Raw genomic sequence first — 115,343 nt, 5'->3', positions numbered from 1 at the left:
ACGACCCCATTACTAACGCTTAATTGCCCTTTCGTCGGCTGAGTTTTAATGGAGACTGACGAAGCAACCATGTTGTTTTCAGGGTCACTATCATTGGTAAGCACATTCACCGAATTAGACGCGTCTTCAAGTGTAGTAAGGGTGTCATTCACAGCCGTTGGAGCGTCTTCAACCGCATTCATATTGATTGTTACAGTGTACACAGGCGAGCTGGCATTAACGCTGTCTTCAATATGATAGGTGAAGCTATCGGTGTGGTTCTCACTCCCCCCATGAACATAGCTAAAGCTACCGTCAGTATTGAGGGTCAACGTACCGTATTGTGGATCGGTGTCTTTCACTACCGTTAGACTATCGCTGGAATCAAGATCATCGTCGCTTGCAAGCGAAAGTAAACCGTTATTTAAGTCGCGTGATAATGTCGCACCTTCATCTATGGTAAAGCTAGTATTTTGCCCAGTTGGTGCATCATTGGTATTAACGACTTCAATATTAAATGCGCTGAGCGTATCGCTGTCTGTACCATCACTTACCGAGATTTCAATATCCGTGGTCGTGCCAACATGAGAGTCATCTGGCGTACCGGAAAGCTTACCTGTTTGCGTATCAAACGTTGCCCAATTTGGCTTATTCGTAATGCTAAAGGTATGAGTATCACCAGTATCTGAGTCAGCCAGAGTCGGCGTAAAATCGTATTCACTGTCTTCATCTACAGTTGTTGCTGGTGTCCCTGACAAAACAGGTGCAACATTATACTTTTTAATCACCGTATCTGTTACTACATTTGCTTCATTCCCTGCGTCGTCAGCCACGGTAACAGATAACGTCAACGTCCCTTCATTTAATGAGGTGACATTAATGCCGGTCTCTTGCTGAGTGGTTCCCGTAATAGCGGTTGCACTTGCGCTAGATACAGAGCTGCTGCCGTCTGAGATTTCATAAGTAAAGCTACCCGTAGATTCCAAACCTGTTAAGGTGAAGCTAAACGCAGTCTCATTTCCTGCATTGATCAAGTCTTGGTCAATCGTAGCTGAAATACCGCTTGGTGCCGAATTATCCAGCGTTATGGTTTGGGTGGCTGCAGTAGAGGTGTTACCTGCGCTATCCACCTGAGTTGCCGAGACGGTCAGCGTGCCATTATTTAAACCGCTGACATCCAGCTCACTCCCACTTAGCGTCCAATTACCGGAGTTATCGGCAGTCACGGTACGACTCACCGAGCTGTTGTTGTCCGTGATGGTCACGGTCACGCTGTTGCCCGCCTCCGCGCCGGAGCCTGCAATTAAGACATCATTATCTTCTTCGGCATTCACGAGTCCATCGGTTTCAATTGGCGTGGTGATGGTCACCGCAGAAGGCGCTGCATTGTCTAGCGTAATCGTTTGCGTCGCAGCGGTAGAGGTGTTACCTGCGCTATCCGCTTGCGTCGCAGATACTGTAAGTGTGCCATTATTTAAACCGCTGACATCTAACTCACTCCCGCTTAGCGTCCAGTTACCGGAGTTATCGGCGGTCACGGTACGGCTCACCGAGCTGTTGTTATCCGTGATGGTCACCGTCACACTATTGCCCGCCTCCGCGCCGGAGCCGACAATCAGCACATCATTATCTTCAGCCGCATTCACGAGTCCATCGGTTTCAATTGGCGTGGTGATGGTTATCGCAGAAGGCGCCGCATTGTCTAGCGTAATCGTTTGCGTCGCAGCGGTGGAAGTGTTACCTGCGCTATCTGCCTGAGTTGCCGAGACAGTCAGCGTGCCATTATTTAAACCACTGACATCCAGCTCACTCCCGCTTAGCGTCCAGTTACCGGAGTTATCGGCGGTCACGGTACGGCTCACCGAGCTATTGTTATCCGTGATAGTCACCGTCACACTGTTGCCCGCCTCCGCGCCGGAGCCTGCAATTAAGACATCATTATCTTCAGCCGCATTCACGAGTCCATCGGTTTCAATTGGCGTGGTGATGGTCACCGCAGATGGCGCCGCATTGTCTAGCGTAATCGTTTGCGTCGCAGCGGTAGAGGTGTTACCTGCGCTATCCGCCTGAGTTGCCGAGACTGTGAGCGTACCATTATTTAAACCGCTGACATCCAGCTCACTCCCGCTTAGCGTCCAGTTACCGGAGTTATCGGCAGTCACGGTACGACTCACCGAGCTGTTGTTATCCGTGATAGTCACCGTCACACTGTTGCCCGCCTCCGCGCCAGAGCCTGCAATTAAGACATCATTATCTTCGGCCGCATTCACGAGTCCATCGGTTTCAATTGGCGTGGTGATGGTCACCGCAGATGGCGCCGCATTGTCTAGCGTAATCGTTTGCGTCGCAGCGGTAGAGGTGTTACCTGCGCTATCCGCCTGAGTTGCCGAGACTGTGAGCGTACCATTATTTAAACCGCTGACATCCAGCTCACTCCCGCTTAGCGTCCAGTTACCGGAGTTATCGGCAGTCACGGTACGACTCACCGAGCTGTTGTTATCCGTGATAGTCACCGTCACACTGTTGCCCGCCTCCGCGCCAGAGCCTGCAATTAAGACATCATTATCTTCGGCCGCATTCACGAGTCCATCGGTTTCAATTGGCGTGGTGATGGTCACCGCAGATGGCGCCGCATTGTCTAGCGTAATCGTTTGCGTCGCAGCGGTAGAGGTGTTACCTGCGCTATCCGCCTGAGTTGCCGAGACTGTGAGCGTACCATTATTTAAACCGCTGACATCCAGCTCACTCCCGCTTAGCGTCCAGTTACCGGAGTTATCGGCAGTCACGGTACGACTCACCGAGCTGTTGTTATCCGTGATAGTCACCGTCACACTGTTGCCCGCCTCCGCGCCAGAGCCTGCAATTAAGACATCATTATCTTCGGCCGCATTCACGAGTCCATCGGTTTCAATTGGCGTGGTGATGGTCACCGCAGATGGCGCCGCATTGTCTAGCGTAATCGTTTGCGTCGCAGCGGTAGAGGTGTTACCTGCGCTATCCGCCTGAGTTGCCGAGACTGTGAGCGTACCATTATTTAAACCGCTGACATCCAGCTCACTCCCGCTTAGCGTCCAGTTACCGGAGTTATCGGCAGTCACGGTACGACTCACCGAGCTGTTGTTATCCGTGATAGTCACCGTCACACTGTTGCCCGCCTCCGCGCCAGAGCCTGCAATTAAGACATCATTATCTTCGGCCGCATTCACGAGTCCATCGGTTTCAATTGGCGTGGTGATGGTCACCGCAGATGGCGCCGCATTGTCTAGCGTAATCGTTTGCGTCGCAGCGGTAGAGGTGTTACCTGCGCTATCCGCTTGCGTCGCTGATACTGTAAGTGTGCCATTATTTAAACCGCTGACATCCAGCTCACTACCACTTAGCGTCCAATTACCGGAATTATCGGCAGTCACGGTACGGCTCACCGAGCTGTTGTTGTCCGTGATGGTCACCGTCACACTGTTGCCCGCCTCTGCGCCGGAGCCTACAATTAAGACATCATTATCTTCGGCGGCATTCACGAGTCCATCGGTTTCAATTGGCGTGGTGATGGTCACCGCAGATGGCGCCGCATTGTCTAGGGTAATCGTTTGGGTGGCTGCGCTAGAGGTATTACCAGCAGTATCAGTTTGCGTCGCCGAGACTGTGAGCGTGCCATTATTCAGACCGCTGACATCCAGCTCACTCCCGCTTAGCGTCCAGTTACCGGAGTTATCGGCAGTCACGGTACGACTCACCGAGCTGTTATTGTCCGTGATGGTCACCGTCACACTGTTGCCCGCCTCCGCGCTGGAGCCTGCAATTAAGACATCATTATCTTCAGCCGCATTGACTAGTCCATCGACTTCAATAGGCGTAGTAATACTGACCGCACTCACACTCGTATCTACTGTGACAGATAGACCTGAGCCGTCAGCAGTATTACCTGCTGTGTCGGTCGAACGAGCTGTCATCGTATGTGTGCCTGCTGTCAAAGCAGACGTTGTGATAGTCCAAGTACCTAAAGTTGCTATGCCGGTACCCACAGTTCCATCAATGCTTGAAATTAACGTAATAGCACCGCCATTGGGGCCAGAACCGGTAAATGTTGCCGTAGTATCGTTGGTGATATTGTCCGTATTAGATGTACCAGTATCGCTGCTTGCATCCAGATCAGGTGTGCCTGGCGCTGAAGGCGCGGTTGTGTCTATCGTGACACTTAAGCTGCTGGATGCGCTACTTTCATTGCTATTTGCATCCGTTGCTTTTGCTGTGATGGCATGGGTTACACCAGCGGTCAGTGCACTGGTGGTAATTTGCCAGTTACCACCCGTCGCTGTACCTGTGCCTATGACCGTTGTACCGCCGCCTTCTTGATCGCTATAAAGCCTTACTGTTGAGCCACTTTCCGCAGTGCCACTGAAGGTTGGAGTGGTATCATTGGTATTGTTATCGGAATTTGAAGAACCGGTATCTGAACCGGCGTCAAGATCTGGAGTGGATGGCGCGTTGGGTGCCACATCATCATTCACCGTGACCGTAAATGCTTCTTGGAATGTCGTAGTAGAATCACTGGTTTGTATACAAACAATATAGCTGCCGGCATTGATCGCAGCTTGCGCTTCTAAATTAGAACCATTGATCTGGAAACTGCCGTTATCAGTATCTGCACTACAGGTGCCATTAGCGCTCGCCCCACTGCTGACGATAGAATAGGTGTGGCTATCACTGGTATCAAGATCTGTGGTACTCAAAGTCCCTATGTTAGCACCTGCACCAGTTGCAGACTGATTGATTGATGATGTGTCAAGGCTTATGTCTGTTGGAGCATCGTTTTGGCCGGTGATATTGACCACGGCCTGATTAGTACCTGTACTATTTGCAATACCATCATTAAAAGTATAATCGAGCGTCACCGAAGACGGAGGAGCATCTGAACTATTCTGATAAGTGATATTTTGCAACACCGAATCAACGAATGCAGATGTTGCATTGGTATTGAATGTCAACACTAACGTGCCGGATGAATTGGTGGTCACTGTACCGACCGTCGTCGAATTAAAAGTAAAGGTGCTGCTCTCGGTCAGGGTGCCCAGTAGACCATTGTTACCAAACACATCCTGAGCATTGGCACCACCGTTGCGGGCAATGGTCAACGTCGCGTTATTATAGTTACCTGCGCCGCTGTCGAGCGCGTCCAGTTCAGTATCGGCAATCAAAACATCTGAGTCAATCACCACAGACGAGCCATTTTCTATGAATGTACCGCCACCATTGAGGTTACTAAATACAGGCACATCATTCGGCGTAATAAAGGTGATATCGGTGTTGGCGCCATTATCTGCCACTGTGAAACCTAGTGAATTGGCTGGCGCATTTGACAAGCTAATTGCCACTTCAATGGAGCTAAAGTCAGTCGCATTGGTATCAACCTGAAGTGTGCTAGTACCATTGAAACGCACGTTGCTGGTTGTCAGGCCAGTGACACTATTGATAGTAATAATGTCACCTACACTCAAATCGGTAATGGTGTCGCCATTGAGATCCGATGCGTCGCCAACAAAATTATCATTGCCTGCGTTACCTGTCATCGAATCTGTACCACCACCCGGGCGAATGGTATCGGTTCCGCTACCACCGGTGATGGTGTCATTACCATCAAAGTCAGTGGCGGTCATGTTAATGGTATCGCCACTCAGTGCGCTGGCATTCAGTGTAATTCCACCGGCAAGCGCAAAGCCCAAAGCATTAGAGATAGTGACCGAGTTACCATTGGAATCAAAGTTATCTGTCAGCGTAATGGTAAAGATGTTATTGGTACCAATTGCCAGGTTTTCGATTTCGGATACGCTGGTATTGGTAAAGTTAAACGTGCCCCCGTCCATCAGTTTGAGCGTTTCAGAACCCGCAGCACCGGTAATCGCCGTAGTGAAGTTATTTGCTACATTCGCCGCGTCAATCGCCACCGTTGCGCCACTGGACAGTGATAGAGTGCCAATGTTGGTAAAGCCCCCACTACTGACATCAGCGCCATCTGATGCACTCACAGTATCACCGGTAGTTGGGTCACCGACTAACGAACCATTGAATGCACTGCCAGCAATATCAAACGTGATAGCGTCGTTAGACACGGTTGCGTCTATCGTGGCAGATGCATTGGTGACTGTGATAGTCCGGGTGTTGGTGCTATCGTCGTTTACTGAGTATGTCTCTATACCCGTAAGTGTAGTAAAGTCACCATCTCCGCTGATTGTAATGGTCTCGGAGCCTGCTGCTGTGACCGTGCCTGTGAATGTGGCATTTTGTTCCGGAGTCATGGTAACGGATGCACCACTGGCCAAAGTCAGATTAACAATATTGGCGAGCGTACCGCCAGAGATGTTCGCCCCTGAAGACATAGATAAAGTATCTGCTGTCGTAGCATCCCCGGTAAGTGTACCTGTGTAACTTAGCGTCCCCACATTGAATGTGACCGCATCCGTAGATGACGAAGCCGTTACCGATGTGCCAGCGGCCCCAACTGTTATCGTTCTGCTGTTGGTCAATGAATCTCCAACTGAAAAACTCTCAACATTAGCAAGCGTTGTAAAGTCACCGTCACCAGAGATATTAATCGTTTCAGTGCCTGCAGCTGTGATGGTGCCGCCAAATAGAGCAGGCTGAGAAGCCGTCATCGACACGGTGGCACCACTGGCCAATGTCAGGTTCTCAAAATTTGATACTGTTGCACCAGCAATGCTAGCCCCAGAGCTCATTGATAGTGTATCGGTGCCGCCCGCAGCGTTAAGCGTGCCCGTTGCGGTTAATGTTCCTATGTTTACAGTATCATTACCACTGCTACCTGTTACATTCTGGCCCGCAGCACTCAGTGTGATGCTGTTCGCTGCACCTAAAACATAAGTTTCAATGGCGCTTGCAGCTGTTAAACCGTCGGTTGCTGCAGAGATAGTAATGCTTTCAGTTGCGCTGCCGTTAACGGTACTGAATGCATCGTGTTGTGCCTCTGTCATGGTGACCGCAGCATTCGCATCCAGTGTCAGGGTCTCAAAGCCACTCACTGTGGCACCGGCAATACTGGCACCATTACTCAGTTGCAGCACATCAGTGCCGCCGCTACCAGCTAAAGTACCTGTAGCAGTTACAGACCCCGTTACAACAGTATCAGCCGAGCTACTGCCCGTTACATTTTGTGAAGCACCACCCAGCGTAAAGGTAAAACCTGCGCCCAATACATAGGTTTCGATATCCGCATCACCGCTAATCGTACCATCACCATCGGCACTGCTGAGCGTAAATTGGTTAGTCCCCGCGCCATTAATGGTGGTAAACGATTCATGCTGAGATTCGGTCAGCGTAATGGATGCACCGCTATCTGGTGTAAGCGTCTCAAAGCCACTCAACGACGTTAAGCTGGCTAGGTTAGTGCTAGTAGGTACCGAGAGCACATCGGTGCCCGTCCCACCACTTGCTGTAGAGCCTGTCGTGTGGCTGGCATTAGCGATTGTCAGGGTTTCGTCACCGCCTGCAAAGGTAATGGCGGGCGACAGGTTTGTGCCATTAGTTGTGTCAAAACCAGCGGCGCTTGAGCTGGCAGCCGTAACATCTGTCACACTGATGGAGGCTGTGCGACTGTCACTGTCGATAGTGCCATCGTTGATCTGCACGGTCACCGTGCGCGCAGTTTCATTTGGTGTGCTGGACGTATTGTTGTATGTGACGGCCTGCAAGAAGGTTTGCACTTGTGCAGCAGAAGCTGAAAGGCTAGAAATGTCAATCGTACTCACCCCCTCAAAAGCTGAAGAGCCTGATGTACCTTTTAACGTATCTACGGCAGAAGCGGAAACATATAGTCCTTCCCCAGTATCTCCCTTTGGGTTTGTTAACGTAATCTCAATCGAGCTTATTGTATCACCATCGGCGTCTGTTACTGACGCGCTACTAGCAATATTAACCGCGCCACTGCCCTCTGAAAAACTGGCTGTATTGTCATTGCCACCGGTGCCACTATTTAGGTCTACGACTGGAGCTGTATTTACAGTCGTGAAGTTAAACGTCGTGTCGTCACTGATCCCAGTGAACGGGTTGCTGGATGTATCTGTTACCGCCCCCGAGTCAATTTGTATTGCATAAGTTCGATTACCTACCAGGTTACCGGGTGGGTTTAAATAGACTTTATCATTGGTAATACTGACACGACCTGCGCCTGGTGATGTTGTTGTGCCATCACTTTCATTGGCAACATCAAACTCTTCAAAAACACTATTATCTGTGACATTACGGATGGTGATATTGCCGCTACCCAGTGTAATGTCTTCATCGAAGGCGATGACTATATCATTACTGACAGAGACATTGGTTGCATCGTCAGTGGGGGTTGAGCTTGCGCTGACAAAAACAGGTGGCGTTGAATCAGACGCTGGAGCATCGTCCAGTGTGATGTTTCGGATTGCGAAGCGTGAGTCGTAAGCACTGGCGGGATCTGTATCCGGGAATGAAATGATTAAGGTGTCAATGTCTTGCCAGAGCGCGTTATTAAAATCACTACTACGCGTAAAGCTAAAGGTCGTACCCACTCCGGGCCCAACCGGTGGCGTTAAGTCAACCGTGACCGTTTGACCACCGTCTTTAAAGCCGGTAAATCGAACCCTGTGCTCTGCATCAGTGGCAGTTGCGCGGACAAAGGTAATGCCATCAAAACTAAAATGTGTGCCTGCATTCTCCAGGAGTTTATAGGCCTTGTCAGTCGCGCTGGCTCCGGAATTACCAATAAAATTTGCAGCATAAAACGAGCTAAAGGCCACAGCAAAGCTCTCTGCTGTATAACTGTCTCCACTTTCGCCACCATCCAGGATAAAAGTAACGTCGCCGGCTGTATCGAGAGAAATATCCGGTACGCCACTGGCGCCATCTCTCACATCCGTTGGCGTACCTGTGCCGGAGGAATAATCCAATATCTTTTGGCCTGCCCAGATATTGCCGGAAAACAACGCTGCTGATATACCAGCCGACGTTACGGCGGTGGCAACTTTACTTAATTTCATATAACTACTCCGTTAATTTACCTGGTCCAGTGACATTTTATCGTTTTAATATTTACTTCAACGCAATTTGATGACAATCCATTGCTAAAGCGGGCCAACCCTGTGCATGGTCAGCCCATATCCAGTACCGATTAGTTACGAGGAGGAAACACCCCGTCCGTTGCAATCAGCCAGTTAACCGGTAATACCGGGTTTAATATATTCAAAGGTGCAGAGCCACCTGTGTTAGTGACAGTGACAGTTCCGCCCGCAGAGCCACCACCAGATACCGTTAGCCCCTCAATAGTCGTCAGATTCGCTGACTCAAAACCTGGTTTGAAGAAAGCATCACTATTGTTTGCTGCAATATAAGAGCTAGTATCTGGGGTTTTGGCATTTGCCGTATTGGTTGCGACCTGTAGCGTGCCACTTACTGGATTTGTACCTCCAAGCGGCGTGAAAATAGCAGTATGAGAATGTGCAGGCATATGAATGATCTCAATACCTACCAGTTCTGTACCTTGCCTTTCACCTTGACGGTAATCCATACCACCTGGGCGCACACCTTGTCCTACCGGGCTGCGACCGCGCAGATCTGGTAACGCGTACGTAGTGCGCGCATCACCACCATAAATAGTTCCTATCAAAGCAAACAACGCCTGATTTTGTGAAATAGCCATCGTCTGGCCTAAACACATTGCAAAGTTTCTAATTGTAAAAGCACCGCCGAAGGTACCCATTGAGCCAATATACGGATCAGGAGACATATGAATTCCTCTTTAATTTGTAAACATGCCCTTTAACGATAAACGCTCAGTACCACTCAACCCCACTCTTTGGTTTATCGACTTGTTGCGAATAGTTCGCACTTACTACTTCAAATACTACTTAACCTAAAAACTCATACTTAATTGTTTCTCTATCACTGCGCTTAGTTAGTCCGGATCCCCCGCTGGCAAATGTGCAGTGAAAACGGGCGGAATAAAAAGTTCAGGTAGCTGCACTCTACGTGCCTCCCCGCTTAGTACTTTGTCGAGGCAAATTGTACCAATATCATTAATGCTAATATTCAGTTCAGCCGGAGCGTCGTTTGTAGGCGCAGGAAAGCGCCAGTAGAGCTCATTAGTTTTGTAGCGTAGCAATGCCATTTGGTCATATTGATCAAACTCACTCGGACTGTCACAAAAACGTTCATGACAATCCTCCAACTTTTGCTTTCCTAGGTATTGAACCAACAAGCTTCCCATCCCAGGTATATCTAAAATTCCACTTTCTCCAAGTGCAACTTCCATCTCACCTTTTCCTTCGAGCTTGCAAATCTTTTGTCCCTCTCCCTTGGGCGCTGCACCACCGCTGTAGGAATACAACGTAAGGTCGTAGCCATAGCAATTTGTTAGGTTAATCTTTATGTTCATGTCTACCTCGCTTCTGAGTTTACATTCAGAGCATAGTTAGAAATGCAGGATACAAAGTGAATAGGCACAGTTACCAATCAATCCTTCTCAACTAAGCTACCGTTTAAATTTAGTTTAAAACTACTGCATTACCATTGATTTAAATCAGTTAGATAATTTTTCTTTCCAATCCAAGTTTACTTTTTGCTAACTAAAATTAGACATCTCCATTCCAGCTTCTAATCCAAATAACATCGCAAAGCGATATCCATCAAATATGCCCTGCTCTGTTAAAACAATGTCTAACCGCACCGCCCCATCTACAACTTTGACCAATAAACCATTAGTTCGGTCAAGTTCAATGACCGTTCCAGGTCGTACACCCATCAAATCACAATCAATCTTGGTTGCCTGCATAAGCTGTATTAGACCATTTCGAAATTTGAATCGCGCCCCTCCCAGTTCAGTGTTTGCGGCTCGAGTAAGGTTAACGATTTGTGTACAGGTATCTCGCTGAAAGTCGATAACCAGATCTTCAATTTTAACGTGCCTAGCGTAATGTATTTTGTTTAACGCTTCGGCTTGAGGCTGCTCATGCCAATTGAGTGTACCCGTTGCTTCTTGTTGAATAAGCTTATCCAACAGAGCAGGAACCATTTGCGCAACTTTTTGATGTAAACACTGTGAAGTATCAAATGGGTGAATAGGTAAGTCGATATACGCACCTATTGCTCCGCAATCTAACTCCTCAATGACCTTATGCAAAGTTAGCCGGACGGTTTCAGCTCCTTCTTTAAGCTGCCAAAAAAGTGGCATGGGACCTCGGAATTCAGGCAAAGCACTTGGATGGATATTGACGATGTCATTGTTAAAATAGCGGATAACTTCTGACCGAATTCTGTGCCGAAATAGATAAACCAAGCCACGATTAGCTCCGAGCCTGTCCAATTCTGAAATCAAGTGTTTATCAGAATCTTCTCGATATTGCAGCATAGGTATTTGATGATGATTTAAAAACTGCTTTAACTGCTCAAGATCAGGATTTGCCTCCGCCTCGACTAAAACAACGCAGGCCAGCGCTTCTCTCTGTAGTAGATATTGAACAGCTAATAAACATAGGCAGCTACCGCTGAATAGAGCATATTTAGATTTCATCAATGAATTCCTATACTTTCACAGGTACAAAACCTGGCAAACCACTAAGTTGGTAGTAAAACTGCACCTTATCACCGCCACATGCAACAAAGTGTGTGTGCTCTACTTCTTTAGGTTTAGCATCGACGTAAAATGTCATATCAGGCCGAGGGTGTGTGATCCCAGAATCGTATTGCCCCACACCTTCTGCTGCAAAGGTCTCTACATTTGCATAAATCGCTAATACTCTTTCACCCATATCCGCGACGCCTTTTGGAATGGTGATCAAATTACCTGCCACTACTTTAATACCATTAGCTAACTCCACCTCCTGCATTTTTAGGAGGGATGATTTGTCGATTCGAAGTAACTCTCCAAGCTCAATACGGTCATTTAATGCAGCCTCATTTACATATTCTGAGTGGCTATAATCCACCTCTTTCCACTGCTGATTGAACTCTGTTTCCCCGATAACCATCATGCCCCTAATGGAAATGCGCTTTGGCACCATCCAGCCATCAATTGAAAGGTACTTAACCAGGTGCTTCGCAATGCTTAGCTGGCCTTCTTTTGTAAAGCCATGCTGCATAGCTTCAAGCACCAGTAAGTCAACTGAAGATTCAGGAATAAACTCGGTAGCATCAACCTGTTCTATGTGCTCTACATAATCTTCTAGAGCAAGATCCTCGACTAATTGTTGTAGAGACAACACTGCTCCTGGGTGCGCATCGATCAGGCTGACTTTTATTTGGTCACTGGAAAAAACGCCGTGTTCTTTGTAGTAACTGAGTAGCGGTAATAATAAAGGTGCGAAAGGCCCACAAGCAGGATAGAGCACTGTGATCTGTGCCTTGTTTTTCAGCATTCCACGAATAGCTTGATCAATCCCTCGCGCGTACCCTTTAATGCGATAAATATCTTTAATTGTATGCTTACAGTTATGGGGCGACATGATTAGGCCTGTGGGCGAAACATACTGTTTGGTCAGCAGCTCTTGACTTAACTTTGCTTGTGCCATGGACTGAACTGCACAGTCATACATAGTTTCGAAGGCAGCCATCAACTGCTGATGTTCCACTTTGGTGTCTATCAACACCAACCTAATTGCGTCAATAAAACTTTTCTGTAACACGGCTTGTCGCTCACTCGCTGTGAGCTGAGTCTTCAACATTGACTCAAGTTGCGTTCTTATTGAGTACTTTAATAAATCATCGATTTGTGGATCGGCGAAATCTAGCTTGGTCACATCAGAAAACAGCTGCTTTTCCATAAAATGATAAGCTCCTAAGTCCTTAGTGTTAGTTCTCATTTAAAAAGGTGGTATAAATCACTAACTCACCTTCTAATGAATGAGTTTAGTTCAGTTTTAGTTCAGCGCTATCAATTTATTGACTTTTTTATCCAACACCCAACACCTATCTCCAAGCTTCCTATCTATTAGTAATATCTCTTGATGACCATCGACATTATTAAGTTTTCTTTTTATCACACGACTACCACCATACGAGTATGCAAAGACACCGCTATTCTCGAAGACCTTAACGCGATTGCCGCTTGCAGCAACTTTTTCTCCTGTCGGACTCACCATACTCATTGTTGGTGACTTGCGTACTTTGGACTGCCAAATCAAGCGGCTGCTCAGACGAAAAACAGCTAAATGGCATAAAAGAAGTTGCAGTGATCGCTGTTCCGACAGATAGGAAAGTTCTACGTTTCAAGAAGTTAGCCTTTTTATTATTTTATTCTGCAGGATTATGCCAGAAATATGGAGAATATAAAATTACATTATATTACAGCACCTTGTAATAGAGATTTAACCTGTAGCACTGTAGCGCGTGCTCTTGCAATACAACCCAATTAACATACCTGCTAAGTGTGCAAAATAGCGACGGCTAAATTTTGATTTTTTGAACAATCAAAATCTTGATGCTAGACAAGTATTTACATTCCAATTACCCTATATCATTAACAAAAAATAAGAATCAGTAATCATATGTCTCTGACACAGTTTTCGGATAGCCATATTGTCGATGTTTTCCAGTCTGACAAATACCAACTACTTGAAAAGGTTGGAGAAGGTGGGTTCGGTAAAGTTTTCAAAGCACGCCAAATAAATACAGGGCAAATCGTTGCACTAAAGTTTTTGGCGTTAGAACCACAACTGGAAGCGACGAAAAAACACAGATATGCAGAACGTTTTAATCGTGAAACCTTACTTTGCAGTCAATTAAATCACCCAAATATCGTACGATTATTAGATAAAGGACAATTAAATGAAAATTTAATGTTCGGGGTATTTGAGTATGTGGAAGGGCAAACGCTACGAGACTATCTAAGTCAAAATGGCGCAATTGATTCTGTGTATGCAACTGACATCATGTTGCAAGTTTTAGATGCGCTAATTCACGCCCACCAACAAGGTATTATCCACAGAGACATAAAACCAACCAATATTATGTTAAGCCAGTCTGGCGCAAAGACTTATGCCAAAATACTTGATTTTGGTATTGGTACACTGGCACAAGAAACACGCCAACATGACTTTGAAACAATCACGCTTACGCAAGAAACACTGGGCACCCCCTCTTACAGCGCCCCAGAACAATTACGCGGTGAGCCTGCTTCAGCTAAATCTGATCTATATGTCTGGGGGTTAGTATTTTTGGAATGTTTGACTGGTGTTCCTGCGGTAACAGGCAACAGTGTCGCATCGATTTATCACAAACAATTAAGCGATGTGCATATTCCGATTCCAAGCGCCCTACTTGGCCACCCTCTTGCTGGGCTTCTCAGACGCGTGCTCAATAAAAGTGCATTGGAGCGGGTGATCACCGCAACCGAGGCATTTTCTGAACTTGCAAGAATGAATGTATCTAACCTTGTTGGTGTGCTAAATGATGTTAAAGCCCAACATGGTTATGATGAAACCACAGTGATGCTCCGTGATGACGACCCTAATCATCGTGCCATTCAAGAATATACCGCGCTTACTGAGCGCAAGCAGCTCACAGCTCTTGCTGTGAGACTAAGCGTTAAGGCACTCGACAATCATGGCAAAGATTACGATGTCATCGACACCGTTTATAAATCTCAGCGCAATCACTTTATTGATATCGCGACTCGTTATGGTGCATACCACGTAGGCAACCTTGCTGATACCAGCTTGTTTTATTTTGGCTATCCAGTGAGCAGCGATAACGACGCACGATTATCTGCAAGGACCGCACTTGAAATGATAAGCGAACTTGCCAAACGTAACGCACTGATGCAAGAGGCACACGGAGTCTCTCTCAACGCTCATATCGGCATTCACACTGGTGTATTTATTACCTACGCCAATGCTGTTCCTGAAGGTCACCACGCTAATATTGCAGCAGCACTATCCCGTGAAGCTGGCGAACGCCAAATCTTATGTAGTGCAGAGTCACGCTCACTCTTGGATGCTTTCTCCGAGTTTAACCTCTACGGACAGTTGCAAATTGGCCCGCTATTCGAACTAACTCCGGTATACAACTTACAGGGTGAGCGTCGCATAGAAGCATTTGGCTTTATGCGTGGTACAAGAAATCATCATGAACTTGTTGGTCGTCACCTTGAGCTGGAACAGACACTTTCACTCATAAATAATAAAGCTGAAAGCGCAACCCGCATCGCTTACATTCATGGTGAAGCTGGGATTGGAAAATCTAGGCTACTGCAAGAAATCCGTGTCAATGCACCACAATATCAACATTTAGTCGCCCAATGCTTACCAGAGCATCAAAATAACGCTCTATATCCAATTTTAACGTTGGTCAAGTACCTATTTAACACCGAACAGCTTGACGCTCATTCAGCTAATACTGTTTTTAGTTATGTGTTATCAAACATGGACAGTGAGCTCGATTTAGAGCAAGCGATCCCTGTGTTGCTAGTTTGGCTCAATATCTCACTTGGTGATGAAATTACGCCTTCTACACTTTCTCCCGATGAGCAGAAGCAAGTGTTGTTTAAAGGGCTTTGCGCGCTATTACTGTCAAATCGTCATGGGCTCAGCAAGTTCAAGCTCTACATTATTGAAGACATTCATTGGGCAGATAGCACCACCTTAGAGTTTTTACATCACTTTGTCGGTGCGCTCGCTTCAGGTGATGTTTTACTAAGCACTTCGAGACAAGCGGTGCCAACTCAGTTAAAAGACCTCACCTTAGTGGATGTCTGCCTGAAAAAGCTAACCGAGAAGGCCACCGAAGACTTTATCATTAACTTGTTTGATGGCCGCAGAGTGTCAGAGCAAGTTCTCAAGTTGCTAACCGGTCGTACCGACGGGATCCCGCTATTTATTGAAGAACTCGTCAATATGCTTAAGCAAAAAGCATTAGTTGGGGATAAAGGAGGAGAGATTGACTTCCTCGCACCAGACAAACTTGACCAAGTACCCACGAGTTTAAGAGAATCACTGCAACAAAAGCTAGACAACCTTCATCATGCCAAAGAGACAGCGCAACTGGCGGCAACCATCGGCCGAGAGTTTGAATACAATTTACTTATTGCTACATCATCCTTAAGTGAAAGCCAAATTCAAAACGACTTAAATGAGTTAATGGCTAACGATCTTATCGTGCATCAACGTCGTGTTGATAACGATAGCTACATTTTTAAACATGCTTTGGTAAGGGATGCTGCCTATGAAAGTATGGGTAAGCATGAATCATATACACATCACATGAGCATAATTGAAGTACTCAACAACACAGGAATGAGTCAAAAGCAGCCCCTACTTACAACCCATCATTTAGCAAAAGTGGGAGATCATAATGCAGCTGTTGAATTATTACTAACATCAGCAAAAAGTGCAGCTGCCATTTACTCTGTCGCAGAGGCCAGTATTTACTATGCAGAAGCATTGAACTTCTTTCAAAATGGGTTAATTGATAACCAGCCCTTACTCCATAAAATTAAAAATGCACTTGCTTCATCACGGGTTGCATACAATGGTTGGCTAGACACGTTGGCTAAAAAGCACGTGCTTCAAAATATCAGTGAACTCGCCACAATTTTAGACCCTAAAGAGCGCTTCATTACGATGAGAGGTGAATGGCTACACGCCTACGCTACTGGTGATATATTAAAAGCTCATAATATTGGATTACAGCTGCACGAAAACAAAAACGAATATCCACCTCACCAACACCCAGTGATCTTCGAGCTCTTATCGCAATCCTACTTTTCGCTAGGAGAGTTTGACAAAGTAATTACGCTTGTCGATACGTTACCAAAAGAGGGCTTCTTCGATAATAGCTCTCAAGCCATAACTGATAATTACGGCTTTTGCTCTGAACTCACTTGTATTGCTTTTAAAGCGCTATCACAGTTGCTCACTGGTAAGGTTGATTTGGCACAAAGCGCCATGAACGATTTAGCTGAGCTTTCCAAAAATATTAATATAAATGACATTAGCTCAGCAACAAATGGGATATGGGCGTGGTTTAAACTAATACATGCTTCAATACAAAAAGATTCAGCTAATTTTAAAAAATATCAAGATGAAGCAAAAAATTACTCATCAACAGGGGTAAGCCTTGCAAAAAATTCTAATAATGTTGGCTGGTTGGGTTATAATAATATGCTCAACTACTTGGCTAATTTAGGTAATATAGATAGCTTACAAGAATTCGAAGAAAAAATATCAAGCTTTGCTGGATATCGTTCACATCGTGCTTTTTATTATTACTTTTTATATAAAGTATTACTATTTAATAAAAACACAATGAAAGATGACGCTTATAACGAATACTTAAATGATAAGGCTAGTACTAAAACCTTATATCTCCAAAACTATGAAAATTAGGAAATGAAAAATGAGTGATAATACAACACTACCAACTGGTTTAATCTCTTACATCTATAATGTAACTAACGATGAAGCTTTGAAGCAACGAGCGACCGATAACTTGGCCGAAGTGATGGCAGAGTTTGATTTAACAGAAGTTCAAAAACGCATTATTACTGAAATTTCTTTAGAAACTGGATTAACAGATGATCTGTGGGATCAACTATCAGCAGAACTAAGACCTGAAATTCAACACACTATCAAAACAATTTGGTAATACATAGGAGCAGCGGGTGATTTTTTTATCTTAATCAAGCGTGTATTTTTTGTAGTGAGTCCCTGTCAGTAATAAAAGTTGAGTTATTTATTTTTTAAATAGTCAATCTCTAATATTGTTGACATCATGCACAAAAAACAAACCAAAATTAAGTTAAATTGGCATTTCACCCGCATTCATCATGAAATATAGTAAAAGTGAGCTTTACAGCATTGCACTTGATAGTGAGGTTCAACATCTCAATAATACCGTATTAGAAAAGCTTCAGACAATTGTCAGTGAAATCCCTGAAAATATACACGCTATATGCTTTGAAAACAGAATTGATCAGTTTGAAGATCCTGTTGACTTTTTAGTATGTTATTATTGCTCTTCTCATAATTTAGATAGCGTTTCATCCTATATAAATCAAAAAATCCCAAATAAATACGCCCTAAGAATAAATGACTTTATAAATAATAGGAAGCAATCCCCTGCTTATAAACTAGTAAATTTAATATGGTTTAGTTTTGACTATGAAGAGGGTCGATATAGCACAGTTCCAACATTTTGTGTAAGTACACAACATTGTCATTTTTCTGACTTTAGCCTATTAAGCTCATTTATAATTAACACATCTGAGTTTTTAGCTCCTGAGTTTTTAAATAAAACAAAAGAGTTACTTCCTAGTTTAGAATGCACTAGGATAAACCACTTCAGTTTTACATTTGGCAGAAAGGCATTTAGAGCTAAATTCGTTTTTAAATTAGAAACCTTAAGACTTCCCAGTCTACTCAAAGATCTAGACTGGAAAGGAAACTTATATCTGCTGGAACAGTTATTAAATACTATCGTTCAAGTATCAGATGAAATACAAGTTGGGCTTTCCTATTCAACGGAGTTGTCAGAAAAGATTGAAATTGAATTACCTTGGATAACAAGCCTTGACGAAAATTATCTACAAGATAGCTTTTTGAGCTCGCTAAGAAAAATAACAGAAAAAGAATTAAGCACTAATTTAACTCCTTGGCTCAACCTGAAAGTACAAACTGGTTACTATATAAAAATAACCCTTACATCAGCATCTGAATTTAATATCAAGTCATATTTATATTCTTCACCTTATAAAAAAAGGAAATAATCATGAAAAGTGTAATAGCGAAGCTCTCTTTACTATTCGTAAGTACTGGTACTTTTGCTACTGAATACAGCATTTTTCCAGATTGGCTAGTCAAAGATGAATGCACATTAACAGAGCCATTTCCTTTTCCAAACGACTTGACTCAGCTAAAACCCTACCCACTTGACGCATACAATAAATTAGTGAAGTCGTGTGAAGAGTTAAAGCCCGTAAAGCCTAATGAATCGCAGAAGCTTGATTATTTGGATCACCGATACGCACTATTTTCATGGCTGAGCTTTACCGCACTAAACAGGCAATTGGACGAAAACTATAAGCTCACGCAAAATAATATAAAAGTGTGTGAAGCCGATTCAGGCGCCAACTGCCCGCTTCCACTTTGGATAAACTGGCGTGAAACCGAGACTATTTTCACAGCAGATGCAGCGCCTCCAAAAAACTGGGAAATATCCAAAAACTTCGCCATGATGCAGCCTTTATCTGCAGTGGAGCAAGTTGCGCCCAAAAATACACCGAAAAAACAGGCAATTTTAACTGACCAAAAAAACAACCCTGTATATTATCAGAAGTTTGTTAGTCCCTATGTATTCAATTTTATTACCAAAAATAAACTATATAGCATAGATGGCCAAATTGAATTCGCGAATAACCCAACTTATAGTTGGGCATGCAAAAGCCAGAGCGCGAGTAGCATGTGCATCAACATGAATACGATTGGCTTTTTAGCGTGTTCCAGTGGTTCCTCATTACCCACTTGTAACTTGTCACAAGACCTGACCAATTTTGACCCTAAGCCACCAGGCCTTGCTATCGAGATAAAAGTAGCGTGGAAAATACTCAATGAGTCTGATGATCCGAGTAAGTACATTCGCGCAACACTGCCCGTAAAACGCTACCACCAAATACAAAGTGGTGAAACAGGCTCATTTAAAGTCGAAGAACAAGAAGTTGGCGTAGTTGGATTTCACATAATGCAGAAAACCGGCACATCTAGTAATTGGATTTACGCAACCTTTTCACATCAGGATAATGTTTGGGGCAACTCTCCAACCTTTTTCGATAAGCAATGTCCAACATGCGCAATCAATCACCCAGTAGGAGGCACTAAGCCTACTCAAGTGGTTCGATTGGAACAAATATCACCGGTTGTTGAAAAAGTGAATCAGCATATTTCTAAGCTATTCAAACAAGAAAACGCTGTTCTGCAATATTACAAACTAATTGGTACGCAGTATTCAACTAATAACAGCAGTAAGCCAATGACTGATATTAATGGCCAACCAAGTGATACAATTGAAACCAAGCTCACCAATTATTCAGGTGGATTGCCCCACCCTGTTTATCTAACTAATGAGGTGATTGAGACATTTTTACAACTAGGAAATCAGCCATTAGGTAAACAAGAAGCGCTTTATTATAAAAGCTCCTCTTGTATGAATTGTCATGCAGCAGGCGGGATCGCAACCGACTGTGATAAGAGTACTGGCAAACCAATATTTACACCACGTACAGCAGACTTCTCTTTTATATATCATGATGCTAAGGCACAGTTTAAGGCGCAAAACTGTATCAAAGAGGAGCAGTCTAATTAACCTGAGGTTAGCTGCCTAAGCTGATGTGTATTTCTGTGAGCTGCAATGAACACTTGCAGCCTCAACCGCATAATACCAGTTGCATTAAGTAAATGATCTATCTTGAAGCGGGGAAATAGCTTTAGTAGCACCGCTCTCGCGTCCTGCTACCGCTAAGGTACCTATATCCATATAGGCAAGGCAAAAGTTTTGCTATTTAGTTGTTCTAAATGAGAAATTTTTAACGAAGCTAATATGCTATTTCCCCCTTCAAATTGATTAGAGAATTAATTCAATTGGTATAATGCTCACCAGCCCGTCAAACTATAAAGCAAGATAGCAGTCATGCTATCTTGCTTTTACTTCAAAAAGTAAAGATTAGCGCTGTGCTAACTTTCCTCTTGCTGTATGAAGCTTCTTGTAACTCTCAATAAGACGCAGGTGCTTGTCTAAACCTTCTAACTTCATGTTCGTAGGCGTTAAACCATAGAATTTCACATCGCCATTAATTGAACCGATAACCGCATCCATCACCTCTTTACCAAACATGCGAGTAAAGTTATGAATGTAATCTTCCATTTCTAACTCGTCATCCAATGCAATTTCGAGTGTGGCATGCATTGCTTGGTAGAATAAGCCACGCTCAACGGTGTTGTCGTTAAACTGCAAGAAGGTTTCTACTAGCTCAATGGCTGCTTCGATATCGCCAAGCGCTAGATAAATTAAAATTTTAAGCTCTAGAATAGTGAGCTGACCCCACACCGTATTTTCGTCAAATTCAACGCCGATAAGGGTGATAATGTCGATATAATTATCAAGCTGGCTGTCTTCTAAGCGCTCAACCAAGTTAGCTAATGCTTCGTCATCTAGTGAATGGATGTTAAGAATATCTTCGCGGTACTGCAGTGCTTTATTAGTATTATCCCAGATGAGATCTTCGGCTGGATATACTTCAGAAAATCCTGGGACTAAAATTCGGCAAGCGATCCCTAAATCTGTGAACTCCGCAATGTAGGCTTCTTTACCTAACGTCTCCAGAATGCCAAACAACTTATCGCACTCCTCTTCATTAGTGCCTGTAAAATCCCACTCAACAAAGTCGTAGTCGTGCTTCGCACTAAAGAAGCGCCATGAGATCACGCCCGTTGAATCGATAAAGTGCTCAACAAAGTTCTCCGGCTCAGATACTGCCATGCTGTTAAACGTAGGTTTTGGTACATCGTTTAAGCCTTCAAAGCTACGCCCTTGTAACAGCTCGGTTAAGCTTCGCTCAAGCGCCACTTCAAAACTTGGATGCGCTCCAAAAGAGGCAAACACACCGCCTGTTTTAGGATTCATCAGGGTCACACACATTACAGGAAATTGACCGCCAAGAGACGCATCTTTAACCACGACTGGGAACCCTTGCTCCTCAAGTCCTTTGATCCCTTCAACAATACCTGGATATTTAGCAAGTACAGACTCTGGCACGTCAGGCAACACGATTTCTTGTTCGATAATTTGCTTTTTCACCGCACGTTCGAAGATCTCAGATAAACACTGCACTTTGGCTTCAAACAGGTTATTACCAGCACTCATACCGTTACTTAGGAATAAGTTTTCTATTAGATTTGATGGGAAATACACAGTTTCACCATCAGAATGACGAGTGTAAGGAATAGAGCAAATGCCGCGCGCCACATTTCCAGAATTTGTATCAACAAGGTGTGAACCACGTAATTCACCTTCTGGATCGTAAATTTCACGGGTGTAATCGTCTAAGATTTCGTTAGGCAGCGCATCATCAGCACCCGGTTTAAACCATTTCTCGTTCGGATAATGAACAAATTCAGCATTGGCAATTTCTTCACCAAAGAATTGGTCGTTATAAAAGAAGTTACAGTTTAAACGCTCAATAAACTCGCCGAGTGCTGAGCAAAGTGCACTCTCTTTGGTCGCCCCTTTACCATTAGTGAAACACATTGGCGAAGCAGCATCTCGAATATGTAGTGACCAGACGTGTGGCACAATATTACGCCATGACGCGACTTCAATCTTCATGCCTAAATCCGACAGGATCTTGGTCATATTTGCGATAGTCTGTTCCAGCGGCAAATCTTTACCCAGAATAAAAGTGCTGTCGCTTTCACTGGTATCAACCATCAGCATCGCCTGAGCGTCATCTTCAAGGCTCTCAACCGCCTCTACTTGAAATTCAGGTCCTGTTTGGATCACTTTTTTAACGGTACAGCGGTCAATTGAGCGCAGGATACCTTGGCGGTCTTTTTCAGAAATGCTTTCTGGTAACTCAACCTGAATTTTAAAAATTTGGTTATAGCGGTTTTCTGGATCAACAATGTTGTTTTGCGCTACGCGAATTCCATCAGTTGGAATATCACGCGCATTACAATACACCTTCACAAAGTAAGCTGCACAAAGCGCTGAAGACGCTAAAAAATAGTCGAATGGGCTTGGTGCTGAGCCATCGCCTTTGTAGCGAATTGGCTGATCCGCAATGACAGAAAAGTCGTCAAATCTGGCATCAATTCTGAGATTGTCGAGGTAATTTACTTTGATTTCCATTGGAAGGTTCCGGTGTGTTGCAAACGAAAACGCTAATTGTACTTGAGGATGGGTGACCACGCCAATGGAAGTTTCTCTTTCAACTTTTTGACATAGAATAAATAAACTGGGTTCAATGTGATGTAACTTCCTGTAATTGCCCTACACTTTATTTTGCGACATGATGAATTACTTTGCATCGACTCCATTTTTGACTAGTACTTGATCGGCTTGAAAAGTACACACTGCAAACCAAAGTTCTGAATTAAGGCAAGCAATGCATTGACTAGGACGTGCGCTCATGAAGATAGTAAACAAAAGTAAACTCGATTTTTACGCTAATAACGGCTTTGTGTTATTTGAACAAACTTTACCCAACGTTCTACTAGAGAAGCTTAAACGTCTATCTAATACTCTAGAGAATAAAGCAATACAAGCGCAGCAAGAAGGAAAAATCGCGACTCAATATCATCTATCAAACGAATCTGGTGAGCCGAAGCTATTTCGTTATAATGATTTGCTTTTTGAAGCGCCCGAGTTAATTGTCGAATTGCTCGCCACGCCTGCAATAATTGAGATCAGCGAGGGTATTTGCGGTCTCGGCTGTGTGCCAATGCAGTGCGATTTAGTCTACAAATATCCACATCCTCACCCGCACATAGCTTGGCATCAAGGAGCACCTCATCCACGTAATTATGCTTATTTAAACGTAGGAATTTATCTAGATGATGCCGATATCGACGATGGTTGCTTACGCTACCTACCTGATTCACAACACGAGCTTGTAGACATTTATTCACTTTCTAGCGAATATGGCTGGAATATTCCGGGAGTCTTGCAGCAACCTGCTAAAGCTGGAGATATTCTCGTTCAGGATATGATGATTTTGCATAGCTCTGAACCTAAACGCAGTGATGGTCCGAGAAGAACAATCTACTTAGAACTTAGACCACTTGCCGGTATTGAAGAGAGCCAAAAACAAAGCCCTGAGTGGGCTGAGTTAAGGAAACAATGGATGGCTCACATCATTCAAGCAGCAAACCCAGAAGATGTGCCACAGAAATGGGCTGAGTTTTACGGTGAGCCCAACTGTGATTTAAAAACTCTTGTTTCACAAATCGAGCAAAAATGGGAACCACCTATCCCTGCGGTTTGGTCCAACCAAAATGTTGAGCACCCAGATTATCCTACACCAGCTGATCTTCGCTGATCTCACACCAGTCATTCGCTAGCTACTGCAGCGAATGACTGGGTAATTATAACAACCTTGACCTCTAGTCCTTGAAACACGCTATAAACCCAAAAGCCACGATTTACTTCATGTCATAAAACACTTCTTAGAACATTAAGCGGTTCATTGTTGTCCATTGAGCTTATTTTAAATTTACCGCAAAATCACGGGCCCTTATTGTTCGGCATACAAGTCAACTAAAAAACCGAAAGCAGATCTCGCTGACTAACCTTGCCAAGCTTAAGCTGTTCATACGAATCATAAATCGCCCTTTTACTATCTTGTAGTCGCTCAGTAATATCTTCACCTTCAAGCAACGCCGCTTGAGCGGCTTTTAGCCTATCTTGTGTATCAGCTATGATTGCTGTTAATTTGGCTTTGTCTGATCTGATCAACATACTGTCCTGCTCGACTTTTTGCTCAAGCATAGTTAACAACTCTGAACGCACAGAAACGGTTTTATACTCATTAAAGTCTAATCCCAAATGATTAAATAACAACGCTTGGTTCATTTCCTCTGGTGCAATTTCCACTTCAATTGGCATCTCAACAATGTTTGTCATCATTTCACGATACATCTCGATGTTATATTCACGACTGCCTCTCTTGTGACTCGAACTCACCAATGATTCATGGGCTATTTCTTCAGCCTTGTCAAAATGTTTGGCAAGGTAAGTCGATTGAGTGTTATTCGGCGCGTTCTCTTGAATGGCTTTTGCGGCTTCCATAAATGACTGAGTCCCTGAATTTTTTGTCGCCGAATTAGAAATGTCTTGGTCACTCACAGCATTATTGTTCGTGCCACCGTAGAGATCGCTCGAACCGTACATTTGTTTATAAGAAGAATTTTGAATGAACATACCCGCTCCTTGTTGCATTAGCTGCTCTGATACAGCAATAAGTGCGCCAAGCAAGTCTGATTGAGAACGACGGGGTCTTAAGCGCTTTTTGGTTGTAATTGCGTTTTTTCAAACCAAAGTTTGCCGTTCAAGCGCTTAATATTACTGCGCTTGAGGCAAACTTTTTCCGCTATCGATTAATTATTAACGTTTTCACGCCAACGGATCATCAACATATATACTACGGGTAACACCACTAAGGTAAGTAATAGCGCGCTTGCCATGCCGCCCACCATAGGCGCGGCTATGCGGCTCATTACCTCAGAACCTGTGCCCGAGCCATAAAGGATTGGCAATAACCCAATAACAATCGTTGCCACCGTCATCATGACTGGACGAATACGCTTGCCCGCGCCTTCTAAAATGGCATTGTTAATGGCCTCAACAGTCAATGTTTGCGGTTTACCTTTAAGCTCACTAATGGCTTGGTTGAGATACACGAGCATGATCACACCTATTTCAACAGCAACACCTGCAAGCGCTATAAAACCAACGCCTACCGCGACCGAAAAGTTAAACCCCTCAAGGTATAGTAACCACAGTCCACCAATCATCGCCATAGGTAACGTCGCCATGATAATTGCCACTTCGCTAAAGCTTCTAAAGTTCAAATAGAGTAAAACAATAATGATCCCAAGCGTAAGCGGCACCACATAAGTCAATTTAGCTTTAGCACGCTCCATATACTCGTATTGACCAGCCCAACTGATGGAATAACCTGCAGGTAACTCCAGCTGCTCACTCAGCACTTGTTTAGCGGTAGCCACATAACTGCCAACATCAACTCCGTCTAAATCGATAAACGTCCAACCATTAATGCGAGCGTTCTCGCTTTTAATGCCCGGTGGCCCGTTTTCAATATAGATAGTTGCCACATCACCTAGGGCAATATTTAATCCCTCGGCGGTGACTATAGGAAGCTTCCGCAGCGCTTCGGGAGAATCGCGTAAGTCTTGCGGGTAGCGCAAACTAACCGGATAGCGCTCTTGTCCTTCAATGGTTTGCGTGACGTCCATTCCACCAATTGCAGTTGCGACCACTTGCTGGACATCAGCAATATTGAGCCCAAATCGCGCGGCTTTATCACGTTGAATATCGACCTTAATATAGCGCCCCCCAGCTACCCGCTCTGAATAGACCGAAGCTGTACCCTCTACCTGACTCAGAATACGTTCAAGATCTTGACCAATCTTTTGGATAGTATCTAAATCTGGACCTGCGACTTTAATTCCAACAGGCGTTTTAATCCCCGTCGCGAGCATATCAATACGCGTTTTGATGGGCATCACCCAAGCGTTGGTTAAGCCCGGAAACTGCACTAGCTTATCGAGCTCTGCTTTGAGCTTTTCAGTGGTCATTCCCTCACGCCACTGATCTTTAGGTTTTAATTGAATAAAGGTCTCAATCATCGTCAACGGGGCAGGATCGGTTGCCGTTTCCGCGCGACCGATTTTACCAAAGACATTTTTTACCTCAGGCACCGTCGCTATCAACTTGTCGGTTTGCTGTAAGATTTCTCTGGCTTTACCAATCGAAATACTTGGATATGTAGTCGGCATATACATCAAATCCCCTTCATCCAAAGGCGGAATAAACTCACTGCCGATTTTATCCATTGGATAAAAGCCAACGACTGTAATAACTGCAGCGGCTAACAACGTCAGCTTGGGAAAGTGTAATACTTGTTTCAACAAGGGCGTATACGCGCCAACCAACATTCGATTGATTGGGTTTTTATGCTCGGGCACAACTTTACCGCGAATAAAGTACCCCATCAGCACCGGAATAAGTGTAATAGCAAGTCCCGCAGATGCGGCCATCGCATACGTTTTAGTGTATGCCAGTGGTGCAAACATGCGCCCTTCCTGCGCCTCAAGAATAAACACAGGTAAGAAGCTTACGGTAATAATCAACAAACTAAAGAACAGTGCAGGACCAACCTCAGAAGCCGACTTAGCGACGATTTCCCAGCGGTTTTCATCATTGAGTGGCGTTCTTTCCATGTGTTTGTGCATGTTTTCAATCATCACGATTGCACCGTCGGTCATCGCCCCAATAGCTATGGCTATGCCACCAAGGGACATGATATTTGCATTCACCCCTTGAAAATACATCACGATAAAAGCAACCAAAATGCCAAGTGGCAAAGTGATCACGGCAACCACGGAAGAGCGAATATGAAATAAGAACACCACACACACTAAGGCCACCACCACCAGCTCTTCGAGCAGTTTAGACCAAAGATTATCAATGGCTTTGGTGATAAGCTCGGAGCGATCGTAAACCGTCACCACTTCCACCCCTTCAGGTAAGCCTTGTTGTAGCTCAGCAAGTTTTTGCTTTACGCCGTCGATGGTTTTTTGCGCGTTTTCTCCAAAGCGCATGACTACAACACCGCCAACAACTTCTCCTTCGCCGTTAAGCTCGGCAATGCCACGACGCATTTGCGGTCCAATATTGACAGACGCAACATCTGCTATCGTTAATGGTGTGCCTTTGACAGCTTGCCCAAGTGGTATAGCCTCAATATCTTTAACGCTTTGAATATATCCCGTACTTGTCACCATATATTCAGCTTCAGCCATCTCAATCACAGAAGCGCCCGATTCTTGGTTACCGAGTTGCAACGCCTGCTGCACATGCGTAAGCGGAATACCGTAAGCGCGCAGTTTATTGGGATCAACCTGTACTTGATACTGTTTCACCATACCGCCAATCGGCGCGACTTCTGACACACCGGCAACCGATTGCAACTCAAACTTTAAAAACCAATCTTGTAGGCTGCGTAGTTGGCTAATATCGTGTTTGCCGGTTTTATCGACTAATGCATAAAGATACACCCAACCCACCCCAGTGGCATCAGGGCCCAACTGCGGTTTAGCCGCATCAGGTAATTGTGGTGCAACTTGACTTAGATACTCGAGCACCCGACTGCGCGCCCAGTAAAGATCCGTTTTATCGTCAAAAATAACGTAAACATAGGAATCCCCAAAGAAGGAATAACCACGTACGGTTTTTGCGCCTGGGACGGAAAGCATTGCAGTGGTCAGCGGAAATGTCACCTGATCTTGAACCACTTGTGGTGCCTGTCCTGGATAAGGTGTTTTGACAATAACTTGTACATCAGACAAATCCGGAATGGCGTCGACAGGTGTGTTTTTAAGGGTAAATAGCCCAGCCCCCACCAGCATCAGTGTCAGCAGTACCACAAAAAAACGGTTGTATACTGACCAGCGAATTATTGCTTGGATCATTGTAAACGCTCCTTAGTGGCCAGAGTGCATATTCATCGACATCTCACCTGCAGGTTTGATATCAGTCACCACAAATTCGTCACCCACTTCAAAGGTGAAAGTCACCTTCATTCCTGTCATAAGCTGGCTTAAATCAATGTGCTCAGCTGCAACAAAGTCCATTGTTGTTGCAGGACGGTCCCATTTTTCAATGGCGTCGCGAGAAATATTAAGCACTCGGGTGTCAGGGTTGATGGCGTTTATCACACCGCCCACTGTTGCTGTAGGCAGTATATTTTCACGCATAATGTGAATACCTGTCAGTAATACGCTGCCATCATCTTGTTTTGTCGCTTCAAAGTGCAAAACCTGTCCCGCATTTAGTGCGTCAATATCAACACTTTCAGCCACTGTAAAATCCATCACCATTTCAGGCCATTCCCACTCGGGTACGGGTTGATGATCAATATTCACCACTCGGCTTTGGTCGTTCACGCTTTGAATTTCTCCTTCAATCCAAACGGACTTAGCTTCTGCAACTGGCGCCATACGCATAAAGTCAGAAGTAATGCTCGATTGAGAATCAATCAGGAAATGGGCTGACGTAACTATCTTGTCACCTTCGTTAAGGCCATTGAGGATTTCAATGTTTTCATCACCAATTTGACCCAGTTCAACGGCAACCGATTTAAAGCTACCGGGTGCAACTTCAACGACAACACGATTTTGTTTGGCAGTGCGGATCACAGACTCACTCGGCACTTGAAGTACATCGTCACGAGAGTCGGCTTGAATGTTCACTTGCGCAAACATATTTGGCTTTAATAGCGCATCACTGTTGTCAAATCTAAGCCTTACTCTAAGTGTCCGTGTTTTTTCATTGAGTGAGGGATAGACGTAATCGACTTGCCCTCGCCACGTTCTGCCGGGTAAAAAGTCTAACCTCATGGAAACGGCTTGCCCCTGAGCGACCAACATAGCATCACGTTCAAATACGTCAGCTTCGACCCAAATCTCGTCAAGTTTGGCGATACTCATGAGCGTTGTGCCTGGCTTTACGTAAAACCCTTCTCGGATCTGGAGTCCATCTAACACCCCGGATTGACGTGCATAAAAGGTAATGCTTTGGTGCACTTCAGCCGTTTTTTTCAGCGTATTGATAAAGTCATCACTCAGGTGTAATGCCTTGAGCCGTTCGTGCGCTGCGTTGATGAGCGCCTGATTATTACGCTTTCTAGCAATAAGGTATTCTTCTTGCGCATTGACCAGTTGCGGTGAATACAAGGTATACAGAGGTTCGCCTTGCTTGACCGGTTCACCTGCTGCTTTCACGTAGAGCTTTTCAATCCAACCCTCAACGCGAGGGTGAATGTGAACTAAGCTATCTTCGTTGTACTGAACATACCCAACAGTGCGGATTTGGTGAGACATCGCTTGACGCATAGCCACCGCGGTACGAACGCCCAAGTTGTTTTCAACGTGAGGCGCTATCTCCACAACCCCCTCACCAAATTTTGCATTCGCAGACTCTTCTTCGTACACAGGTACAAGGTCCATTCCCATAGGAGACTTACCTGGCTTATCACGACGATAGTTCGGATCCATAGGCGCAACCCAATAAAGTGGTGCTTTCTCAGTGCTTGGCGCTACCGCAGGCTCGTTACTTGAAGAGAAATTTATCCCAACTAGCACGCCGACCGTTAATGTCGTGACGGTAACAAGCGTCATTTTTAAGTTGTTATTCATGGCTTGCATCCTCTTCAATTTGAACCAAATAATAGTTACTGCGTACCACCGCTTTTAACAATGCAATATCAATGGAAAGCGCTGATAACTGCGCATTCAGTTTCGCGATGCGCGCCCTCACTACCTCGGAAAAGTCGCCATCGTCATTGGTATAAGCGGTCAATGCAGCTTCGGCCTGTTCAGCGCTTTGTGCCACAATTGATTTTGCGTATAGCGATTGCCTTTCTTGCAATCGTTGGATAGTTTGAATTTCTCCATTTAAGTTTGAAAACAGCTGCTTTAGCACCAGCAACCGGTCGGTTTTACTCGCCTCAACTTGTGCAGTCGCTGCCGCTTTTTGCTGATCTTGTTTTCCATCTGTGAATAACGGAACGTCGAATGATACACCAACGCTAAAAAAGTCAGTGCGAGACATCTGATCCGGAGCATCATCCCGATATGCATAACTTGCGTTGACGGAAAACTGTGGTTTATATGCCTGCTCAGCTAACTTAACCCCTTGATTGGCACGGTATGTATCAACGTCGGCTGCAACAACCAACGGGTGATGAGTCAAATGTTGTACTACAGCTTGGCTATCAACTGGGCGTTGCTGCATCAACTTTGGCGCAATTGAGCGGATCAACGGCAGTGTCACTTCGTTTTGTTCAAGGACACTCAGTGCATTTGAATTAGTGAATGCATCATTTAATAGCCATTGCGAAAGCTTTGCCTTAGCGGTGTTAAGCTGCTGATAAGCCGCGGAACGCTTATCGTCTAATTGCATCACCTCAAGCTGAGCACGGATCACATCTTGCTGGCGTGTTGCACCCAGCGCATTGGAGTAGCTAGCATTGGCTATTTCTACCATTTGGTCAAACAGCACACTATCGCGTTCAATCAGTTCTAACGTCTTTTTGGCTTGCACAATATCAAGCCACACCTGAGAAACGTCCCGGCGCACTTGCGCTTTTCTATCCGCTTGTAAAATCGGTTGCTTTTTAGCGTCAAGTGCCAATTGCTGGCTCTTAATTTCGAGGCTATCTCCTCGCGGTAACATCTGCATCACGCCAACTTTAAGCTGAGTCATCCCCTCTTGATTAAACTCCCAACTATCAACAGGCAGATTCATCATACCGATGGACACCTGAGGATCAGGATAGCTTAGCGCTTCGCGGCTCATAGATTGCATCGCAGAACGCTTGTATTGGCTAGATTTAAGCCAAGGATCGTTGCTGATGGCGACATCTATAGCTTGCTCTAACGTTGCAATATTGGCCTGTGCTATCTGTGGCAGTATCAGAGTTGCGATAAACAGGGAAACTTTGATTGTCATTAGAATTGCTCCTCATAATTGTCGATTTCAGCAAAAACCTCATAGCTCCCATCTTTTTTGAGTAGCAATACTTGATAAGGCATAAAACGCTCGCCAACCTCCATACCCGGCGATCCAAGTGGCATTGCCGGCACACTCAAGCCGATATTTTGCTTATCTTGAGTTAACGTCTCGTTTTGCAAAAACTGTTTAATAAACTTGGCAGGAACATGCCCTTCAAAAATAAAACCATTTTTAGAAACCCCAGTGTGACAAGATTGATAATTTTGCTTAATACCAAACTTACTCTTAAGTGAGCCAAGATAATTTAAGTCGGTGGCTTTGTGCGCAATACCTTGTGCGGTTAAATGGTTTAACCACAGCTCACAACAGCCACAGGTTGGGGATTTAAAGACTTCCAATTTTATACCGGATTTACCGTATGCCATGGCGCTCATTAGCCATAGCGTCACCACTAAATAAAACTTTCTCATGCTAACCTCGCATGTAATACCAATTGAATTACTGCAGCTGGTATCAATCAATTCGTTGAAAATCACGTCAAAATAGACGATTAATCGTACAAAATCTTAAAATTAAGGCAGATCTGCCCTGAGGTTAAGCAAGTATTGGGGGTTTATAAAGAGAACGAGGGTAGTCACTAAGCTGACCGCTTATGAAACTCAATTTATCATTATTCAGTACAATAGGCGCTATCCATTCTCTTGGAGAAAACGCTGCAAGATTTGTGGAGCACATATGTGTGGGGCAAGTACAATCGCTGCATTGTGCTGCGCTCTGAGGGTCACAACAATCCATCTCCATCACCATTTCATGATGATGAGAGCCTGCCAGTTGCAAATTACTTTGAAGCATACTTTGATTTATTTCATGACTTGTAGCGCCATGCATTTCACATCCAACCATAGAGCCAGCCTCGTTTTGACCACTAAGTGTAGCCACCACGAACAATGTGATAAGTAAACGTAAGAATACTTGCAAAGTACTTTCCAAATCAAACAGACGGCTAAATAATAAAAACCTAGCCCAAAAAATGCAAGTAAATCATCCCTACCTCGTTATTATTTTCTTTCATCATTGGTATACTCGGTTTCAGATCTAAAAAATTATTCCAACTCAAGGATATAGACTTTATGAAATCAGCTTCATTAGCGACTATCTTGGCGTTAGTTGTTTCTAGCAACGTCAGTGCCGCAGATTACGGAGATTTTGGTGTTTCAATATACGGTGGTAAAACGTACAGTAATGATATCGAAACTTCTCGCCACCAGACATACGAATTAGAAGATGACTCGCATTTGGGAGTAAGTGTAGACAAGTACATATCCAAAGGTCGTTATGGATTTTACTATGGTAAAACAGAGACTCAGCTTACTGCGTACCCACTAAATAAAGTGGAAATGGAATACCTACTATTTCAAAGCGCGGTAGTACGCCCTCTCACAGACAATTTAGATATATACTTAGGTGCACAGCTTGGTGCAACTTTTGTTAATCCTAATTTTATCGACTCAGACACTTTCTTCGCTACTGGTTTATACACTGGTCTTGAATATAATATCGGTGCTGGCTTCCACCTGGGTACCGAAGTGCGTTGGATTGTAAGCTTTCTAAGCAATGATTCAAAAGTTACTTGTGATATTGACCCTGCGACTCAAAATACATGCAGCTGGCACTTTGATGATGAACAGTTGAGGCAAGTTCAAGCAAGTGCCACACTGAGTTATCGGTTTTCACTCTAGCTAACAGAGACTACTAATAACAAGTCGTAGTGAGTCGCTGTACAATAAAATCAGCAAAAACACTCACCTTTGCAGGAATATGGCGAGTCGATGGATATAGCATCCACAGCTCGCCTGAATAATTCGTCTCGAAATCCCACTCAGGCAATACCTGTATCAACTCACCTGATGCTAAAGCATCTTTAGCGACAAATACAGGCAAGCTTGTGATCCCAAGCCCTTGCAGCGCAGCATCTAGCCTCACTCGAGTATGATTTGCTTTATAGCGCCCGCTAACTGGGGTTGTGTGTTTTTGTGTGCCTTTTCTGAATTGCCACTTAGCATCTGCATCCGTTTCTCCCAACGCAATACAGCTATGTTGTACTAATTCTTTGGGGTGGGTAGGAGCAAAATGGGCTGCAAGGTATTCTGGGGACGCCGCCAATATATGGTTTATTTTCATCACGCTTCGACCTATCAAACCCTGCGGTGGTTCGTTAGTAATTTTAAATAGAATGTCTATTTCATCTCGGATCAGGTCCAGCGCGTTATCATCTAACACCAAATGAACATCAATATTTGGAAATTCGCTTAAAAACACCATCACATTTGGATGAATTAGCGTATGTGCGACCGCTTTTGGCGCTGCGATTTTAACGACTCCTTGTGCAGTCTGATGATGACTTTCACAGAGCGAGATAACGTCTTTAGCGGCTTGTTCCAGCTGAGTACAGCGTTCATACACCGCTCTTCCTGTTTCACTCAGTCTTAAGCTGCGTGTGGTGCGCTGAAGTAAGCACACCCCCAATTGCTGTTCAAGGTGTTTTATGGCACGGCTCACCGATGACGGCGAGACACCTAACTGCCTCGCGCTCTCAGAAAAACTGCCAGTATTGACAACCGAAACAAAAATCGACATTTCTTGCAGTAGTTCAATATGTTTACTGGTTGTCATAGCACTCCCATTTGTGCGCTCCACGCAAAAGTTATTTCTATTTTTAGATTATTATCTTCTCATGTGAATAGAAATACAATGCTCTTAACTATTCAACATAATATTGGGAGCGGAATATGGTGCAGTATTGGCCAGAGTTTTTATCATTAGCCATCATTCATTTTGTCGCAGTGATCTTGCCGGGCCCCGACTTTGTTATTACAGTCAGGCAGAGCCTGAAATACGGCAGACTACACGGCGCAATAACAGCCTTGGGGATTGGCACTGGGCTTAGTGTTCATATTTTATATACCTTACTTGGTGTAGGGGCACTGATGCAGGCCTCACCTTGGGTTTTACAAATAGCTAAATTAATTGGCGCTGTATATCTTATATACATCGCCATTCAATTGCTTAAAAGTGCAGGAAAGATTCAACTAGAGACAGCAAATACTCAAGTTAAAGTAAGTTCACAATCACTAAAAAAAGCGTTCGGCCTAGGCTTTTTAACAAATGCAACCAATCCAAAAGCAACCTTATTTTTCTTAGCCGTGGTAACTAATGTCGTCAGTCAAGGAACTCCGTTACATGTTCAACTTTTTTACGGCGCTTGGATGTGCAGCGTGAATGCCTTGTGGTTTATCTGTGTCAGTTTATTATTTTCAGCTCCGCCTTCTCGTGCTTGGTTCATAAACAAAATGAACCTGGTTGAAAAGGCACTTGCTGTTTTGCTTATGGCCTTTTCATTAAGAATGTTGATTGCTTAACACCAGAATACTGAATAAGGGTGTATGCCTAATACGGTAGCCCTTATTCAATTACTACGATACCAATATTAAGGCACTAGCGTTTCCCACCAGCTGTGGCTTGGTAGCGTTTCTGAAAGTGTCAACACTTCACCTACAACAGGCGTTACCAACGTCACTTGATTTTGCTCAGCTGCAACTTTGACTCTAACGAGCGGATCGAACCAAGAGTGAAAAGCTAAGTCAAAAGTACCATTATGAATGGGGATCATATGCGTTCCTCGTAAATCTATATGGGCCTGTACGCTTTGCTCTGGTGTCATGTGTATATCAGACCAGTCTTTATCATAGGCGCCGGTTTCCACGAGCGTCAGATCAAATGGACCAAGTCTTTCACCTATCTCCTTAAATCCAGGAAAATAACCTGAGTCTCCACTAAAAAAGATATTTTTGTCCACTGTGCGAATAGCCCAAGCTCCCCAAAGAGTTTTATTTGCATCTCCAAGTCCTCGTCCAGAAAAATGCTGAGTAGGTGTAAAGGTAATTGTTAACTCAGTGGTTTCTTCAAATTGCCACCAGTCAAACTGCTTTATTTTTTCGCTGGGGATCCCCCACTTTTTCAAATCACCTTCTACACCCAAAGGGACATAAAATACCCCCACTCTATCTGCTAGTCGCTTTACACTTTCCTTATCTAGGTGGTCGTAATGGTTATGTGAAATCAACACCTTATCAATTTTAGGTAATGACTCAATGGTAATGGGTGGCTGATGAAAACGCTTTGGACCAATAAATGAAAAAGGTGATGCTCGTTCAGCAAAAACAGGGTCAATCAACAAATACTGCCCTTGCGCTTTTACTAGTACCGATGAATGTCCAAGCTTGATGACATGAGTTTGCGTTTCAGAAAGCGCCTTCAAATTCGCCTCGGTGAGCGCAGCCACTGGCATGTTAACCTTCGGCACCGCATTGACTTTCTGTTCGGTAAAAAAGCGCCAGAAAATTTCCAGTGTCTTACCTAAACTCGCTTTATTTGTTTCGTGAATATTATGAAACTTACCATTACTAAACTGAGTCGATGAATACCCGCTTTGCTTTACCGCAGCATTTAAACTAGAAGCCATAATTCCTCCTCCCCCTATCAACAAGACTACAATCAATCCAAACCATATTCGTTTTTTCATATCACCACCAAAAGGTAAACTACACAGTGTAGTCTACACACCAAAAATAAAAAGTAAACTAAGTAGTGTAATATATTCTAGGTTTGCTAGAATGTGGGATATCAACATTTAGATATTCCCTTGTATGTAATAGAAAAAATGAAACAATCAGAGAGAAAAAGGCTGCAAATTCTGGAGGCTGCCCAGCAGTTATTTGCTCAAAATGGCGCTCAAAATACCAGTATGGATCTTATCGCAAAGCACGCAGAAGTGTCTAAACGAACTATCTATAATCACTTTGAGACTAAGGAGTTGCTGCTGTATAGTGTACTTGAACACATGCTGCTTCAAGTTGACCAAGGTGATATTTATCAATATCGATCTGATATCCCTGTTGCAAACCAATTACAAGAAATCGCTTCGCGGGAAGTCAGACTCCTCACCTCAGAACCATTTATCAAAGTAGCACGCGTGGCATTTATCGAATTATTACAAGACCCTACGTTGGCGGCACATTTCAATAATAGTAAAGTTGGCTGTATGCGTTATCTAGAAAAGTTTTTAGCCGATGCCGTTGCTAATAATGCACTTTGTATCGAACATAAAGCTTTCGCAGCACAACAGTTTTTATATCAACTTAAGTCTTTCATTTTTTATCCACGGCTATATGGGTTTGACCTCACAAACTTGGAAAAACCTGATTTTGTTGTAGAGCAAAGCGTTGCACTCTTTATGGCGAGATATGGGGCTTAACCTTACGTCCAAAAGCATTGATATAATAGGCCAACGCAATTAAGCAAATATATCTCATCCAAGCTTGTAGTTGATTATATTTCAAACAAAAAATTTCCCTGATATAGTTACATTAATTCTAAAGTGAGTAAGGAAATCAGATGAGCGAATTAATTTCTATTGGTCATAACATTTGGATCTACAACGGCCCAGCCGTACCATTTTTTGGTATGCCGTACACCACTCGAAGTACCATAATCAAGCTTTCTTCTGGCGAATTGTGGGTCCACTCTCCCGGAAAACTAACGGATGGACTGCTTTGTGAATTAACTCAACTTGGCGAAGTAAAATATCTAATTTCTCCAAATAAACTACACCATCTATTTATGGGTGATTGGCAGGAAAAGTTCCCAACGGCGACTCTGTTTGCTTCCCCAGGTGTCGACAAAAAACGCCCCGATCTTAAGTTTCATCGCCAGCTGGACGACACTGCCGAGCCAGAGTGGCAAAATGATATTGACCAGCTGATCTTTAAAGGTAGCGCGGTAATGGAAGAAGTCGTTTTCTTCCATAAAAAAACTAGTACGTTAATTTTGACGGATTTGATTGAGAACTTTCATCCAAACCACTTCTCTGGATTTAAAAAGGTACTTGCGAAAATCACGGGGGTGATTAGCCCCAATGGTAAAACCCCAATAGACTGGCGAGCTTCATTTATATTCGGAAAGCAGCAGGCCCGAGCCTGTTTTTCAAAGATGGCTGATTGGCAACCTCAATATATTGTTATTGCTCATGGTGAATGCATTGAAAAGGCTGCTGAGGCGTTTTTACATCGCTCATTTTCTTGGCTGGGTATCAATAAAGCCGCGTAAGGTGTAGTACAAAATAACAAAATATAAAAAGCGCTGTTATTTCACTGAACAGCGCTTTTTATTACTTAATCTAAGGTTTGGATCAGGAGTTCATTATTTTAAGGATCCCCTGAAGTTACATTCCTCAAACTACATTCCAGCCGGATATGCATAACTCGCTTGTAGACCTAGCGGAACGCCAAGCATCCAGTAGATCAATAAGAAGATGCTCCAACCAATCAAAAAGGCAATCGAGTAAGGCAACATCATCGCTATCAATGTACCTATCCCTGTAGACTTAACGTATTTCTGGCAGTAAACCACAACTAGCGGGAAGTAAGGCATAAGTGGAGTGATGATATTTGAGCCAGAATCACCAACGCGATAAGCCGCTTGTGTCAAATCGGGTGAGATACCCAATTGCATTAACATTGGAACAAAAATTGGCCCCAATAACGCCCACTTTGCAGAGCTTGACCCCACAAATAGGTTTACAAATGCCGTGAGAAAGATGATACCAATCACTGTAACATAGCTTGGAAGCGCCAAAGCTTTTAATACTTGAGCACCTTCAATGGCAAGCAGTGCCCCCAAGTTTGAGTGACTGAAAGCACTGATGAAAAGTGCACAGAAAAATGCCATAACAATATAGTAAGACATGCTATTCATAGCCTTAGTCATGGCATCAATCATGTCTTTTGAAGTTTTGAACGTTCCGACAACAAAACCGTACACCGCACCAGGGATCCAAAACAGGAGAAAAATAAGTGGTACAATAGATTGCATTAACGGCGCACTAAAGTCAGTTAAAGCACCTGACGGGCTGCGTAGTGCTGAGTCTTCGCCGCTTGATGCATAAACCAATAACGCGATACCTGCTAACATCACCGTTGACGCTACCACAAAGCCTTTTTTTTCTTTACTGGTGATCTCATCGAATGAAGGCAAGCTATCTGTATCACCGTCAACTTCTGTCGCCTTTAGTCTTGGCTCAATGATTTTATCAGTGATATACCAACCTAAAAGTACAATGAATAGACTCGATGCCGAAGTGAAAAACCAGTTATTTAGTGGGTTAATCGCAATTTCTGGATCGATGATCTGTGCCGCACTTTGGGTAAAGCTTTGTAGTAACGGATCGATACCTGAAGGAATAAAGTTCGCACTAAATCCACCGCTTACGCCAGCAAATGCCGCTGCAATACCCGCAAGAGGATGTCTTCCCATCGCATAGAAAATAACACCAGCAAGTGGGATAACTAACACATACCCAGCATCTGTCGCCGTGTGACTTACAATAGCGATAAGAATAATAGAAGGAGTTAGTAGTGCCTGAGGCGTGCGTTTAAGCATGATTTTAAGGCCAGTATTTATATAGCCAGAATGTTCAGCGACACCCACACCTAGCATAGCAACTAGCACCACGCCTAATGGCGCAAACCCCGTGAAGGTTTTCACCATCGTCGCCATAAACCCAGCAAGCGCATTTGGGTCTAATAAATTGTGGACGACAATCGCCTGATTGGTTCTCGGATCGATAGCGCTAAATTCTACGCCTGAAAATAACCAAGATAATAGCCAGATCAGCAACATTGCTGATAAGAAAATGATTGCAGGATCGGGGAGTTTATTCCCCACCCGCTCTATCCCGTTAAGAAAACGGGTGATCGCAGAATTTTGCGAGTTCGCTTGTTGTGTTTCGTGCATACCATTGCCCTAAGAAAAAAATTGCTTAACCATAACTTAATATTTACATGTTAAGCAAGAAAACGTGCCCATTGACGATGCACTTTGCCGAATTAGTAATCGACTTGGTATTTTCGACCTCAAGTCAGTGTTCAATCAAGAATTTAAGCTATGCTTTTTATATACCCAGTATTAAGGATGTGTAGATGATAGATCTAGATGACAAAGTATTAGCTGACGTCAAACATGGTTTCAACTTACCGCCCAAGCCTGCCCTGATAAGCGAATTGCAAGCAGCACTTGCTACATCAGATCCCGATCTGAACGATATCGCTTCTATCATCGCTCATGATGTCAGTACCTCAGCTGCGGTGCTAAAAATAATCAACTCGCCCTTATACGGCTTGGCAAGAACAGTAACGGATGTAAAACAGGCTGTGGTGTTTCTTGGCCTAGATTCTGTCAGTACTTTGGTAACAGGCTTTTTGCTCAAACAAACCTTTCATCAACGCACATGCTGTATTAGTTTAGAGCGATTTTGGGATAACGCTTCAGACATCGCAGATAGCATCATGGTGATTGGCAATAAACTCAAATCACGTGTCCCTATCGAAAACTTGCACTTACTTGGTCTATTTCACGATGCGGGAATAGCTGCTATGGCGGTAAATTACCCAGATTATATGGAAACGCTCATTGCAGCCAACAAAGACTACGACAAGTTATTAGTAGACCACGAAGAAGAAAAATACGGAACCAACCATGCCATTATCGGCTACTTTCTTGCAGCCTCTTGGAATTTGCCACAGAGTATTTGTCAGATGATTTTATGCCACCATGATCCCGAATTTTTGAGTAGCTGCAAAGATGAAGAACAAAAGTTGGCCTTTGCTGCTTTAAAAATGGCGGAAAACTTTGTTCATATCAATAAGCGTTTTGTTGCGGCACCTGATTGGCATCTAATGAAGGCCGATGTGTTAAGAGTTTTGAATTTAGATGAAGACGATTACCAAGATATTAAAGAAGATTTAGAAGAGTACTTTCTAGAATTAGATGAAGTAGCGAATTAGCAGGCCTATAATTGCAATCTCGCACTACCTTTTGAGTTTGCTGTGACGTGGTATTGCGGCAATTCTTAAAACTTCGTAGACTGATTGGCAATAGAATAACAATAACTTAAGGAATTTACATTGCCAGCGCTGCTATCTCTTAAAGATAAATTTGCTATATTTGGACCTGGAATATTAATGGCAACTGCTGCGATAGGCGGCTCGCACCTCGTTTCATCCACTCAAGCAGGAGCACTGTTTGGTAGTCAGTTGATTTGGCTGGTTGTCGTCGTAAATTTGCTCAAGTATCCCTTTTTTAAATATGCTGTAGAGTACACAAGCCACTCTAAGCATACTGTTGTCGAAGGTTATCACGCGCATTACCGCTTTGGATTTAAAGTTTTTGTACTGCTCAATATTTTCGCAGCCATCGTAAATACCGCAGGAGTGCTATTACTTACTGCAAGCCTCTTAAGTTACTCGCTGCCATTTTCAATAGATACTGAACTGTTAAGCTTTATACTTTTAACAAGCTGCTTGGCAATTTTGCTAGTTGGGCACTACAAAATACTCGATGTAACGAGCAAATGGGTGATGATAATCTTGACCATTTCCACGCTCATGGCACTTGCTATTGCGGTTAACAATGGACCAGCTCACCCAGCCCCAACTAATCCGATTTCTCCCTACGACATTGCGCTACTAGGCTTTTTAGTTGCCTTAATGGGTTGGATGCCCGCACCAATCGAGATTTCAGCCATTAATTCCTCTTGGCTAAAAACAAAGATGGCTAAACAACCACTCACAAGTAGCCAAATTTTACTGGATTTCAAAGTAGGATATTTTGTAACGATGGGCCTGGCGGTCGTTTTTTGCTTACTGGGTATGCTAATGCAATACGGTCAAGATAAACCCGTGGAGCTTGCTGGCGTCGCATTCTCACAGCAGCTGATTGATATGTATGCCAACACGATTGGTGAGTGGGCCAGATGGTTAATTGCCGGCGTCGCATTTTTGTGTATGTTTGGGACAACAATCACAGTGTTAGACGGCTATTCCCGAGTGCTCAATGAGTCACTTCAACTGTTGCGACCTAACACAACGAAAAAGAGTTACACGCTTATTCTGCTACTGCAAGCGACTCTCGGTATGGCCGTGGTGCTATTTTTTAAGGCCGACTTAAAAAGTATGCTGATGTTTGCCATGAGCTCAGCGTTTGTCACTACTCCTATCTTTGCTTGGATGAATTTAGGATTAGTGAAAGGTGAGATCTATCGCAGTCAACCAATTTATACTAAGGCTCTAACAGGACTGGGGCTGGTTTATTTAGTGGGCTTTGCGCTGTTATTTATATATTGGCGATTTTTGATGTAATGCCAAATGAGGCTGAGTAGCAGATGGAAATTAGACTTCTAGCACCTGCTACACTCGGCCGAGGTGCGGTTATTTTAGATTTTGCACCTGCTCCCAAATAGAGACCACATGTGCTTTGTCATCGTCATTTAGCTCTCCATTTCGGTATGCTTTTACTAGGCTGCTTTCAACTTTGGCATTTAACTCATCAATTGAAAGGTCCGCTTCCTCTACTTGTGCATAGCCTACCGCTAAGTCGAAGTGACCGCGTAAATAGCCGCCAGCAAACAGCTCATCGTCACTCGCTCTATCAACAAGCTCATCAAAAAACTGCTGCGCTTTCTCTACATATTCTACTAAAGACATATTTATTCCTAAATTATTCTTGATGGCCTATGGCATACATTACATGGTCATTGAATCCAGTGATCACCTTAATAAATCCAGCTAAGGACTCATCAAGTTGTTCGTCCCCGGTATCCGCAATTAAAGGACGACCATTTAAGGCCTTTAATTTCGATTTTGTGGCGATAAGGATAATATTATCTTTGCCGACTTTTTTAATGAGGTTAGGGCTTAGCTGCTGATTACCGCGGCCAAAAATATGTCCTTGACCACCAATTAATGTGATCACTAGCTTTGTTTTATCATCAGCAAGCGACAACAATTGCTGCGCGGTTTGATCTTGCGCGATCAGCGCTTGATCCCTTACAACATCAACACCGAGTAGCGTATTGTCAAGCCCCATCTCTTCCATCACAGCCGCAACGGTGGAACCAGACCCCATAATGTAGGTTTCATCTTCGTCCATCTCGGCAACTACATAGGCAGCGATATCAGCCAACACCAGTTCATCGCTTTCTTTGCCACCGTTTTTCACCGCTTGCACATATCTCAGTTCGGTCGGCACTTGCATTTCACCAAATCGTTTGGCGCGCACCGTACCTTCACGAAATGCAGCTTCATCGATGTCCATTACATCGGCTTCACCTATAGAGACAAGCTCTCCGGTAACCAAAAGTTCAACGACTCTACCAGCTGCTTTTGGCGTTATCGCGTATACCCCACTATGAATTTTGCACCCCGCCGGGATCCCAAGTACAGGACATGAATCACCCACGGCGTGGCAAATGTTACGGGCGGTACCATCGCCACCTGCAAACAAAATCAAATCGACACCGAGCTGTTGCATCATTTGCGCTGCCGTCTCAGTATCTTCAGGACGAGTTGCTGTGCTTTGACTGTGGTAAATCACTTGGGTGTTAAAACCCAGCTCTTTTGCCGTACGCTCCCCCATCTCACCGTTAACAGTAAATACTTCGATGTTTTCTTGATATGGAAGCAGTTGTGTTAAAGCCGTTTTTGCTCGCTGATTAGCGCGAGGCTCTGCACCTAACGCCAATGCTTGTTGAGCTGTTTCTGCGCCATCGCTACCTTTTAGTGCAACGCTGCCACCAAGCCCAGCTAAAGGGTTGATGATAAGTCCAAGCTTAAATTGCATTGTTAAACTCCATGCTTAGCTCTGTCGGGATATCCCAGTTAAATTGCTGCAGGCGTAAAGGCCAAGGCGTATTATAAAAATGACTTAATGCCTTGAGTAGTTGAGTCGTTCTGGTATTAAACCCGCTTTCTAATAACGCTAGCACTTGCTGATGAACCCGTTGTTGAAAGCTAAAACGGCAAGTTTGCTCACCGTTAAGGTTATCAACGGAAACATTAAATGAAAAACCAGCAGCGACGCTTAACGCCCACTCAATAGCCTGCGGTTTCACTTCAACTTTTTCAAATTCGAGTTGCTGCGCTTTATCTCGTCCATCAGGACAATACCAGTAGCCGTAATCTTCGAGTTGCCGACGCGCTTCACCCGCAACAAGCCAATGTGCAATTTCATGCAAAGCACTGGCATAAAAGCCATGAGCAAAAATAATGCGATGATGAGGGTAAGATCCATTTGCAGGTAGATAGATAGGTTCGTCATCACCCACTACCAACTCAGTGTTGAGCGTGTGCAGGAATAGCCCATTAAAAACAGCAATGAGGTCTTCTATTTTATGCATCAACATCCGCCACAAGTCTAAACTGGGCGCAAATTGTAAGGTTTTTAGCGGCTAAAGTAAAAGATCTCGTCTTAGACTATGCCTTTTTGTCCAAAGAGCTGCGTGGCGCGATATAAAGCGAAGCACGATCTCGACCTCCGTTTTTCGACTCATAGAGGGCTAAGTCAGCTTCTTCAAAACATCGTTTGTGATTAAAGCTTTCACCGATAAGCTCGTATCCCGCCACGCCAATGCTGAATGTCAGTCCAAAACTGGTGAAGCGAGTAAATTCATGTACCAGTCGTTGTGCAAAGTTAAGCGCGGCATCTGGCCGAGTTTCAGGGCAGATAATCACAAATTCATCACCGCCCCATCGTCCAATATGATCGCTTGGGCGTGCTTGCTCACCTAGAAACTGTCCAACTTCTTTCAATGCATTATCACCATCTTGGTGTCCCGCGGTGTCATTTAATTGTTTAAAATGATCAACATCGATTACCAATAGCGATAGCGCTCGATGATAGCGGATGGCCCGCTGCACTTCTTCTTTCAATAGCGCTTCTATCTTTCTGCGATTCATAACCTGAGTTAAGAAGTCCAGTTCAGCACGGTTCTTCAATTCTTGCTCTTGACGTAAGTCTCGGATCACCGCAATAAAAACATCATTTTTAGAGACAGACACAGTGGATAACTCGATGTCCACTGGGATCTCCACTCCTGATTGGTGCCGCCCTAAAATTTTAAGTCCATCATGCGTCACTCGGCGCATCGTAGAAGTGCTTAGGAATTTCTCTGTGTCCACGACGTGTCTACCGGTACACCGCTCCGGAACGAGGTCTTCAAGCTGCATACCTAATAGCTCTTGAGGCTGATAGCCAAATAAATCAGTACAGGCCTTATTGACTTCTTTAAGCCTACCGTCTTTATCACAATATAAAATGGCATCGGGAGTAGAGTTGAATAACTTTCTTTTTTCGTTGATCAGTTTAACCACAAAAATGAGCGTAAAAATGTTTAAGCAAGCAAATAACAAGACTATTGGAAGCAACAACAACACACCGGTGTTACTCAATTCTTGGGTTTGATCGAGCTTTACCGTTTGGTTTTGCTTTGCAAGCGCAAATTTCTCTCCAATCGACTTACGCAAATAATTAAATGCAGCTTCAGCGTTCGTATCATCCACTTCCACTAAGCTGTCCACAACCTCAGAGCTCAACCTTCTCGATGTGAATTTTGACTTAGCAAGTGCGAGCATTTGTGTATATTTATCAAAAGTGTATTGAATAGCAGCTAATGCCTTTGTCTCTTGGCTGCTTAGCGCCGTACTTTGCAACTTCAGAATTGTTGTTTTGGTTGCTTCAACATCAGCTAAAGCTTGCTCGTAATAATTCTCATCTTGGCGCAGTACATAATTTTTGAAGTGATGAATAAAGCCGTTGTAGCCAAAGCTACGCTCCAGCTCAGATAACAATTCAGCACGTCTAATTGCAACTTCAGTCTCTGATTGCCATGACTGATGAAATGAAGAAATGGAGTGGTTTAACAAAGTAGACCAATAAACTAGACCACTGCTCACCAAAATAGTAAAAATAACTAATCCAATAATCTGCAAAAAAATACGTCTATTCATCTACTCTACTGTCCCAATTCAGCAAATCCTAGCGCGCAGTAAGCAAAAGAAGAAATTAGAGTCCGTCTAGGTGCTGTAGAATCCATGTTGATAATATAAAAGTTACATGCTATTACAGCGATTAAGTCTAGACTAGAGAACGAAAAAAGCCGCATTACAGCGGCTTACAGATAGGATATTTTCACTAACGAGTATTAAGATACATTGGCATCATTACTCGTAATAAGCTTTGCCTTCTTCGGCCATTGCGAGTAGCGGCTCCGCAGGTGTAAATACAGGGTTGTCAGCTGCGTATGTTGATAGCTCTGAACACACCTTATTGGCGCCTTTTTTGTCCATATAACTAAATGGGCCGCCCAAGAACGGTGGGAAACCAATGCCAAAAATAGCACCAATATCACCATCTCTTGCATTACGAATAATACCTTCATCAAGACAGCGCGCAGCCTCATTGAGCATCTGTGCAACACAGCGGTTCGCAATTTCTTGTTTATTCAATTTAGGAGAAGGCGTGACACCAAGTAATTCATAGACTGAATCGTCCACTTGCTTGCCTTTTTTACCTTCATAGGTGTAGAAACCACGACCAGATTTACGACCTAGACGTTTGCTATCTATCATACGTGCAAAAGCATCTGGCGCCTTAAAGCGAGCGCCTAATTCTTTTTCTAGGATTGGCGCAATCTTAGAGCCAATGTCTACACCTACTTCATCAAGAAGCGCAAGAGGACCAACTGGGAAACCAAACTCAACCAAGGCTTGATCGATTTTCTCTATCGGCTCGCCAGCAAGCAAAAGATTTGCCGCTTCGTTGACATAAGGTGCCAGAATACGGTTTACGTAAAAACCAGCTTTGTCTTTTACGACGATTGGGGTTTTGCCTTGCTTACGGGCAAAAGCCACAGTGCGCGCAATAACCTCATCACTGGTGGTGTCGTGCGGAATGATCTCCACCAGTGGCATTTTTTCTACTGGTGAGAAATAATGCAAACCAATTACGTTTTCAGGACGCGTCGCTTTTGCCGCGATTTGGCCGATTGGTAATGATGACGTATTACTTGCAAATATTGTACTCTCACTACATTCGCGTTCAATATCCGCCACCATCGACTGTTTAAGGTCTAGGTCTTCAAATACGGCTTCAATGACCATGTCTGTGTGTTTAAAACCAGAGTAATCTGTTGTCCCCGTGATCATATTCAAAGTTGACTGCATCTCTGCCTTTGAAATAATACGGCGCTTTTGGCGTTGCGTTAGGATCTTATAGCTGTAATTTAATGCGTTGCTAATGCCCTGATGCGCAACATCTTTAATACGTACTGGTGTGCCTGCTTTAACCGCACTAACATAGGTAATACCTGCGCCCATTAAGCCACCACCTAGCACTGCAACACGCTGCACAGGAGCAAGATCTTTACCTTGGAAATCCTTTTTCATTTCCGTTGTCGCAAAGAAAATTCCACGGAGCGAGCGCGATACTTCTGACATCACTAAATCAGCAAAACCCTCAGCTTCGGTTTTATAACCTTTAAGCTTGTCTAGCTCTACAGATGCGCGTACCGCTTTAATGATAGCGATTGGCGCTGGATAGTGACCACCCGTTTTTTTCTCAACATTTTCTTGTGCTTTTTTGAAAATGATATTACGTCCGAACGGGTTAGACTCTAGCAACTGACTAACTTTGTCTAATTTCGGTTTGCGAGGTTTAGGTTTACCTTTTCTAGCAAGCTTCACCGCTACGTCGAGCAAAATACTGTGCGGCACGGAATCGTCAACTAGGCCCGCTTTTTTCGCTTGCTTAGGTCGAACTTGTTTACCAGTTAGCATCCATTCAAGTGCTTTTTGAATACCAACTAATTTCGGTAGGCGCTGTGTACCACCACCGCCTGGCAATAGACCAAGCTGTACTTCAGGAAGACCCAGTTTAGTCTTGCTGTCTTCACTACACACACGATAATCACAAGCCAGCGCAAACTCTAAACCACCACCAAGCGCTACGCCGTGGATCGCCGCTACAGTTGGGAATGGTAAATCTGCCAATTTAAAGAAGGTTTTATGGCACATTTCCGAAATCGCTAACGCATCTTCGCGGGTTTTAGCGCTATCCAGCATTTTAATGTCTGCACCAGCGATAAAGTTATCGTCTTTACCACTGATAAAAACCATACCCGTTACATCATCTTGTTTACTCTTTGCGATGATCTCTAATAATTCATCAGCAAATGTATCACGTAGGGTGTTCATCTTTTCGCCCGGTACGTCGATTGTAACGATGGCGACTTTATGGTCGTTTAATTCATAAGAAAATACTGACATTATGCGCTCTCCAATACGAATGCTGCTCCAAGACCACCTGCAGCGCAGGCAGTTGTCAATGCAAGACCACCGCCACGGCGCTTAAGCTCATGTAGGCTTTGCGTGATCAAGCGTGCGCCAGTTGCGGCGAATGGGTGACCATATGCAAGTGAGCCACCAAGCACGTTAAACTTATCCATGTCGATTTCGCCAATTGCTTTACTGCGACCAAGTTTTTCTTGCGCGAATTTGTCTGAGCCAAACATTTTCATATTGGACAGCGCTTGCGCTGCGAAAGCTTCATGCATTTCTACCAGGTCAAGATCAGCAAGTGTAATACCCGCTCGGTCAAGTGCTATAGGTGTTGAATGTGCAGGACCCATCAACATATCTTCGTGTACGCCGATTGCAGAGAAGGCGAAACTACGCACATAACCTAAGATATCGTAGCCAAGCGCTTTGGCTTTGCTTTCGCTCATCATTAATACTGCCGCTGCACCATCGGTCAGTGGCGTTGCATTTGCTGCTGTTACTGAGCCGTGCTGTCTGTCAAATACAGGCTTTAACTTGGCGTAGCTTTCCAATGAGGAGTTTTCACGGATGTTATTATCTTTATCAATAAAGCTTTTGTATGGCTCAACATGGGCAGCCATCACTTCATTGTTTAATAAGCCTTCCGACCATGCTTTTGCAGCTAAGGTATGTGAGCGGTGCGCCATCGCATCTTGATCTGCACGGCTGATCCCGTGAGTCTTAGCCATTTGCTCAGCGGTTTGCCCCATTGATAAGCCTGTCGAATATTCCGCAACTGCTGGTGGCACTGGCAGTAAGTCTTTGAGTCTTAGCTTTGAGAAAATCTGTAAACGCTGCTTAAGCGTACGTGCTTTATTCAAGTCAACAAGGCTACCTGCAAGCTTTTTGCTCACGCCAATCGGTAACACTGATGATGAGTCCGCACCACCAGCAACACCAACACTCACTTGGCCCGAAATAATGCTCTCTGCAACGTTAGCAATCGCTTGGAAACTGGTTGCGCATGCACGTGATACAGAGTAAGCGTCAACAGAAACTGGCATGCCAGTGCCAAGCACGATTTCACGCGCAATGTTAGGTGCTTCCGGCATTTGTACAACTTGGCCGAATACCAGTTGGTCGATTTCTTTACGATCGAAATTCAAACGCTCAAGCATCTCGTTGACGACGATTTTACCTAAATCTAGGGCTGGAACGTGATGAAAAGCGGTAGCTTGCTTTGCGAATGGCGTACGCAGGCCGCTCACGATAGCGATTCGGTCGCCTTTTGATGTTTTTAGTATGTTTTGTTCAGACATGAATTTTGCTCTCCCGCTGACAGGTCTGACCTGTTAATTTCCTTCGATTCTAAACAACCAAATCGCAGTTGCCAATAGCAAAGCACGAAATGGCTGCTTTTTAAACCGTGAAAATCAACTTTAGATGTATTTTTAGTCGATCTCAAAGTATTTGAAATTGTTATTTAAAATTTATGAACTTTTCTAAAATTATGAGTCTAATCAACTTGATTATTCATTCAGCGTCCATATAACTATTTTTATTTTTGTCGGCTTAAAAGGCAGTCTCATGGCAGTAAACGAGTTTTCTCAACTAAAAGAATATTTAGATACCCAAATTTTAGGACAAAGTGCACTGACCGAATCCTTGCTTATCGCACTTTTAGCAGATGGACACTTATTGGTTGAAGGCCCTCCAGGTCTTGCTAAGACCCGTGCGGTAAATGCACTAGCTAAAGGTATTGAAGGCAGTTTTCAACGCGTCCAGTTTACCCCTGACTTATTACCTTCCGATGTAACTGGTACAGATATCTATCGCCAACAAACCAACGAATTTGTGTTTGAGAAAGGGCCGCTTTTTCATCATTTGATTTTGGCTGACGAAATCAACCGAGCGCCAGCCAAAGTGCAATCAGCGCTACTAGAAGCAATGGCTGAGCGCCAAATAACCGTTGGCAAAACAACGTATCCATTGCCTGAGCTATTTATGGTAATGGCGACGCAAAACCCGCTTGAGCAAGAAGGTACATATCCGTTACCTGAAGCGCAGCTCGACCGCTTTTTACTCCATTTGAATATTGATTACCCGGACGCAGAAACCGAGGTCGATATTTTGCGTCTCACCCGTGGCGAGGCGTTGGAGGAGTATCAAGCAACCTTCACACCTATTAGTCAAGCAACCCTATTTGAGGCCCGTAAAACCGTACTAAGCATGTATCTTGCCGAGCCGCTGGAGCAATATCTTGTGCAATTGATTATTGCGACCAGACAGCCACAACGCTTTGATGCAACGCTTGCAAGCTGGATTGATTATGGCGCGAGTCCTCGAGCTACAATTGCGCTTGATAAATGTTCTCGTGCACATGCGTGGCTACAAGGCAGAGACTTTGTCACACCAGAAGATATTCAAGCTGTGGTGCATAACGTGCTACGCCACCGTATCGTGCTAAGTTATGAAGCACAGGCGGATGGGATCACCAAAGATCAGGTGATCAGTAAAATTTTAGAATTGGTTGCTGTTCCATAATACTATGAACGACATCAAGCAGTTTAATTCAGCCAGCTGGTTTAATGAGAGCCATAGTAATGGTGTCGAACTCGGCCTGAAAGAGCTACTTTTTTATAAGTCAAAGGCGCATTTACTTTCGCTCAAACCGAGAGGAAAAGTGAAAAGTGCTCAATCAGGGCAATACCTTGCACCGCACAAAGGTCGAGGTATGGAGTTTGCTGAAGTCAGACAATACCAATATGGTGATGATATTCGTGCGATTGACTGGCGAGTTACCGCACGTACTGGTGAAGCACACACGAAACTCTTTCAAGAAGAGAAAGAGCGACCCGTTTTTGTATTTTGTGACTTTTCCTCAAGCATGCTATTTGGTTCAAAGCTGTTACTTAAGTCGGTGCTTGCGGCGCACTTAGGCATTTTGGTGTCTTGGGCTGCATGCCAACGCGGCGACCGTGTTGGTGGTGTGGTGTTTAATGACAGTAATCACCACGAGCTCAAGCCGATTGCTCGCGACCGTGGAGTGCTTGCGCTAGCTCATCAGTTTTGTGCCCTGCACGAACAAGCATTAATTCAAAAAGAGACTCCCCCCTCGGGGGATCGTTTCAATGAGAATTTAAAACGACTTGTGCATCTGGCCAAACCCGGCAGCCTGATTTACCTCATTTCGGACTTTACGGAGTTGAATGATGAAAGCTTTAAATTGCTAGAGCGTGCCACCCGCCATAACGAAGTAATTGGTTGTATGGTGAGCGATCCTTTTGAGCATCATCTTCCTGAATACAGCCAAGCGATTGAGGTCTCAGCTGGCGAACAAAACTGGACATTGCCCTTGATGGACAAGCAATTTAGAGACAAATTCTCGCAAAATGCGTCTGACTTTTTCAATCGAAGATTGGCGCTTCTCAAGCGCTCTGGTATGTCGTTACAAAAGTACGACGCGTCATTACCAATCGAATTACAAATCATGAGGGGTTAAATGCAAGTCAATCCACTCGACCAGCTTAATGACGTGGTCATCCCTCAAAGCGTGAGCTGGTGGCCACTTTCTTATCCAATGTGGGGAGCCATTTGTGTTCTACTCACAATATTTGGGGCTACGTGTTGGCTATTATATCGTCGCCAACAATTTTTAAAGGCAAAAAAGGAAGCCGTAAAACTGAGTCATTCGCAGGATAATGCCCAAGCATTACACACCATACTCAAACGTTTAGTAAAACATTATTATGGTGATACCGCTGCGAGTAGATCGGGCCAAGAATGGTTATCGCTGCAAGCAAGACTCACACGCGTTGAACTCACTCAACAAGAGCTCGACTCGTTATATGCACCGACTCAAGACCCCGCACTCAGCGATAAACTATGTCGTGCGATTAATACCTTCAAAGTGAAGGAGCGTCTCGATGTTTGAGTTTAGTTGGCCCCTTGCCTTCTTATTGTTACCTCTGCCTTGGCTAATTGCGAAGTTTAAACCAAGTATCGCGCAGACCAACATCAATATTCGTATGCCAAGTGCCGCAAAGTTACAACTCGCGAGCACAACTCAACTCAATAAGCGCGCAAAAGTAAGCCTAGTGGAAACACTCATCTGGCTGTTACTGGTAACCGCAGCGGCAAACCCAACTTGGCTTGACGACCCAATCGTTGTGCCAAATGAGGGACGCGATATTATGCTTGCTGTTGACTTGTCGGATTCAATGACAGAGCAAGATATGGAATACCAAGGTCGCTTAGTGGACAGATTGTCTGTCGTCAAAGCCGTTGTTAGCGACTTTATCGAAGCACGCCAAGGAGATCGTCTGGGACTTATTCTTTTTGGTGACACCGCGTTTTTGCAAACGCCACTCACCCGAGATTTAGCGACGGTTAGCCAAATGCTTAGTGAGGCACAAATTGGTTTAGTTGGACGCGCCACAGCGATTGGCGATGCTATTGGTTTGTCGGTAAAGCGTTTTGGTGAACGTGAACAAAGTAACAAAATCTTGATTTTGCTGACCGATGGTCAAAACACCGCTGGCAACCTTCAACCTGAAGAAGCACTGATCTTAGCCCGAGAAGAAGGCATAAAGATTTATACCGTTGGTGTTGGCTCAGATGGTAGGCGCGGTTTTGGTTTATTTGGTTTTAATTCTATGGCTGGTAGTAGTATAGACGAGAAAACGTTGCAACATATCGCCAAAGAAACTGGTGGGCAATATTTTCGCGCAAAAGACGTGGAAGGCCTACAAAACATCTACGCTATGCTCGATGAGCTAGAGCCGATTAGTGATGAAACACAGACTTTCCGTCCTAAGATTTCACTGTTTTATATTCCTCTCCTCGCGATACTCGGCTTGCTTTTTGTGGCTCAGCTCGGTGTTGTACTAAGAACAAAATTAAGAGGGTAAATAATATGATGGAATTTGAATTTATTCGCCCACATCTGCTTTGGCTTCTTATTCCTTGGGTGATATATAGTGCGTTGCAATGGTCTAAAAAGTCCAATCAAAAATCAGCGCAACTTATCGCACCGCACCTGATGAAGGTGGTGATGGGAGCCGGTGGTCAAAAACACCAAAAACAAAGTAACTCTTGGCTTGGTATTGTGTTCTTTTTATTGGCCATTATTGCAGTTGCGGGACCAAGTATTGAAAAACAAGAAGTACCGGTATTTAAAACTCAGGCACCTAGAGTGTTAGTGCTGGATATGTCTTATTCTATGTATTCAACCGATCTCACGCCAAACCGCTTAACGCAAGCGAGATTTAAAACTTTAGACATGCTAAAGCTATTTAAAGAAGGCGAAACGGGTTTAGTCGCCTATGCAGGCGATGCTTTTACCGTGTCGCCCCTCACAACTGATGTCACCACTCTTGAGAATTTGATCCCGAGCCTTCGTCCAGAGATCATGCCCTCAAAAGGCTCTAATGTGTATGCCGGCATCGAAGAAGCCGTTAGCTTGTTAACAGGTGCAAGTGCAACCTATGGTGACATTATTTTGGTAACCGATGGACTTGAACAAGAAGACGCAGAAGATGTACAAAAGCTTCTTTCTGACAGCCCATTTAAGCTGAGTATCTATGCCTTAGGTACGGCGCAAGGCGCACCAATCAAATTACCTGAAGGCGGCTTTTTAAAAGACCAATATGGCCAGATAGTCGTGCCCAAGTTATTCCCAACTCGACTTGAAAAACTCGCTAGAGTAAAAGGTGGAAAATTTGCCAGCTATACTGCTGACAGCAGTGACATAGAGACATTTAAACCTAATTTGGGTGCAAATACATCGGTGCTTAAACGCGACCAAGAAAGTGCTAAGTGGCGAGTAGATGCGGGAATATATCTGTTGATTGTACTTATTCCACTCGCACTGCTATTGGTTCGAAATCACGCAGTTATACTCAGTGCTTTGGTTGTTTTTGCGATGTTGCCGCAGCAAAAAGCGCTGGCAAATGAATGGACGCAGTGGTTTAAAAATAGCGACCAAAACGCGCTGCAGGCCTACCAAAATGAAGCGTTTGATGAGGCCGCGCTTGCCGATAATCCGGTACTAAAAGGCGCAGCCCTTTATAAAGCCGGAGATTACGAAGGAGCGGTAGAAACACTCGAACAAACAAGCTCAGCAGAAGGCCAATACAATTTGGGCAATGCGCTAGCACGGCTTGGTAAGTTAGACGACGCGATTTCTGCCTACGAAAAAGCCTTGTCCTTAGATCCTGATTTTACGCAAGCGAAGGATAATAAAGCGTTAGTCGAAGCGTTAAAGGATCAGCAAGAGCAGCAAGACCAACAAGGTCAGCAAGACCAACAAGGTCAGCAAGACCAACAAGGTCAGCAGGACCAACAAGGTCAGCAGGACCAACAAGGTCAGCAAGAGCAACAAGGTCAGCAGGACCAAAAAGGTCAGCAGGACCAACAAGGTCAGCAGGACCAACAAGGTCAGCAAGACCAACAAGGTCAGCAAGACCAACAAGGTCAGCAGGAGCAACAAGGTCAGCAAGACCAACAGAATCCACAAGCAGGAAGTGAGTCAGAACAAAACAATAACGAGCCAGAGCTAGATGCTGCCCGTCAAGACCAGCAAGCAGCTGACGAACAAACTCAAGAGCAAAAACAACAGCAAGCACAAGCCGTACCTAAGCCCGATCCCGAGCAATCACCGCAGGATGAAGAAAAGGCACAGGCTACAATGATGCAAGATAGTCGGCCACTTACCCCTGAAGAAATTGAGAAAGCGCAACAGCTTAATCAACTGCTTAGAAAAGTACCTGATGATCCGGCCATATTATTGAGAAATAAAATGCAACTAGAAGCACAACAACGCAAACAAAGACGTCTACCAAGAGGAGCTGAAAAATCATGGTAAAACGCATTCTATTTTTTCTGTCTTTGTTGATATTAAGCCACGCCTCGTTGGCACTGGAAAATCTCACAGCCAGCGTAGACAAAAACCCAGTGCTCGCAGGTGAATACTTTACGTTGTCGATTATCGCTGAAGGCAAAGTCAAAGGTACTATTCCTGACGTTTCTGTGCTTAGTAACGACTTTATCACCAGCCCCGTGAATACCAGCTCTAGAACCAGTATCATTAATGGTAGCGTTTCAAGCTCTACCACCTGGCAAATGCAGCTCGTTGCTCGCACCCCGGGTACTTACACCATTCCCGCGTTAGAGGTAGATGGTGAAACGACCCAGCCTATCGAAATAAAAGTTGTTGCTCGTGATGATGAGCAGCAAAGTGAAGATATATTCGTAAAAACCGAACTCAAGACAAAAAACCTCTATGTTCAACAGGCAGCGCTTTATACCGTTAAACTCTATGTAGGAAAAGAACTACTAGATGGCCAACTAAGTGCTCCTGTTTCAGATGGAGCCAACTTCACACAATTGGGCAAAGCCAATGAAGAATACGAAGTGATTGACGGCCGACGCTACATGGTGCTCACTCGCGAATATATGATCCAACCACAAAAAAGTGGTGACTTCAGCATAGAGCCGCCGATCTTCAATGGTCAGATCAGAGATGGCTATCGTAGAATGGCGACTTCTGCGGTTGGCAATACCATTGACTTTTCAGTATCTCCAATCCCAGCTAACGCTGCTGATAACTGGCTACCCAGTGAATATTTGAATTTTTCTGAAGAATGGCAGCCCAAAGATAACGAGTTTATGGTTGGAACACCCATCACGAGAACACTAACACTCACTGCTGTAGGTGTTACTAAAGAGCAGCTTCCTGACATTCAACTCGAAGACGTTAATGGCTTTAGAATTTATCCAGACGCGTCTGAACGTAAGCAAATTACCCGAGATGGAAAAGTCATCTCACAGTTAACCATTTCTTTTGCTTACCTACCGCAACTCGCCGGTGATTTTACTCTGCCCGAAGTAAAACTACCTTGGTTTAACACCATCACTAAACGTGAAGAATTTGCGACATTACCAAGTAAGTCTGTCAGTGTGACTCCTGATCCAAATCAGCCAGTCATACCACAGACCGCTCCAATCGCGCAGTCACTTTCAAGCCCGAGCATAACCCCGTCAACGGCTACGCAAACGAAGGTGATCACTGAGCAAATTATCCCGCTGTGGATGTGGGCAATCGCCGCTTTTGGATACGCACTATGGCTTATCACATTACTAGTATGGCGTCTCAAAGCAAAATCGGCCATCGGCCCCAAAGCAAATACAGTCACAGATGAAAATCCAGCACCTTTTCTTTCGTTTGAAGAAGCAGTCAAACAGAATAACCCTGCAGCCTTTTATCAGGCACTACTGCGCTACACCAAACAACAAAATATCACCATGACACAATGGCTAGCACTTCAGTCCAGCTCATTGCGAGCGCAGGTACAAACGCTACAAAGCTCGCTGTATGGAGGCAATAGCGCAAAAGTAGACCTGTCTCAATTATACGGTGAAATTAAAACCAGCGTGAAAAGCACGGTTCACACTAATAAAAGTCAAAATTTAAGCAGTCTATACCAATAAGCGCCTCAGGGCGCTTTTTTATTGCAAGACGAACTAGATTTGTTAGTAAATAATTAACAGATCAATTATGCTTGGTGTGAAGATACACTTCCAAAATCAACTAAAATAAAATGAGTTTTTGTTGAAATAAACCTGCAAAAAGATAGGTCTCATAGATATGGCCAGTAAACAACATCACTACGAGTCACTGGTTCGGATGTACCACAAAGAGCTATATAAGTTCGCTTATTGGTTGTCTGGCGATCCGACAATAGCAGAAGACTTAGTACAAGAAACTTTTTTGCGGGCTTGGCGCGCACTTGATTCATTACAAGATGAAAATGCAGCAAAGCCTTGGTTATTAACTATTTTAAGACGAGAAAATGCACGTCGTTTTGAGCGCAAGCAATTTGACTATGCGGAGGTTGAACAAGATACGCTGGTCGACGATACCAGTTCGGCTTTGGATGATGCAATGGAACAAACCGTTGTGCAACGACAAATAGCCAACTTAGCACCAGAATATCGTGAACCTCTGCTACTGCAAGTGGTTATGGGATGCTCTGGTGATGAAATCGCCGATATACTTGAGCTGAATAAAAACACGGTGATGACGAGATTATACCGTGCTCGCAACCAGCTGAAAGACGCTTTAACGACTGAATATGAACCAATAAAGGGGGCATCAAACTGATGGATGAACTCGAATTTCGACGCCGCCTCGTTGCTGATCCTCATGATGAAGAGGTCAAAAAACAGGCCGAACAGCAACCTGAGTTGCAAGCACTAGTCGAAGAAATGCAAGATTTCGACGATTTCTTAGGAAAATCACTCGATATTGATGTGCCTGAGGGGTTGGCTGAAAAGATTATTGCAAAACAAAAGGAGCTTGATACGGAAGAGAAAAATGTGGTGAAAATGTCTTGGTTTAGACGCGCAACCGCACCATTTGCAATTGCAGCCAGTGTATTTTTTGCCGCCGTAGTATTTTACTTTGGTGGTTTTGGGCACCCTGTCGACACCGGTGAGCATGCGCTTGCTCATGTGTATTACGAAGAAAACGCACTGCAAAAGCAAGAAACGGTTTCACTGCAAACTGTTAATGAAAAGCTCGCAATGTTTGGAGGTAAGTTCGATAACTTGCCGGGTAAAGTGGTTTACGCGACATTTTGTAATTTTAAAGGCCAAAAAAGCCTTCACCTTGTTATGCAATCCGAATTTGGTCCACTCACGGTTTTTGTCGTGCCAGCAGGCCAACATAGCACGATTGACGGTAAAGATAGCTTTGGTGATAATCGCTTTGAGGGCTTAATTGCTCATGATGGTAAAGCCAACACCATACTGGTGGCAAATCGGGGTACGCCGATTGAAACCTTCCAATCAGAAGTAACAAGCTCACTACGCTGGTTATAATACTACCGCCCCACTCTTTGGGGCGGTGTCTCAATATCCTTACTAAACTTCCTAAAATACAAATTTAATTGAGGTATATACCTATTTAAATAGCCATGTTAGTTCTTTACAATGGCGGCAGTTATTTTGGTATATAGGAACTTTATGAAACATTTCATTGTGTTACTTTCCCTTGTGTCTTTTTTGTTTACAGCCAGTTTTAATGCTGAAGCGAGAAAGAAATTTGGTAGTAAAAGCTCAGGCAAAACACACCAAACACAAAAGGCTCAACAAAAGCAAAAAACTGATACCCAAGCGTTAAATGCAAAATCTACAACAAAGCCTAAATCGAGTAAAAAAGGTATTATGGCTGGCGTACTTGGGGGCTTATTAGCCGGTGGCTTAATTGCAGCTATGCTTGGCGATGACTTCGAGGGATTTCAGTTCCTTGAAATGATTTTGCTTGCCGCTGCTGCCTTTTTAATTTTCAAATTAGTTAAGGGCATGCTTGCTAGAAAACAACAGCCAAGTTATGCAGGCGCACCGCCTATGGGTGGCTACAACAATACGCCACCACCGCAGCAATTTCAAAGCCAAGGACCAATTAGCGGTGGTTTTGGCGCAAGTAGCGTGCCTATGAATCTACCTAGAGATTTTGATATCAACGGCTTTTTACAAGGCGCTAGACAGCATTATCAAACCATCCAAACCGCTTGGAATAACAACGACTTTTCGACAGTTTCTGAATACTTAAGTCCAGAGTTGGTTGAAGAGTTCAAACGTGAGCGAGAGCAGCAAGGCGACGTTAATACTGAAGTGATGTTTGTTGACGCTGAGTTAGTCCGAGCAGATACACGCCCTGACGTTTGGGAAGTTAGTATTAAGTTTACTGGCAAATATCGTGACCTAGGCGACATGCAAGAAGAACCTATCCACGAAATATGGCACTTAGAGCGTAAAACAACGGGTGAAGCACCTTGGCTAATCGTTGGCGTTGAAGACCTAGCAGCCTAACATATAAAGCACTACTGCGGCTCAGATACTCACGGCGCTGCGGTAGTGCTTATTTGACCAAAACAGAGAAAATGAGTAAGAGACAAAGTTTAATTAATAAAATCAATTAGTTAACCAGCGTAATTATTCAGACCATACCGCGCTCTGTGCAACGAATGTCATTGCTTATTTGGCTAAATTTAGGTGTAATAGCAGAATAATAAGCGCTGAGCAACGAAGGGAACACTTCAATAATAATAGGTTGGTGCCCCTAAAAAGCATATTCCTATCACATAAGTAATACCAACTTTGACACACCAAGCAAGTTGCGCCTCAGTCTAACAAGCGATTATGCAAAACAAACTGCGTATCGCATAAATACTAAAATGTTAAATGTAAAGGAGTACTCATTGTGCATGCCTTCATCTACTTGCCTTTTTTTGCAGCGCTATCATGTTTGTTTTTTCGAACTTTCCATTTAAGAAAAATAAAAGCACATGTACAGAATGTTTATCCAGATGAATGGAATAAATTGTGTAACAACAGAATGGGAATGAATATTACAACGATATCTTTTGCAAACCTTGAAGAATCAATGAAAAATGGATTTCTATCAAAACAAAAAGATCCTCTTATCCAAAATTTTCATCGCAAAGATAAATTGATGATAACATCTATGTTTGTTTTCACCATTTTGCAATTAGGTTTGGCATTCTACAATTAGATTGCGAATATCAAGCTACTGCTCACGTAACGCTTTGCTCGATAACGCTTCACTTTTTAGCCAAACAATACTTAGCTCCCTATGTGGGAGTTATAATTCTAAGGGAAGAATATGCGGAAATTGATAAGCTCTGGTTCACATTTGGAGGAACCAATAGGATTCTCTCGTGCGAGTCGAATAGGTAAAAATATAGCGGTAGCGGGCACAGCTCCAATAGACAATGGTCAAACCGTATTTATTGGAAATGTGTATGAGCAAACGAAATATTGTTTGGAAATTTCATTAAAAGCGATTGAAGAAGCAGGTGGCAGTATTGAAGATGTTATCCGTACTAGGATTATGTTGACCAATATCAAAGAGTGGGAGCAAGCAGCCAAAGCTCATGGTGAGTTGTTCTCGACTCAACGTCCAGCTTGTACGTTTGTCGAGGTCAAGGGTTTTATTGACCCTGAGTGGTTGGTAGAGACTGAAGTCGATGCGGTGCTATCCGAGGCATGACAAGAGACAAGGGATAGTCGACCTTATCATTGTAGAGTATCGGGTTTGCTGTCCTCGATACAAATTTTTACGCCCTCCCATGAGCGTCGACAGGCTTATCGATATTTGCCCAAGGCAAAGTATGCAATAGATGAGTCACTTCCAGCATCACACTAATAACCTGACGTCATCAATCAGCATGAAAAGGCCAATAGGAGCTTATAACAGCTTGCTTAAGTGAGGAGCAGGCTTAAATTTTCAAACCTGCAATAATACCAATTGAATTAATTCTCTAATCAATTTGAAGGGTGAAATAGCATATTAGCTTCGTTAAAAATTTCTCATTTAGAACAACTAAATAGCAAAATTTTTGCCTTGCCTATATGGATATAGGTACCTTAGCGGTAGCAGGACGCGAGAGCGGTGCTACTAAAGCTATTTCCCCGCTTCAAGATAGATCATTTACTTAATACAACTGGTATAAAATCTAGTCAACGAAACGGTGTTTTACACTAACCACTTCCCTTGTCTCACCTAAGCATATCTCGGTATCTGCGAGATTAGCCAAGGATTGCATTCCCCACTCAGAGAGTCGATGAAATGGCTGAATAAATTGCTTAACTTGCTCATCGTCCATTCCCTGACCTCGAGCTTTGATAAGCTGGTGCTCTTGCTGCAGACGCCAGCGGAAAACCCGTTCAAAATCCATTCCGTTAAGATAAATAAGATAGTCTATTTGCGCGAATCGCGGTTGGTAATATTGCTTTAAAAATTGATTCACTGTCTTGCGAAATAAGGCGCCTGCGTCTTGTTGCTGCTCATATGCATTGATCGGTTGAGTCAATAATGATTCTGGCTGTGCACCAATACCAATACACCAACCTTCAAGAATTAACACAGACAGTTCTGCTTCAACTTGTCGCCACTGAGATCGCGGTAATTTTTTGTCTATGGATTTATCGAAAACAGGAAGAGAGAACGCTTTGCCAACTCTAAATTGCGTTAATATCGTATCAAATAGTACGAGGTCATGGGTGCCGGGCAAGCCTCTTTGCTTAAACAGGGGGTGATATTGCTCTGCTAATTGAACTCGCTCTTGGGGGTCTAAGTAGAAATCGTCCAGCGATACACTCTCGCACGATATGCCATCTTGCTGAAGTCGCTCAGATAACTGTTTGCTTAAGGTTGATTTACCAACGCCTTGAACTCCACTAACGCCAACTAGCAAAGGCCGTTGAGCGATTCTCTGCTTTTTTATCTGTGCACTTAGCTGGTTAATTAATCCAGTATTTACGCTCACACAACATCCTTTTCTATTTTATTCACACGAGGACTATTTAAAATGACTTCTTAATCTGCAAGCGTAAATTTCTTCCCTCCTGAGGCACTCTTCCATCCGTCATCCTTGGATCAAAAACATCATATTTTTTATCGGTTAAGTTTTCTGCTTTTATCTGAAACACCGCGTCCTCCTGCCACTGCCAGGCAAACGTTGCACCTAATAAATAATAACTATCTTGGGAAAAAGGCTCAATGTCTGCACCCTCAAAAACGGGGACCTGAGTTTTGTCGCGCCATATTGCATTGAACGTAATTTCAAAATCGTTCACTTTGTGCGTAAACGCCAAAGCCGCAAATTTTTTAAAACTGCCGTTTAATGGTTCATCAAATAGTTGTGTGTAGGCGCCTTGTATCCATGTTGAGTCAGTCAAGTTAAAATTACTGTTAATTTCTAAACCCTGCATACTCGTTTCAAAGATATTATCGAAGGTAAATTCAGCTTGCTCGTTATTAACAGGAACTAAATTAATAAAATCTTCCAGTTCGTTATCAAACAATACCACGTCGAACTGCTTTGACTCATCTTGATAATGCCAGACAAGTTCCGTAGTTTTCACATATTCTGACGTTAAGTTTGAATTACCCGATGTTACATCATCGTTTGAGTTAAGCTCATTACTAACTGGGGTGCGAAAAGACTCCCCATATTGCAACTTCAAAGTGTTTACTTCGTCAAAGTCATAAACGAATGCAAGCCTAGGAGATAATTTATCATCTATGTTTTTAACCTCATCGTATCTTACCCCCGTAAACATGCTGAGTTTTTCGCTAAATCGATACTTTGCTTGAACATACCCTGCATAAGAATCAAAGTCTTGTCGCAGCGAATAAAAAGGAGCGTAATCAGATATAGTTTGAATGCCACCTAAATAAGTATGGTTATAGATGATAATATCACCGGCACTTTGGTCGTAATATGAAGTTCTAACGCCCGCTTTACTTTGCTCTTCCTTTGATAACTCAACGCCAAAGTTCCATTGTAAGCGGTCATTTTGTTTATAACCACCATCTAGGTTATAAGTTAAATCTCTAGATTGCCAAGCTGGGCCAACTAAAAAGTCGCCACCTTGCGTGATACCAACTTCTTCTGCTGTAACGATAAGTCCAGCACTTTCGATATTATGCTCAATAAAACTCAACTTATGCGTTAACTCAAGTTGCTCAGTAACTCGCCAAACATACTCAATTGTTGCCGCATAGTTCTCGCTTTTATGCTCGTTTTCAGGGGAATAACGGGAAAGATTTAAAAACTCATCAAGTTGAGTACGGTTAAACCTTACTTGCCACTTTAACGCTTGATGACTACCTCCAAATACAACAAAAAGTGATTCTAACGGGTCTTTTACAGCGCCTCCAAAATAGCTATCCCCTGAGCGTTTATTAAATGCTACATTGGCATAGAGCCGCGTTTCGTCCGACACTTGCCTTGAAAGATTCAATGCTGCTTGCGCATTGCCATGTTCACCATAGCCAACAGAAAGCTGGTTACTACGTTTTTTGGTAATAATATTCATCACACCAAGAAAGGCATTACTACCATAAAGCGCGGAGCCCGGGCCTCGGATAAACTCAACTTTATTAATAATCTCAATAGGAATATAAGGGGTATAGACAGAAGCTTTTCCGAATGAGGACTCATTCAGCCGTTGTCCGTCAATCATCACTAATACGTGTCCAGTATCTAAATACACACCCCGGGTATGCTCTTTTGGCACAGCCCCGACCCAATCGCCTCGAGTAGACTGAAAGCCAGGTACAAAATTCATCAGATCATAGACATTGTCGACACCCAAGCTATTTATTTGTTCTGAATTAAAAACAGTAATACTAGAAGGGACCGATGCTCTCGTTTCGTCGGTTTTAGTTGCGATAGAGACATTTACATTCAACAACTCTTCAAATGAAAGCTGGTACAGATCGGAGTCCGCGGCGTCTGATTCAGCGACTACCGCAAAAGGAATTAAGAATAGCGTGGCTTTAATTAAAGCGCTTAAGTTTTTCATATTATACGAGCTCTATGTTCCCACACTTCACTCGTAGTGTTAGATTGCTCTAACCTACGTAGCAGCATATGATTAACTTAATAATACTTGCTCCTAGCCACTACGCAAGTTTTTGATTAGGCTTTTCTTTTACACCTTAAGCTGATGCCAACTTTTTCGCTTTGAAATATTTAAATAAGCCAATTAACGACGCAGCGATCCAAAATAGCTCAATCACAAAGCTTGCGAGGTTAAAGTTATAACAAAGACTAATCAGTAGCAGGATCGCACCACTTAAGTTCATTAAGTTGTACGTTAAACTATCGGGAGATGCCTTTTCCAGCTGTAGCATAAAAAATGCACCAACGACCAAAAAAGTGCCTGTCATACCGATGATATCGAACATTAAATCGATCATGTTTTTTCCATTTTGCAAGACCCAATAGGCTGGCCCAGCTCCATGGGAAGGGTCATTTTCATTCATTGAAACAGCAAAGCCAAACGGCGAGATAGTAACAAATTGGAAAATTCAATACAGGACATTTGTCTGATAACAGCAGAAGGTGAGCTATGAAAATTGAAGTAATCGTTACTTGAAGGTTACCTTGCCACCGATTATTTTCAGTGCTGGCGCACCTCTCACTAGCGTATCACGGGCAAATTCTTGCTCACAATTGGGGCAGTTTATTTGGTTGGTCGTAAAGTCTTGGGTGATCCGTTCTTTGAAACATTTAACTAGGCTACCCTTACCCCCCTTACGATACTTAAAGAGCTGATGGCGACACCCAGAACAATAAATATCAACAGTTCTAACTGGGCCTTTTTTATTGGGTTTTGCCATACCGAATTAACTCATGATCTTTAGTATAAATGCAATGAGCGTAAACTGTAACACGTGATAGCCACCATTGACTAAAAACAGTTTCATCGGGCGTTGCTCAAATATATAGCTTATTCCTAATGAACAGGCGACGAAAAAGATCCCTACACCAAGTCCAACTCCCGTAGCCGCAAGCAAAGAGAGCGATAGATCAAGCATCACCGCCATAAACACAGCGGATAGCAAAGACAGCAGAAATGCAACACCAAAAGTCATCTTCGGATCGCTCGCTTGTAAGTCAAGCTCTGTCAATCCACACCCCTCCATCCACGCTTTTTGAAACAGCATGGGAGAATACCAAATACCACCTAACATAAAGGAAGACAAAGCGGCGAGAATAATTGCCCAAAGGTTTAATGCTTCAAATGAAAGTATCATCGACTAACTCAGCATATTTCATTTTATTTAATAATGAGTATAAGTGAAAACTTACTTATAAACAGGTTTCTTTTGTAATTTCCTCTGCAGTGTTCTTCTGTGCATGTTAAGTTGCCGCGCGGTTTCAGAGATATTACCTTCATTTGCCTTTAAAACTTGCTGAATATGTTCCCACTCTAGTCGTTCTGGAGACATGACTTCTTCAACAATTTCTTGGCCTTTCTCTCCCAATAGCGTTTGTACTATCAAGCTGGTGCTTGCAGGTTTAGTTAAATAGTCGTCAGCGCCCAATTTTATCGCCTCAACCGCAGTCGCAATACTGGCATAACCCGTTAATAATACAATGCGAGCATTTGCATTGAGCTGCTTGATTTGTGTTATGAAGTTTATTGAGTTGGCCTCGCCAAGTTTCATATCCAATAATATGTAGCCGAAAACCTCTTGTTTACACGCCACCTGCATATCTTCAATGGAAGTAACATGTTCAACACTAAATGCTTGTTTTTCCAAGCGCCTTATCAATGTCTGTGCATAAGGCACATCATCTTCTACAAGCAGTAACTTCATCACTTACCCTTGGTAGTTTAATCGTACATTTTGTCCCAAAGCTCACATCGCTTTCAATTATTAGGTGTCCACCAAGCCGTTCAATTGTCGCATGACTGAGCAGCACCGCCATACCAAGTCCTGATTCGCTGCTCACGACATTATGGCCCAATTGCGCTAGCTTTTCTTTTGCGATCCCCTCCCCTCTATCAAGTATGGTGATCACATGTTCTGTCAGTTGTGAGGTAAATATCACGTCGATGTCAGTTTGTTTTGCTTGCTCATTTGCTCGCACACCGTTACTAATAAGATTTAAAATCGAAGGCATCAACATAGGATCATCGCAAAGCGCCCCTTGAACATTAGTGATATCGAATCGAAAATGCTGCTGTGGAAATTGTAAATTCGTCAATTCTTTTAACTGCTCAGCAAAATGCTTTATGGTTATCAGTTGTTTAGACGCTGACTTTAAATACTCAGTGAATTCTCTAAAGACATTAAGCTGCTCCTTACATTTCCCAAGAGGTTCTGACATTTCTTGAACACAGGGCTCTTTTGGGTACGACTCATCCAGCTCTTCGTGTAATAGAGCCAAGTGTGCGATTGGCGTGGCGAGTTGATGGGTCGCTTGTGCGGCCGCACTGCCTAATGCGATTAATTGCTCTTGCTGTAACTGCTGCTCTCTTAGCAAGGCGATCGCCCGCTCTTTTTTTCGATTTTGCTTTACCAATATGCTCACCACGGTAACAACAACTATGATAGTGAAAGTAAAGTTAACTAACATACCGAGCAAATGAGTGCTCATGTCCATATGATGAACATGTTCATGAGACATTTTTATATAAAGATAAAGGTAAGCGCCAATCGCCCCAGCCGACACCATCAACATGTTGATAGTTGGGATCGTTACTGCTGCAATAACGGTTGGCAGTACCAACAAAGACACGAACGCATTGGTCGCTCCGCCGGTCAGATCTAATAAAATAGTAAGAAACAAAATGTCCGCCAACAATTGCATTGTCATGCCAATGGGCGCTGCTTCTTTTGTGTTACGATAGGCGTAAATACTTAACAGCTGAAATGCCGACTCCGCAGCCACCACTCCCACCACCGCAACAAAATCAAATTGTTTACCAAATACGACAGCGGCTATGGCAAGCATCACAATTTGGATAACGATTGCCACTGACCGTAACAACAACAGTTGGCCCAATGCAGAATTGGGAGAAAAAGCAATTTTCATGAAAATGAACGGGTCTGAGCTAAGATGAAAAGATTATACCTAATCTAACAAAAATAGGTGTGATCGAGGTCAGTTATATTGCACCAATACACACCATAGCTTCGCTTTTATGGCAATACTGTGAAGGATTTGGTATAAATGAAAAATTGGCCAACTGGTCGGATTAGATTAAGAGACACTATGGTTTATGCAAAAATCACCGGCTGGGGAAAGTGTATTCCACCAGCGAGCATCAGTAATGATGAAATTAGTACTATTGTTGACACCAATGATGAATGGATAAATACGAGAACAGGTATCAGATCTAGACGCGTTAGCCATGTTAGCACTGCTGAACTTGCAACGGTAGCAAGTCAACACGCATTGGCATGTGCAGGACTTGAGGGTAAAGATATTGACCTTGTTCTACTCGCAACCTGTACACCGTCAACTATGGTAGCGAATACAGCTTCTTTAGTACAAAAAAATATTGGTGCTGTTGGTGCTGCGGCGTGTGATACGAATGCAGCGTGTTCGGGCTTTTTGTATGCATTACAAAATGCTACTGCACAGATCCAAGCAGGTATGATTAAAAGAGCAGTTGTTGTCGCTGCGGAACGTATGATCTGGTATGTAAACTGGGCAAAGCGTGACAGCGCAGTATTATTTGGCGATGGTGCAGGTGCAGTCGTGCTTGAAGCAAGTGACGAGCCAACCGGGCTCTTAGGCACTAAGACTGGCTGTGATAGCACAGATAGAAGTATATTGCACATTCCAAACTATGGTACTGATATGGACCGCTGCGCCGGCACTGGGCCTTCTGCTCTGTCTTTTGAAGGACGTGAAATATTTAAGCGTGCTGTAAAAGGTATGAGTGACGCATGTGATGACGTACTCAGCCAAGCACAGTTATCACTAAACGACATAGATGTACTTATCCCTCATCAGGCTAACCTCCGCATCATTCAAGCTATTCAAAATCGCCTAGAAATTGCAGATGATAAAGTCATGGTTAATATCGACAAATACGGTAATACCTCTGCTGCTACAATTGCAATTGCACTGTGTGAAGCTGTAGAAAATGGCATGATTAAACCACACGCTAATATTATGTCTGCGGCATTTGGCGCGGGCTTAACTTGGGCTGCCAGCTATTTAAAGTGGGGAGAAAGAACGACTCCAATCACAAAGTCGGATGCGCGTTTACCAGATTGCAATAAAACCGGCCTTGAATTAGTAGCACCAGCAGTCGCTGCAAGTAAAGCTCAATAAGTAGGCTATTCTCCCTAAGTACTGAAACTTAGAGTTAATTGCTCGATTTTGCCCTTGGGTGGGTGGTAATATTGCAATATTATTATCGCTCATCCAAGGAGTCTACTGTGCTCAAAGCGCATACCGAGATCAGTCAATTAGAACCACAAGCAATTTGGAAGTTTTTTGACCAAATTTGTGCCATTCCCCACCCTTCAAAACACGAAGAAGCACTAGCAAACTTTATTGTTGACTGGGCTAAAAGCAAAAATTTAGACGTACGTCGTGATGAAACTGGTAATGTGTTCATCAAAAAGCCTGCGACAAGTGGTATGGAAAATCGTAAGCCCGTTGTATTGCAAGCGCACATTGATATGGTGCCACAAAAGAATGACGATACAGCACACAACTTCGTTACCGATCCAATCAAGCCGTATGTTGATAATGGCTGGGTAACCGCAACTGGTACTACGCTAGGTGCAGACAATGGTATCGGCATGGCATCATGTTTAGCCGTATTAGACGCTGACGATATTAAGCATGGTCCACTTGAGGTGTTACTAACCGTTGATGAAGAAGCAGGTATGAGCGGCGCGTTTGGTTTGCAATCTGGCTGGTTAGAAGGTGAAATCCTGCTCAACACCGATTCCGAGCAAGAAGGCGAGATCTACATGGGTTGCGCAGGTGGTGTAGATGCATCCTTAACTCTACAACTCGCGCGAGAAGTGTTACCCAAACACCATCAAATCTTTGAGCTGTCTCTAAAAGGCTTACGTGGCGGACACTCTGGCGTCGACATTCACACCGGCCGTGCCAACGCCAATAAATTGCTCGCAAGATTCCTAAAGCACCATATCGCAGACTTTGATCTAAGACTTATCGAGATCAGAGGCGGCTCCCTACGCAATGCAATTCCGCGCGAAGCATACGCACTCATTAGTTTTGATGAAGCGCAAATAAGCGAGTTCCAAGCGCTGATTGAAGCTTATGAAACTATCATTAAGCAAGAATTATGTGCCATAGAAACTGGGATCACGTTTGCACTCAGCACTTCAACAACTAGCACATTGCCAATGAGCCAAGCTTCCCAAAGCAAAGTCTTAGCGCTTCTTAACGCTTGCCCTAATGGTGTTGTACGCATGAGCGACGATATTCCAGGTGTTGTTGAAACCTCACTTAATATGGGCGTAATTTCTACTACAGATAACACTCTAGAAGTCCTATGTCTGATCCGTTCATTAATTGATTCTGGTCGCAGTGATGTCGAGGGTATGCTGCGCTCACTGGCTGAGCTGACGCAAGCTGACATTGAATTTAGTGGTGCTTACCCAGGCTGGAAGCCTGATCCAAGCTCAGAAGTATTAGCTATTTTCCGTGATATGTATGAATCAATCTACGGTGAAAAACCACATATTATGGTTATTCATGCAGGTCTTGAATGTGGTTTGTTCAAAAAGCCTTACCCGAACATGGATATGATTTCTTTTGGTCCAACGATCAAATTTCCACACTCTCCTGAGGAAAAAGTAGAAATTTCAAGCGTTGGTCTATATTGGCAGCAAATGAAAGGGATCTTAGAGAACATTCCTGAAAAGCAGTAAAACTAATCTAAAATTAATTATACCAATTCGGTTATTAGACAAACTAAAAGCCCAGCTGACATAGCTGGGCTTTTTATAGATTTTAGACTTTGCGACTAGCTGAACTTTTTCTCAAGATAACTAAACACGGTTCTAAGACCCAATGCCTCACCACCAACAGGTCTTCCCGGTAACGCTCTTACGTTCCAAGCCATCACATCAAAATGTAGCCAAGGTGTCGTGGCAGGCTCAACAAATTCTTTTAGATAAAGTGCAGCTGTTATTGAGCCACCAAACGGCGTCGAACCACAGTTGGCAATATCGGCGATATCGCTCTTGAACAGTGCCTTATATTGAGCAAACAAAGGCAATTGCCAGATAGGATCCGCATTACCCAGACCAATTTCCATTAGCTCAGACGAAATAGCTTGATCTGTAGAATAAAAACCAGGAAGTTCAGTACCAAGGGCAATGCGACATGCACCGGTCAAGGTCGCAAAATCTATCAATAACTCTGGCGCTTCAGTTTGTGCTTCGGCCAATGCGTCACATAAAACCAAGCGTCCTTCGGCATCGGTATTGTCAATTTCAACCGTAATACCTTTACGTGTTTTGATCACATCACCTGGCCTAAAGGCATTGCGAGACACCGCATTTTCTACCGCAGGAATAAGTACGCGTAATCTAACAGGCAGTTTTGCCGCCATAATCATGTTGGCCAGCGCAATAACATGAGCCGCTCCACCCATGTCTTTTTTCATATTACGCATTCCAGACGCAGGTTTTAAGTCCAGACCACCAGAGTCAAAACATACGCCTTTACCAACTAAAGTAAGTTTTGCGTGGTTTTCATCACCCCAACGTAAATCAAGCAAACGCGGAGCATTGTCACTCGCACGGCCTACCATGTGGATCGTTGGGTAGTTTTGTTCTAACAACTCATCACCAATGATTTGCTCAAATGATGCGCCATATTGCTCGGCAAGTTCATCCATTACTTCAGCCATGTGCTGAGGCATCATATCGGCCGCAGGTGTGTTTACAAGGTCTCGTGCAAGATAAATAGACTCCACAGACGCTTTTACCTTGGAATATGTCTTAATATCTTTGATAGCAAGTTTTGCTTCAACCGCCGGTAATTCTTTATACGCAGAGAATTGATACGCACCCAGTAAAAACGCAATCGCGTGGTTTTCAACTTGCTCAGAAGCAGTATCAATAAAATAAGTGCCTTTTGGAAGCTGCTTTGCAAGATCGCCCAATAACCAAAAGTCATCTTCTTCTGAAATCACAATAACTCGTTCTACTTCCCCAGATTCAGCATTCGGAATAAGAATGGTTTTTTGTGATTGAAATTGTGCGGTTTTCACGAAAAGCTGTATCGTGTTTGACTGCTGCGCTTGCCATGACGCTAATTCTGCAGCGGAGAAGATTGAAATGGGTGTACCCATAGCAGATTGAACGAGTAGATTGTTCATGTAGGCCTCAAATTTATTATGTTCGTACTTAGATTACCAAGGCTAAAAAGAAAATTCACTGTTCCTTGGTTTTTGTCGGCTTTTTTTTCAAATTGAATGAGCTAGGCAACACATCTACACCTACTAATTGACCAACCTTAACGATGATCGGAATAGTAATGGGGGCAAAAGGTAAAACCGCAAACACACCAAGTCCAAGCCCTTTAAGAATATCCACAAGCTGGGCATTCGCCGTTTTGAGCTCAGACTTCTGCGCTCGCCCCAAGGTATATCGCTTGTAGATTTCAAGCATCTCTTTAGTTTCTTGTTTCTCTTGCTCTAGTGCGCATTTAAGCGCAATCATCGCCCTACGCAACCTCATTTGCTGTCTGCGTTTACTGATCCGAGCAACGCGCATCGGTGCCTTATGGACAACTTTGATCAGCTTCATTAGTGAACTCAAATATAGTGTTGACTAGAGTCTATCAAAATTATCAGCACTTTAGCTATTAGCCAATGGTACAAATTACCCATTCTAGCCAGCAAAGTTATACGTAAAGTGTGCAAAATAATGAATTAGAGCAAAATCGACCTCAGTTACCATACAAAGATGTACAATAATCATACACGCAAAGACTAGCCGTTCAGGATTGTTCAATTAATCTACAAAAACTGAATAATGAAACTTCACGAAACTCGCTAAGTTTTGAAACGATAAATTTTAAGCTACTGGGTGTTTGTCTTGAAAAGTAGTTAAACGGCTCAAAATTTCACTTTCAACAATAACTTACCATTCAATTTCTGCAACTCTTCTTAGCTTAAACAAAAAGTTATTAAGAAAGTTGCAGTTTTAAAAATCGCTGCTAATTTTAAAAAAGCGCTTGCCAACACACTGCAAATTAAATTATATGTGTATTAAAGGTAAAAATATTATAAATGACCTTTTTATTGGTATGACAACAACAATCAACTGGGGAAACAGGATGAAACTAAAAAGTAACACGCTGCGCCGTGCAATTCGCTTCGCGCTCGCTTCTGCAGCAACTACGTCACTTCTTACCACGACCGTAATGGCTGAAGAAGCCAATCAAGCAAAGTCAGATGAAAAAATCGAAAAAATCGCCGTAGTTGGCTCTCGGGCTGCACCTCGCTCTGTGGGTGAGTCACCGGTCCCTATCGACATCATCGGTGCAGAAGATATGTCAAAGGCGGCAGGTTCTGACATGCTCGAGCTACTGAAAGGTTCTGTACCGTCTTTGAACGTACACGCGAACCCTATCAGTGATGCAGCGACTTTAGTAAGACCAGCTAACTTACGCGGATTGCCTGCGGATAGTACGCTGATTTTGTTAAACGGTAAGCGTCGCCACCGTTCGTCGGTTATTGCCTTTTTAGGCGGTGGGATTAACGATGGTGCTCAAGGTCCTGATATTTCAGTGATCCCTAGTATCGCGCTTAAACAAGTGGAGGTACTTCGCGACGGTGCTGCCGCGCAGTACGGTTCAGATGCTATCGCGGGTGTAATGAACTTTGTACTAAAAGACGCAAGCGAAGGGGGCTCGTTCTCTATTCGTCAAGGTGAATACTACGAAGGTGACGGCGATACAACGGTTATCGAAGGTAACGTGGGTCTACCATTTACGGATGATGGCTTTGCTAACCTAAGCTTTCAATATAAAGAGGCCGATGCAACTAGCCGCAGTGTTCAGCGTCCTGATGCAGCAGCATTTGCGGGAGCTGGCTTAGAAGGCGTTGCAGATCCAGCACAAATTTGGGGTGCACCCGAAATCAAAGACGACATCAGTATTTTTGGTAATGTTGGTGTAGACGTTACAGATAACGCCCACTTCTACATGTTCGGTAACTACTCAGAACGGGATGTAAAAGGTGGGTTCTATTATCGAAACCCAACCACTCGCCCCGGAGTTTATGGCGGTACAATCAGACTCGTTAATGGCGTACCGATGAGAAGGAGTGCAACAGACGAAGCACAGCAAAAATTGTGGGATGCGGCAACACCAACAGTGTTAGTAGGTGCGTTAGATGGTGGCCTTGATGCACAATTAGACTGTCCAGTAGTCGAACTTCAAGCGAATGGATTGCCAGATCCAACGGCATTAGGGCAGTTGGATGCTGCCAACTGTTTTGCATTTAACCAAATCCTTCCAGCAGGATTTACACCAAACTTCGGTGGTAATATAACAGATACATCTTTAACTATGGGTGTGAGAGGTGAATTTAAAGATGGCTTCTTAGAGGGAGCCTATTGGGATTTGAGTGGCTCTGTTGGCCGCAACGAATCTAGATATTTTATTACTAACACGGTGAATGCCTCATTAGGTCCAGATACTCCGATGGACTTTAGTCCAGGTAAGTATATTCAGCTAGAAAAGAACTTTAATTTTGATGTATCGAAAGGTTACGACTTTGATCTTGCTTACGATGTAAACGTTGCTGCAGGTCTTGAGTGGCATGAAGAAACATTTGAAGTACTTTCGGGTGATGAAGCGTCATTTATTGCAGGGCCGCTAACAGAGCAAGGCTTTGGTATTGGTTCGAACGGTTTTCCTGGATTTAAACCTTCTGCAGCAGGAGAGTACACTCGCCGTAACTATGCCGCTTATGTGGATATTGAAACGCCATTTACTGAAGACTTCATGATGGGCTGGGCGCTGCGTTATGAAGACTATGATTCATTTGGCTCGACTACTAACTTTAAGATCACGGGCCAGTACCACGTTACAGAGGACTTCTCAGTTCGTGGTTCAATCAGTACCGGCTTCCGTGCACCCACAGTAGGTCAAGCTAACGTATCTAACGTACAAACAAACTTAAGTAGTGGTGTACTTGTAGACTCTGCGCTATTACCACCAACAAACCCAATTTCGTTACAACTGGGCGGCACGGAACTTCAACCGGAGGAATCTGAAAGTTACACATTAGGCGCAGTATATCGTTCTGGCGACTTATTTATTACGTTAGATTACTACAACATTGAAGTAACTGACCGCCTAAGCCAGTCAGAGAAGATAGAGTTAGACCAAGCTGACAAAGATGCCCTTAAAGCGGCGGGTGTTCCGAACGTTGACAACTTAGCACAGGTGAGCTTCTTTACTAATGACTTCGATACCACGACTCAAGGTATCGACTTAGTTGGTAACTACTCTATGGATATGCTGGGTGGTTATGCGACATTTAGTGCAGCATACAACTGGAATGAAACCGAAGTTGATCGCTTCTCTGCGATTACAGGTGACTTCAAGGTATCTCGTCTAGAAAACGACTTACCTAAGCACAGAGGTACATTAACTTGGGCTCAGCAATGGGATAGCTTCTCAGGTTTTGTGCGTATGAACTACTTTGGTGAATACCAAGGTGTCCACGTAGATTATGATGCAACAGCTAAAACAGCAAGTGCAACAATCACATTTGATGCAGAGCTTACTTACTATGCAACAGATTCAATCAGTCTATCTGTTGGTGCAAATAATATCTTTGACCAAGATGCTGAAGAACTAGACTTCTTTGACGCTACAGGTATCCCAAATAACAACTGGGGTGGCAAATACTACGAGACTTCACCATACGGTATTAATGGTGGTTTCTACTATGTAAAAGCAACCTATACGTTCTAACTTTTACTGTAACCCAGAAACAAAGGCGAACTAGCATTAGCTATTTCGCCTTTTTATTTTTATCCTATATAACAAAGTAGTTAACTCTGAATACGAAAATGTTGTTATTAAAGCGAGCCAACGAATTATTGGCCGAAAATAAGCTTAGAGAAGCTGAGTTTATGTACAAGTCTGTACTAAAACAGTCACCTAACAACGGTCCTGCTCTATTTGGTTTAGGCCGCATATGCATGCGTTTAGAGCAATATGATAACGCAATCTACTATTTAAAAAGAGCCTGCGAACATTTACCAAAAATGCTTGAACCGCTCTTCGCCTTGGCCGATGCGTTTTTAGCCGTTGGTTCACCTGTTGACGCAAAAACCGTACTTGAATACACCTTAAGCGTGGCAAAACATAATGCTCAAGCCCATTACCAACTCGGTCAATTTTATCTGGACTATGGCTTTATTGAACAAGCTAAAAACGTCTTTAAGGCGGGGTTAGATTGTCCTCATAGTACCGTGACAGCATTTATGCTGTACGAACTGGTACAAATGTCCTCAGCCAAAGAATTACCTACATATTTAGCGATTTTAGAGAAACTGGAAAATGAGTTTGAAGCACCGAGGCTAAAAGCAGTGGTCCACTATGCTCTTGCTAAGTGTCATGAACAATTAGGTAACTATAATGCAGCTCAAGATAACTATGCCTTAGCGAATGATACACAGCTGCTGATGAGCGAGTTTCGTACTGTAGACATGCTGCCTTTTTTTGAATCAATCAAACAACATTGTGGTAAAGCATTTTTTGATAAACCTAGTGATAGGGTTAAGACAACATTTACACCTGTTTTTATTGTTGGTTTACCGAGAACAGGTTCGACTCTCTTAGAGCAAATGCTAGTGCAACATTCACATGTTGGCACACTAGGTGAGAATACCGTGATCAGCGATAAAATTGTCCCTTACCTCTTTAAACGTAATAATGCAGAGTTCCCAGCTTGTTTAGACCAACTAAGTAACTCCATGTTAGATCATTGCCGCTTACTCTATGTCGACGAGATAAAGCGGCATCGGGTGTCGGAAGAAGTGGTGATCAATAAACTTCCAGCTAATTTTCAAAATCTGGGCTTAATCCACAAACTATTCCCTGAGGCACGAATTATTCATTTAACTCGCAACCTCAATGCGACAGCGTGGTCGGTCTATAGTAATCATTTCGCCGAAAGCGAGCCCTACTTCTGCTCTTTAAGTGAATTTGCCTTGTATGCGCAAGCGCAAAGTGACTTGATGTCACATTTTAACCAGTTTATGAAAAGAGATATTTTTACGCTCAGTTACGAACAACTTATCGCTGAACCCGAAAAGACCATCAAGCAATGCTTGAGCTTTCTATATCAAAAATACGAACCAGAATGCTTGGAGTTTCACAAATCTAAAAAGCCGGTGCATACGTTAAGTAAGGCTCAGGTCAGAAAGCCAATCAGCACGCAGCCTCTCGAAAAGTGGCAGCGATATGAAGCGTTTATTGAGAAGATGATTGCTCAACCGCAAAGCGATCAAACCACGCCAGTAAATCTTTAAACTGATCATCGCGTGCATGTTTATGGGTTAACATGTCTATGTGCCCATAATTGTGCCGATGGCCGTGACTTTTTCCATAAATTCTGAGTTCTTGTATCCCCTTTCCTGATTCACGAATGAACGCTTGAATATCAACAGGTTGTGCCAGTGCTTTATCTTTAACGCCCGCAATGTGCAAGATTGGAGGCAACGTCATGTCTTGTAATACCTCGGCGTAATTAAAACCGTCATCGGAGTCAATCCATGGGTGCTTCTGTGCCCAGTCAGCGCTTTGAGCATGTGATTTTAAAGACTCATCATCACTTCCCCAACCGAGCCTCTTCGCAGGTAAGTACCCATGCTTTTTCGAATAATAGTGCGCAACGTTAAACCATATCAGGTTTGCTTTCAGTAATTTGCTCGGGTGATTGTTATGTAAACTACGCTTAGAGCCAAAATAAACACATGCTTTAACATGCGGAATTTCTTCAGGAAAGCGTGCAAAAACACTATTCATCAATACCCCTCCCCAAGAATGCGCAATCCAATATTGTGCTCTAGATCCGGTATATCGTTCGATAAAATTCAGCATTTCAGGGATTTCGTGCAAGATTGATTCAGTTTGACCATAATCCGCTTCAGCGTCGATTTTAGGTATGCTCTCTCCTCGCCCACGAAGATCACCAACAAAACAGCGATAGCCGTGTTCAGCTAAAAAAGGCGCTAGCCCTTTATTACTTTCAGTATAAAAAATTTTGCCATTTTCAACCGCACCATGCATAAAAAACACAGCGGGGCCGCTACTATCCGGTTTTGCTATATATCTGAGATGGAGTTTATGTCCATCTGCTATATCTACTAATAGTGATTTTTGCTCTATCATTTCTTTGTTTTTATTCTTTGAACACTAACCTCATCGTACCAGTTGACTGATTGATAAGTAAACTCTTAAACGAAGCAAATAAAAGGGTTGATATGCCTTTAAGATAAAGCCAGTATTCAAGACTTAAGCGTTCGATTAAAAGTGTTATAATCCTTTTTATTTATTCGAAGAATCCTGTGCACCCAAGAAACAAGCATAATTCAGGCTATGATCTAGACAAGCTTATAGCGATTGAACCCGCTTTAAAGAATTTTACTTACAACCGATCTGATGGCATAAAAAGCATCGACTTCACTAATCCAGATGCCGTAAAACTGTTAAATAAGGCATTGCTTAAATCAGACTACGATATACAAGTTTGGGATATCCCCGCACAATTTTTATGCCCGCCAGTTCCAGGCAGAGCAGACTATATCCATGCGCTGAAAGATCTGTTAGATGAAAGTAACTTGCCCGATAAGGTGCAAGGCGTAGATATTGGCACTGGTGCCAATTTGATCTATCCCATCTTGGGATCAAGAGAATATAACTGGCGCTTTGTGGCCTCTGACATCAATCCTCTTGCTGTGAAGTGTGCCAAAACCATCGCAGAACTAAATAAGTTGCCGGTAAAAGTGATGCAACAAAAGCAGCCTAATCACTTTTTTAAAACAATAATAAAAGCAAACCAGTTTTATCATTTTTCAATGTGTAACCCGCCCTTCCATTCCAGTGAAGCAGATGCCAACAAGGGCACGCAAAGAAAGTGGAAAAACCTTAACCGAGCACCACAAGCCTCGCTAAATTTTGGCGGTCAAGCTCAAGAGCTATGGTGTGAAGGTGGAGAAAAGCGCTTTATACTGGATATGATCTCTGAGAGTGTCACTTTCAAAGAGCAAGTTTATTGGTTTACTTCCCTTATCTCTAATAAAGACAACGTCAAACCACTTAAACAGCAACTTAAACAGTTCGCTGCAGAGCAAGTAAAAGTGATCGAGATGGAACAAGGTAATAAGACAAGCCGTTTTATCGCCTGGAGTTTTTTCAAACCCTAGCAATGTGTATATGGTGGAAACGAGTTTACCTCGCGAGATTTTCTAAACAGCAAAAAACCCGCTGCATTGCTGCAACGGGTTTGACGTACATGGATGTACTAATGTCGATTAGATCCATGGATGAATGCTGTTAATCAACCTTTAATAAGGCCCTGGCTCGCTACGAAGTGGGACGTTTTACTCTCTTTGTTTGGGGAGCCCAACAGCTCGGCGGGTAAACCACCTCCGACCATGCTGCTCAGTGCTGATGTGGCGGGAGCGAGCTTGCCTCACGATCTTTAATAAGGTCCTGGCTCGCTACGAACTAGGATGTTTTATTCTTTTTGCTTGATGATCCAATGTACAAAAACTCTATAGCTAATTGTGCGAAAACTACGGGAATATGTGGGAAAGTTCGGGATTGGATGAGAGACTATTTTAAAATGCGTTTAACATTATCAAACTAAAGGTGAAATCACTTCAAAACAGACTACATAACCTTACTGCTATCCAACTTTTGATAACACGAGCTTTTTTTCCACCCCGCTGCTTGGAAAAGTTTCATTCATAAACTTTAGAACTTCTGGACTACAATGCTCATATAAAATCTTAGTGTATAGAGTATTGTATCTAGATAAACTAGGCTCATAAGCATAGTTCATGAGCAATACAGCCCCAAATCGTATATCTTTTCTGGCTCTAAGCTCTGCTATAACAGAGGAATAATTTTGTAAGTAATTGAGACTATCCTCTAAGAACAAAACATTTGTGACGTCTACAAACAAAACCGCATCTTTTTTCGCATATGCCTTTTTGTTCTTTTTATCTATGGCAATAGGTATTTTTTGTAGGTAACTGTTCTTCTTCTTAGCAGACAAAGAAGCTCTCGTTATCTCTGCAAATATCTCTGAATCGTGATCATGTATTTTTAAATCTGGACTTTCCTGAGCAATTACCTTAAGACCTTTCGATAAAAGGGAAGCTGTCACCCTAAGCTCAAACCTGAAATCGTGCCATTGAACAACAGTCCTTTGCCTAATTAAATCTCTTTTTATTTTTTTTAAAGCCAGTGGATTATGCTGTGCAACTTTATCCAAGTCATCAACAAACATAAGTAATGAACCTAGCTCGTTATAAAAATAATGATCTTGGCTATTAAATAAATCTACGATGCTTAAAATTTGCTTATTTAAAATAGTCTCGGAATTAAGATATTTATCGAACTTCATATGGCTATCTATTTTTTCTATCGCCATTTTAAGACTTTCGTAAAGATTGGTTACACTTTGACTATTAACCTTATTGTTATAGAGGTTTGTGGCCTCAAAGGTGAACCATCGAGATTTGAAGAGTATCACTTTTGACAAAACTATCTCCAAGACTCTCCTAATCAGGTGGAGTTTCAGTACCACCTGATAGGTCAGTCGTTATCTATTAACATCCTTAGTAAAACAGTAGCGCTTTAAGATACGCTGCTTTTTTATCGCTTTTTCTTACACCACGCTACGAACAGCACAATAAAAAGTATTGATACCGAACTAATGACAAATAGCATGATAGCCTCTTCGATTGAAGGTATTCCCATTTCTCTCTCCATGTTTAATTAATTGACGGGACTGAGGTCGCTTTCTCAGCAGTTCCATTTCTGTACTGGCTCTGTGTAACTTTAGCCGTTTCAATCAGCAACTGCAAAGCACCGTCAACTTCTTCTAGGGTTTTACAGCCATGAGCATTTAGATAACTAGCTATATGTTGTAGTGCTACAGTATTACTCTTCATTTTCTTCCTCATTCATTAGCTCCCAAATTACCTTATATAAAGGTGGGGCTTCTGGTTCTATCGGTGGAATTGATGGGCCGCCGTTGCGACCGAATCTGACTGTTTGCTCTGGCTCTTCCAATTGCTCTTCTATATATACCCTTTTTCCAAACTCGAATCCGAGTAGTAGCGTGGTAAATAGAAGGAGCAGCAACAGCCATGTGTTTACTGTGATCTCGTCGTCACGTTTCAGCATAGTGAATGCCCTCCACCATCTTTAGTCCCTTTACCTTTGCAACTATCGAATAGGTCTCCTTGTACTTCATCCGTTTTCAGCTGGTTCATAGTACGAACAACTTCATATATCCACTGCACAGAATAGCCATGCTTCTTAGCTAGTTCGACGTGGTTATCTCCAGTAAACTCGCTCCAGATTTTGTTGTGCTTCAGAATTGTATCCAGTGATACGCCCTTGCAAACATAAACGTTCTCGCCCCCAAATGTATGACGAACTCGGTCTACAGCTTCACGGCCTATCTGGCCTGCTTGTTCAGCACCAACTACGTCGGCAACCCCACGAGTAACAACCTCAAAGATAGCCAGCAACATACCAATACCACGTTCTGAGCCTTTGCCAAATTGTTCAGCCATTACTAGACTCCTCATATCGGCCAAGCATTAAGCCTGTGAAGTTAAGAGCGCTCTCAAGCTGCTCAACATTACAATTTGAAAAGTTGTTATATTTATACACAATGCGTCCCGCCTCGAACTTTTCCTCATCGTTCAGTGGCAGCTTTTTTAAATCAGGGACTAGCTCTTTCATGTCTTTTGCCATCAGACGCGCATACCAGCTTTTTAACTGCTCAATCAGTGCATGAACCATAGGTGCGCGTAGCCACTCCAAACGCTCAATAGCTACGTTACTGTTCATACGCTTAGCTTGTGATTTACTCCAATTGAGTAGCGCGGCTTCCGAGCCATCGCGTAAATAGCCACGATGGCTCATAGCGATCCAAACTTGGCGCAGTTTATCCAGTGGCGTTTTGTCTTCGGGAGCTATATCACGAGTCATTGGTGAGTTTTTACCACCGCGCTTTTTAGTCACCACTTTAAAACCTTTGTCTTTCATGTGAGACAGCACTTTGTTTAGCTCACCTACGTTCATACCTTCGCAGCTTTCTTTCTTAGTCAGTTCGACTAAAATTTGACGATACAAATCTTCGTCCCAGCCTAAACTCGTTTTACCTACATGTATTAATTGAATCAGTTTTGATTTTGATAAATACATAACGCCACCTTTATAGAGATTTACTAACCAATGGGATATGAACCCAGCTACCTAGCGCATTACGCTCATAAAAGCGCACGTAAGTTTTGGTGCTTGAGAGAATGATCGCATCATCAAGCGCTTGCATCGCATTGGCCCAATCTTCGCTATCACTGGCTAGGCGGTATTTACGCAATGCCATGATCCGCGCCTTGTTGTAATTGCCATCACTGTTTGTGCTAAACGCATCTTGTACAATTTGGCGTAGTAGCTTGTCTTCGCCTAGTGTTTCCAACTTTTCATTGATCACCTTGTCGATGAGTTCTTTTGCCACATTTATCTCAGGACCAAACGTGATCTGATCAGCAACGCCAACTTCTACTTTACGCTTGGCATCATAGCTGGTTAACGTAACATTGCCTTTATTACCGCCTATCTCAACGTTATAGCTTGCAAACAAATCAGCTATAAATGTGTTCACACTCTTAAACACCTTGCGCTTAAATTCGTCATGCAACTCAGATAGCGCCTTGGCCTCATCAACAAACCCATTTACTAGGTCGTGTTTTTCAATGTCGTGGGCTGCAATTTTGTCTAGCGGGACTTGATAACCGCGCGGGTTTGCTAAAAATGTGCGTGCTGTATTGTCTTGTGTATTCATAATGATCCCTTACTACCGAGGTTGAATAGATTGAAATTTGTGAAAGCGTTGGCCTTGGCATTTGGGGCAAACGCTTACGCCTTCCCCAACCCAACCGCAATGCGTGGTTAAACACCGAACCCCTGTAGGCTCAATTGTTTCTATCAGCTCACGCTTACCAAAAACGTTGTCCCAAGCCTTTACTGGCGCGTTCACAGCACTGGCTAAAAGGTGTTGCATTGCGCCATCATCAGCTAAAAGTGCCTTTGACTGCTCTTGTGAAACGGTGACTGTTTTAGTCACTTGAACCAACGCCATACCCGTTAATTGAATTTCTACCTGTTGACTCATGGCTATACCTTTAAAACTAATGATTCTGTGATCTGCTGCTCACCAATTTGAGCGGCCGCATTCATGGCTTTAGCAAGCCAAGTATTTACATTGAGTGGGTACGAACGGTCTAGCTCGGCATCATCCAATGCAATGCCGTGGCGAATGCGCCCCATACACTTGCCGCGAATCGCGCTGAGGGCATCCTCAGTAAAGATCTTGTCAGCATCTACACCAACGCGAGATAGCTTATGGCGAATATACTCGGGAACATAAATCCCTAGCGGCTGCATCCGTATTTGATTGCAGCGCCAGCTAAACTCACGAACGTGCTGGCCGCTTAACTTTTTGGCAAGCTCCGACTGGCCAATCAGTACAATCCCCATCACACGCCTAAACCCGTGCGTTAACTCCCAAATACGCTTGAGTAGCTTGATCACATCAGCGCTTAAATCGTGCGCCTCATCAATTACCATTAGGTGTAAATGGCCGTTGTTAGCGCTTTCAATTAATGCCTCTTCTATTGCAGCATCACGCTCTTCAGCACTTGGTTTATGCTTGATTTGTAGCGCTCTACAAATAGCGGTAGAAATAGACTCTGCGGTTATTTTGCGACGGTCTAATCGTGCGGGTTGGATCAAAATTACATCAGGATGATCTTGTTGCACTTGGTGAATAAAAGTGCGGCGAATAATCGTCTTGCCGCTTCCACACTCACCATAGAGTGCAATCATGCTGCCAGCGTTCGCGGCCGTTAGCATGTCTTCTAAAATAATACGGTGGGCATCAACCAAAAATAGGTCATCCTCGCTCGTTATCTCGTTTTCAAACGGGTCACGACGTAGTTTAAAAAACTTCTTTGCGTTAGCTGTTAGCATTTCAGGCTCCGGATCTTCATATTCAACTTCAGGTTGTGCGTTCTTGTTTGGCTCATACCAGGTAAACAAATCGGTTAGTTGCTCGCTGGTTGCACCGAGTTCTTTTAAATACTCTGCAATGACTGCTTTAATCGCTTTGCTATCACAGGTTTTTGGCCAGTCGGCTTGTGTTGCTACACGGCTTAAACTAGCTTTGCTAAATTTCAGCCCTTTAGCGGCTAATGCTTTTACTACTTGGGCTTGCTTAACTCCCAGTACTTCAAACACATGGCTAAGCTTTGTTATTTTCAACTGCTATCTCGCTATCTTCAGCACTGGAGTCTCCGCAATTCCTAGGTGCAACTGTTCAACAACCGCTGACACTTCCGTTTCAGCAATACTTTGGCCATGCAGCCAATCAATTTCGTTAGGACGCAGGGGCCTACCCAAACGCTGTGCTACAACCATGCGTAAATCGAGCGAGTCCAACACCTTGCCTTTGCGCGAGCCTTCGGCGACTTGCTTAGCAATCGGATTGTCTAGCTCAATAGTTTCTCCCTTAGGCGCAATGCGGGTGTCGTGCTCAACATTTTTGAGGTGTGTGTGAGCGACCAAAGCGCCCCCAAATGGAGCTAGCTTTTTCTTCTTAGCCTGCTTGATTTCTGCATCACTGAGATTTTCAAAAGCGAGCCTATCCGCTGCTTTAGCTGCGCTTTGAGTCGCTGTGTCTTTGTTTTGGATGTGCTCTTCACCAATTACAGGGGCGTCTAACCTAAAGCCATCTTCACCAACATCTGCTGGTTGAACTTGGTGATACACCACTTCATCAAGGGGGGTTGTAACACCTACTAATAAATCCGGCGTATCACCCACAATAATTGGACTAACCGAAACCGTGATCCCGTTACGGACATGCTCCAGTTCACCAACGTCATAGCGGTGTTGCTGCTTGGTTCGTGGGTGAACATAAGTGATCTCCAGATCACCGTTCACCTTCCGTGTTTCACCTGTTTTGGTCAGTAGTAACCTGCAAATTTGCTCATCTGGTAGCATGCGCAGATAGTCGCGGTTTTGTGGTTGGTATATGGTTAGCCATACATCGGAACGTGCTTGTTTGTGTCGACTATGCTTGCAGTTCATGCCAGGTATTTTGTTGGCGTTAAATGCCTCTTGCCATGCCCATACCGACTCGTTTAGCTCGTCAACACTGTTAACCGGTTCAAACAAAATGCGGCTTTCAAATTGCTTTTCAACAATGTTGTTTGCCACTTCCACAGCCCCTTTAGCGCGTGGGTTGCCAGCCTCATGAGGTATGTTTTTAACTTTGAGTGCATCTAATACATTGGTAATTGCTTTACCTGTGTTGGCACTGCCTTTATCCCACAACAGAATTTGTGGTACGCCCATAAATGGCGAGCCTTCATGTTGCTTCCAACACCACATTAAAAAGTCGAACATGTTGGCTTGCGTTTCACCCGATGACTCGTAATAACGCACGCGGATCATGCCGCTATTGTGATCAACCAATACATAACGCCACACTCGTAAGTGCTTTATGCGCTCTAAGTTCTCTGGCTTATTTGCGTAAAACTCAGAGTCATTTGCGTAGCGCTGCACTTTGCCTTTTTTACCTGGCGGGTAATAAAGCAAACAATAACTTGGGTCTACTTGATGTACATGATTAGGCGCTAAACTGCGCATTTGAACATGCGGTGTTGCTCTATCTAACGCGCTAACTGAGGCATTACGTTTAGCTAGTACACGGCTGATCTGGCTGGTGCTTAAACAGGCATAACCATTAGCAACCAAGATTGATTTAGCCGTAGTAACATCCATGATCCGCTTACCATTATCACGTACCCCTTGGTTCAAAATGGCCACCAGCATATTCAAGGCTTCATCATCCATCGCTGTTGTGCCTGCATCACTGCGTTTGGCTTTGCCACTTTGCCAGCCTAGCTTTTTGAGTTTGCGATATAGCGCGTCTTTGCTTAGGCCCAGTGTTTCACATGCCTTTTCGCGGATTGTGCCTTTTTGGCCGTGGCCTGCGTTGTCTAGCTGTTCAGCCCAGTACTCTAGAGAGAGTGCGTTCATTCCATCACCTCCGTGGCCTCGTAACCCATTTCTGCCAGCCACTCACCACTGGGGCGCGCATCGTCTAAATCGCCATAGGTGCGGTGTATTTCGTTCCATACATGCGCGAGTTGAGTTAGTAAAATTTTGCTGTCAGCATAAAACGCGGATTTAGCGGCATCATAGGTTTTATCGTCAATTTGCACCGTCTCAAGCTGCTCACTGAGCACCAGCATTTGGTTAAACCCTTCACGCACTTGGTTTTGGGTTTTAGCCAGCGCTTCAAAAAAGCTTTTGGCTTCGCCTTTCCATTTCTCGGCACTAAACTTTTTGCTTTCTAAATCAGCGGTGAGTTGAATAATCTTGCAGTCCTTTTCAGACGCAGAGTTACGCGATGCTTTGAGCATGCGCTCGGTTGCGTCCAGCTCTTGAGTGATTTTCTCTTTTTCCTTAGCGTGCTTCGCTTTGAGTTCGTCGATTAGCTCTTTTACGGCTTCTTTATCGCCTGTCTCAACGGCTTCCGACTCTATAACTAGCGCTTGTTCATCTTCTGGTAGCTGTCTCAATGCTCGTAAGTCCCTATAGCCAAGCTTCATTTTTTGAGCCTGTTCAAAAAACTGTTCGCCAAACAACGTGAGGTTACTCAGTCGCTCATCAATACCTTTTCTATCCATTTGTAGAATATGTCTGCAACAATCTTCCCAAGTGGTGACAGTCACCAGTTTTCCATCTTCGTCTGTTACAGTTAATCCCTTGTATTCTTTGGTGTCTTTTATTTGTTGAAGAGTTTTTAACTCGGTGACAGTCACCAATTTTGAGATAAAGTTAAATGCCTGTGCACGACCAAGCTGCATTAATACATCTTGCTTAGCTGCAATTTCAGATTGCTGATGCACCTTCAAATCGATTAGATCTGTTACGCTTAAGTCACTCATTATTTCACCTCAACAAGCTGTAGTTATCACGCTCAATACGCAGGGAGTTAAGAGCCGTTGCGTAGTTATGAGCGACCGTGTTACTCACTTGAACGGGCTTTTTATGTAACCTCCAGCGCTGTTGGTTTTTGGTTAAACGCTCCGCCCAACCCGCATGCTCTAAGTTTGCTAGCACACGAGTCATATCCGCAGGACTACAGCCTAATTCAGCGGCTAGTTTTCCTGGTTCAGCTCCTTCGATTTCGCGTCCGGCCATCAATTCAATCGTGGCCAACACGCGCTGTATTTGTGCTGATAAATATCTCTCGCTCATATTGAAGCCCTCTCAATAGGTTTTATTGGCTTTCTGATAGGGTTGTTAAAATCGCTAACGCAACTTGGGCACACAACGTCGATATCAAACGCTTCACTTTGAACATGGCGCCATCCAATATGGTTTGCAGCCTGTAACCATGCGCTTTTAGTTACTGCCTGCTGCGCTTGCTCTATTCGTAAACAACAATTGCACTGAATTAGAGGGCGGTTGTTGTGTACGCTTATATGCTCAGCGCTAACGGGTTTGGTTAATAAGCTCATGCGTTCTCTCCTTGTGGTTTTCCGTGTGCCAGTGCTTTTAGCTGCTCCATACTCATTAGCAGCACAGTTTTACCTGCATGCTTACCAATACAAATGCTTGTATTTTGCTCTGGTTGGCGTTTTTTAGGCGCAACTTGGTCTTTGATAGTCATACTATTTGCTCCTAAATCAGGGTTTGTTGTGGGTCGTCGAGCCTTTCAGCTTCGAGCTTGTGATAGGCAAGGTCCTGCATTAGCAGAACAATTTGGTCGGCTACGTGCTGGGCGTTACCGTTGCCTTCTTCTAGTTGCATCACCATGCCAATTACTTGGTTTGCAAACTGATTCAGGTGGTTAATGGTGGGCATGCTAGGCTTTTTACCTTTGGGCATATCAACAATAAGTTTGTCTAAACTATGCGCCATATATTGGAGTGGGTACTCTCTACCCGTTGCTGCCATGTATGGTATTAGCAGGCTTGCTGGCATATCGCCATTACCAAGATGTTTATAGAGCATATCGTTACTAACCCCCGTTCTATCAGCAATGCGTGGCACGCTCATATTGCGTGTTGCTTGTGCATGCTCTTTACAAAGTTGTAGAGACTCTTGAAGGCTACGAGCGACAACTCGATTCCATTGGCGGCGTTTTGTTTTAGTAGTCATAGCAACCTCCTTTTTGCAAGCGAGGTGCAGCAAATAGTCCATTCCAAAAAGAAAGAATTTTTGGAACTTCCAAATAGAGGATCTTACTGGCTAGAATTTGATCATCACGTAAACGGGAGATCAAACCATGCAAACCGACTTTATTACTTACCAGTTTAAAAATCTGCTTGAATGGCTGTGTATTGACGATAAACCTTGTGCCGCTGTGTACTGCGCGAGCGCTAAAGAACTGCGCCAACTCATTGTTGAACTTGGCAGCTATACGCATATTGAGCGCAGAGTGGTGGTTAATCGACTGTACCAACAACAAAACACGGCTTTGTTGGCGCTGATAGCATTGTGCTATGTACGGGCTAATTATGTGCATTGTGTGGCTCCTGTAAGTTCGGTAACTCAGTTATTAGTAAAGTGGTTACTTAGCCCTTACGAGGCCAAAAGCTGCTGAAGCTGGTTAACGCCTTGCTCTCTGTTAATCAGCCCTCTTGGTGGGCTTACTGTGACATTGGGGAAAACATCACAGGTCTCTTTACCTATGATCTTGGCAATAGCATTAGCGACCTTTTGAGACTTAGTGTGCCCACAAACGACACCTGAAACAGTTGCGAGGCTAACACCCAGTGCATCAGCAACCATAGAAAGCGAATAGCCTTCGTTTGCAATAGCTTGTTTAATTTCGGAGGATTTCATAGTACATTACCTTTTTGAGTAAACCTTTTACCTGAACTTTGGCGAGTGAGAATAAAAGGTTTGGTTAATTGTTAGGCTTAGAATAGTACATATATGTCCTTAAAATCAACAGAAACAGACATAAATGTCTGCTCATTATTTCAGGCTGAGCGTAAGCGTTTGAATTTAAGCCAAAAAGATGTCGCAGATTTTTTAGGAATGTCGAGTAAGCAAATTAGTCGATGGGAATCATCTATTGCCATTCCATCAGATAAACTAGTTCAACTCGCATCGATGGGTTTTGATGCTGCATTTGTAGTAACTGGAAACCGAGCTGGAGTTTCTCTTATTGACCAAGAGTCTTTTGATATGGAAAGCGCTGTAGATGCTGCTTGTTATGCGGCAAGAGAAGCACTGCTTACAGTTTATCAAGCGAAGAGGTTAAAGAATGAGCTGGGCGAAAATGGAGAGTTTGATGCGATTAAAAGCCTTTCATTAATTGAGAAAGCTACAAGAATTTTAGTAAAAGCTGAATTGACTGGTAATATGAGCAATGACTCAATAAGAGATGTTTTGAACGCAGTAAGCACTGACTAAAATATTACTTAGTTTGCTTTACTCGATCAAAATACCCAATGTTTTTTAGTGCTTTGAGTAGCCGCCTACGCTCAAAGCGAAATTCCATATCAAAATGAATTATTTCTTCCTTTGAGGCGTGCTCAAAGTGTTTCTCGTAACTTTCAGTTTTTGCCAACAGCTGGATTGACTGATCTAAAAGCACTTCTTTCTTACGGCTTGATAGAGAGGTGACATTATTTACTGAGTGACTAGCTAGCCTTGGTTTACTCGGTACTTCAATTACTTTAATTAGGCTTTTTAGCCTAAACGCCATGTAGTACAAGTAAACGCAACATCCAAAAATCATAGCTAAGAGTAATACTTCAAATTTCATCTCTAAACCCAACGTTTACTCGGAACCAAATTAAATACTCTAAATGCAGGGTATGCGCCTATTACTAATAACGTTGCGACGTTAATTCCTGCAACACAGTATTTGAATACGTTACGTAACAGATCAGCCTCTAGTATTACACGATCAACATATCTTGCCATCAACAATGTGGCCATGGCAGCAGATAGAAAGCAGACAAATCGTGAGTAACGAGCAAAAACACAATCACGCATCATGTGGAGCTTTACTATAAGTGCTACATATATCACTTCATACAGTGCAAAAAATAGATAATAAAGCTGCCTTTTGGCGGCAGGATCTATACTTGCTGACAATATGGCATCTGATATGAATCGCCCGAGAAAGTGAAAACCAAAGCTAACCGCAGTTACTATCAACAAAGAATGCTCAACTTGCTCTCTCCAATCCTTAGATGGGAAGCCCGTAAGCATCTCTTTAACTCCTTGTTTTGAAAAAAATAGGAGAGCAATCAGAGCAACAAATTTGCTAAGAATGATCGCCCAGCCTATTGCAACGAAAAATTCGTTCAAAGTCCTTTACCCTTTATAACTTTGATCCTGTTCAGCACCGTAGCCCGAAGATTTATTCGCGGATGCCTTCGGTGGTTCTATACCATCGCCACCACCTGCACTCCCGCCAAAAATAGTTTTCAGTAGCTGACTTGGGATCTGTTTTTTTGTTTTCATGTTTTTACTCCTTATGTAATTGGAGCAAACAGCATAGCAGCAAAATTGAGAAATAATCTTTAACTTAGATTAAAAATGGGAACGGATGCCGTGGCTGTCCGTGCTACGTTACTACTGGTTACTCAATCCATTAACTCAACTATAACATTTGCCAAATGTTAGGCAAATAGTTTTGTGTTTATTTTCGGAATAATTTTAATAATTTGCGATAGAGTGCACGAATTTAGCGTTACTCTTTGAAAGTGGACTAGGATTCGTTGCGAAAAAAACACCAGATATCGGGTGATTTATTGATACCTTATGTTAACAAATTTACTTAAAAGCCTTTTTACTTATCGGGTTTTTCGCTTATATTAAAAAGCCAACTTAACTAAGGATAGTTTTATGAAATTAATGATGATCCCACTTATTCTTTGCGTCAGTAGTTCTACCATTGCGTTTGAAGTCTACAAATGCGACGTAGATGGTGTAATAACATATAGTGATAGGCCATGTGCTAAAGATGCTGAAAAAGTAAAAGTAAGAAGTAACGCACCAAGCACTATGCCATCGCCTGACAAATTGGTTGAAGAATGCCTCGCTTACGTCAAAGAAAATCGTGCTTGGAAAGATCCTGACTCGGTGCAGCTTGTTAGTTATAGAAAAATATGGACACATGACAGCAGTGGAGCAAGACAAGTGCTTAGGTTGGAAGTCAAAGCAAAAAACAGTTATGGAGCCTATGACGGCACAACGCATTCCTCTTGTTTCTTAAATCACAGTGGCACTGGCTTAAGTAGCGTGCAAGAGCTGCTGTAATTTATTAACCCAGTTTAAAATACACTCACCAACGCTATTGGCACTCTATCAGCACAGCCTGATGGAGATGCCAAATGATCACACCTCAACAACTCGAACATTACCGCCAACTACCCAATATTACCGCTGCGTTGCGTGGCTACAGTGATGCGTTTAGCCGTAGTGTATTAACCATTTTGTATTTAGAGGGCGGCTTGCTTGACGACGGCGGCCTAAATGATGCGGCGTCTGACCGTGGCGGCCTAACTAAATTTGGCATTAGCCAGCGAGCATACCCTCGACTCGATATCGCCAACCTCACCATTGACCATGCTATACGACTGTACTACCGCGACTATTGGGAGCCGATGCACTGCGATGAGCTAAATGCGGGAGTTGCGCTCATGCTGTTTGACGGCGCTGTACAACACGGCATAAACCGTATGACCCGCGTCGTGCAACGCACTGTAAACGCAACCATAGACGGCCTATTTGGCTCTCGCACCCTCAAACAATGCCATGCTATTTTGCCCAACCTAGTTATTTGCGAGCTAGTTAGCCGCCGCGCCTATCGCTATGCCCGCATTTGTTTAGACGACCCAACCCAACAGCCCAACCTTCGCGGTTGGATGAACCGCCTCGGCCACATTACCGAGCGCTGTTATACCGAGGTGTACCGTGGGGCGTAACTGGGAGTGGAGCTATAAACAAGGCCGCATAAAACGATTAAAGGCTGAGGTTGCCGCACACCAGAACGGCGAGCCATTTGATGCCAACCAAATACCGCTGCACAGCTACGACGGCACGATGCAGTCCAAATTCAAGCGTGGCTGGCAGTCTGTTTGTGAGACAGATATCCAGTGCCGACTAAACGGCCACAATACCTATCAACAAGTGCGGCAACGCCTCGCCAAACAATTTGGAGCGCGTCATGAGTGATTGGGTGGGACTAGGCACCGTGGTTGGCAATCTATTGGACGATGTTTTTACATCCGATGAAGAGCGTCAGCAGCTTGCTAATGAACTTGCAAAAATCGACAACCAGCGCAATGCGCAGGTATTGGCTCTTGAGGGCCGAATCGTTGAGCTACAAGGACAAGTGCTGGCTGCGCAATCTCAAATTATTACCGCTGAAGCCAAAGGCGAGAGCTTATTACAACGCTGCTGGCGACCTATCACTATGCTGACTTTTCTAGTGTTAATTGTACTGGACTCGTTTGGCCTTCTTACGTTTAGGCTCAGCGAGCAAGCGTGGGAGCTATTGCAGCTTGGTATTGGCGGCTACGTGATTGGGCGCACCGTTGAGAAAGCTGCCCCGGGTGTTAAAAGCATGGCTGCTTCAGCCATTCAAAATCTAAGGAAACCTAATGGACGTAGTTGATCAAGCGCAGCGCTTGGCTGAGCAAGATTTAGAGCGCGCGCTCAATAAAAACAAAGCCAACTTTGTTGGCCAAGATGTCGATTTTAATCACTGTTTGGAATGTGGCATTGAAATTCCAAAGGCAAGACGTGATGCAATTCATAGCTGTAAGCACTGTGTCGATTGCCAAGAGCGGTTAGAGCGACAAGCCAAACACTATAGGAAGCCATGATGGAGTTTTTACTTGAATGGTGGAAGCAAATGCTAGCCGCTGGTGTGGTAATCGTTGGCGCAGGTTCTATTGCATGGCTAAGAGCCACATTTGTGAGTAGAAAAGCACATAATGCTTTAGAGCTGCGTGTCAGCGCGGTTGAGCAAACAGTTGACGACTTGCCGAGCGCCGATGATTTACACGACCTAGACAAACGCTTGATTGAGGTGGGAGGCAAAATTGATGCGCTCTCGCCTCAGCTCGCCACCTTACAAAACACAACATCACTTTTAATGGAAAACGAACTCAGAGGTGCACGTAGTGGCGATAACTAACGATAACTGCTCTTGCGGTGCAAAAGTCGTTGTATTCACGGGCGATGATGTAAAGCACACCTCATTTCTATGTGATGGTTTTCAAGTTATCTGTGCTGAAGATCTGAATACCGAAAAAGCTAACTATTACTCACTCTTTCGGTGCTCTGAGTGCGGTGAACCAACAGCTGAAGCTGTACCAACTGTAGTTAATTTTCTCCATCCAACTTTTATAGGAAAAAATCATGGCGATGCATGAAGTACAAGCTGAACACCAACGGATCAGTATTTTGATTGCGCTTAAAGAGTCTGCGGACTATGGCGCAAACACTAGCATGTTGCGAGATGTGCTGAAGCGCTATGGCCTCGGCTGTAGCCTCGACCAGCTTAAAACCCTGCTGAATTGGCTGGAACAAAACGGCTACGTTAAAAACGAGCGCCTCAGCGAAAATACATGGGTTGCACGAATTACGAGCGCAGGCATTGATGTGGCTGAAGGTACGAGCACAGTACCAGGCATTAAACGCCCAGCACCTCGGAGTTTATAGCTATGAGTGATGCTGTACGCAGAGGCAAGCCCTCAAAAATAGACATGCTGCCTGAAGACATCAAAAAAATGCTGGATGAAATGCTGCGTGATAGCGGCAATTCGCAGGCCGATATTTTAGATGCAATTAATCGGCGTATTCTCGATGCGGGCATGGATGAGGAGGCGACTATCTCTCGAAGTGGTCTAAGTCGTCATGCCCAAAAGACCGAGGCGATTGGCAAGCGTCTGAGAGAACTGCGCGAGACAACCAAGGCACTTACTGCGGAGCTGGGTGATAAACCTACGGGCGACACCACTAAAATGATCTTAGAGATGGGCCGCTCACAACTCTTTACCGCCATGCAAAAGCAAATGCTGAACCCTGCTGAAGATGATGACGTTGATATCGGCATGATTAAAGACGCTATGCTGGCCGCTCAACGTTTAGAAGCTACAGCTATGAAGGCTCACCAGCGTGAAAAAGACATCCGCAAAGCATTCGCTGAAGAAGCGGCAAACGCCGTAGGCGATGAGTTACGCGGTGAGGACGGCATGAGCGAAGAGTTAGAAGATAAGATCCGTGGCATATTGCTAGGTAAAGCGTAATGAGTGAAAAGCCTACATTAACGGCTACCAGCCGCCCCACCAAAATAGACCTAAAAGAGGAAATGCAACTCTACGGTGTTGACGTTCCTGATGCTGATGACTTTGAAATACCAGACAAAGCCCCCGTGTTTTTACCCTACCAACAACGTTGGTTTGAGGACGAATCAGGGGTGTGCATTGCTGAAAAGTCACGACGTACTGGTTTAACGTGGGCGGAAGCTGGCCGCAATGTGTTAACTGCCAGCAAACCTAAAAAGCGCCACGGTAGCAACGTTTTTTACGTTGGCTCTAAACAAGAAATGGCACTGGAGTACATCGCCGCTTGTGCGTTGTTTGCCCGTGCATTTAACCAGTTGGCAAAAGCTGATGTATACGAGCAGACATTTTGGGACAGCGAAAAGAAAGAAGAGATCCTAACGTACATGATCCGCTTTCCTAACAGCGGATTTAAAATTCAAGCGTTATCAAGCCGCCCCTCAAACCTGCGTGGGCTACAAGGTGATGTGGTTATAGATGAAGCCGCGTTCCATGAATCTTTAGATGCACTGCTTCAGGCTGCAATGGCTTTGCGTATGTGGGGCAGCCGCGTGCGGATCATCTCTACTCATAACGGTGTAGATAACCTCTTTAATGAGTACATCAAAGATGCCCGCGAAGGTAAAAAGCCCTATTCAGTTCATCGAATCACTTTAGATGATGCGTTAAAGGATGGCCTATACAAACGCATATGCTTTGTTAAGGGTTGGGAATGGTCGCCTGAAGCCGAAGCCGAGTGGCGACAGGCTAGGATTGATGAGTCGCCCAATAAAGAGAGTGCCGACGAGGAATATTTTTGTGTACCTAAGCGCAGTGGTGGTAACTATCTAAAACGTGTTGTTATCGAAGAAGCCATGACAAAGGGCATTCCAATACATCGTTTAACATGTACTGATGAGTGGATGACATGGACCAAAGAGCAGCGCTACAAGGAAACAGAACAGTTTTGTAAAGACGTGATCCAGCCATTACTGGATAAACTCAACCCTGAAGAACAACATGCCTTCGGTGAGGATTTTGCGCGCTCGGGAGATTTAACATCATTAGTACCACTTCGCATACGTGCTGACTTACACAAGCGCGTACCTTTTGTAATTGAAATTAAAAACGCCCCTTACGAAGTGCAGCGCCAAGTGGTGTTTTTTATATTGCACCAACTACCACGGCTACGCGGTGCTGCTTTTGATGCCACAGGTAACGGTGGCTATCTCGCAGAAGCAGCAGCCTTAGAATTTGGTATTGAATTAGTTGAATGCGTGCACCTTAGTGATAACTGGTATGCCGAGTGGATGCCCAAGTTAAAAGGTGAACTAGATGATCACAATATCGAGATCCCCCGTCATCAAAATGTGTTGGACGATATGTGCCACATCAAAGTGGTAAACGGCATACCAAAGATTGATAAAGGCAAAACTAAAGACCATGACGGCAAAAAGAAAACAGACAAGCGCCACGGTGACTTTGCTGTTGGGCTTTGTATGGCAAACCGAGCTTGTTGGATGGACGGTTGCCCGATTGAGTTCACCCCGTTACCAAGCAAAAGTGGCAGCAACGACTTCAACTACGAAGACTTAGGCAGTTTTCAGGGCGCGGGGTGCTGGTAATGCGCTGGCGTATCAAGTTCGAATACATCTTTACCACCGTAGGCGGCTTTATTGATATTGAAGCCCCCAGCTATGAAGCCGCAGAGCGCTACAGCCTTGACCTCGATGTGTACGTGGTATCAATCAAACCTATTTTGCGAGTATAACTATGCTAGTAGACATTAATGGCGATCCGCTATCAGTTAATAAACTAGATCAAAATCAAACCGAAGAAAATGCCCAAGTGGGCATGTTGCTTAGGCAATATGCAGAACACCCAACGCAGGGGCTAACCCCTGCAAAGCTGGCCAGTTTGCTAAAAGAGACGGAGGAAGGCAATTTGGCAGCGATGGCTGACTTGGCCAAAGACATTGAGGACAAAGACGGTCACATAAGCTGCGAACTGGGCAAGCGTCGCCGTGCTGTGCTTGGGTTTGATTGGAAGATAAAGCCCCCACGTAATGCCTCCGCCGCTGAAAAGCGCGATGCTGAGATGCTCGAAGAGGTATTGGAAGACGCGACTTGGTTTACGGATTTTAAATTTGATTTAACCGACGCCATGCTAAAAGGCTTTTGCGCCAACGAGTTGCAATGGGACTACATCGAGAAGCAGCAGCTGATCACAGGTTACGCATACCGAGACCAAAACATATTTAAAACCCACCCCAGTGACTTTAACCGTATTATGCTGAATGACAGCAGCGACGAAGGCGAAGCCCTCAACCCGTTTGGTTGGGCGCTGCATATTCATAAATCTAAGAGTGGTTACGTGCATCGTGCAGGTTTGCTATCAGTACTTGCTTGGCCATTCCTATTTAAGAATTTTAGCGTGCGAGATCTAGCGGAGTTTTTAGAGGTTTATGGCTTACCTGTGCGAGTGGGCAAATACCCCAGTGGCGCAACGGATCCCGAAAAAGCCACGCTTCTGCGTGCCGTGATGGCGATTGGCCATAACGCTGGCGGTATCATTCCAAGAGGAATGGAAATCGATTTTCAAAGTGCAGCGAATGGCCAGGCTGACCCTTTCGAAAGCATGATTAGGTGGTGTGAACTCACCCAATCAAAGGCAGTACTAGGTGGCACGCTAACAAGCCAAGCGGATGGGAAAACAAGTACCAATGCGCTGGGCAGTGTTCACCAAGAAGTTAAAGAGGACATCACGCTTAGCGACTTGCACCAGCTTGAGCAGACCATAAACCGCGATGTGATCTACCCCATGTACGCACTGAATGGTAAATCGTACAACGGTAATCGCCGGTTGCCACGTTTTGAGTTTGATACCTCGACTAGTGATGAAATGCGCGATCTGGCTTTCCCACTGCGCTCGCTAGTGAGCCTTGGAATGCAGATCCCTAAAACATGGGTGCATGAGCGTTTGAACATACCTGAACCAAGCGAAGGCGAAGCTGTGTTGGAAATGCCAACCGAGCCTATGCCAGGCAATAACCCAGCGGCACTCAATACAGCAGTGGCCGCACTTAATGCGGAATACCAAACACGCAGCACACAAACAGAGTTAGATACAGCCATTGATGCCATTACCAGTGGCGATATGCGCGAAGAGTACAAAGCAACGCTGCAACCACTTTTGGACAAACTTAACCAAAGCGAAGAGTTAGCCGCTATTGAGCTTGCCGAGCTTTATCCCACAATCGACCAAGCCCAACTAACCGAAATGCTCACCAAGCTGATTTTTGTGAGTGAGATTTGGGGCATGATCAATGATTGATCTCAGTATTGCTTTTAATAAACCGCCTGCGGATGCGGTGGCTTACTTTAAATCTAAAGGTTATGCGATAAGCGATGAGTGGCACGATGTGCTGACTACGGCGCACGCCAAGGCGTTTACCGTGGCGCGAGTGCAGAGCATGGAAGTACTAGAGGCCATACGCAAGTACACCGACACGGCGCTTGCTGAAGGCTTAACGGCAAAACAATTTAGAGAGCAGCTAACGCCTGAGCTTCAGCGATTGGATTGGTGGGGCAAAGCCAAGAATGAGCAAGGTGATGAAATCCAGCTGGGTAGCCCCTACCGCTTAAACAATATTTATCGCACCAATCTACAAACCGCCTATATGAGTGGCCGCTATCGCCGCATGCTGGCTCGCAGTAAAACGCATCCATATTGGCAGTATGTTGCTATTGATGATGCACAAACACGGCCTGAACATAAACTGTTGCATGGCAAGGTGTTTAGGTTTGATGACCCCATTTGGCAAACCATATACCCACCCAATGGTTGGGGTTGTCGCTGTCGCGTTCGTGCGCTCACTGAGGCACAAGTAAAAGCGCGTGGATTAACCGTGGAGGATGGCAGCGGCTATGTACAGCAATTTGACGCAGAGATTGTGAGTCGCGAATCTGGCGAAGTTAAAACCACTGAGCATGCACGAGTTAAGTTACCCAGTGGCGATGTGATGACGCCAGATGTGGGCTGGGCCTATTCGCCTGGTCAAAGTGCCTTTGGTACTGACGTGGCTGTGGCACAGAAGCTAGGTAAGGTCGAAGACGTACAGCTACGCGCTGAAACCATTCAGGCGCTCAACAATAGTGATGAACGGGCTAAAGCATTTGAGCTGTGGACGCGTAAAAGCATTGAACGCATAGAGCAATATCAAGCAGCAAAGCTTGCAGGTGATACGGCTGGGCTTAGAGCGTTTGGCCCACGGCCACAACATAAAACGGTGGTGAGCTTTTTAGGTGATGACATAAACCAAAAGCTTTTAGATAAAGGCATTGATGCGAGTAGAACGCTGGTATTGTCTGAGCGTGTGCTTGCTCATGCCCATAGTGAAAAACACAAAGCCAGTGGACAAGCACTTGAGCTAAGCGAGTATATCAACCTAAGCAAATGGATTAACCAAAGCGGTGCGAGCGTATTGTGGGAACCTGAGCGAAGTGAAGTACTGTACGTAATAAACCAAGGTGAGAAAACTATTAAGGTGATTGTTCGCTTTGACAGCAACAGCGACACACTAATTAATGTGTTTAAAGTCGACAGCGGTGACATTGAAGGTGGCATCAAAGGGGGAACCTATGAGGTGTGGCGGTAGGATGAGACTCGAACTCATATCATATATGCAGCGCATATAACCGTTACCCATTGGAAACACTACCACCACAAACAATTATTACCCAACAGCCAAGTGATTACAATATGACCACTAGAATTGAAATTCTCACAAGCGGTGATGCAACTAAGGCGCTTGAACAAATAGCACAGCGCTTTGATGACCTGAGCGACCCAATGAACGAGATAGCCGCCATTATGGAAGGCGCAACGGAAGACGCTTTTGCTGAAGAGCGCAGCCCTGTAACAGGCATCGCATGGCCAGCGCTTAGTGAAAACTACCTAAAACAAAACCCCCAACGTGTTGGTGGGCAAATGCTACAAGTCAGCGCTGGCGGACTAGCATCAAGCATTGCCGCAGACAGCGGCGCGTTTTGGGCACAGATTGGCAGTAACAAGCCTTATGCTGCTATTCATAATTTTGGCGGCTTGCCAGAAATGGCACCTGGGCCTGCCGCGATAGACCAGCGGCAATATCTGGGAGTAAGCCCCGATGAGGAATCCGATATTCTGGCAGTATTGAGTGACTATTTTACCGAAAACTAAAAAACGCCTCAGAAGCCCTCTGAGGCGTTTTTACATGTTCAAGTGCTAGCGTTGGGTGTTGTGTAGTGTAATATGGCTGTTAAGGGCGTTTCGAAACGTTTCTAGACGATTCTTACAACAATTTGTAAGCTCAAAAATAATTTCAAGGAATTAAAATGACAAGCGAGTTTTCGGTTACGAATATCTACTTCCCAATTAAAGAGATGGTTGAGGAAATGAGAAAAATTCTCGGCACTTCTAGTACACAATTCAAAGTAAATAACACTCATGATTTAGAGCCAAATATTTCAACCTTTATAAGCAATTGTGATAGCCTTTTGAATTTAACCAAAGAAAAAAATGAAGTATACACAATTGATGAAGAAGCATGCACAATTGATGAGTTTTTTAAAACAGTAGAATCATTAGCAGATGAAGCTACCAAATTACACGGAGACCTCGATGCTTTTAACAAGCATGATACAAGTAAAGAACAAAACATAAACCCCAATATAAGTAAAATTCAATCAAACCTTATCCACTTACACCGAGCGCTAAAACTCGAAAAGGAATTTATAGATTCAAAAGGGGATATTGAAAAAAGCGAAAAGGCTTTGGAAGCCCTAAAGCTAAAAGTCAAAAATGCATTAGAGCGTGCTGAACGTATGTCGGAAGTATGTCGGACAAGAACCGATGAGCTTTCAAAATATGCGGAAAGTAGTCTTCAGCAAAGGGCAGAAGAAGTTAAGGAACTGAATAATAAAATATCATCTATTAGCAGTTCTATAGAAGATATCGACGAAGAGAAAGAAAGAGCATTGAAAGATATCAAAGATTCCGTAGCTAACGCTACAAAAAACCTCAAGGATAAAGAGGTTGAAGTAAATAGATTTTTAGAATCTATCTCCCAAAAATTAACAGCTACAGAGTTTGCAAATAGTTCAGAAAGAGAAAAGAGAGCAGCCGATAGAACTCGGAATCTCGCTTTAGTATGTATGTTCCTTGTAATAGCCACAATTTTATTTGTTTTATACGAGAGCTTTTCTGACACTTCATGGCACTCAACTACTCTAAAAGCCATTTTAATTTTTAGCTTATCCGTACCCGCTGTATATTTATCTCGAGAATCTTCAAGGCACCGTATAAAACAATACGAAGATGGACTGACAGCTTTTCAACTAAGTGCCCTACCTTCTTATGTAGCCAACTTACCACCAGAGACGCAGACAGAAATAAAAAAAGAAGTCGCGAATAAAATCTTTAAACCAAATAATATTGAAATAAGCTCAGAGAGTCACCCAATCAACGTACACGAAATATTACTTGAATTAGTAAAAAACTATAAAACCAAAAAGAACTAACATCACAGTTTCATTTTTTAATCCAGTTTAAAATACACTTCCAACCCAATTCCACATACTGGCACTAAGACAAACGTTTTAGTGCCAGAGTATGCCAAACACCACAACACAAAATATTGGCTTAGCCATATGTAATTTAGCTACTTTGCCTAATGAGCGAGGTGTCAGTGAGCGCGTATTGATTATCCCTGATGGGGAGTTTCAAAGCGTCGACGGCCGCCCCTTTGATGTACCAAGCCGTAAGTGGCTCATGGATGCCACTGCATTTGACTCACTCTCACTAGCTGCAACTACCCGCACTAAAGACTTTTTGTTTGATTACGACCACCAAACTTTGCACAAGGAAAAAAATGGTCAGCCCGCACCCGCGTCAGGCTGGTTTAAGCCTGACGCGCTGGAATATGTGCCAGGTGAAGGCGTTTATGCCAGAAGCGTTGAATGGACTAAAAATGCGTATGCCGCTTTAACCGCGAAAGAATACCGTTATGTCAGCCCTGTTTTTCTTTACGACAAGCAAACAGGTCGCCCCCTTGTACTACTCCATGTTGCTTTAACCAATGACCCTGCCTTAACGGGGCTTGATGAAGTGGCAGTTTTGAACTCCCAGTACCTATTAAACAACACAGGAACCAACCCAATGAACGAAGCCCAGCAACTCCTCGCTGCGCTTGGCATTACCGTGGACGGTGATGTTACCAGCGAACATATCGAAAAAGGCAAAGCGGCCATTACCGAGCTGAAAAGCAAGGCCGATGGCGCAGAAGGTAAAGACAAGCAAATTGCTGCCTTGAATTCACAGATTCAGCAAGCCACGTCGAATACTACAGTGGACTTAACCAAGTTTGTGCCAGTTGATGTACACAACGCACTACGTGGCGAACTGGCCGCACTCAATAGCCAGCACCAAGGGGTGACTATTGAGACCGCTATTGATAAAGCCAAAGCTGAGGGCCGCGTGATTGCTGCCGAGATTGATTACCTCAAGCAGCTTGGTGAGCAAAAGGGCCTTGCCGCCCTCAATGCGGTGTTAGATAGCCGACAACCTATTGCAGCGCTAAACGCTCAGCAGTCCAAACCAACCCCAACACCATCGCAGGACAAAACAGGCGTTGCCGCTTTGTCTGCCGAGGATATATACGCGGCTGACCAACTGGGTATTAGCCACAAAAATTACGCAGCACTGAAAGAGGAAGACCAGTAATGGCGATTATTACACCCGCACTGATAACTAGCCTGCAAACGGGCTTTAAAAAGAATTTCCAAGATGGATTAGGTGAAGCCGAACCACAATTCACAGAAATTGCGACGGTGATCCAGTCCAAAACCAAAAGCAACACTTACGGGTGGCTTGGTAAGTTCCCTTCACTTAAAAAGTGGGTTGGAGAGCGTCAGCTTGAATCCATGAAAGCCCACGGCTACACGATTGTGAATGAAGATTTTGAAGGCTCAGTTAGTGTTGACCGTAACGACATTGAAGATGATGAGCTAGGCGTATATGCGCCACTTATGCAAGAACTGGGACGCTCAGCGGGCATTCACCCGGATGAAGTGTGCTGGCCGCTGCTTAGAGCAGGCTTTACCACGCTTTGCTATGACGGCCAAAACTATTTTGATACTGACCACCCTGTTTACGAAAAAGTAGATGGTACTGGCGCAGTTGAAAGCGTTGCCAACATGGCTGAAGACGGCACTTATACAGGGCCAATCTGGTATGTGATTGATGGCTCGAAAGTCATTAAGCCAATCATATTCCAAGAACGTAAGAAGCCCGTTTTTGTCAGTATGACCAAAATTGATGACGAAGCCGTGTTCACCAAAAAGCTATTCCGTTACGGCGTAGATTGTCGTGATGCCGCAGGCTTTAGTTTCTGGCAGTTGGCCTTTGCAAACAAACGCGCACTGAATGCCGACAACATGTGGGACGCAATTAAACGGATGCGTGCTTTCAAAGCTGACGGTGGTCGCAAGCTTGGTATTCGCCCGACTAAATTGGTTGTGCCACCAGAGCTTGAAGATGTCGCAACCAAACTGCTTGAGCGCGAAATCGAAAACAACACATCTAATGAACTCAAAGGCCGCTTGAAGCTCTGCGTAGCGGACTACTTAGACGCGTAATCCACCCGTAAGTTAATCGCTCTGGTGAGTTACACACCAGAGCTTCTAGAGAGAACCTATGAAATGGAAAAGACTCAGATTGCTAGCGCCATTGGTTTGGCTTTTATCAAGATCCATAACTCACAGCCTACGGGCTATAGGCGAGCGAGGATCACTTTGCAAAGTGGTGAAAACACCATCCCCGCAGAAAAAATCTCTATTGAACAACTGGAGAATTTGGAAGCAGATCCACGCCTTGCGGTGTCGCGCATTGCTCAAGCGAGTGAAGATACAACAACGACACCAAACGTGGAGCCAGGAAGTATTTGTACCAGTGTAGAGGGCGTTGAAATTGACCTTGCAGGTGTTGATCCAGATCTGCACCCATTCATTGGTGTAATGGCCATTGAGCAGTTCACTAAAAAGCCTTCGGTCGAGCAGCTAACCATCTCAATCAGTGATGATGAAAATGGTGAGACAGTCACTGGTGAACTAAAGCCAACCGCTGCTCAGCGTGATGCTGCATGGCAGATTTACCAATCTGCCATAAAGAACGTGGAGCAATAAGCCATGACCTACGCTGCCGCTGAAGACATGCAAGCTCGCTTTAATCACCAAGACTTGGTGCTGCTTACTGAGCGTGAACCCAGCACACCAGGTGAAGTGGATATGGCTGTGCTCACTCAAGCGTTGGAAGATGCAACAGCTGAGATAAATGCTTATCTCTCTGGCCGTTACACGCTGCCACTTAACATTGTACCAACGGCATTGGTGCGCATTTGTTGTGATATTGCCCGCTACTTTTTAAGCGGCGATAACGCGCCGGAGCATATTCACCAACGCTACATGGATGCAGTGAAGTTTTTAAAAGCGGTTAATGCAGGCACGGTGTCGCTGGGTATCGATAGCCAAGGTGATAAAGCCACCACTAACGACACCGCCCTGATGGAATCAGCAGGCAGCGTTTTTGCTCGCAATAAAGCCAAAGGATTCATCTGATGTTTGAAATTAAAGATGACTTTTTAGCAGCGGGCCAACTGTTAGAAACTGCCCTAAGTGCAGTGCCTGGTATACGCCACGTTAAGGCACTCGATGACTTAGCCGAGATAGACAAAACCAATCATACCCCGAGCTTGTTTTATCTCTACTACGGCGAGCAGCTAGCCGAAACTGCGCACGCTGGAGCGAACACCCAGTTAAAACAAACTTGGTTAGTAATTCTAGCTGAGCGAAAAGCCAGCAAGGCCGCAGGCAAAAACATTGCCGCTACCATTCGTGCCATTGCCGGAAAGATGACTGGCGATGCTGGCCCTTGGCAGCGTGTTAACACCCCAATCAAACCAAGATACACAAGCGGCCATGCGTTTTACCCGCTGGCCTTTACCTGTCAAATGAGAATGCGAGGAAACCGATAATGAGTGACGGTTACTTAATTGCTGGCAATGTATTTGTTCAGCGCCTTAATGCCAATGGCCAGCCCGATGGCGGCGTGATTGGCCCAATCAATACCACAAAATTAGCCATAAAAACTGAGGCAGAATCCAAAGTACGAACATCGAATAAAAAGGCGGACTATGGCCAAGCGTTAGACGATGTACGCATTGCTAAACCCACCACAGTCAGCTGGGCATTTGATGACCAACCAGCAGAGCTGGTTGCATTAGCTTTGATGGGTGAAGTTGCAACCATTAATGATGCCAGTGGACAGTTGACGGACAAGCCCGTCACTTTACCTGCGGATCATAAGTGGGTGGAGCTCGGCCATAAAAACTTTGCTGAAGTTGGAATGGACGTAAAGCAAGGGGCAACCCCGTTGACGCTGCACACTGATTATGAAGTCAATTTTGCGCTGGGGCTGATCCGTGCATTACCTGGTGGTGCTGTAGAGAGCGGCGGCGCAGTGACATTTACTGGCCAATACAACGCCCGCAGTGGCAAACGCATCAAAGGTGGATTGAAATCGCAATCACGACTGCGCCTATTTGGTGAGGGTGAGAACCTAGCCAGCGGTAAACAGGTGGAGTTTGATATTTACGACGTTTCAATGTCACCCACCTCAGAGCTGGACTTGGCAAGTACTGAATACGTTGGTGCTGAGCTGGAGGGTACGGCCAAGGTCAAGGCCGGGAAAGGTGCCCCATTTGTTGTGGACGAAATAAGCGCATAACCCTCACTGTTCCCGTTGGGGCCTCGGCCCCTTTTTACTATTTCAAACCTCTTTTCAAACTGAGTAAATGGCATGGCAGATAAAACACTCCAGCTCGCATTACGAATAGTGGCCGAAGCCACTGGCAAGCAAAACCTTGAACAGTTAGTTGCTGAGCTAAGAAACATTGAGCAAAGCGCTGATGATGCTGCACCTGCCACTGACCAGCTCAGTCAGAATTTAGATGAGACAGCCCAAGCTGCAAAGCAAACTAGTAAGCAATCAACTGAACTTGCCGATGACTTAACATCATCAACCACTGCAAGCGCTAAGCTTGGTGAATCGCTCAGAGACGTCACAAATAAAGCGAAAACCACAGCGAGTAATACGCAAGCACTGAGCGATGACTTAAACCAAGTTGGTACGGCAACCAAGAACGCCAGCCAAAAAGCAGGCGTACTCGCCGATGTGATTGATGAGCTAGGCAACCAGCAGGAACTTATCCACGCTTTTGAGCGTTCCAAGCGAGAGCTTGAAGAACAAGAAATTGCCACGGCTGCTGCGGCCCATGCGCTAGACCAATTACAAAAACAAGCACAAGACACCACCAAACCATTTGTAGAGCTTGCCCGAGGCATTGACCTTGCAGAGCGCGACTTGCAGCAAATGCGGGCTGAGCTGACGCAGCAAATTACCAAGCACAACTCTCTGCAAGCTGAGCTAAAACGCTCAGGCATTGATACTAAAGACCTTACCGTTGCAAAGCGTAATTTAGCCGCAGGCTTTACTAAAGCTGGTAAGTCCGTTGATGGGTTTACACAAGATCTAAAGCAAGGCTCTGCTGCCCAAAAGGCCCATGCAGCAAGTCTTGGTAACGTCGCAAGCCAAATCGCCGCTGTTGCTGCTGCCTACTTTGGGTTAGACCAAGTTGGCCAAGCCGTGCGCTCAGTCTTCGAGACTGGCGATAAATTTGAAAAGCTCCAGGTGCAAATGAATGGTCTCATGGGCAGCATTGCCCAAGGTGAAAAGGCCAGCGCCTGGATAACTGAATTTACTAAAAATACGCCACTACAAATGGGTGAAGTTAGCCAGGCATTTGTGAAGCTCAAGGCATTCGGCCTCGACCCAATGGATGGCACACTACAATCCATCACAGATAGTGCCTTGAAGCTAGGTGGAGGGTTTCAAGAGGTTGAAGGGATAAGCCTCGCACTTGGCCAAGCTTGGGCCAAACAAAAGCTGCAAGGTGAAGAGATTTTGCAGCTGGTTGAGCGCGGTGTGCCAGTATGGGATATGCTGCAAGACGTAACCGGCAAAAACGTTGAAGAACTGCAAAAGCTATCTAGCGCCGGAAAACTGGGCCGTGATGTCATTAAGCAGCTAATTGATGAAATGGGCCGAGCCAGTGCTGGCAGCGCCGCTGCACAAATGGCGCTGTTCAGTGGCCAAGTCTCTAACGCCAAAGATAATTTGGAGCAGTTTTATAACATGATTGCGCAGTCTGGTGCGATGGACTGGCTTAAAGGCCAACTCACCGAACTCAACAATGAGTTCGCTGCCATGGCGGCCGATGGCCGATTGCAAGAATGGGCGCAGTCAATCAGCGACACCATTGTGGCAACCGGCACAGCGATAAAAGACACCATCACTACGCTGTATGAGTATCGTGAAGAAATAGGATTAGTAGCCAAAGCGTGGCTGGCGCTTAAAGTCGGCTCTTATTTTAGTAATGTTGTCGCCGGTGCGGTGAGTGCCACCCAAGCATTTACTACTTACAGTGCAGCCGTAACCGCAGCCACAGCAGCTACCAACACGGCCACCATTGCAGCTAATCGTTGGCGCAGTGCGCTAGGGTTTGTTGCTCGGGGTGGTATGTATTTGGCGTTAACCAATGAGGTTATCAACCTAGTTGGTGAATACGGAAAGTTAAAAGTTGCTGAAGCTGACGTAGCTAAAAGCCAGCGTAATGCTGAGTTACAAGCTATCAAGTTAAAAGGCGAGTTTGAAGTTATCAGTGCAACCACTGGCATACTGGTAACAAACCTAAAAGAACTAGAAGCCGCCGTGGCTGCTGGCACGTTGGTCATGAACGAAACAACCGGAGCCTATGAAAACGCAGCACGTAAAGCGGAGGCACTCGCTGAAGCCACACGCATTGCCGCTGAAGAAGAGCGCAAGCGCCAAGAGCTACTTAGGCTCACAATTCCAGAGGCATTACGTGTAATAGAAACTTTAGAGCAGCAGGCGCAAAATCTAAATGGCGTGCGCGCTGGTGTTGATGGTTTTATCCAATCCATTGAGTCTGCACGAACTGCACTGGCTGGTGCTGGGGCTGAGTATAGCCAGAAATTAGTATTACTGGACTCATTAAAAGCGAAGTTTGAATCTCATAACGAATCGCTAGAACGCCAAGCATACTTGACCAACGATGTAAGCAAAGCCTATAAAGAGTTGGGTATCACCAGCGCCGACGCACTGACTCAAACGGCGACTAAATTACAAGGAGCGTTTGAATTACTCCAACAAAGCAACGAACCAGTTGCGATGCAGCAAGCCGCCTTTTTAAAATGGGCGCAGGCTGCAATTGAAGCTGCTAGCGCCACAGACCAAACTGTGCCAGCATCGGTTCAGGCAGCTGCGGCCGCACTGGGTTTAACTGCTGAATTGGATAAACTGGTTAACGCTGCTAACAAGCTCAAACCTGCCACAGACATTAATAGCGATGCAGTAAACCGTTTTGCTACGGTTTTGGATAAAACCAAAGCTGCAATGGAAAACAATAAAAAAATCCTAGACAGCTCAACAGCCTCAGCTGAGCAAAAGCGAAAGGCGCAAGCTGCCCTTAACCATCAAACAGGGTTGGTGGTAGAGCAAGAAGCCGACTTGGCTCGCGTACGAGAGCTAGAAACCAAAAGCTTGCAGCAGTTAAGTCTTGAGCAGCGCAAGCTTGAGCAAGAGCTTGCTCAAGTTAATCAACAGTACCAAGTTGGCGCGTTGTCAGCTGAAGACTACCAACACAAAAAAGACCGAGTTAGCCAAATCTTGTCTGTGGTAAATAACTTGCTCGGCGACTTTAAGAACGCCCAGGATGCGGCAACGAATGCAACCAAGCGAGGAACCCGCGCAACTGAAGATGCAACAAAGGCCAATGAACTGTCTCTAAAAAGCCTGCGTCAACAAAAAGAAGAGCTGGAGAAAGTCAGCCAAAGCGCCAACCGTGCTGCAACGAGCATGAGTAACTACCAAAACCGCAACCGCCCAACGGTTGAGCAGATAGTGGACTATCAGGAAAAGTACGAAACAGGGAGAGGTGCGGCATATCGATTTGAAAGTGCTGAAGTCATCGGCGAGCGAGAGCGTAGACGCCGCGAAAAAATGAAGCAGAGTCAATATGAGAAGTTTGAACGTGCGATTAACTCCGCATCAAACACGGATGAGCTATCCAAAATATATGACCGGATATTTAAGCAGTTGGTTTACATCGATGGCGAACAGAAACGCGCACTGCGAGATTTAATCAATAGGCAACGCGAGTCATTAAAGACAGTGGCAAGTGTCAGCCGTAGCCCAACGCGTTCAAACACAATCACACCGCGTGAAAACGTTCAGTACTACAGCCCAAGCCCCGTGCCGACGAGGCCAAACAATAGCTCGCCATTGAGCGATGCAGTCAATGGCAAACTCGATAAATTGCTAACCCTACTGACAGGCCAGCAATCCGGCAAACGAATAGTCTTGGAACTCAAATTACCCAGTGGTAACACCGCCGAGCTGTACACCACCATTCGAGATCAACTTTTAGAAGAGCTAGAACAATTGAGTAACGCCCAATGATAGTAATTAACGCCATAGAACTACCACACGCCGTGTGGACAGATGAGCACGATTATCAAGCCGTTGCTGAGCAAACGGAACTCGCCATTAACGGTGCGCCCCATATTGAAAAAACGCTGCTACCTGGTCGGCCTATCACAATTGAGAGCGTGCTGGAGACTGCGAATGCCTACATTGCACTATTTGACCATAGCCGAACCACGCTAACCGTGTTTGATATATCGATACGAGGCACGGTATACACCGTGGTTTGGGACCACAGTCAAAAGCCCTGCACTGGCAGCGCCGTTAGTTATTACTCGGATGCAGCACCTGATTTTTTTGAAAACATAACCTTACGACTAAAAACGGTGTAACCATGTTAAGAAGTCACCTTAAAATATTTAAGCCCCAGCGGCTTGGCAGCGCCCCCAATGCAGGCGGCCACCGCACCAACAACGCGGTGGTAAGCGGAAAGCTAAATGATGTATTTAGCTCAATCAGCGACGTCGACCATGCACGCAGCGCTTTTGATTTGGTCAAGCTTTACCCCGCTGTTGCAACGGATGACGCAACAAAATTATCTAAGGCTCATGTATTTATTGCCGACCAACCAGAAGATCCTTTGGTTCACACACTGCTGGTTGAGTCTCCAAATTTACGAGACGATTCACTGCTTGAAGATATGTTGGAACTTATGACTGCCAGCACGATCAAGTACCACGGGTTGAGTCATTTAGTTGCACCATATGAGCAAGGAGAGCTCACACTAAAGCTAAAAGAGGTTCATCGTTCTCTCGCGCCAACCGTTAAGCGTGTTGAAACCAAACAAGGTTTAAGACCTGCAACGGAAACTATTTATAAGTACAAGAAAGTCGAGAGCTTTGGCAATCTCAGGGAATACAATATCGACGTGCCTGACATTTTACAGAGTTACAACGCAAACCGCTTTTTGCAGTATCGCTTTTATCGAGGGAATAACAATGGGCCTGGTGATTATTACGACAAAATAACTTATACCGTAAATAATTCAACCCTATCAGGGACAACCGTTTCTGGTAGCCTGCCACCTGGGCATTTCGTGTTCGAGGGTGACTTTCTTTGGCTTTATTACTTGTCGAACCAAGACTTTCGTTTTCACTCATTCTCGGATGGCCCAGACCTGAATTTAGGTAGTACAGAAACCGTTGTACCAAAAACCGTTCGATTGAAAAAGCAAGGCTCGTCTCAGGTTATTACCGACGATGGTATAGGCCGCTTCATCCACTCCGGTTATGTCATTGCTCGCATTGACTATGACACAGGTGTAATAACTGAAATTGAACCCATTGATTACCAAGGGACGGTATCTGAAGAACTTGGTGCGCTAATTCAACGCAAACCACTCACATTGAGTGAACTACAATTTAGCTTGCCATCATCCAAGTTTTCCAGAAGTAGTATCTATATCCGCGCAAAGTCAGAAGCAGGTGTAGAGTTCAGTGCATCAAGCGATGACAATGGAAACATTACTGGCACCAATATCTCTGGTTCAGTGAACAGTACAGGAGTCGTTGAGCTTCAATTTACCGTGGATGTACTGCAAGACTCTATTAGCTACGACTATGACGAAGTCACCGAAATAAATGTGCCTAGCCCACCTGGTGGCATTGACCGCAGCAAACTACCGGAAGGCGGCTATGTGCCGATATTTCACGAGTTTAATCTTGTGTGCGTGCAAGAGCGTAACCGAACCCAACACCCTACGCTCAGCAATGGCCAAGAGCTAACCGTTACTGCTAATGCCAACTGGGTAGATATTGTTGATAATGATGGCCTATCGCTCTACAGCGCCAATCATGACAATTACAGCTATGACGAGGACACTGGCAAAGTCACAATCAAGCCAGGCATTGCCAACTTTTCTGGCCCGTTCATCATAACCACCGTCTTGAGTGAGTTGGTCTTAGTGGATGCAATCGACGGCGACACGCTCAAAATACTCTCACCACTGAAAAGACCATATAACGTTGGCGCAACGGTCTCAAGCACTTACGTACTTGGAGATCTACAAGCGCTAACAAAAGACGAGCGGACACTCTCAGCCTGGCAAAATAACTTTGGTGATTTTGGCTCTCCGGCATCGAGCGCAATCAACACCACACAATACCCAATTGAGCTAAGCAACCTAGGCACCATTGCCCAGCGCTGGGCCATTGTATTTACCAGCACTACTGCGTTTTATGTGGTGGGCGAGCATGTAGGCACCATTTATAACGGCGACATTACCAGCGACTGCACGCCCATTAATGCCAATGCAGGCTCACCATTTTTTGTTTTACGCAAAGAAGCTTTTGGCGCTGGATTGAATCCAGGCGAAGCGTTTTTGTTTGAAACCACCACAGCAAGCAAGCCAGTTATGCTGACGCGCTCGGTAAGCCCAGGACACACAGAAATTAAATATGATAAATCCACGCTTGGATTTAGAGGGAGTAAAGACTAATGCCAACACCAGTAACAGTATATAGATGGGATGACGAAGGTGCCCCACAAATCACAGAGCCGTACGGTACAGCCAACCAAATTAAAACGGTGTTAGATGCATGCTTAGTAAATGGGTATGGCTCTAAACAGCCGTTGGGTTGGTCAAAAGTATTTGATGACGCCAATGGTGTGGTTTATCAAAACGATACTTCAAAAGGCGGCAGCGGAGGCATGGTGCGGTTTTGGCCATATGCTGGTGATTGGGGGGCTCGGTTGAGTACTTCAAGTGGCATGCTATTTCAAGCAGCAAAATCATTTATAAACTCTGAGGTCTCACATCATTCGGGGTTTACACAGTCATTTTACCATCCTGTTTCATCTACGACGCAAACTAAAGCTTGGGTTGTCATAGGTACAGCAAGTGCATTTTATCTGATACTGGCTTGGGTGGATGAAACTGGGAGTAATAACAACCCTCGTTATAAAGTGTCAGCCTCAAATTACTATCAATGTGAGTTATTTGTCGGTGATTACACAAAAGAACTTGCAGCAGATGCAGGACAATTTATTGCTTTTCATAGCCCAGCGAGCAGTGACGAAACATCAAGTAATTGGGCAAGTTCTTTGGGTTCTATGGTCAGAGATATTGGTAGTACATCATCAACCACTGGAGTAAAAATTTTTGCCGCTGATAACTCAACCAGCTTCGATCTCTATTCACCCAGAGTTACTTTTGAGCGAAGCAATATACATATTGCAGATGATAGTGCTGAGATCTTAGGGATAGCTCCTATTCCTTTGATGAATGATGCATCTAAAAATATTCCAGCATTAATTGACCCGACAAAACCTACATTAAGAGGTTATATGCCAGGTTTAATTAATACTATGCGTGGACTAAACAAAGACTCATATTGGCCCCAGGAATTGACCATCGATGGACATAGGTACTTTCAATTGCATTCGGCAGATGCAAATTGTAGCCATGTTTGGATCAACATGGAGCAGTGGTGATGTTCCGATATAAAAAAATACAGCCTAACTATGTTCAAAATATCGGATTGCTAGAACTTGATTTAGATCCTAATGCGACCCGTGTATTAGTTCAGAACAGAAATACTCAAGAGATTATATGGCACGGTCGAGTGACCAGCATTACGGTTGTAACAATCACAACACCGCTTGATTACACAATAGATGCAACTCTCACAGTAACTATTTTTGATGATGGAAAGTTGGATTTGCCTCCTCAGTATAATGCAGAAATTATCGACCGGGTGCAAGCTGCGTTACCAGGAGTTGTTGAGTGATAACGGCCAGGTTTACGACGCCTGCAAATAACTATACCAGTCCGCTGGTTGTCAGGTTTGGCGGTGGCACGACTCAACCGATTGAAGACAAGGAGGTAGTGGCCTATTTTGATGTAGCTTACTCAAATAATGACAACTATGCCGTGCTGGTTGCATTGCAATACACCAACGCATTTTCACTAGACACAATTTATCAAATGAGCTGGGCGAACGCAGTTGCACTTCACAGAGAGACTTCCTTACTTTGGCATGCAAACCAAACTGCTATTGAGCAGCAAGTAAATACAGGTTGGAAAAGCAGTATGTCGGTTATCACAAAGGAAAGTGACTTTAGTTGGAGTAAAGGGCAGGCAAAGTACGTTGAAACAACTCAAGTTTGGCGCGAAGCATCACAACATGAAACCGCACTTTGCATCCATTACGGGCCGAGTGAACGCGCATATATTTGCTACCGAGTAAACCATCCTCGCAAAGGCAAGGTCATCGTGCGATTTAATAACGCGCTGAATGCCACCCCACAGATAGGCGTTGTTAAACTCAGAATGTCACAGTATGAAAAGGTTTGCTACTGGGGATTACCTGGTGGGCCAGTTCGCTCAGACGATGACATTCCCCCCATTGATTCCAAAATTCCAATAGAGCCACAGATACAGAGATATTACATCATGCAACCATCAATCAGCTGTAATCGACTAAGTGATGATTTAAAAATTCTAATCAACAATATCACCTGTACATGGCAGCGTGGCCAGTTTGCTGCAACGGGCAACATCAAGTTTTGCAGCAGAATTGATATGGAGCGTGCGATTGGCCAGCAGTTAAAGCTAGTCATTAATGGCTACGAGTTCATCATGATTTGCGAGCAACCCAGTACAAGCAATCGATTTGCAAATAATAGCTACAGCGCGTCGATTCGTTCTCGATTCGCAGAGCTTGCAGCACCGTATCAGCGGGAGCGTAATTACGTAAATACCGTAGACAAGACACTAGCAGGTATCATGACCGACATTTTAGATAACACAGGTTGGACGTTAGACAACCAAATGATTGATTACCCAATCCCTGAGGGGGCGTTTTCGTATCGAGGATTGACGCCAGCTGCTGCACTATTAAAAGTAGCCAGTAGCATTGGTGCTATTCTGGACATTAACGATACAACTAAAACTGTCTCGGTTGTGCCTGAGTGGCCAGTTAATCCGTGGAGTACGGAGCAAGCAACGCCAGATGTCATTCTCAATGATGCTCTAATACTAGAGCACAATACACGAGACACCATTCAGCCTGAGCACAACGTTATTTTTGTGAGAGGTGAGCAGCAAGGCGTTGCATGTAAAATCAAGCGCCAAGGCACTCCTGCAACTGATTATGCCCGCGACATTGTAGACAATCTAATTACTGATGTGCAGGCAGCACGCCAACGTGGTACGTGCGAACTTGCCAGAAGTGGTAACAAACGAACCGCAAACATTCGCACCAAGCTGAAGCAAGACCTGCCACCAATCAGACCAGGCATGTTATTAGGTGTAAGGTTCGAAGACGAGCTATACAAAGCAACCGTGGACTCACTGGCTATCTCTGCCAGTATCAATAACCAAGGCGCGATTATGGTAAATCAAACAATTCAGGCGGTACGCAATGTCTAACACACTAAACAGGCTCGGTTCAGTACTCTCCGGCACACAGCGCAGTATAGTAAAAGTGTTAACTGTGAATAATGATGGTACAACAACAGTAGAACACACAGATGGAACCACAAGCCGTGTTTTAGGTGATAGTATTGAGTCAGGTTCGGTCTACATTGAAAATGATCGCATCATAGGGCAAGCGCCAGACCTGCCGTTTAGTGAGGTAGTAATTTAGTGTCAGAGATCAAAGATAAGCTACCCAGAATCACTTATAGTGTGAATTTAATGTAATAAAACTAGCTAAATAGTTCGAGCACTACATTTATTATTTAATCATAAGGATAAGAACTCAAATGAAAATTAATGACGATCACCTTTACCATGGAGCCGCGTTGACTCAAATAGCTGAGCATGCACAATTTACTGCTATTAATGCGTTTAGAGATGGGAAAAAAGTTTCACGTAGCAGCTTTCTGATAAATAATGATATTGCTGTTTACTTCAAATACTCGACAAAACCAACTAAGGCATTTAAGGAGTACAGCTTCACATTCAACAAATCACATTTGAAAGAACTTAAGGAAATCGAGAGTAGAGCTAAAAAAGCTTTTGTTGCTCTTGTATGTGTGGAGGATCGGCAAATTTGTTTAATTTCAAGAACCGAGCTCACAGAGCTGATTGAAGAACGGCGTGAAGTAAAAGGAAGTAATGAAGATACATATACATTATTAGTAACTGTACCAAAAGGAAAAAGCTTGCGAGCATATATGAATGCACCTGGCCAGAAGAAGAAAAAGTTATCTGAGAAAATCATCTCAAGAAACTTATTCCCATCAAAGATATTCGAAGAATCAGAAACTGTTTAAAAATACGACATGAAGACTGATTGAAACCTGAATCATGAAAGTGTCTAGCTTACTAATAGACACTTTTAACTTGTTAAAACCTCTTTAAACATATTAAAAGTTGACTTTTCGCGGTTTTCGCACATTTTCTATTAAGTTTTCGCGCGCGGCATCAAACTAGGATGTTTTATTCTTTTTGCTTGAGAAGCCTAATAGCTCGGCGGGTAAACCACCTCCGACCATACTGCTCTATGCTGATGTGGTGGTAGGAGCGAGTTCACCTCGCGAGGTTTTATATCTCAAATCTCTATACCCAAAACAGCAAAAAACCCGTCACATTTGCTGCAACGGGTTTGACGTAACATGGATGTACTAATGTCGATTAGATCCATGGATGAATGCTGTTAATCGACCTTTAATAAGGCCCTAGCTCGCTACGAAGAAGGATGTTTTATTCTTTTTGTTTGGGAAGCCTAATAGCTCGGCGGGTAAACCACCTCCGACCATGCAGCTCAGTACTGATGCGGTGGTAGGAGCGAGTTCACCTCGCGATCTTTAATAAGGCCCTGGCTCGCTACGAACTAGGATGTTTTACTCTCTTTGTTTGGGGAGCCCAACAGCTCGGTGGGTAAACCACCTCCGACCACACTGGTCAGTGCTGATGCTGTGGTAGGAGCGAGTTTACCTCGCGAGGTTTTATATCTCAAATCTCTATGCCCCAAACAGCAAAAAACCCGTCGCATTGCTGCAACGGGTTTCTTTAATAAGGCCCTGACGATGTTCTACTTTCACATGGGAAGCCCACACTATCATCGACGCTGTTTTGTTTCACTTCTGAGTTCGGCATGGGGTCAGGTGGTTCCAAAACGCTATGGTCATCAGGAAATCTGGGTGCAAATGTCTAATGACATCGTGCCTCGCACGAGCATTCCATTTGCGCAAGGTGAACCGATTTCGCGATACCGCTGAGGTTGGTCACCTTGTTTAATTCTTAAATCTGGAAAAAGCTTATTAAATTCTTTTGTCTACTTCAGTCTATTAACTTCTGTCACTAAACCACTTTGGCGTTGTATGGTTAAGCCTCACGGGTAATTAGTACGAGTTAGCTTAATGCCTCACAGCACTTCCACATCTCGCCTATCAACGTTGTAGTCTTCAACGGCCCTTCAGTTGACTCTAAGTCAAAGTGAGAACTCATCTCGAGGCCTGCTTCCCGCTTAGATGCTTTCAGCGGTTATCAGTTCCGAACGTAGCTACCGGGCAATGCAATTGGCATCACAACCCGAACACCAGCGGTTCGTCCACTCCGGTCCTCTCGTACTAGGAGCAGCCCCTCTCAATTCTCAAACGCCCACGGCAGATAGGGACCGAACTGTCTCACGACGTTCTAAACCCAGCTCGCGTACCACTTTAAATGGCGAACAGCCATACCCTTGGGACCGACTTCAGCCCCAGGATGTGATGAGCCGACATCGAGGTGCCAAACACCGCCGTCGATATGAACTCTTGGGCGGTATCAGCCTGTTATCCCCGGAGTACCTTTTATCCGTTGAGCGATGGCCCTTCCATTCAGAACCACCGGATCACTATGACCTACTTTCGTACCTGCTCGACGTGTCTGTCTCGCAGTTAAGCTTGCTTCTACCATTACACTAACCGTACGATGTCCGACCGTACTTAGCAAACCTTCGTGCTCCTCCGTTACTCTTTGGGAGGAGACCGCCCCAGTCAAACTACCCACCAGGCACTGTCCTCAACCCCGGTTCAGGGGCCTAAGTTAGAACATCAACACTACAAGGGTGGTATTTCAAGGTCGGCTCCACAGAAACTAGCGTTCCTGCTTCAAAGCCTCCCACCTATCCTACACATGTAGGGTCAATGTTCAGTGCCAAGCTGTAGTAAAGGTTCACGGGGTCTTTCCGTCTAGCCGCGGGTACACAGCATCTTCACTGCGATTTCAATTTCACTGAGTCTCGGGTGGAGACAGCGTGGCCATGGTTACACCATTCGTGCAGGTCGGAACTTACCCGACAAGGAATTTCGCTACC

108 protein-coding genes and 2 rRNA genes (2 of these 110 running past the window's edge) are annotated in these 115,343 nt (G+C 44.2%); 57 read left to right on the top strand and 53 right to left on the bottom strand.

Annotated features, from left to right (window positions below):
* The 6 genes from CWC29_RS23170 to CWC29_RS23145 all read right to left on the bottom strand — a co-directional run.
* Window positions 1-8,996 carry the 5' portion of an Ig-like domain-containing protein gene (locus CWC29_RS23170; RefSeq protein WP_235956719.1) on the bottom strand. Its footprint begins 4,804 nt before the window's first position, so 8,996 of the gene's 13,800 nt are visible here — the first part of the coding sequence; the start codon lies at window positions 8,994-8,996; the stop codon falls past the left edge of the window.
* Between the two features lie 131 nt (window positions 8,997-9,127).
* Window positions 9,128-9,742 (bottom strand): phage tail protein, encoded by a 615-nt coding sequence (locus CWC29_RS23165; RefSeq protein WP_128725760.1) that lies wholly within the window; start codon window positions 9,740-9,742, stop codon window positions 9,128-9,130.
* Between the two features lie 168 nt (window positions 9,743-9,910).
* Window positions 9,911-10,390, bottom strand: coding sequence for a hypothetical protein (locus CWC29_RS23160; protein WP_128725761.1), 480 nt, complete (start codon window positions 10,388-10,390; stop codon window positions 9,911-9,913).
* Between the two features lie 186 nt (window positions 10,391-10,576).
* Window positions 10,577-11,524, bottom strand: coding sequence for a methionyl-tRNA formyltransferase (locus CWC29_RS23155; RefSeq protein WP_138523183.1), 948 nt, complete (start codon window positions 11,522-11,524; stop codon window positions 10,577-10,579).
* Between the two features lie 10 nt (window positions 11,525-11,534).
* Window positions 11,535-12,773 (bottom strand): SAM-dependent methyltransferase, encoded by a 1,239-nt coding sequence (locus CWC29_RS23150; RefSeq protein WP_128725763.1) that lies wholly within the window; start codon window positions 12,771-12,773, stop codon window positions 11,535-11,537.
* Window positions 12,774-12,869: 96 nt separating this feature from the next.
* Window positions 12,870-13,097, bottom strand: coding sequence for a hypothetical protein (locus CWC29_RS23145; protein ID WP_128725764.1), 228 nt, complete (start codon window positions 13,095-13,097; stop codon window positions 12,870-12,872).
* A gap of 399 nt (window positions 13,098-13,496) precedes the next feature.
* Between CWC29_RS23145 and CWC29_RS23140 the strand changes: the two genes are divergently transcribed.
* The 4 genes from CWC29_RS23140 to CWC29_RS23125 all read left to right on the top strand — a co-directional run bounded on the left by CWC29_RS23140 (window position 13,497) and on the right by CWC29_RS23125 (window position 20,304).
* The gene (locus tag CWC29_RS23140) at window positions 13,497-17,333 is read left to right on the top strand and encodes a TOMM system kinase/cyclase fusion protein (RefSeq protein ID WP_138523185.1); all 3,837 of its coding nucleotides are present in this window, start codon (window positions 13,497-13,499) and stop codon (window positions 17,331-17,333) included.
* A 10-nt stretch (window positions 17,334-17,343) separates the two neighbouring features.
* Window positions 17,344-17,592, top strand: a complete 249-nt coding sequence (locus CWC29_RS23135) for a hypothetical protein (protein ID WP_128725766.1) — start codon at window positions 17,344-17,346, stop codon at window positions 17,590-17,592.
* A gap of 181 nt (window positions 17,593-17,773) precedes the next feature.
* On the top strand, window positions 17,774-18,712 hold the full coding sequence (locus CWC29_RS23130) for a hypothetical protein (protein ID WP_138523187.1): 939 nt from the start codon (window positions 17,774-17,776) through the stop codon (window positions 18,710-18,712).
* A gap of 2 nt (window positions 18,713-18,714) precedes the next feature.
* Window positions 18,715-20,304: a hypothetical protein gene (locus CWC29_RS23125; RefSeq protein WP_128725768.1), complete on the top strand. Its 1,590-nt coding sequence runs from the start codon at window positions 18,715-18,717 to the stop codon at window positions 20,302-20,304.
* 357 nt (window positions 20,305-20,661) lie between these two features.
* Here CWC29_RS23125 and CWC29_RS23120 read toward each other — a convergent pair whose 3' ends face one another.
* Window positions 20,662-22,845, bottom strand: coding sequence for an OsmC domain/YcaO domain-containing protein (locus CWC29_RS23120; RefSeq protein WP_138523774.1), 2,184 nt, complete (start codon window positions 22,843-22,845; stop codon window positions 20,662-20,664).
* A 280-nt stretch (window positions 22,846-23,125) separates the two neighbouring features.
* Here CWC29_RS23120 and CWC29_RS23115 point away from each other — a divergent pair, with 280 nt between their 5' ends.
* On the top strand, window positions 23,126-24,034 hold the full coding sequence (locus tag CWC29_RS23115) for a phytanoyl-CoA dioxygenase family protein (RefSeq protein ID WP_138523772.1): 909 nt from the start codon (window positions 23,126-23,128) through the stop codon (window positions 24,032-24,034).
* Window positions 24,035-24,252: 218 nt separating this feature from the next.
* Here the strand turns inward: CWC29_RS23115 and CWC29_RS23110 are convergent, their stop codons facing one another.
* The 6 genes from CWC29_RS23110 to CWC29_RS23085 form a co-directional block, all read right to left on the bottom strand.
* Window positions 24,253-24,915: a hypothetical protein gene (locus CWC29_RS23110; protein WP_138523770.1), complete on the bottom strand. Its 663-nt coding sequence runs from the start codon at window positions 24,913-24,915 to the stop codon at window positions 24,253-24,255.
* Between the two features lie 176 nt (window positions 24,916-25,091).
* Window positions 25,092-28,208 carry an efflux RND transporter permease subunit gene (locus CWC29_RS23105; RefSeq protein WP_138523768.1) on the bottom strand — a complete coding sequence of 1,039 codons (3,117 nt, stop codon included), beginning with the start codon at window positions 28,206-28,208 and terminating at the stop codon, window positions 25,092-25,094.
* 12 nt (window positions 28,209-28,220) lie between these two features.
* Window positions 28,221-29,933, bottom strand: coding sequence for an efflux RND transporter periplasmic adaptor subunit (locus tag CWC29_RS23100; protein ID WP_138523766.1), 1,713 nt, complete (start codon window positions 29,931-29,933; stop codon window positions 28,221-28,223).
* On the bottom strand, window positions 29,926-31,248 hold the full coding sequence (locus CWC29_RS23095; RefSeq protein WP_138523764.1) for a TolC family protein: 1,323 nt from the start codon (window positions 31,246-31,248) through the stop codon (window positions 29,926-29,928). Before CWC29_RS23095 ends, CWC29_RS23100 begins: the two co-directional genes overlap by 8 nt.
* A complete protein-coding gene (locus tag CWC29_RS23090; protein ID WP_128725775.1) occupies window positions 31,248-31,721 on the bottom strand; it encodes a DUF411 domain-containing protein in 474 nt (157 codons plus the stop codon). The genes CWC29_RS23095 and CWC29_RS23090 overlap by 1 nt, the downstream gene beginning before the upstream one ends.
* Before the next feature lie 124 nt (window positions 31,722-31,845).
* On the bottom strand, window positions 31,846-32,229 hold the full coding sequence (locus CWC29_RS23085) for a hypothetical protein (protein ID WP_235956718.1): 384 nt from the start codon (window positions 32,227-32,229) through the stop codon (window positions 31,846-31,848).
* A gap of 152 nt (window positions 32,230-32,381) precedes the next feature.
* Here CWC29_RS23085 and CWC29_RS23080 point away from each other — a divergent pair, with 152 nt between their 5' ends.
* Window positions 32,382-32,990 carry an outer membrane beta-barrel protein gene (locus tag CWC29_RS23080; RefSeq protein ID WP_138523762.1) on the top strand — a complete coding sequence of 203 codons (609 nt, stop codon included), beginning with the start codon at window positions 32,382-32,384 and terminating at the stop codon, window positions 32,988-32,990.
* A gap of 13 nt (window positions 32,991-33,003) precedes the next feature.
* On the opposite strand, the gene CWC29_RS23075 is transcribed toward CWC29_RS23080, so the two are convergent.
* The gene (locus CWC29_RS23075; protein ID WP_138523760.1) at window positions 33,004-33,924 is read right to left on the bottom strand and encodes a LysR family transcriptional regulator; all 921 of its coding nucleotides are present in this window, start codon (window positions 33,922-33,924) and stop codon (window positions 33,004-33,006) included.
* 116 nt (window positions 33,925-34,040) lie between these two features.
* Between CWC29_RS23075 and CWC29_RS23070 the strand changes: the two genes are divergently transcribed.
* The gene (locus CWC29_RS23070) at window positions 34,041-34,670 is read left to right on the top strand and encodes a LysE family translocator (protein WP_138523758.1); all 630 of its coding nucleotides are present in this window, start codon (window positions 34,041-34,043) and stop codon (window positions 34,668-34,670) included.
* A 68-nt stretch (window positions 34,671-34,738) separates the two neighbouring features.
* Here CWC29_RS23070 and CWC29_RS23065 read toward each other — a convergent pair whose 3' ends face one another.
* The gene (locus tag CWC29_RS23065; RefSeq protein WP_138523756.1) at window positions 34,739-35,773 is read right to left on the bottom strand and encodes an MBL fold metallo-hydrolase; all 1,035 of its coding nucleotides are present in this window, start codon (window positions 35,771-35,773) and stop codon (window positions 34,739-34,741) included.
* A gap of 198 nt (window positions 35,774-35,971) precedes the next feature.
* Between CWC29_RS23065 and CWC29_RS23060 the strand changes: the two genes are divergently transcribed.
* A complete protein-coding gene (locus tag CWC29_RS23060; RefSeq protein WP_128725780.1) occupies window positions 35,972-36,565 on the top strand; it encodes a TetR/AcrR family transcriptional regulator in 594 nt (197 codons plus the stop codon).
* A 140-nt stretch (window positions 36,566-36,705) separates the two neighbouring features.
* A complete protein-coding gene (locus CWC29_RS23055; protein ID WP_138523754.1) occupies window positions 36,706-37,416 on the top strand; it encodes a DUF4336 domain-containing protein in 711 nt (236 codons plus the stop codon).
* Between the two features lie 129 nt (window positions 37,417-37,545).
* On the opposite strand, the gene CWC29_RS23050 is transcribed toward CWC29_RS23055, so the two are convergent.
* The gene (locus CWC29_RS23050; protein WP_128725782.1) at window positions 37,546-39,102 is read right to left on the bottom strand and encodes an AbgT family transporter; all 1,557 of its coding nucleotides are present in this window, start codon (window positions 39,100-39,102) and stop codon (window positions 37,546-37,548) included.
* A gap of 185 nt (window positions 39,103-39,287) precedes the next feature.
* Here CWC29_RS23050 and CWC29_RS23045 point away from each other — a divergent pair, with 185 nt between their 5' ends.
* A complete protein-coding gene (locus CWC29_RS23045) occupies window positions 39,288-40,151 on the top strand; it encodes an HDOD domain-containing protein (RefSeq protein WP_128725783.1) in 864 nt (287 codons plus the stop codon).
* 120 nt (window positions 40,152-40,271) lie between these two features.
* Complete coding sequence (locus CWC29_RS23040; RefSeq protein ID WP_128725784.1) at window positions 40,272-41,504, top strand: NRAMP family divalent metal transporter; 1,233 nt, start codon at window positions 40,272-40,274, stop codon at window positions 41,502-41,504.
* 69 nt (window positions 41,505-41,573) lie between these two features.
* Here the strand turns inward: CWC29_RS23040 and CWC29_RS23035 are convergent, their stop codons facing one another.
* The 6 genes from CWC29_RS23035 to fadI all read right to left on the bottom strand — a co-directional run bounded on the left by CWC29_RS23035 (window position 41,574) and on the right by fadI (window position 48,775).
* Window positions 41,574-41,849 carry a YfcL family protein gene (locus CWC29_RS23035; RefSeq protein WP_010377735.1) on the bottom strand — a complete coding sequence of 92 codons (276 nt, stop codon included), beginning with the start codon at window positions 41,847-41,849 and terminating at the stop codon, window positions 41,574-41,576.
* 13 nt (window positions 41,850-41,862) lie between these two features.
* Window positions 41,863-42,984 (bottom strand): ATP-NAD kinase family protein, encoded by a 1,122-nt coding sequence (locus tag CWC29_RS23030; protein WP_128725785.1) that lies wholly within the window; start codon window positions 42,982-42,984, stop codon window positions 41,863-41,865.
* Window positions 42,974-43,540 carry an elongation factor P hydroxylase gene (locus tag CWC29_RS23025; protein WP_128725786.1) on the bottom strand — a complete coding sequence of 189 codons (567 nt, stop codon included), beginning with the start codon at window positions 43,538-43,540 and terminating at the stop codon, window positions 42,974-42,976. The genes CWC29_RS23030 and CWC29_RS23025 overlap by 11 nt, the downstream gene beginning before the upstream one ends.
* Before the next feature lie 76 nt (window positions 43,541-43,616).
* The gene (locus tag CWC29_RS23020; RefSeq protein WP_128725787.1) at window positions 43,617-45,149 is read right to left on the bottom strand and encodes a sensor domain-containing diguanylate cyclase; all 1,533 of its coding nucleotides are present in this window, start codon (window positions 45,147-45,149) and stop codon (window positions 43,617-43,619) included.
* 213 nt (window positions 45,150-45,362) lie between these two features.
* A complete protein-coding gene (fadJ, locus tag CWC29_RS23015) occupies window positions 45,363-47,465 on the bottom strand; it encodes a fatty acid oxidation complex subunit alpha FadJ (RefSeq protein WP_138523752.1) in 2,103 nt (700 codons plus the stop codon).
* The gene (gene fadI / locus CWC29_RS23010) at window positions 47,465-48,775 is read right to left on the bottom strand and encodes an acetyl-CoA C-acyltransferase FadI (protein WP_128725789.1); all 1,311 of its coding nucleotides are present in this window, start codon (window positions 48,773-48,775) and stop codon (window positions 47,465-47,467) included. The genes fadJ and fadI overlap by 1 nt, the downstream gene beginning before the upstream one ends.
* A gap of 268 nt (window positions 48,776-49,043) precedes the next feature.
* Here fadI and CWC29_RS23005 point away from each other — a divergent pair, with 268 nt between their 5' ends.
* The 11 genes from CWC29_RS23005 (at window position 49,044) to CWC29_RS22955 (ending at window position 59,532) form a co-directional block, all read left to right on the top strand.
* Entirely contained in the window at window positions 49,044-50,000 is a 957-nt protein-coding gene (locus tag CWC29_RS23005) for an AAA family ATPase (protein ID WP_138523750.1), read from the top strand.
* 4 nt (window positions 50,001-50,004) lie between these two features.
* A complete protein-coding gene (locus tag CWC29_RS23000; protein ID WP_128725791.1) occupies window positions 50,005-50,958 on the top strand; it encodes a DUF58 domain-containing protein in 954 nt (317 codons plus the stop codon).
* On the top strand, window positions 50,959-51,390 hold the full coding sequence (locus CWC29_RS22995) for a DUF4381 domain-containing protein (RefSeq protein ID WP_138523748.1): 432 nt from the start codon (window positions 50,959-50,961) through the stop codon (window positions 51,388-51,390). It begins immediately after the preceding gene.
* Window positions 51,383-52,366, top strand: a complete 984-nt coding sequence (locus tag CWC29_RS22990; protein WP_138523746.1) for a vWA domain-containing protein — start codon at window positions 51,383-51,385, stop codon at window positions 52,364-52,366. The genes CWC29_RS22995 and CWC29_RS22990 overlap by 8 nt, the downstream gene beginning before the upstream one ends.
* A gap of 8 nt (window positions 52,367-52,374) precedes the next feature.
* Window positions 52,375-54,321: a VWA domain-containing protein gene (locus tag CWC29_RS22985; protein WP_167815478.1), complete on the top strand. Its 1,947-nt coding sequence runs from the start codon at window positions 52,375-52,377 to the stop codon at window positions 54,319-54,321.
* Window positions 54,315-55,946, top strand: coding sequence for a BatD family protein (locus CWC29_RS22980; protein WP_128725794.1), 1,632 nt, complete (start codon window positions 54,315-54,317; stop codon window positions 55,944-55,946). The genes CWC29_RS22985 and CWC29_RS22980 overlap by 7 nt, the downstream gene beginning before the upstream one ends.
* 157 nt (window positions 55,947-56,103) lie before the next feature.
* A complete protein-coding gene (locus CWC29_RS22975) occupies window positions 56,104-56,619 on the top strand; it encodes a sigma-70 family RNA polymerase sigma factor (RefSeq protein WP_010605216.1) in 516 nt (171 codons plus the stop codon).
* Window positions 56,619-57,338 (top strand): DUF3379 family protein, encoded by a 720-nt coding sequence (locus tag CWC29_RS22970; RefSeq protein WP_128725795.1) that lies wholly within the window; start codon window positions 56,619-56,621, stop codon window positions 57,336-57,338. Before CWC29_RS22975 ends, CWC29_RS22970 begins: the two co-directional genes overlap by 1 nt.
* A 144-nt stretch (window positions 57,339-57,482) precedes the next feature.
* Window positions 57,483-58,331 (top strand): Tim44 domain-containing protein, encoded by an 849-nt coding sequence (locus CWC29_RS22965; RefSeq protein ID WP_128725796.1) that lies wholly within the window; start codon window positions 57,483-57,485, stop codon window positions 58,329-58,331.
* Window positions 58,332-58,722: 391 nt separating this feature from the next.
* Window positions 58,723-59,034, top strand: coding sequence for a hypothetical protein (locus CWC29_RS22960; protein ID WP_128725797.1), 312 nt, complete (start codon window positions 58,723-58,725; stop codon window positions 59,032-59,034).
* Window positions 59,035-59,145: 111 nt separating this feature from the next.
* A complete protein-coding gene (locus tag CWC29_RS22955) occupies window positions 59,146-59,532 on the top strand; it encodes a RidA family protein (protein WP_128725798.1) in 387 nt (128 codons plus the stop codon).
* A 466-nt stretch (window positions 59,533-59,998) separates the two neighbouring features.
* On the opposite strand, the gene CWC29_RS22950 is transcribed toward CWC29_RS22955, so the two are convergent.
* From CWC29_RS22950 to CWC29_RS22920, 7 genes are all read right to left on the bottom strand, one after another.
* Window positions 59,999-60,811, bottom strand: a complete 813-nt coding sequence (locus CWC29_RS22950) for a kinase (RefSeq protein ID WP_328820814.1) — start codon at window positions 60,809-60,811, stop codon at window positions 59,999-60,001.
* 37 nt (window positions 60,812-60,848) lie between these two features.
* Window positions 60,849-62,855: a TonB-dependent receptor plug domain-containing protein gene (locus CWC29_RS22945; protein ID WP_128725799.1), complete on the bottom strand. Its 2,007-nt coding sequence runs from the start codon at window positions 62,853-62,855 to the stop codon at window positions 60,849-60,851.
* 136 nt (window positions 62,856-62,991) lie between these two features.
* Window positions 62,992-63,252 carry a CBU_0592 family membrane protein gene (locus CWC29_RS22940; protein WP_128725800.1) on the bottom strand — a complete coding sequence of 87 codons (261 nt, stop codon included), beginning with the start codon at window positions 63,250-63,252 and terminating at the stop codon, window positions 62,992-62,994.
* 171 nt (window positions 63,253-63,423) lie between these two features.
* Window positions 63,424-63,675: a hypothetical protein gene (locus CWC29_RS23900; RefSeq protein ID WP_128725801.1), complete on the bottom strand. Its 252-nt coding sequence runs from the start codon at window positions 63,673-63,675 to the stop codon at window positions 63,424-63,426.
* A gap of 6 nt (window positions 63,676-63,681) precedes the next feature.
* Window positions 63,682-64,092: a DUF1761 domain-containing protein gene (locus tag CWC29_RS22930; RefSeq protein ID WP_128725802.1), complete on the bottom strand. Its 411-nt coding sequence runs from the start codon at window positions 64,090-64,092 to the stop codon at window positions 63,682-63,684.
* Between the two features lie 51 nt (window positions 64,093-64,143).
* Window positions 64,144-64,659: a response regulator transcription factor gene (locus tag CWC29_RS22925; RefSeq protein WP_128725803.1), complete on the bottom strand. Its 516-nt coding sequence runs from the start codon at window positions 64,657-64,659 to the stop codon at window positions 64,144-64,146.
* Window positions 64,634-65,881: a sensor histidine kinase gene (locus tag CWC29_RS22920; RefSeq protein WP_128725804.1), complete on the bottom strand. Its 1,248-nt coding sequence runs from the start codon at window positions 65,879-65,881 to the stop codon at window positions 64,634-64,636. The genes CWC29_RS22925 and CWC29_RS22920 overlap by 26 nt, the downstream gene beginning before the upstream one ends.
* A 180-nt stretch (window positions 65,882-66,061) precedes the next feature.
* On the opposite strand from CWC29_RS22920, the gene CWC29_RS22915 reads away from it, so the two are divergent.
* Window positions 66,062-67,132: a ketoacyl-ACP synthase III gene (locus tag CWC29_RS22915; RefSeq protein WP_138521832.1), complete on the top strand. Its 1,071-nt coding sequence runs from the start codon at window positions 66,062-66,064 to the stop codon at window positions 67,130-67,132.
* Between the two features lie 107 nt (window positions 67,133-67,239).
* Window positions 67,240-68,712 (top strand): aminoacyl-histidine dipeptidase, encoded by a 1,473-nt coding sequence (locus CWC29_RS22910; protein ID WP_138521753.1) that lies wholly within the window; start codon window positions 67,240-67,242, stop codon window positions 68,710-68,712.
* Between the two features lie 95 nt (window positions 68,713-68,807).
* Here the strand turns inward: CWC29_RS22910 and CWC29_RS22905 are convergent, their stop codons facing one another.
* Together CWC29_RS22905 and CWC29_RS22900 are read right to left on the bottom strand one after the other, a co-directional pair.
* Complete coding sequence (locus tag CWC29_RS22905) at window positions 68,808-70,169, bottom strand: leucyl aminopeptidase family protein (protein WP_138521755.1); 1,362 nt, start codon at window positions 70,167-70,169, stop codon at window positions 68,808-68,810.
* A 55-nt stretch (window positions 70,170-70,224) separates the two neighbouring features.
* Window positions 70,225-70,599: a hypothetical protein gene (locus CWC29_RS22900; RefSeq protein ID WP_128725807.1), complete on the bottom strand. Its 375-nt coding sequence runs from the start codon at window positions 70,597-70,599 to the stop codon at window positions 70,225-70,227.
* Between the two features lie 532 nt (window positions 70,600-71,131).
* Between CWC29_RS22900 and CWC29_RS22895 the strand changes: the two genes are divergently transcribed.
* A complete protein-coding gene (locus CWC29_RS22895) occupies window positions 71,132-73,783 on the top strand; it encodes a TonB-dependent receptor plug domain-containing protein (protein WP_128725808.1) in 2,652 nt (883 codons plus the stop codon).
* Between the two features lie 98 nt (window positions 73,784-73,881).
* On the top strand, window positions 73,882-75,348 hold the full coding sequence (locus CWC29_RS22890) for a tetratricopeptide repeat-containing sulfotransferase family protein (protein ID WP_128725809.1): 1,467 nt from the start codon (window positions 73,882-73,884) through the stop codon (window positions 75,346-75,348).
* Here the strand turns inward: CWC29_RS22890 and CWC29_RS22885 are convergent.
* Window positions 75,290-76,210, bottom strand: a complete 921-nt coding sequence (locus tag CWC29_RS22885; protein ID WP_128725810.1) for an alpha/beta fold hydrolase — start codon at window positions 76,208-76,210, stop codon at window positions 75,290-75,292. The two genes, CWC29_RS22890 and CWC29_RS22885, sit on opposite strands and share 59 nt — an antisense overlap.
* A gap of 176 nt (window positions 76,211-76,386) precedes the next feature.
* On the opposite strand from CWC29_RS22885, the gene rlmF reads away from it, so the two are divergent.
* Window positions 76,387-77,244: a 23S rRNA (adenine(1618)-N(6))-methyltransferase RlmF gene (gene rlmF, locus CWC29_RS22880; RefSeq protein ID WP_128725811.1), complete on the top strand. Its 858-nt coding sequence runs from the start codon at window positions 76,387-76,389 to the stop codon at window positions 77,242-77,244.
* Between the two features lie 485 nt (window positions 77,245-77,729).
* Here rlmF and CWC29_RS22875 read toward each other — a convergent pair whose 3' ends face one another.
* From CWC29_RS22875 to CWC29_RS22800, 16 genes are all read right to left on the bottom strand, one after another.
* The gene (locus CWC29_RS22875; protein WP_138521757.1) at window positions 77,730-78,479 is read right to left on the bottom strand and encodes a hypothetical protein; all 750 of its coding nucleotides are present in this window, start codon (window positions 78,477-78,479) and stop codon (window positions 77,730-77,732) included.
* A 343-nt stretch (window positions 78,480-78,822) separates the two neighbouring features.
* Window positions 78,823-79,002 carry a hypothetical protein gene (locus CWC29_RS22870; protein WP_138521759.1) on the bottom strand — a complete coding sequence of 60 codons (180 nt, stop codon included), beginning with the start codon at window positions 79,000-79,002 and terminating at the stop codon, window positions 78,823-78,825.
* Entirely contained in the window at window positions 78,992-79,237 is a 246-nt protein-coding gene (locus CWC29_RS22865) for a hypothetical protein (protein WP_138521761.1), read from the bottom strand. Before CWC29_RS22865 ends, CWC29_RS22870 begins: the two co-directional genes overlap by 11 nt.
* Window positions 79,231-79,632, bottom strand: coding sequence for a Mor transcription activator family protein (locus CWC29_RS22860; RefSeq protein WP_095729168.1), 402 nt, complete (start codon window positions 79,630-79,632; stop codon window positions 79,231-79,233). The genes CWC29_RS22865 and CWC29_RS22860 overlap by 7 nt, the downstream gene beginning before the upstream one ends.
* Entirely contained in the window at window positions 79,625-80,269 is a 645-nt protein-coding gene (locus CWC29_RS22855; RefSeq protein WP_138521762.1) for a gp16 family protein, read from the bottom strand. Before CWC29_RS22855 ends, CWC29_RS22860 begins: the two co-directional genes overlap by 8 nt.
* Window positions 80,270-80,279: 10 nt before the next feature.
* Window positions 80,280-80,909, bottom strand: coding sequence for a DUF3164 family protein (locus CWC29_RS22850; RefSeq protein WP_138521764.1), 630 nt, complete (start codon window positions 80,907-80,909; stop codon window positions 80,280-80,282).
* A gap of 12 nt (window positions 80,910-80,921) precedes the next feature.
* The gene (locus CWC29_RS22845) at window positions 80,922-81,239 is read right to left on the bottom strand and encodes a hypothetical protein (protein WP_138521766.1); all 318 of its coding nucleotides are present in this window, start codon (window positions 81,237-81,239) and stop codon (window positions 80,922-80,924) included.
* Between the two features lie 2 nt (window positions 81,240-81,241).
* The gene (locus CWC29_RS22840; RefSeq protein ID WP_138521767.1) at window positions 81,242-82,387 is read right to left on the bottom strand and encodes an ExeA family protein; all 1,146 of its coding nucleotides are present in this window, start codon (window positions 82,385-82,387) and stop codon (window positions 81,242-81,244) included.
* Window positions 82,388-82,390: 3 nt separating this feature from the next.
* Window positions 82,391-84,169 (bottom strand): DDE-type integrase/transposase/recombinase, encoded by a 1,779-nt coding sequence (locus CWC29_RS22835; protein WP_138521769.1) that lies wholly within the window; start codon window positions 84,167-84,169, stop codon window positions 82,391-82,393.
* Window positions 84,166-85,083, bottom strand: a complete 918-nt coding sequence (locus CWC29_RS22830) for a hypothetical protein (protein WP_138521770.1) — start codon at window positions 85,081-85,083, stop codon at window positions 84,166-84,168. Before CWC29_RS22830 ends, CWC29_RS22835 begins: the two co-directional genes overlap by 4 nt.
* A 4-nt stretch (window positions 85,084-85,087) precedes the next feature.
* Window positions 85,088-85,396, bottom strand: a complete 309-nt coding sequence (locus CWC29_RS22825; RefSeq protein WP_138521772.1) for a MarR family transcriptional regulator — start codon at window positions 85,394-85,396, stop codon at window positions 85,088-85,090.
* Window positions 85,393-85,659, bottom strand: a complete 267-nt coding sequence (locus CWC29_RS22820) for a hypothetical protein (RefSeq protein ID WP_138521774.1) — start codon at window positions 85,657-85,659, stop codon at window positions 85,393-85,395. Before CWC29_RS22820 ends, CWC29_RS22825 begins: the two co-directional genes overlap by 4 nt.
* Window positions 85,656-85,811 carry a hypothetical protein gene (locus CWC29_RS22815; protein ID WP_157757237.1) on the bottom strand — a complete coding sequence of 52 codons (156 nt, stop codon included), beginning with the start codon at window positions 85,809-85,811 and terminating at the stop codon, window positions 85,656-85,658. Before CWC29_RS22815 ends, CWC29_RS22820 begins: the two co-directional genes overlap by 4 nt.
* 11 nt (window positions 85,812-85,822) lie before the next feature.
* Complete coding sequence (locus tag CWC29_RS22810; protein ID WP_010604423.1) at window positions 85,823-86,302, bottom strand: hypothetical protein; 480 nt, start codon at window positions 86,300-86,302, stop codon at window positions 85,823-85,825.
* On the bottom strand, window positions 86,292-86,669 hold the full coding sequence (locus CWC29_RS22805; protein WP_138521776.1) for a hypothetical protein: 378 nt from the start codon (window positions 86,667-86,669) through the stop codon (window positions 86,292-86,294). The genes CWC29_RS22810 and CWC29_RS22805 overlap by 11 nt, the downstream gene beginning before the upstream one ends.
* A 56-nt stretch (window positions 86,670-86,725) precedes the next feature.
* Entirely contained in the window at window positions 86,726-86,989 is a 264-nt protein-coding gene (locus tag CWC29_RS22800) for a helix-turn-helix domain-containing protein (RefSeq protein WP_088531228.1), read from the bottom strand.
* Window positions 86,990-87,082: 93 nt separating this feature from the next.
* Between CWC29_RS22800 and CWC29_RS22795 the strand changes: the two genes are divergently transcribed.
* Entirely contained in the window at window positions 87,083-87,565 is a 483-nt protein-coding gene (locus CWC29_RS22795; RefSeq protein ID WP_138521778.1) for a helix-turn-helix domain-containing protein, read from the top strand.
* A gap of 4 nt (window positions 87,566-87,569) precedes the next feature.
* Here the strand turns inward: CWC29_RS22795 and CWC29_RS22790 are convergent, their stop codons facing one another.
* The 3 genes from CWC29_RS22790 to CWC29_RS22780 all read right to left on the bottom strand — a co-directional run bounded on the left by CWC29_RS22790 (window position 87,570) and on the right by CWC29_RS22780 (window position 88,627).
* A complete protein-coding gene (locus tag CWC29_RS22790) occupies window positions 87,570-87,920 on the bottom strand; it encodes a hypothetical protein (RefSeq protein ID WP_138521780.1) in 351 nt (116 codons plus the stop codon).
* 2 nt (window positions 87,921-87,922) lie between these two features.
* Window positions 87,923-88,372, bottom strand: coding sequence for a hypothetical protein (locus tag CWC29_RS22785; protein WP_138521782.1), 450 nt, complete (start codon window positions 88,370-88,372; stop codon window positions 87,923-87,925).
* A 105-nt stretch (window positions 88,373-88,477) separates the two neighbouring features.
* Window positions 88,478-88,627, bottom strand: a complete 150-nt coding sequence (locus CWC29_RS22780) for a hypothetical protein (RefSeq protein ID WP_167815476.1) — start codon at window positions 88,625-88,627, stop codon at window positions 88,478-88,480.
* 384 nt (window positions 88,628-89,011) lie between these two features.
* Between CWC29_RS22780 and CWC29_RS22775 the strand changes: the two genes are divergently transcribed.
* The 29 genes from CWC29_RS22775 to CWC29_RS22635 all read left to right on the top strand — a co-directional run bounded on the left by CWC29_RS22775 (window position 89,012) and on the right by CWC29_RS22635 (window position 113,316).
* Window positions 89,012-89,425 (top strand): DUF4124 domain-containing protein, encoded by a 414-nt coding sequence (locus tag CWC29_RS22775; RefSeq protein ID WP_138521784.1) that lies wholly within the window; start codon window positions 89,012-89,014, stop codon window positions 89,423-89,425.
* Window positions 89,426-89,499: 74 nt separating this feature from the next.
* Window positions 89,500-90,093, top strand: a complete 594-nt coding sequence (locus CWC29_RS22770; RefSeq protein ID WP_138521786.1) for a glycoside hydrolase family 108 protein — start codon at window positions 89,500-89,502, stop codon at window positions 90,091-90,093.
* On the top strand, window positions 90,083-90,343 hold the full coding sequence (locus CWC29_RS22765) for a hypothetical protein (protein WP_138521788.1): 261 nt from the start codon (window positions 90,083-90,085) through the stop codon (window positions 90,341-90,343). The genes CWC29_RS22770 and CWC29_RS22765 overlap by 11 nt, the downstream gene beginning before the upstream one ends.
* Window positions 90,336-90,785 (top strand): 3TM-type holin, encoded by a 450-nt coding sequence (locus tag CWC29_RS22760; RefSeq protein ID WP_138521790.1) that lies wholly within the window; start codon window positions 90,336-90,338, stop codon window positions 90,783-90,785. Before CWC29_RS22765 ends, CWC29_RS22760 begins: the two co-directional genes overlap by 8 nt.
* Window positions 90,772-90,996, top strand: a complete 225-nt coding sequence (locus CWC29_RS22755; protein ID WP_138521792.1) for a TraR/DksA C4-type zinc finger protein — start codon at window positions 90,772-90,774, stop codon at window positions 90,994-90,996. Before CWC29_RS22760 ends, CWC29_RS22755 begins: the two co-directional genes overlap by 14 nt.
* A complete protein-coding gene (locus CWC29_RS22750; RefSeq protein ID WP_235956717.1) occupies window positions 90,993-91,310 on the top strand; it encodes a DUF2730 family protein in 318 nt (105 codons plus the stop codon). The genes CWC29_RS22755 and CWC29_RS22750 overlap by 4 nt, the downstream gene beginning before the upstream one ends.
* On the top strand, window positions 91,297-91,548 hold the full coding sequence (locus CWC29_RS22745) for a hypothetical protein (RefSeq protein ID WP_010604411.1): 252 nt from the start codon (window positions 91,297-91,299) through the stop codon (window positions 91,546-91,548). The genes CWC29_RS22750 and CWC29_RS22745 overlap by 14 nt, the downstream gene beginning before the upstream one ends.
* Window positions 91,535-91,837 carry a VpaChn25_0724 family phage protein gene (locus CWC29_RS22740; RefSeq protein ID WP_010604410.1) on the top strand — a complete coding sequence of 101 codons (303 nt, stop codon included), beginning with the start codon at window positions 91,535-91,537 and terminating at the stop codon, window positions 91,835-91,837. The genes CWC29_RS22745 and CWC29_RS22740 overlap by 14 nt, the downstream gene beginning before the upstream one ends.
* Before the next feature lie 2 nt (window positions 91,838-91,839).
* The gene (locus tag CWC29_RS22735) at window positions 91,840-92,424 is read left to right on the top strand and encodes a DUF3486 family protein (RefSeq protein WP_138521794.1); all 585 of its coding nucleotides are present in this window, start codon (window positions 91,840-91,842) and stop codon (window positions 92,422-92,424) included.
* Window positions 92,424-94,064, top strand: a complete 1,641-nt coding sequence (locus CWC29_RS22730) for a terminase large subunit domain-containing protein (protein WP_138521796.1) — start codon at window positions 92,424-92,426, stop codon at window positions 94,062-94,064. The genes CWC29_RS22735 and CWC29_RS22730 overlap by 1 nt, the downstream gene beginning before the upstream one ends.
* Entirely contained in the window at window positions 94,064-94,210 is a 147-nt protein-coding gene (locus CWC29_RS22725) for a hypothetical protein (protein ID WP_167815475.1), read from the top strand. Before CWC29_RS22730 ends, CWC29_RS22725 begins: the two co-directional genes overlap by 1 nt.
* A gap of 2 nt (window positions 94,211-94,212) precedes the next feature.
* A complete protein-coding gene (locus CWC29_RS22720; protein ID WP_138521798.1) occupies window positions 94,213-95,772 on the top strand; it encodes a DUF935 domain-containing protein in 1,560 nt (519 codons plus the stop codon).
* A complete protein-coding gene (locus CWC29_RS22715; RefSeq protein ID WP_138521800.1) occupies window positions 95,765-97,096 on the top strand; it encodes a phage head morphogenesis protein in 1,332 nt (443 codons plus the stop codon). Before CWC29_RS22720 ends, CWC29_RS22715 begins: the two co-directional genes overlap by 8 nt.
* Before the next feature lie 104 nt (window positions 97,097-97,200).
* Window positions 97,201-97,659: a phage virion morphogenesis protein gene (locus tag CWC29_RS22710; RefSeq protein ID WP_138521802.1), complete on the top strand. Its 459-nt coding sequence runs from the start codon at window positions 97,201-97,203 to the stop codon at window positions 97,657-97,659.
* Window positions 97,660-97,814: 155 nt separating this feature from the next.
* Window positions 97,815-98,999, top strand: coding sequence for a hypothetical protein (locus CWC29_RS22705; RefSeq protein ID WP_138521804.1), 1,185 nt, complete (start codon window positions 97,815-97,817; stop codon window positions 98,997-98,999).
* 91 nt (window positions 99,000-99,090) lie between these two features.
* Entirely contained in the window at window positions 99,091-100,200 is a 1,110-nt protein-coding gene (locus CWC29_RS22700; RefSeq protein WP_138521806.1) for a phage protease, read from the top strand.
* Complete coding sequence (locus CWC29_RS22695) at window positions 100,200-101,114, top strand: Mu-like prophage major head subunit gpT family protein (protein WP_138521808.1); 915 nt, start codon at window positions 100,200-100,202, stop codon at window positions 101,112-101,114. Before CWC29_RS22700 ends, CWC29_RS22695 begins: the two co-directional genes overlap by 1 nt.
* A 63-nt stretch (window positions 101,115-101,177) precedes the next feature.
* Window positions 101,178-101,660, top strand: coding sequence for an HI1506-related protein (locus tag CWC29_RS22690; protein ID WP_138521810.1), 483 nt, complete (start codon window positions 101,178-101,180; stop codon window positions 101,658-101,660).
* A 3-nt stretch (window positions 101,661-101,663) separates the two neighbouring features.
* The gene (locus tag CWC29_RS22685) at window positions 101,664-102,092 is read left to right on the top strand and encodes a gp436 family protein (RefSeq protein WP_138521812.1); all 429 of its coding nucleotides are present in this window, start codon (window positions 101,664-101,666) and stop codon (window positions 102,090-102,092) included.
* Window positions 102,092-102,508, top strand: coding sequence for a phage tail terminator protein (locus CWC29_RS22680; protein WP_138521814.1), 417 nt, complete (start codon window positions 102,092-102,094; stop codon window positions 102,506-102,508). The genes CWC29_RS22685 and CWC29_RS22680 overlap by 1 nt, the downstream gene beginning before the upstream one ends.
* Window positions 102,508-103,260, top strand: coding sequence for a phage tail tube protein (locus CWC29_RS22675; RefSeq protein ID WP_138521816.1), 753 nt, complete (start codon window positions 102,508-102,510; stop codon window positions 103,258-103,260). Before CWC29_RS22680 ends, CWC29_RS22675 begins: the two co-directional genes overlap by 1 nt.
* Window positions 103,261-103,332: 72 nt before the next feature.
* Window positions 103,333-107,073 (top strand): tape measure protein, encoded by a 3,741-nt coding sequence (locus CWC29_RS22670; protein ID WP_138521818.1) that lies wholly within the window; start codon window positions 103,333-103,335, stop codon window positions 107,071-107,073.
* On the top strand, window positions 107,070-107,429 hold the full coding sequence (locus CWC29_RS22665) for a hypothetical protein (protein WP_138521820.1): 360 nt from the start codon (window positions 107,070-107,072) through the stop codon (window positions 107,427-107,429). Before CWC29_RS22670 ends, CWC29_RS22665 begins: the two co-directional genes overlap by 4 nt.
* Before the next feature lie 2 nt (window positions 107,430-107,431).
* A complete protein-coding gene (locus tag CWC29_RS22660) occupies window positions 107,432-109,534 on the top strand; it encodes a hypothetical protein (protein ID WP_138521822.1) in 2,103 nt (700 codons plus the stop codon).
* Window positions 109,534-110,529, top strand: coding sequence for a hypothetical protein (locus tag CWC29_RS22655; protein ID WP_138521824.1), 996 nt, complete (start codon window positions 109,534-109,536; stop codon window positions 110,527-110,529). Before CWC29_RS22660 ends, CWC29_RS22655 begins: the two co-directional genes overlap by 1 nt.
* Complete coding sequence (locus tag CWC29_RS22650; protein ID WP_138521826.1) at window positions 110,529-110,825, top strand: hypothetical protein; 297 nt, start codon at window positions 110,529-110,531, stop codon at window positions 110,823-110,825. The genes CWC29_RS22655 and CWC29_RS22650 overlap by 1 nt, the downstream gene beginning before the upstream one ends.
* Complete coding sequence (locus CWC29_RS22645) at window positions 110,822-112,468, top strand: hypothetical protein (RefSeq protein WP_138521828.1); 1,647 nt, start codon at window positions 110,822-110,824, stop codon at window positions 112,466-112,468. The genes CWC29_RS22650 and CWC29_RS22645 overlap by 4 nt, the downstream gene beginning before the upstream one ends.
* On the top strand, window positions 112,461-112,685 hold the full coding sequence (locus CWC29_RS22640; RefSeq protein WP_138521830.1) for a hypothetical protein: 225 nt from the start codon (window positions 112,461-112,463) through the stop codon (window positions 112,683-112,685). The genes CWC29_RS22645 and CWC29_RS22640 overlap by 8 nt, the downstream gene beginning before the upstream one ends.
* A 118-nt stretch (window positions 112,686-112,803) precedes the next feature.
* Window positions 112,804-113,316: a hypothetical protein gene (locus tag CWC29_RS22635; RefSeq protein ID WP_088531257.1), complete on the top strand. Its 513-nt coding sequence runs from the start codon at window positions 112,804-112,806 to the stop codon at window positions 113,314-113,316.
* Between the two features lie 748 nt (window positions 113,317-114,064).
* Here CWC29_RS22635 and rrf read toward each other — a convergent pair.
* Together rrf and CWC29_RS22625 are read right to left on the bottom strand one after the other, a co-directional pair.
* Window positions 114,065-114,178, bottom strand: a 5S ribosomal RNA gene (gene rrf / locus CWC29_RS22630).
* 188 nt (window positions 114,179-114,366) lie between these two features.
* Window positions 114,367-115,343 (bottom strand): 23S ribosomal RNA (locus tag CWC29_RS22625); it runs 1,908 nt beyond the window's last position.

The sequence above is a fragment of the Pseudoalteromonas galatheae genome, assembly GCF_005886105.2.
Classification (GTDB): Bacteria; Pseudomonadota; Gammaproteobacteria; order Enterobacterales; family Alteromonadaceae; genus Pseudoalteromonas; species Pseudoalteromonas galatheae.
The sequence above is the reverse complement of the archived record's forward strand: the minus strand, read 5'-3'. Positions and strand labels throughout refer to the sequence as shown.

Coding starts and splice junctions, on each gene's coding strand:
- CWC29_RS22665 (WP_138521820.1), top strand. CDS start 107,070: ATGATAGTAATTAACGCCATAGAACTACCACACGCCGTGTGGACAGAT.
- CWC29_RS23160 (WP_128725761.1), bottom strand. CDS start 10,390: ATGAACATAAAGATTAACCTAACAAATTGCTATGGCTACGACCTTACG.
- CWC29_RS23110 (WP_138523770.1), bottom strand. CDS start 24,915: ATGTTCATTCAAAATTCTTCTTATAAACAAATGTACGGTTCGAGCGAT.
- CWC29_RS22675 (WP_138521816.1), top strand. CDS start 102,508: ATGAGTGACGGTTACTTAATTGCTGGCAATGTATTTGTTCAGCGCCTT.
- CWC29_RS22785 (WP_138521782.1), bottom strand. CDS start 88,372: ATGCTTACGGGCTTCCCATCTAAGGATTGGAGAGAGCAAGTTGAGCAT.
- CWC29_RS22980 (WP_128725794.1), top strand. CDS start 54,315: ATGGTAAAACGCATTCTATTTTTTCTGTCTTTGTTGATATTAAGCCAC.
- CWC29_RS22895 (WP_128725808.1), top strand. CDS start 71,132: ATGAAACTAAAAAGTAACACGCTGCGCCGTGCAATTCGCTTCGCGCTC.
- CWC29_RS22890 (WP_128725809.1), top strand. CDS start 73,882: ATGTTGTTATTAAAGCGAGCCAACGAATTATTGGCCGAAAATAAGCTT.
- CWC29_RS22825 (WP_138521772.1), bottom strand. CDS start 85,396: ATGAGCGAGAGATATTTATCAGCACAAATACAGCGCGTGTTGGCCACG.
- CWC29_RS22650 (WP_138521826.1), top strand. CDS start 110,529: ATGTTCCGATATAAAAAAATACAGCCTAACTATGTTCAAAATATCGGA.
- CWC29_RS22805 (WP_138521776.1), bottom strand. CDS start 86,669: ATGCACATAATTAGCCCGTACATAGCACAATGCTATCAGCGCCAACAA.
- CWC29_RS23120 (WP_138523774.1), bottom strand. CDS start 22,845: ATGGAAATCAAAGTAAATTACCTCGACAATCTCAGAATTGATGCCAGA.
- CWC29_RS23090 (WP_128725775.1), bottom strand. CDS start 31,721: ATGAGAAAGTTTTATTTAGTGGTGACGCTATGGCTAATGAGCGCCATG.
- CWC29_RS22905 (WP_138521755.1), bottom strand. CDS start 70,169: ATGAACAATCTACTCGTTCAATCTGCTATGGGTACACCCATTTCAATC.
- CWC29_RS22640 (WP_138521830.1), top strand. CDS start 112,461: ATGTCTAACACACTAAACAGGCTCGGTTCAGTACTCTCCGGCACACAG.
- CWC29_RS22930 (WP_128725802.1), bottom strand. CDS start 64,092: ATGATACTTTCATTTGAAGCATTAAACCTTTGGGCAATTATTCTCGCC.
- CWC29_RS23030 (WP_128725785.1), bottom strand. CDS start 42,984: ATGCAATTTAAGCTTGGACTTATCATCAACCCTTTAGCTGGGCTTGGT.
- CWC29_RS23150 (WP_128725763.1), bottom strand. CDS start 12,773: ATGGAAAAGCAGCTGTTTTCTGATGTGACCAAGCTAGATTTCGCCGAT.
- CWC29_RS22695 (WP_138521808.1), top strand. CDS start 100,200: ATGGCGATTATTACACCCGCACTGATAACTAGCCTGCAAACGGGCTTT.
- CWC29_RS22915 (WP_138521832.1), top strand. CDS start 66,062: ATGGTTTATGCAAAAATCACCGGCTGGGGAAAGTGTATTCCACCAGCG.
- CWC29_RS23025 (WP_128725786.1), bottom strand. CDS start 43,540: ATGCATAAAATAGAAGACCTCATTGCTGTTTTTAATGGGCTATTCCTG.
- CWC29_RS22710 (WP_138521802.1), top strand. CDS start 97,201: ATGACCACTAGAATTGAAATTCTCACAAGCGGTGATGCAACTAAGGCG.
- CWC29_RS22965 (WP_128725796.1), top strand. CDS start 57,483: ATGAAACATTTCATTGTGTTACTTTCCCTTGTGTCTTTTTTGTTTACA.
- CWC29_RS23115 (WP_138523772.1), top strand. CDS start 23,126: ATGAAGATAGTAAACAAAAGTAAACTCGATTTTTACGCTAATAACGGC.
- CWC29_RS23045 (WP_128725783.1), top strand. CDS start 39,288: ATGATAGATCTAGATGACAAAGTATTAGCTGACGTCAAACATGGTTTC.
- CWC29_RS23100 (WP_138523766.1), bottom strand. CDS start 29,933: ATGAATAACAACTTAAAAATGACGCTTGTTACCGTCACGACATTAACG.
- CWC29_RS23005 (WP_138523750.1), top strand. CDS start 49,044: ATGGCAGTAAACGAGTTTTCTCAACTAAAAGAATATTTAGATACCCAA.
- CWC29_RS23070 (WP_138523758.1), top strand. CDS start 34,041: ATGGTGCAGTATTGGCCAGAGTTTTTATCATTAGCCATCATTCATTTT.
- CWC29_RS22995 (WP_138523748.1), top strand. CDS start 50,959: ATGCAAGTCAATCCACTCGACCAGCTTAATGACGTGGTCATCCCTCAA.
- CWC29_RS22975 (WP_010605216.1), top strand. CDS start 56,104: ATGGCCAGTAAACAACATCACTACGAGTCACTGGTTCGGATGTACCAC.
- CWC29_RS22870 (WP_138521759.1), bottom strand. CDS start 79,002: ATGAAGAGTAATACTGTAGCACTACAACATATAGCTAGTTATCTAAAT.
- CWC29_RS22660 (WP_138521822.1), top strand. CDS start 107,432: ATGTTAAGAAGTCACCTTAAAATATTTAAGCCCCAGCGGCTTGGCAGC.
- CWC29_RS22845 (WP_138521766.1), bottom strand. CDS start 81,239: ATGAGTCAACAGGTAGAAATTCAATTAACGGGTATGGCGTTGGTTCAA.
- CWC29_RS23900 (WP_128725801.1), bottom strand. CDS start 63,675: ATGGCAAAACCCAATAAAAAAGGCCCAGTTAGAACTGTTGATATTTAT.
- CWC29_RS23130 (WP_138523187.1), top strand. CDS start 17,774: ATGAAATATAGTAAAAGTGAGCTTTACAGCATTGCACTTGATAGTGAG.
- CWC29_RS23125 (WP_128725768.1), top strand. CDS start 18,715: ATGAAAAGTGTAATAGCGAAGCTCTCTTTACTATTCGTAAGTACTGGT.
- CWC29_RS22735 (WP_138521794.1), top strand. CDS start 91,840: ATGAGTGATGCTGTACGCAGAGGCAAGCCCTCAAAAATAGACATGCTG.
- CWC29_RS23080 (WP_138523762.1), top strand. CDS start 32,382: ATGAAATCAGCTTCATTAGCGACTATCTTGGCGTTAGTTGTTTCTAGC.
- CWC29_RS23165 (WP_128725760.1), bottom strand. CDS start 9,742: ATGTCTCCTGATCCGTATATTGGCTCAATGGGTACCTTCGGCGGTGCT.
- CWC29_RS22815 (WP_157757237.1), bottom strand. CDS start 85,811: ATGACTATCAAAGACCAAGTTGCGCCTAAAAAACGCCAACCAGAGCAA.
- CWC29_RS22940 (WP_128725800.1), bottom strand. CDS start 63,252: ATGATCGATTTAATGTTCGATATCATCGGTATGACAGGCACTTTTTTG.
- CWC29_RS22720 (WP_138521798.1), top strand. CDS start 94,213: ATGCTAGTAGACATTAATGGCGATCCGCTATCAGTTAATAAACTAGAT.
- CWC29_RS23135 (WP_128725766.1), top strand. CDS start 17,344: ATGAGTGATAATACAACACTACCAACTGGTTTAATCTCTTACATCTAT.
- CWC29_RS23060 (WP_128725780.1), top strand. CDS start 35,972: ATGAAACAATCAGAGAGAAAAAGGCTGCAAATTCTGGAGGCTGCCCAG.
- CWC29_RS22800 (WP_088531228.1), bottom strand. CDS start 86,989: ATGAAATCCTCCGAAATTAAACAAGCTATTGCAAACGAAGGCTATTCG.
- CWC29_RS22855 (WP_138521762.1), bottom strand. CDS start 80,269: ATGTATTTATCAAAATCAAAACTGATTCAATTAATACATGTAGGTAAA.
- CWC29_RS22795 (WP_138521778.1), top strand. CDS start 87,083: ATGTCCTTAAAATCAACAGAAACAGACATAAATGTCTGCTCATTATTT.
- CWC29_RS22860 (WP_095729168.1), bottom strand. CDS start 79,632: ATGGCTGAACAATTTGGCAAAGGCTCAGAACGTGGTATTGGTATGTTG.
- CWC29_RS22990 (WP_138523746.1), top strand. CDS start 51,383: ATGTTTGAGTTTAGTTGGCCCCTTGCCTTCTTATTGTTACCTCTGCCT.
- fadI (WP_128725789.1), bottom strand. CDS start 48,775: ATGTCTGAACAAAACATACTAAAAACATCAAAAGGCGACCGAATCGCT.
- CWC29_RS22655 (WP_138521824.1), top strand. CDS start 109,534: ATGCCAACACCAGTAACAGTATATAGATGGGATGACGAAGGTGCCCCA.
- CWC29_RS22750 (WP_235956717.1), top strand. CDS start 90,993: ATGATGGAGTTTTTACTTGAATGGTGGAAGCAAATGCTAGCCGCTGGT.
- CWC29_RS22790 (WP_138521780.1), bottom strand. CDS start 87,920: ATGAAATTTGAAGTATTACTCTTAGCTATGATTTTTGGATGTTGCGTT.
- CWC29_RS22670 (WP_138521818.1), top strand. CDS start 103,333: ATGGCAGATAAAACACTCCAGCTCGCATTACGAATAGTGGCCGAAGCC.
- CWC29_RS22920 (WP_128725804.1), bottom strand. CDS start 65,881: ATGAAAATTGCTTTTTCTCCCAATTCTGCATTGGGCCAACTGTTGTTG.
- CWC29_RS22705 (WP_138521804.1), top strand. CDS start 97,815: ATGACAAGCGAGTTTTCGGTTACGAATATCTACTTCCCAATTAAAGAG.
- CWC29_RS22685 (WP_138521812.1), top strand. CDS start 101,664: ATGACCTACGCTGCCGCTGAAGACATGCAAGCTCGCTTTAATCACCAA.
- CWC29_RS22780 (WP_167815476.1), bottom strand. CDS start 88,627: ATGAAAACAAAAAAACAGATCCCAAGTCAGCTACTGAAAACTATTTTT.
- CWC29_RS23145 (WP_128725764.1), bottom strand. CDS start 13,097: ATGAGTATGGTGAGTCCGACAGGAGAAAAAGTTGCTGCAAGCGGCAAT.
- CWC29_RS22875 (WP_138521757.1), bottom strand. CDS start 78,479: ATGGCGATAGAAAAAATAGATAGCCATATGAAGTTCGATAAATATCTT.
- CWC29_RS22700 (WP_138521806.1), top strand. CDS start 99,091: ATGCCAAACACCACAACACAAAATATTGGCTTAGCCATATGTAATTTA.
- CWC29_RS22810 (WP_010604423.1), bottom strand. CDS start 86,302: ATGACTACTAAAACAAAACGCCGCCAATGGAATCGAGTTGTCGCTCGT.
- CWC29_RS22900 (WP_128725807.1), bottom strand. CDS start 70,599: ATGAAGCTGATCAAAGTTGTCCATAAGGCACCGATGCGCGTTGCTCGG.
- CWC29_RS22945 (WP_128725799.1), bottom strand. CDS start 62,855: ATGAAAAACTTAAGCGCTTTAATTAAAGCCACGCTATTCTTAATTCCT.
- CWC29_RS23095 (WP_138523764.1), bottom strand. CDS start 31,248: ATGACAATCAAAGTTTCCCTGTTTATCGCAACTCTGATACTGCCACAG.
- CWC29_RS23105 (WP_138523768.1), bottom strand. CDS start 28,208: ATGATCCAAGCAATAATTCGCTGGTCAGTATACAACCGTTTTTTTGTG.
- CWC29_RS22955 (WP_128725798.1), top strand. CDS start 59,146: ATGCGGAAATTGATAAGCTCTGGTTCACATTTGGAGGAACCAATAGGA.
- CWC29_RS22635 (WP_088531257.1), top strand. CDS start 112,804: ATGAAAATTAATGACGATCACCTTTACCATGGAGCCGCGTTGACTCAA.
- CWC29_RS22885 (WP_128725810.1), bottom strand. CDS start 76,210: ATGATAGAGCAAAAATCACTATTAGTAGATATAGCAGATGGACATAAA.
- CWC29_RS22850 (WP_138521764.1), bottom strand. CDS start 80,909: ATGAATACACAAGACAATACAGCACGCACATTTTTAGCAAACCCGCGC.
- CWC29_RS22970 (WP_128725795.1), top strand. CDS start 56,619: ATGGATGAACTCGAATTTCGACGCCGCCTCGTTGCTGATCCTCATGAT.
- CWC29_RS22835 (WP_138521769.1), bottom strand. CDS start 84,169: ATGAACGCACTCTCTCTAGAGTACTGGGCTGAACAGCTAGACAACGCA.
- CWC29_RS23020 (WP_128725787.1), bottom strand. CDS start 45,149: ATGAATAGACGTATTTTTTTGCAGATTATTGGATTAGTTATTTTTACT.
- CWC29_RS22770 (WP_138521786.1), top strand. CDS start 89,500: ATGATCACACCTCAACAACTCGAACATTACCGCCAACTACCCAATATT.
- CWC29_RS22830 (WP_138521770.1), bottom strand. CDS start 85,083: ATGAGTGACTTAAGCGTAACAGATCTAATCGATTTGAAGGTGCATCAG.
- CWC29_RS22715 (WP_138521800.1), top strand. CDS start 95,765: ATGATTGATCTCAGTATTGCTTTTAATAAACCGCCTGCGGATGCGGTG.
- CWC29_RS22820 (WP_138521774.1), bottom strand. CDS start 85,659: ATGAGCTTATTAACCAAACCCGTTAGCGCTGAGCATATAAGCGTACAC.
- CWC29_RS22740 (WP_010604410.1), top strand. CDS start 91,535: ATGGCGATGCATGAAGTACAAGCTGAACACCAACGGATCAGTATTTTG.
- CWC29_RS23075 (WP_138523760.1), bottom strand. CDS start 33,924: ATGACAACCAGTAAACATATTGAACTACTGCAAGAAATGTCGATTTTT.
- CWC29_RS22775 (WP_138521784.1), top strand. CDS start 89,012: ATGAAATTAATGATGATCCCACTTATTCTTTGCGTCAGTAGTTCTACC.
- CWC29_RS23140 (WP_138523185.1), top strand. CDS start 13,497: ATGTCTCTGACACAGTTTTCGGATAGCCATATTGTCGATGTTTTCCAG.
- CWC29_RS22760 (WP_138521790.1), top strand. CDS start 90,336: ATGAGTGATTGGGTGGGACTAGGCACCGTGGTTGGCAATCTATTGGAC.
- CWC29_RS23155 (WP_138523183.1), bottom strand. CDS start 11,524: ATGAAATCTAAATATGCTCTATTCAGCGGTAGCTGCCTATGTTTATTA.
- CWC29_RS22755 (WP_138521792.1), top strand. CDS start 90,772: ATGGACGTAGTTGATCAAGCGCAGCGCTTGGCTGAGCAAGATTTAGAG.
- CWC29_RS22985 (WP_167815478.1), top strand. CDS start 52,375: ATGGAATTTGAATTTATTCGCCCACATCTGCTTTGGCTTCTTATTCCT.
- CWC29_RS22865 (WP_138521761.1), bottom strand. CDS start 79,237: ATGCTGAAACGTGACGACGAGATCACAGTAAACACATGGCTGTTGCTG.
- CWC29_RS23000 (WP_128725791.1), top strand. CDS start 50,005: ATGAACGACATCAAGCAGTTTAATTCAGCCAGCTGGTTTAATGAGAGC.
- CWC29_RS23035 (WP_010377735.1), bottom strand. CDS start 41,849: ATGTCTTTAGTAGAATATGTAGAGAAAGCGCAGCAGTTTTTTGATGAG.
- CWC29_RS23055 (WP_138523754.1), top strand. CDS start 36,706: ATGAGCGAATTAATTTCTATTGGTCATAACATTTGGATCTACAACGGC.
- CWC29_RS22680 (WP_138521814.1), top strand. CDS start 102,092: ATGTTTGAAATTAAAGATGACTTTTTAGCAGCGGGCCAACTGTTAGAA.
- CWC29_RS23065 (WP_138523756.1), bottom strand. CDS start 35,773: ATGGCTTCTAGTTTAAATGCTGCGGTAAAGCAAAGCGGGTATTCATCG.
- CWC29_RS22690 (WP_138521810.1), top strand. CDS start 101,178: ATGGAAAAGACTCAGATTGCTAGCGCCATTGGTTTGGCTTTTATCAAG.
- fadJ (WP_138523752.1), bottom strand. CDS start 47,465: ATGTCAGTATTTTCTTATGAATTAAACGACCATAAAGTCGCCATCGTT.
- CWC29_RS23050 (WP_128725782.1), bottom strand. CDS start 39,102: ATGCACGAAACACAACAAGCGAACTCGCAAAATTCTGCGATCACCCGT.
- CWC29_RS22925 (WP_128725803.1), bottom strand. CDS start 64,659: ATGAAGTTACTGCTTGTAGAAGATGATGTGCCTTATGCACAGACATTG.
- CWC29_RS22725 (WP_167815475.1), top strand. CDS start 94,064: ATGCGCTGGCGTATCAAGTTCGAATACATCTTTACCACCGTAGGCGGC.
- CWC29_RS22730 (WP_138521796.1), top strand. CDS start 92,424: ATGAGTGAAAAGCCTACATTAACGGCTACCAGCCGCCCCACCAAAATA.